This is a genomic window from Pseudomonas sp. HOU2, assembly GCF_040729435.1.
Classification (GTDB): domain Bacteria; phylum Pseudomonadota; class Gammaproteobacteria; order Pseudomonadales; family Pseudomonadaceae; genus Aquipseudomonas.
In genome coordinates, this window is the sequence record NZ_CP160398.1 from 1494741 (window position 1) to 1607818 (window position 113078).

The following is a 113078-nucleotide window of genomic DNA, read 5'->3' on the forward strand; positions in this document are numbered from 1 at the left end:
GCCCGATGGCGGCAAACAGGTGTTGAAAGAAGCGGCGCGGCTGGTGATCCCGAGTGAAGTGATTGACCGCAAGAAAGGCTATTTCCCTGTACCGGGCCTCAAGCATTTGCAGGGCGACACCCTGAGCTGGGTGCGTGAGCTGCTGCTGGATCCGAGTCAGGATCGCGGCCTGTTCAACCCGGCCATGCTCGACAAACTGCTGACTGATCCGCAAGGCCAACTGACGCCATTGCGCGGCTCGAAACTGTGGCAACTGGCGGCCCTGAACCTGTGGCTCAGTGAACAAGGAATCTGATTGATGAAACCTCACGCCACGGCGATCAACCAACGCCTGTTACGCGGTCAGACACCGTCGTATGAACGCTTGCAGGCGCGTCTGGCCGAAGACGGCAGCACACTGGGCGCCGACCCCATTGCCGTGCATTGCGGTTGGGGCCGGTTGCTGATCGGTCACACCTTTCCTGATCCGGCGACCCTGGCGCAGGAACTGCTCAACGAACAGCCCGGCGAACGTGATATCGCTCTGTACGTTGCCGCACCGCAGCAGATTCTCGGTCTGGAACCGACGCAACTGTTTCTCGACCCATCCGACACTCTGCGCCTGTGGTTCAGCGATTACCGCCAGGCGACGCGGGTGTTTCGCGGCTTCCGTATCCGCCGGGCGCAAAGCGAAGCGGACTGGCAGGCGATCAACCTGCTGTACCAGGCACGCGGCATGCTGCCGATCGATGCCACACGACTGACCCCGCATCATCAGGGCGGTCCGGTGTACTGGTTGGCTGAAGATGAAGACAGCGGCGCGGTGATCGGCAGCGTCATGGGCCTCAATCACCAGAAAGCCTTCAACGACCCGGAACACGGCAGCAGCCTGTGGTGCCTGGCAGTTGACCCGCAATGCTCGCGGCCGGGCGTCGGCGAAGTGCTGGTGCGGCATTTGATCGAGCACTTCATGAGTCGCGGCTTGAGCTATCTGGATCTGTCGGTGCTGCATGACAACCGTCAGGCCAAGAACCTCTACGCCAAACTCGGTTTTCGCAACCTCTCGACCTTCGCCATCAAGCGCAAGAACGGCATCAATCAGACGCTGTTCCTCGGGCCCGGGCCGGAAGCCAACTTCAACCCTTACGCGCGGATCATCGTCGAGGAAGCGCATCGGCGCGGCATCGACGTGCAAGTGGATGATGCCGAAGCCGGGCTGTTCACCCTTAGCCATGGCGGGCGTCGGGTACGTTGCCGCGAATCACTGAGCGACCTGACCAGCGCAATCAGCATGAGTCTGTGCCAAGACAAGAGCCTGACCCACAAAGTGTTGAAAGCCGCCGGCCTGAAGCTGCCCTCGCAGCAACTGGCGGGCAATGCCGACGACAATCTGGCGTTTCTCGATGAGCATCAGCGGGTGGTGGTCAAGCCGCTCGACGGTGAACAGGGTCAGGGGGTCGCGGTGGATCTGCAGAGCATCGAAGAGGTGCAGCAGGCCATCGAAGCCGCCAAACATTTTGACAGCCGCGTACTGCTGGAAAGCTTCCACGAAGGTCTCGACCTGCGGATTCTGGTGATCGGTTTTGAAGTGGTGGCGGCAGCCATTCGCCGTCCCGCCGAAGTAGTCGGCGACGGGCACCATTCGATCGGTGCATTGATCGAAGCTCAAAGTCGCCGTCGGCAAGCGGCCACCAGCGGCGAGAGCAAGATCCCGCTGGACCACGAAACCCAGCGCACCTTGCACGCCGCCGGTTATGACTACAGCAGCATTCTGCCGGCCGGCGAGCATCTGTTTGTGCGCCGCACCGCTAACCTGCACACCGGTGGCACGCTGGAAGACGTCACCGCGATTCTGCACCCCACCCTTGTTGATGCAGCAGTGCGCGCGGCGCGGGCGCTGGACATTCCAATGGTTGGCCTCGACCTGATGGTGCCGGCGGCGGATCAGCCGGAGTACGTGTTTATCGAAGCCAACGAACGCGCGGGATTGGCCAATCATGAGCCGCAGCCGACGGCGGAGCGGTTTGTCGATCTGTTGTTTCCGCACAGTCAGCCGGCTGTTTCTTGATCATGTAGAGCCTGAACCGGCCCCATCGCTGGCAAGCCAGCTCCCACAGGTTTACCGGTGTACCCAATCACTGTGGGAGCTGGCTTGCCAGCGATGAGGCCCTGACAGGCAACACAAATTCCCTCATCGAAACCATCGATGCGCCTCAACTCATCAGGAGTTTCCATGACCACACAAATCCCCGAACCAGATCTCAACTACCTGCAGAAAGTCCTGCTGGAAATGCTCGCCATTCCCAGCCCTACCGGGTTCACCGACACCATCGTGCGTTACGTCGCCGAGCGTCTGGAAGAACTTGGCATCCCTTTCGAAATGACCCGGCGCGGCACCATTCGCGCCACGCTCAAGGGCAAGAAAAACAGCCCTGACCGCGCTGTCTCCGCGCACCTGGATACCATCGGCGCCGCCGTGCGTGCAGTGAAAGACAACGGCCGACTGACCCTGGCGCCGGTCGGTTGCTGGTCGAGCCGTTTTGCCGAAGGCAGCCGGGTCAGCCTGTTCACCGACAATGGCGTGATTCGCGGCAGCGTGTTGCCACTGATGGCCTCCGGGCACGCGTTCAACACGGCGGTGGACGAGATGCCGATCAGTTGGGATCACGTCGAACTGCGTCTGGATGCCTACTGCGCAACCAAGGCCGACTGCGACTCGCTGGGCATCAGCGTCGGTGACGTGGTGGCGTTCGACCCGCTGCCGGAATTCACCGAGAGCGGCCACATCAGTGCCCGTCACCTCGATGACAAGGCTGGCGTCGCCGCGCTGCTGGCCTCGCTCAAAGCCATCGTCGACAGCGGTCAGGAGTTGATGATCGACTGTCACCCGCTGTTCACCATCACCGAAGAAACCGGCAGCGGCGCGGCGGCAGCCTTGCCGTGGGATGTCAGCGAATTCGTCGGCATCGACATCGCGCCGGTCGCGCCCGGCCAGCATTCCAGCGAACACGCGGTGAGCGTGGCGATGCAGGATTCCGGTGGCCCTTACGACTATCACCTGTCGCGGCATTTGCTGCGTCTGGCCAGTGAAAACGAACTGCCGGTAAGGCGCGACCTGTTCCGCTATTACTTCAGCGACGCGCACTCGGCGGTGACCGCCGGACATGACATCCGCACGGCGCTGCTGGCCTTCGGCTGTGATGCGACGCATGGTTATGAGCGTACGCACATCGACAGTCTGGCGGCGCTCAGTCGCTTGCTCGGGGCGTATATTCTGAGTCCGCCGGTGTTCGCCAGCGATGCGGCGCCGGCCAATGCTTCGCTGGATCGCTTCAGTCATCAGATCGAGCATGACACGCAGATGGAAAGCGATACCCGGGTGCCGTCGGTGGACAGTCTTGTGGGGCAGCGTTCCGACAGTTGATCCGGGGTTCTGTGGTGGCTGGCCTGGCCCCATCGCTGGCAAGCCAGTTCCCACAGTTTTCGGGGTGGATCACTTGTCTGTGTACACCATCAAACCCTGTGGGAGCTGGCTTGTCAGCGATGAGGCCGATACAGCCCACACAAAACTGGCAGCCAACCACCAATCGCCGTAGCATCCCGCCATTGATATAGCCGAGGTGCCCATGCTGATTCCCTACGACGCTCTTGAAGTCGATACCCTCACCCGCCTGATCGAGGATTTCGTCACCCGCGACGGCACTGACAACGGTGACGACACGCCGCTGGAGACCCGCGTGTTGCGCGTGCGCCAGGCGCTGACCAAAGGTCAGGCACTGATCGTGTTCGATCCGGAAAGCGAGCAATGCCAGTTGATGCTCAAACACGATGTGCCCAAGCATCTGTTCGACTGAAACCTCAGCGAACCTTTTCAGTGATCTGTTTGCGCTGGATCCGCTCGTAGACTTCAGAGCGATGCACATTGACCTTCTGCGGCGCCTCGACACCAAAGCGCACACTGGAACCGTTGACTGACAACACGCGCACGGATATGTCGTCACCGATGGAAATCAACTCGCCCACAACACGGCTGAGTACAAGCATGGAGTTCGTCCTTCAGGGTTAGCCAGCCCTGAAGATGCGCGGTGGGCACGCGCTCTACAATGGGTCGCGCGCAATTCAGTCTTGCCCTACATCCTGAGTCGCTGCGCCCTTCAGACGTTTCCTGCAAATGGCTAAACAGTCTCGCCTCAAGCGGCAGTAAATCGCGGTCCGAACAGGATCACGCTGGCGCCGATCACGCACAGCGCCACGCCGATCCAGTCCGAACCCAGCGGGCGCACCCGCTCGACCACCGCCAGCCAGCCGATCGACGCGACGATGTAGATCCCGCCATACGCGGCATAGGCGCGCCCGGCGTAAGCCGCTTCCACGCGAGTCAGCAACAGGGCGAACAGGGTCAGGCTGAGCAGCGCCGGGATCACCCACAAGGCACTTTTGCCCTGACGCAGCCACATGAAAAAGGCGAAACAGCCGGCGATTTCAAACAGCGCCGCGAGGAAAAACCACAGGTAATTGAGCATTGATGTGTCTCGACAGGGTGACCATTGCGGCCACCCTAACGACGCGACACCCTTCGGGCAAGTTCAGCCGTTGGTTTGTCTGGCCTTGGCGCGCATTTTATCGGCCATGCTGGTCATTTCGTTGTAGATCAGTTGCGGGTTCTTCTGTTTGATCGCCCAGGCCATGCGCCCCTGCTCGTGCGGCAGGATCATGAACTCGCCGGCGGCCACTTGCTGGTAGATATAGTCAGCGATGTCGGCAGCCGTGATCGGCGAACTTTCCAGCAACTTGCCGACCTGGGCTTTCATGGCCGGCGTCGGGCCACGGAACGAGTCGAGCAAGTTGGTCTGGAAGAACGACGGGCAGACCACATGTACGCTGACTTCCTGCTGCGCCAGTTCAATCAGCAAACTTTCCGAAAGCGCCACTACACCGGCCTTGGCCACGTTGTAGTTGCTCATCGCCGGGCCTTGCATCAGTGCAGCCATCGAAGCGATGTTGATGATCTTGCCTTTGCTCTGTTCGAGCAGCGGCAGGAACGCCTTGCAGCCCTTGACCACCCCCATCAGGTTGATCGCGATCTGCCAGTCCCAATCCTCCAGCGACAGTTCGCTGAAGAATCCGCCGGACGCCACACCGGCGTTATTGACGATGACATCAATGCCGCCGAGCTTCACCTCGCAAGCCTGGGCAAACGCGGTGAGCTGGCTGTAATCACGCACATCGCAACGTTGGGTGAAACCGTCACCACCGGCCTCGCGCACCAACTTCAGGGTTTCCTGCAGGCCAGATTCGCTGACGTCGGACAAGGCCAGTTGCCAGCCTTCACGTGCCCAGCGCAGCGCGATTTCGCGACCTAGACCTGAGCCCGCACCGGTGATCATCATGCGATTTTGCATAGCAGACAGCCTTGTTGTTCTGTAGGAGTTGCGCGAAGTGTAGCGAAGGTTGTGCGTGCGCCCACTCTCCATCAAGTTGCTGAATGGAGGATCAAAAGATCGCAGCCTTCGGCAGCTCCTACACCGATTCCTGTAGGAGCTGCCGAAGGCTGCGATCTTTTGATCTTGCGCTTAAAGGAAATAAGCCTGCGGACCAAATACATTAAAAAAACATTGAATTTTCTTTCACGCGCACCGGTCGGAATTGGTAAGCCGTCTGGAATTAGTTAGCCTCCAGTCGCCCTTGAACACCAAGACTTCTCGAATACTTTCAACAAGGAAATCGACATGGGCACAATTCTTATCATTATCCTGATCCTGTTGCTGATCGGTGGTCTGCCGGTCTTCCCGCACTCCAGAAGTTGGGGTTACGGTCCTTCGGGCATTATCGGCGTGGTGTTGGTGGTGCTGTTGGTCTTGCTGTTACTTGGCAGGATATAAAACCCCAAGACAAAAAAAAGAGGCCCTCAGGGGCCTCTTTTTTTATGCAGCGGTTTTATCAGTCCGGCTTGCCGTTGATCACACCGGCGGTGTTGTCCATCAGGCTCTTGGTTGCCGTTTGCAGGAACGCTTCAAGCTTGAGTTTCAGTTCGGCGGTACGCGGTGCGTCCGGAATGATCTCGGCAGAAGGGTTCGCGCCCAGTTGGTACTGGTAGATCTTCGGCGCCATTTCCTTCTCTTTCGGCAGCACCAGGATCTGATCGGCAGTGACGATGGCAGTGGTCTGCTCGCTGCCCGACGGCTTGATCACACCGAAACCGGTATCGCCTTCCGGCAGGTTCAGCAGGTCACGGCCCCAGCACTGGTGACGCACTTCGCCGCCCAGACGACCCATGATGGTCGGCACGATGTCGATCTGCGTACCCACGGTGTGGTCACGGGTACCGAACTTCTCCTGAATGCCCGGGGCGATCATCAGCATCGGCACGTTGAAGCGGCCCAGGTCCATTTCGGTGATCTGGCGCTCGTTGCCGAAACCGTGGTCACCGACGATCACGAACAGGGTTTCCTTGAAGTACGGCTCTTTGCGCGCCTTCTCGAAGAACTGACCCAGTGCCCAGTCGGCGTAACGCATGGCGGTCAGGTGTTCGTTGAGGCTGCCGCGATCAGTCACGCGCTCCACCGGCAATGGTGTCGGCAACGCATACGGCGTGTGGTTGGACAGGGTCTGCAGCAGCGCATAGAACGGCTTGCCGTTTTCCCGCGCCTTCAATTCCACCAGACCACGGTCGAACATGTCCTGGTCGGACACGCCCCAGGTCGGATCGGAGAACACCGGGTTGACGAAGTCGTTACGACCCACGAAGTTGGTCATGCCCTGGTTGCTGAAGAAGCCCGACTGGTTGTCCCAGGCGAAGTCGCCATTGTAGACATACACGTCATCATACTTGCGCGCGCTGAGCAGCTGCGGCAGGCCGGAGAGCTTGTGGCTGCCTTCCGGGGTCTGCATCAGGTATTCGAAACCCGGCAGGTTCGGGAAGCACGCCATGGTCGCAAACATGCCCTGGTGGGTGTGGGTGCCGTTGGAGAAGAAGCGGTCGAACAGCAGGCCTTCCTTCGACAGTTTGTCGAGGTAAGGCGTGATGTTGCCCGGTGCGCCCAGGGCGCCGACCGAGTGACCGGCCATGCTTTCCATCAGGATCACGACCACGTTCTTGATCGGCAGGGTCTTGTCGGCCGGTGGCGTGTAGTCACGACGCACGGCAGCGATGTCGGCATCGACCAGTTTGTCGTCCGGCATCACCAGCATCTCGCGCACCACTTTCTGCGCCTGTTCCTGCGGCAGGGTGGCTTTCCAGATGTTGTTGCGATCCTCGCCCATGCGGTCTTTGGCAGCGGCGATCAGCGACAGCGTGCCGTTGAGGCCGAGCTGGTTGGCGAAGTTCGATTCGGTGGTGTACACGTCACCCCAGCGCAGCGGCGGGCCCTGGCGCAGGGTGCCACGAGCGGCCACGACGCAGATCAGCAGGCAGACCACGAACACCGCCAGGCGGGTGTACCACGGCGCCACCTGACGGGTGCCGACGTTGCCGCCGCTGAACGGGCCACGTGGCCGGGTCGCGCGGTCGGCGCCCTTGAACGCCAGGGTCAGGATCACGGTGCCGATGACCCACGCCAGCAGGTAGCGCACCACCGGGAAACCGTACCAGAGCATGCTCATCACGGTTTTCGGGTCTTCTTTTACGTACTGGAACACCAGGCCATTGAGGCGCTGGTGGAACTCACGGTAGAAGTCCATTTCCATCAGACCGAGGAACAGCGCGATGCTGGACGCCACGGTCAGCCACAGACGGAAGAAGCCCCGCGCAGCCATCGCCCGCGCACTGAACAGTGCCAGCAGCAGCGGAACGCAGACGTAGACCACCAGGCGCAGGTCGAAACGCAGGCCGTTGGCGAAGGCTTCGAGGAAGGTCGAAGCCGGGGTATCGAGGATCATCTCGCGGTTGTAGACCAGCAGCGCGAGGCGCAGCACGGAAAACATCACCATCATGACCAGGGCACACAACAGTGTGTAGGCCAGATGCGATTTGACGGTCGGTTGCAGCAGGCGAGTGGAAGATCGCTGCTGATTCAGGGCGTCCGGGTTTGCCATGTCGTTTTAGGACCCATTGGAAGTTGAAGTTGCAAAATACAGCGGCGCCATGCCCTCTATTGGCCATTCCAGGCCCCGGGGCGTGCGCGGTGCGCAAATGTTGCACGATCAACGGCAGCATTGCCATTGATTACTGCCGCCCTGCCCGACTCTTTCATGCAAGCATTCGGATACGGACAAGCGGGGCTGCGCGGGCGAATTGTCTGGAACACTTTGTGAAAATTTCGTCCAACGCATATCTGGAAACACAATATAACGACAAAACAAAAACGCCCCGAATCGGTCGGGGCGTTTTGCTGTGAGCGCGAAGATTACTTCTCAGCGCGTTCTTTCAGGGCTTTAAGGGTGTTGAAGGGAGCATCGACCACGAACTTGTTGGCAATCATGCTTGGCACGCTGCCGCCTGGTTCAGTGTGCACCTGATAGGTCACTTCAACCTGATCACCTTTGGGCACGAACTTCCAGAAGCCTTTGACCTGAGCGACACGGACAAAGCCTTTCTCTTCGGGAATGTACTTCGGCACGCCTTCGAGGTTGCGGGTCAGGCTGCCATCGGCACCTTCAACGGTGGTGACGTGCAGCACCGAATCGCGTGGGGTGACTGGCCACGGCGTATTGAACTGGGTGTAGGTCCAGCTCTGATCGCCTTCGTGTTTGAGCAGTTTCTGGGTTTTGCACTCGTGAATCCAGGCGCAGGCTCCGGACACGTCTTCCTGCAAGGCACGCAGTTTGGCAACGGTGGTCTTCATCAAGGCAACACCCTGATAGGACTTGTAATCGGAACCCGGCACTTCGGCCAGCGAGACCTTGATCCCGTCCTGCTCCTTGGCGACTTTCCAGTCCTCAGCCTGAGCAACCGAAGTAACCAGCACAGCCGTCAAACCACACAACACAGCGATACGATGCAGCGAACCCATAGTCTTATTCCTTATTGTTGAAGTTCCGTTCGTTTGACACATCACGCCGCCGTCATCTGCTCCCACCAGCCGATCAGTTTGATCGCCTCTTCCGAGCTGCTGCCACAGACTTCGACATCGGCGGCAAATCCTGAACAGACCGCCGGGCGCTCCGGCTGGCCGAAAATGTTGCACAGGTTTTCGACCGACAGCTGCACGCAACGTTCGCCGGCAGGTTTGCCGTCGGGCATGCCCGGAATGGCAGAACTGATGGAAGGGGCAATACAGCAAGCGCCACAGCCTTCACGGCATTTCATGACGAGCAAGTCCTCGCGACGGGCAATGTGTTAAAGAGACACGGACAGAGTAACCGCTAAAACGGTTGTTTCAAATTCCCTGAACCGGGGTTTTTACCGATAACTGAATGTGACTGACCAGTCTCCGACAAAGCGTCTGGTTCGCGGGTCACGGATCGATTGAATTTATTGCTTGAACTCGAAATCCAGCGCAGCGCCTTCGACTTCGCGGCGCTCTTCGTTGCGCAGCTGCAACTGCATTTCGTTGCTGAGCAGGCGGCCGTTGAGCTGGAAACCGCTGTTCTTCTCGCCGAACATCTGCGGCAGGATCGCCTCGTGCTTGGGCAGCGACACGGTGCCGGCGGGTTTGAGTTGCTGAACCATGTCCTTGGGCAGACTCAGATCGAGCTTGGCCGGCGGCAGTTTGGTTTTCACCACCTCACTGGCCGGTTTTGACTTAGAGGCAATCGGGGGCCGCTTCTTCAGCGGAGCAGCTTTCTTCTGCGGGGCTTTTTTATCCTGAGCCTTCTTGTCCGCAACGGCTTTGCTGCTGGCGGTTTTACTCGCCGGAGCTGACGCCGCAGGCTTTTCCTGAACGGCGGCTGCCATGACACCGGGCGCATCGCCCATCGTCAACACACCAAGCAAAATCCAGGCAGCAGGCAAAATCGCTTTCATGAGCCCCACAACACTAACGGCAGAGGGCCATATGCTCGCTTGTTGAGCGTCACAAGACAAGCGTGACGCACCACTCGTTCAGAAACCGCCAGCGGTTTCCTGACACAGTTGGGTCGCCAGCAAACCGAGGGTCATCAGCGCCCTTTCCGCCTCGCGATTCCACGGCGTGCCGCAGTTCAGGCGAATGCAGTGATTGAACTGCTCGGTATTACTGAAGATCAGCCCCGGTGCAATGCTGATGCCCTGCTGCAAGGCGCGCACGTGCAATTCCTGGGTATTGACCCTGCCCGGCAGACTCACCCAGAGGATGAAACCGCCCGTAGGCCGGGTCATTTGCGTGCCTTCGGGGAAGTACTGCTGCACCGCCAGCTGGAACGCACTGAGGTTTTTTCGGTATTCCTGGCGGATGTACCGTAAATGCCGGTCATAACCGCCATTTTCCAGATAAGCGGCAATCGCCATCTGCGTGACACTGCACGCCGAATGCGTGGTGAAAGTCTGCAGACGCTGGATTTCCTGCTGATACTTGCCGGCAATCATCCAGCCGACGCGCACACCCGGCGACAACGTCTTGGAGAAACTCGAGCAGTAGATCACCCGATCCAGTCGATCGTAGGCCTTGAGGGCTTTGGTGCGGCCCTGTTCGAACATCAACTCGCCATAGATGTCGTCTTCGACGATCTGGATATCAAAATCCGAGGCCAGCCGCAGCAGTTGCTTCTGCCGCTCTTCGGGCATGGTGCCGCCCAGTGGATTGCTTAGTCGGGTGGTCAGAACCAACGCTTTGATCGACCATTGGTTGGCCGCCAGTTGCAGGGCTTCGAGGCTCATGCCAGTGGCCGGATCGCTGGGGATCTCGATCACTTTCAAGCCGAGCAGGTCGGCCAGTTGCAGCAAGCCGTAATAGGTTGGCGATTCGGCCGCGATCAGATCACCTGGACGGGTCAGCACCCGCAGCGACATCTGCAGCGCATCGACACAACCGTGGGTGATCACCACTTCTGACGGATCGACCACGACCCCGGCGTCGCGCATGCGGATCGCCACTTGCCGGCGCAGCGGTTCGAACCCGGGGCTGAACATGTAGCTGAATGCCCGAGGACTATGGAAACGAGTGACCTTGGCCAGTTGCTGATGCAATGCGCGCACCGGCAAGTAGTCAACGCTCGGCACTGCCGCGCCCAATGGGAAAACCCCCTCGCGCCGGGATTCGACCAACACTTGCTGAATGATACTGGCGCGGGTGACCAGGCCTGGCCGTTCGACCCGGGCGATGTCCGGCGTCGGCGCCGTTAGTGCCGGGGTCTGGTGTACGTAGTAACCGGACTGCGGCCGCGCACGGATCAGGCCCTGATCTTCGAGATTGGCGTAAGCCTGCAACACCGTTGCATGGCTGACATTGAGCTGCGAACTCATCTTGCGCACCGACGGCACGCGTTCTCCGGGCTGATAGACACCACGCCGGATGTCTTCCGCCAGTTGTTGAGCAATACGTTGGTAGAGCAAGAGGTTGGTCATGACGCAGCACTCGATTTCACGGGCATTTTATTCTTGTGTGAAACAATACCGGAACAGTTTAGAAGTGTACTGGGACAGTTGCCACCATAGTCGACCGTACAGTGCAGTGTCAGCTACAACTGTACGGATTTGCGTGCTATTCGACAGACGTAAAAAAGCCCGGCGCTGCATGACAGGCCGGGCTTTCCAGAGACGCAGCCCTCAGCGGGCGGCGCCGAGCTGGCCTTTTTCGTCGGAGAACACAATTTCCACCCGACGGTTCTGTGCCCGCCCGCGCTCGGAAGCGTTGGCGTCCACTGGGTACTCGTCGCCGTAACCTTCGACCTGAATGCGCTTGTCCTCAATCCCGAGGTCCATCAGCACATCGGCCACCGCTTGCGCGCGATCACGCGACAGCTTGAGGTTTTCCTGTTTGCCGCCGGTGCTGTCGGTGTAGCCCTCGATGCGCACCACGCGTTTCGGGTTGAGCTGCAGGAACTGCACGATCTTCAACACCACGCGATTGGCCGAGTTCTTCAGCTCCGCTTCGCCGGTGTCGAACAGCACGTCGCCCAAGGTCATGACCAGACCGCGATCGGTTTGCGTGGTGGCCAGCGCGACGATTTGTTCTTCGAGCCACTTGCCCTGCTGCTGCACGCTCAGCAGTTTGGACTCGCGCAGGGCCAGCTGCAGTCGCTGGCGCTCCAGCTCCAGCTTCGCCGCGCGCTCTTCGTTGAGCACCAGATTGGTGTGTTCGCGGGCGATTTCGCTGTAACGCTGACTCAGGTAGGCGTAATGCGCGACGTCCCAACCGCTGCCCCAATAGGTCGACAGGCGATCGGCACGGGCCAGCGATTCACCGGCGCGGATCACGTCCTTGGGCGCGATACGCAGCACGTTGGAATCTTCCTTGACCTTCTGGAAGTCGCTGCTGGCCTGTTGCAAGGCGGCTTCGCTGTGTTGACCGGCGCAACCGTAGAGGCTTGCGCAACCGGCCAGAATCAACCCGCCGAGGGCTTTGGACTTGAGGCTCATTGGGCATCTCCCAGTTGCTTGCGCAGACGGATGATGCGGGTGTTGAGCACGTTCAGTTGCTCTTCGCTCTTTTGCGTCAGCACCTTGGCTTCGGCCAGACGTGCATCCAGCTCGGCCTGTTCGGAACGCATGCGCGCGTTCTTGTAAGACTCGTCGGTCATGTTGCCCTTGGCCCGGTTGAACTTGTCTTCGGCCAGTTTCATTTCCGGCATTTCATCGGCGGTCGCACCGACAGCCTTGGCCTGGGTGATGGCCTGCTCGGTCAGGCGCATTTGCTCAATGGGCGCAGGATCGTTGGCGCAGCCGGCCAGGGCCAGAACGGCCATGGCCGCGAAAAGAGGTCGAATACTCACTAAGAATCCCTACTGTTTTGGGGCACTGACAGGTGGCTGCGGCTGTTGCTGCTGAGCCTTCCAGCGCTCGATGTTGCGTTGCAGCGCGGCTTCGGTCAGTCCGGACGCGGGCAATTCTGTCATCTTTTTAGCGAGCTGTCCGCGCAACCACGGATCGTTGCAGGCCGAGTTGTGCGAAACCGCGAGGAACAGACCTGGCCGGTCAATCGGTTGCTCGAAGGCCAGCAGATCATTGGCCATGCCCAATGCCTGCGCGGCGGCCATGCCCGAGTAGCGACCGGCGAGTACATATTCCACTTCACCCAGCAGAAGTTTCTGAAAGGCCTGGGTGATGTTTGCCGTCCGCGTCAGGGTCAGATTCTGCTCGGCGAAAGTGCCGAATGCCTGGGTCATTCGAGACTTTTCCGACATCCCGCCCGTGTGCCCGTGCAGGTCTTTGGCTTCGCTGTAGACCAGCGTCGAGCCTTTGCGCGTCCATACCAGGTAATCGTTTTCCAGCAACGGCGGATAAATGTAGTCGAGGTTTTCCAGTTCATTGAACATCAGCGGTGTGTCGGCCAGCATGTCCATGCGCCCGCTGCGCACTTCATCGAGGGCCTGCGAGCGTTTGCCGGCGTAGAGCAGCTCGACCTTGATCCCCAGATCCTTGGCCACTTGCTGCAACAGGTCGGCACTGGCGCCAATCAACTGCTTGGGATTCTGCGGATCCTGCCACAGGTACGGCGGCGCATCCGGGCTGCCGGTGACGACGAGGCGCTCGCATTTGCCGGCGGCCGCAGCCATGCCCGGCAAGAGGATCAATCCCGATAACAGCCAGCGGCGCAGATCCATGGCAAAACACTCCCACTCAAATTCGAGACAAAAAAAAGCCCGACCACAAGGCCGGGCTCTTTATAAGTGAAGCCGCCGGATTAGACCAGCTTCTCCAGCTCAGGTACCGCTTCGAACAGATCCGCCACCAGACCGTAATCGGCCACCTGGAAGATTGGCGCTTCTTCATCCTTGTTGATCGCGACGATCACTTTGGAGTCTTTCATGCCGGCCAGGTGCTGGATCGCGCCGGAGATACCGACGGCGATGTACAGCTGTGGCGCAACGATCTTGCCGGTCTGACCGACCTGCATGTCGTTCGGGACGAAACCTGCGTCGACCGCGGCGCGCGAAGCACCGACAGCAGCGCCCAGCTTGTCGGCCAGGGCGTACAGGTGTTTGAAGTTGTCACCGTTCTGCATGCCGCGGCCGCCGGAAACGACGATCTTGGCAGCGGTCAGCTCAGGACGATCGGACTTGGCCAGTTCTTCGCTGACGAAGCTGGAAGTGCCGGCGTCGTGCGCAGCAGCAACCGCTTCAACAGCCGCCGAACCACCTTCAGCGGCAACCGGGTCGAAACCGGTGGCGCGCACGGTGATCACTTTGACCGGGGCGGTCGACTGCACGGTAGCGATGGCGTTACCGGCGTAGATCGGGCGCTTGAAGGTGTCGGCGCTTTCTACCGAGATGATCTCGGAGATCTGGTCAACGTTCAGTGCAGCGGCAACGCGCGGCAGGATGTTTTTGCCGTTGGACGTGGCGGCAGCCAGGATGTGGCTGTAGTCCTTGCCCAGCTCTGCAACCAGCGGCGCAACATTTTCCGGCAGCTGATGCGCGTAAGCGGCATTGTCAGCGTTCAGGACTTTGCTCACGCCAGCGATTTTCGCAGCGGCTTCAGCCACGGCGCCAGCGCCCTGGCCTGCAACCAGAACGTGGATGTCGCCGCCGATTTTGGCAGCAGCAGCCACGGTATTCAGTGTGGCCGGGGCCAGCACTTTGTTGTCGTGTTCAGCGATTACCAAGATAGTCATTTTTAGATTACCTTCGCTTCGTTTTTCAGTTTCTCGACCAGTTCAGCCACCGACTTGACCTTGATGCCCGCGCTGCGTGCAGCCGGCGCTTCGACTTTCAGGGTCTTGTTGGTGGAGGCGGTGGAAACGCCCAAAGCGTCCGGAGTCAGCACTTCGAGAGGCTTCTTCTTGGCTTTCATGATGTTTGGCAGGGACGCGTAGCGCGGCTCGTTCAAACGCAGGTCGGTGGTGACGATGGCCGGCAGTTTCAGCGAAACGGTCTGCGCGCCGCCGTCGATTTCGCGGGTCACGGCAACGCTGTCGCCGGACACTTCGACTTTCGAAGCGAATGTGCCCTGACCGTAGCCGCTCAGTGCAGCGAGCATCTGGCCGGTCTGGTTGTTGTCGCTGTCGATGGCCTGTTTGCCCAGGATCACCAGTTGAGGCTGTTCCTTGTCGACCACAGCCTTGAGCAGCTTGGCCACGGCCAGCGAAGTCAGGTCTTCAGCGGATTCGACGAGGATGGCGCGGTCGGCACCCAGAGCCAGTGCGGTACGCAGCTGTTCCTGAGCGGTGGACGGGCCGATGGAGACGACGACGATTTCAGTCGCAACACCTTTCTCTTTCAGGCGTACGGCTTCTTCCACTGCGATTTCGCAGAACGGGTTCATCGACATCTTGACGTTGGCGAGGTCTACGCCGGAATTGTCCGCTTTGACGCGAACCTTGACGTTGTAATCCACAACGCGTTTGACAGCTACAAGAACCTTCATGGATTCCTCGTTACTCTCCGGTGAAAAGAAAGTCGCCTAGGCGAACCTGGCGGATGATGCTCATCGGGCACAAGGGCACCTCTAAAAACGCCGGCTGGGGCCGATGACCGTTCGTCAGTGGTGACCAACGGGTCATTGATTCGCACGGTGTGTAAACTGCGCGCCGGACTTGCGCTGCGCATCACCTTGTACTGCCTGTGCCCTGTCTTTAGAGGTGCTCTTGAAACCGCCAGTCTGCCTACGGCGAGCGCAAAACCGCCCGTATCTTGACCGGAACGCCTATTCCGGTCAATACGGCAAAATGGCCGTTCATAAGCCGTGCTTCTTTGATTTCTCTGGGCTGGAGCCGATTCAAACAAACGTTTGTATTGGACGCTCGGAGTGGTGTAGATATAATGCGCCGCCTAGAGAGAAAGGTGGTTTGCCCATTATTACCCTTGACGTTAACGTAAAGGCAATAACGGATACGACACCGAACCTCCAAATTAGAAAAAAAACTGTTGAGCCTTGAGTAGGAGATAGCCTGTGGAACGCGAATACATGGAATTCGACGTGGTCATCGTCGGTGCCGGCCCCGCTGGCCTGTCCGCCGCCTGCCGTCTGAAGCAGAAGGCCGCCGAAGCCGGTAAGGAAATCAGCGTCTGCGTGGTCGAAAAAGGCTCCGAAGTCGGCGCGCACATCCTTTCCGGTGCCGTGTTCGAACCACGCGCTCTGAATGAACTGTTCCCGGACTGGAAAGAACTCGGCGCCCCGCTGAACACCCCGGTCACCCGCGACGATATTTTCGTGCTGAAAAACGCCGACAGCGCGCAGAAGATTCCTGACTTCTTTGTGCCCAAGACCATGCACAACGAAGGCAACTACATTATTTCCCTGGGCAACCTGTGCCGCTGGCTGGCCCAGCAGGCCGAGAACCTGGGTGTGGAAATCTACCCGGGCTTCGCCGCTCAGGAGGCGCTGATCGACGAAAACGGCATCGTGCGCGGGATCATCACCGGTGACCTGGGCGTCGATCGCGAAGGCAATCCGAAAGAAGGCCTGTACACCCCGGGTATGGAACTGCGTGGCAAGTACACGCTGTTCGCCGAAGGCTGCCGTGGGCACATCGGCAAGCAACTGATCAAGCGCTACAACCTCGACAGCGATGCCGACGCCCAGCACTACGGCATCGGCCTCAAAGAAATCTGGGAAATCGACCCGGCCAAACACCAGCCGGGCCTCGTGGTGCACACCGCCGGCTGGCCGCTGGACATCATGGGCACCGAAAACACCGGCGGCTCGTTCCTCTATCACCTGGAAAACAACCAGGTAGTGGTCGGTCTGATCGTGGACCTGTCCTACAGCAACACTTACCTGTCGCCGTTCGACGAGTTCCAGCGTCTCAAGCATCACCCGGTGCTCAAGCAATACCTGGAAGGCGGCAAACGCGTCAGCTACGGCGCGCGCGCCATCTGCAAGGGCGGCCTGAACTCGCTGCCGAAAATGGTCTTCAAGGGTGGCGCGCTGATCGGTTGCGACCTCGGCACCCTGAACTTCGCCAAGATCAAAGGCAGCCACACCGCGATGAAGTCCGGCATGCTCGCCGCGGAATCGGTGGCCGATGCACTGTTCGCCGAGAAGGATGGCACCGAAGAGCTGACCTCCTACGTCGACGCGTTCAAGAAGAGCTGGCTCTACGACGAACTGTTCGCCAGCCGTAACTTCGGCCCGGCGATCCACAAGTTCGGCGCGATTGTCGGCGGTGGTTTCAACTGGCTGGACCAGAACATCTTCGGCGGCAAACTGCCGTTCACCCTGCACGACACCAAACCGGACTACGCCTGCCTCAAGCTCGCGGCCGACTGCAAGAAGATCGACTATCCGAAGCCGGACGGCAAACTCAGCTTCGACAAACTGAGCTCGGTGTTCATCTCCGGTACCAACCACGAAGAAGAACAGCCTTGCCATCTGAAGCTGACCGACCCGAGCATTCCGCTGAGTCGCAACCTGCCGATGTACGACGAACCGGCGCAGCGCTACTGCCCGGCCGGTGTGTACGAAGTGATCACCAAGGAAGACGGCGAAAAACGCTTCCAGATCAACGCCCAGAACTGCGTGCACTGCAAGACCTGTGACATCAAGGACCCTTCGCAGAACATCACCTGGGTCACGCCGGAAGGCGCTGGCGGCCCGACTTACCCGAACATGTAGGTCGAATCGCTGAACAACGAGGCTCCCGAAATGGGGGCCTTTTTGTTGCCCAAAATTCCTGCATTCCCCTGTAGGAGCTGCGGCACGCTGCGATCTCTTGACGCTGATCTGAAAATCAAAAGATCGCAGCGTGCCGCAGCTCCTACAGGGATCGCGGGTCCAACAGGAACGTTGCCACTGACTCAGGCAACGCGCTCATCACCAGGGCTGCGCTCAAAGTAGCGCTTGTACTCACGACTGAACTGCGACGTACTCTGATACCCCACCCGATGCGCCACCTGCGCCACGCCCAGACCTTCGGCGACCAGCAAGGTCTGCGCCTTGAGCAGGCGCAGGCGCTTCAGATACTGCACCGGCGACAGCAGCGTGCTGCGCTTGAAGTGCTCGTGGAAGGACGACACGCTCATGTTCGCGCAACTAGCCAGAGTCTCGACATTCAGCGGCTCGGTGTAGTGCGCATGCAGATGGCTGATCGACGCTGCGACCCGGGCGAACTGCCCCTGCTGCTCCACCAGCGCGCGCAACACATCGGCCTGCGGCCCGCGCAGCGCGGTGAACAACAATTCACGCACCCGCGCCGGCCCGAGAATCTGCCGCTCCAGCGGATCGTGCAGGCAGCGCAGCAAACGTTCGACACAGCCACGCATGTCATCGTCGAGCACCACCGAGGTCATCGACTCCGGCGTCTGCGCCGGGATATGCCGCCCCGGTGCCAGTCCCATGGCCAGCACCAGTTCGCCGAGCAGCACCCGGTCGATGGCCACCGATACGCCCAGCAACGGCGCGTCCGGCAAGGCAAAGGTTTCGCACTCGAACGGCACCGGCAGCGCCTGAATCAGATAGTGCCCGGCGCCGTACTCCATGGTGCGCGGGCCGAGGAACGCCAGTTTGCTGCCCTGAGCGATGATCATCAGGCTCGGCTCGTAAATGTGCGGGCCACGCGCCACGTCACAACTGGCGCGCAACACCTGCACGCCGGGCAACCCGGTCTGGCTGTAACCATCGCAGAGCGCCAGCGGCTCGATCAGCGAAACCAGCGTGGCATTGGCATCAAGGTGACGGGTCAACTGCATCGGAGGGGTCTTCAAAAAAGTCACGGAAAAAGGCATGCAAGCATCATCGCAGATCCTTTTGCCAATGCGCTTGCCCAGACCCGCATGCCGGAGGATTAGGCATGAGACCCGGAGGAATCGTCATGGCCGCAGCGGCAGACGGCGCCCAGAATGCGCCACCTCACTTGTCACTGCTTCTGCGAGGTTTCTCATGTACACCGCTATCGGTTATGCCGCCCAATCGGCCACCACTCCCCTCGCCCCGATGAAATTCGAACGCCGCAGCCCACGCGCTGACGACGTGGCGATCGAGATCCTGTACTGCGGCGTCTGCCACTCCGACATCCACCAGGCGCGCAACGAATGGGGCATCGCGGTTTATCCGTTGATGCCCGGCCACGAGATCGTCGGTAAAGTCACCGCCGTTGGTGCGAACGTCACCCAACATAAAGTAGGCGATCTGGTCGGCGTTGGCTGCATGGTCGACTCCTGCCGCACCTGCGCCGCCTGCCAGCAGAACCTTGAGCAATACTGCCTCGAAGGCCCGACCATGACCTACGCCACCCCGGACCGGGTCGATGGCAGCAACACCATGGGCGGCTACTCGGACAGCATCGTGGTCAGCGAGCACTTCGTCGTGCGCATCCCGGAAAAGCTGGATCTGGCCAGCGCCGCGCCGATCCTCTGCGCCGGCATCACCACCTACTCGCCGCTCAAGCATTACGGGGTCAAGGCCGGCGACAAGGTCGGGATTCTCGGTATGGGCGGCCTCGGCCACATGGGCATCAAGTTTGCCAAGGCACTGGGCGCGGAAGTCACGCTGTTCACCCGCTCGGCGAGCAAGGCCGAAGAAGGTCGTCGTCAGGGCGCCGATCACGTGATCGTCTCCACCGATGCCGAGCAGATGGCCGCCGCCGCAGGCCAATTCGACTTCCTGCTCGACACCATCCCGGTGCAGCATGATCTCAATCCGTACCTACAAACCCTGCGCTTTGATGGCGTGCACATTCTGGTCGGCCTGATCGAACCGATCGATCCGCCCGTGCACGCCGCCAACCTGGTGCTGGGCCGTCGCGTGCTGGCCGGTTCGTTGATCGGCGGCATTGCCGAAACCCAGGAAGTGCTGGATTTCTGCGCCGAGCACAACATCACCTGCGACATCGAAATGCTCGACATCCGCCAGATCAACGAAGCTTATGCGCGGATGATTGCCGGTGACGTGAAGTATCGCTTCGTGATCGACATGGCGACGCTGAAGCTTTAAACCTTCAGACCGAGTTCTGCCGAGAGCCGGGCTGTGACCCCTTTGATCAGGGGGATCAGCTCGGCCATTTTTTCCAGCGGCATGTACGGCACGGTGCTGGCGATACTGATCGCCGCGACAATGCGCTTGCTCGCATCACGAATCGGCGCCGCCACGCAGCGGATCGACGGTTCGTTGTCTTCCAGATCGAAGGCGTAGCCGCCGGCCACGTACTCGGTCATGCGCTGCTCGAGCTGCTCCCACGATTGCTGCGGATGCTGCGGCCAGAACTGACTTTTCCCACCCGCCGGCAGGCTGATGTCGTACAAGCGCTGCCAATCCTGCGGCGCATCGTCGAGCATCAAGGCCTTGCCGATCCCGGTGCGTGCCAGCGGCATGCGGTGGCCGACCCGCGAGCGCATTTCCGGGCCATTGCGCCCCGGATTCTTCAGCAGGTACAACACCTCGTCGCCCTCACGAATCCCCAGGTGCACGGTGTCGCCGGTCAATGCCGACAACTCATTCAGATAGGGCGCGGCCAGACTCACCAGCGGCAACTCTTCGCGGGCCTGAAACCCCAGCTCGATCAGTTTTGGCCCCAGCAGATAGCCGATTTGCGGCACCACGCGCAGGTAACGTTCGTCCACCAGGCAACTGGCCAGACGATGGGTGGTGCTGCGCGTGGTGCCGATCAGCCGGGCGATCTCTTTCAGATCACGGGCGCCACTGGCCACCGCCTGCACCACACCCAGGCCGCGAAGCAGGGTCTGGGTGCCGGTGGGTGCGGCGTCCTTGGTTTTTTCCGGGGCGTCTTCCTGCATATCCAGCCTTTACCGTTGAGCGAGGGAACGGGCGGCATTATGGTCGCCCGACGCAGACCACTACAACTCGATACGCTCGACCTTGCCTACCAGAAACACGTAGGACAATGCACCGATCAGCGCCAGAACCGCGATGTAGGTGATCGCCGGGGCAAACGAATCGCCACTGGCGAGGAACCCGATGACGATCGGCGTGGCAATCGCCGACAGGTTGCCGATGAAGTTGAACACCCCACCGGTCAAGCCGAGCAAGCGCGCCGGAGCCAGGGTCGAGACCAGCGACCAGGTGATCGAGGCCAGACCGTTGCCGAAAAACGCCAGCGCGAGGAAGGCAATCACCAGCGGTGTCGATTCAACGAAATTGGCACCGATGATCGAGGTGGAAATCAACAGTCCGCCAATGATCGGCAACTTGCGCGCAAAACCCACGCTGCAGCCACGGCGAATCAGCAAGTCGGAAAAGAACCCCGAACACAGCACGCCAATGAACGCGGCCAGAAACGGCAGTGATGCCAGCAGGCCGGACTTGATGAAGTCCATGCCGCGATATTTCACCAGGTAGGTCGGGAACCACGTCAGGAAAAACCACAGCGTCGAGTTCAGGCAGAACTGGCCGAGGTAGATGCCCCACAATTTGCGCTTGCTCAGGACGATGCCGAGGTCGGTCCAGCTGAACGACGCCTTGGCCGTCTGCGCTTGAATATCCACCAGCCCGCCGCCTTCGCGGATCAGGTCGATCTCCGCGTTGTTGGCGCCCTTGAAATCCCGCGGTTCGCGATACACCGCGTACCAGATCGCCGCCCAGACAATCCCCGCCGCACCGGTGGCGACGAACACCATGTGCCAGCCGAACTCATGTTGCAGCCAGGCCAGCACCGGCGTCAGAAACGCCAGGCCGACAAACTGCCCGGAAGTGTAGAAACCAATCGCCGTGGCCCGCTCGCGCTCGGGAAACCAGGTGGTGACCACGCGGCTGTTGATCGGATAGGCCGGTGCTTCCAGCGCGCCGACCGCCATGCGCAGCACGAACAGCGCAATGAAACTTGCGGCAAAGCCGAGCAGCACCGTGGCCAGCGACCACAGCAGCAGCGCGACGCTATAAAGGATGCGCGGCGGCACCCGATCCACCAGCCAGCCGCCGGGGATCTGCATCGCGGCGTAGGTCCAGCCGAACGCCGAGAAAATCAGCCCGACATGCACCGGGTCGATGCCCAGTTCGCTGGTCAGCGCGGGCGCGGCAATCGACAGGTTGCTGCGGTCGAGGTAGTTGATGACCACGGTGATGAACAACAGCACCATGATGAAAAACCGCTTGCGGCTAGGCGTGACTAAAGACGCCTGCCCGGTGAGGGTTTGCGTTGGCATGGGGGGTGCCTCTTCTTATGATTATTTGAGGACAGTCGTAAAACTTGCGCCGAACCCTGTGGGAGCTGGCTTGCCAGCGATAGCGGTGCATCTGTCACATCAATGCCGGATGTGCCGCCGTCATCGCTGGCAAGCCAGCTCCCACAGGGGAATTGTGGGGGGTCAGAAGGCACTCACCACTCGGCAAAACTGCCATCGGCATGGCGCCAGATCGGGTTGCGCCAGCGGTGGCCGACCGCCGCACGTTCGATCACGTATTCCTCGTTGATCTCAATGCCCAACCCCGGCCCATTCGGGATCTTCACGAAACCCTGGTCGTAGTCGAACACCCGCGGATCCTTCACATAGTCGAGCAGATCGTTGCTCTCGTTGTAATGGATACCCAGGCTCTGCTCCTGGATAAACGCGTTGTAACAAGCCGCATCCAGTTGCAGGCACGCCGCCAGCGCAATCGGCCCCAACGGGCAATGCAGTGCCAGCGCCACGTCGTAGGCTTCGGCCATGTTGGCGATCTTGCGAGTTTCAGTGATACCACCAGCGTGGGAGGCATCGGGCTGGATGATGTCGACGTAGCCTTCGCTCAACACCCGCTTGAAATCCCAGCGCGAGAACAGCCGCTCACCGAGGGCAATCGGCGTGCTGGTCAACGGTGCCAGCTCTTTCAGCGCTTCATAGTTTTCGCTGAGCACCGGTTCTTCGATGAACATCAGTTTGTACGGGTCGAGTTCCTTCATCAGCACCTTGGCCATCGGCTTGTGCACCCGGCCATGGAAGTCGACGCCAATGCCGACGTTAGGCCCGACGGCATCGCGCACCGCAGCCACGTTGGCCAGGGCCAGATCGACTTTCTCGAAGGAATCGAGGAATTGCAGCTCTTCGGTGCCGTTCATTTTCACCGCAGTAAAACCCCGGCTCACCGCCTCTTTCGCGGCACGCGCGGTGTCGGCTGGGCGATCGCCACCGATCCACGAATACACGCGGATCTTGTCGCGCACCTGACCACCGAGCAGATCACTGACCGACACACCGAGGGCCTTGCCCTTGATGTCCCACAGCGCCTGATCGATACCGGCCAGCGCACTCATGTGGATCGCGCCACCACGGTAGAAGCCGCCGCGATACAGCACGGTCCAGATGTCCTCGATGTTGCGTGGGTCTTTGCCGATCAGGTAGTCGGACAATTCCTCAACGGCAGCGGCAACAGTGTGGGCGCGGCCTTCGACCACGGGTTCACCCCAACCGGTCACGCCCTCGTCGGTTTCAACCTTTAGGAAGCACCAGCGCGGCGGCACGATGAAGGTGGTGAGTTTGGTGATTTTCATCTGCTTGTCTCTCTTGTTAGATGCAGCGCACGCAGCGCCGGATAAATCTCAGCGAAGGGCCTTCCAGGCAGCGACGTAGGCCTTGGCATTGACGGCGACTTGCTCAACGCTCATGCCCGGTTTGAACAGGCCGGAACCGAGGCCGAAACCTTTCACGCCAGCGTCGATGAACGCTTGCATGTTGTCTGGGGTGATCCCGCCGACCGGCGCCAGCACCGTCCCGGAGGGCAACACCGCGAGCCATGCCTTGACCACCGCCGGGGCCATCTGCTCGGCCGGGAACAGCTTGAGAATGTCCGCGCCCTCCTCCAGCGCCGCGAACGCTTCGGTCGGCGTGGCGACACCCGGCGACAGGTACAACCCCGCCGCTTTCGCCGCACGCAGCACTTTGGCGTCGCTGTGCGGCATGACGATCACCTGGCCGCCGGCGGCTTTCACCAACTCGACCTGCTCCGGGGTCAACACCGTGCCGGCACCGATCAGGCAATCGGCGGGCAAGGTCTGACGCAGGATGCGGATACTTTCGTACGGCGACGGCGAATTGAGCGGTACTTCGATGACGCGAAATCCGGCGGCGTACAGGACTTCTCCGACCGCTGCGGCTTCCTGCGGATGCAGGCCACGCAGGATCGCGATCAGACCATTTTGTGCCAGTGCTTGCTTGAGCATGTCAGGCCTCCAGTCAGGGTTAACGGGATGAGGAATCGAGCAGTCCGGCGGCCAGCGCCAGTTGCCACAGGCCGCGCTCGGTGGCCTGCTCGGCCAGCGCCACCCGGGCGAAACCGCAGGCGTCCAGCGCACGGCTGTAGCGGGCGCAGAGTTGTGCGTTGCCAATGAGGATGATCGAGGGCAGATGCGCACTGTTGCGTCGACGCCGCTGGGCTGCGGCAAGCGCTACCAGCTCATGGCCAATCATCAGGCCGGAGAGGTAATCCGCTTGCGCCGTCGGCGCCAGTTCGCCGGTCAGTCCCAGGGTGCGGGCACTGAATAATGTGGAGAGCACGCCCAGCTCGCCGTCCGCCGACAGTGCCACTTGCACACCACGGTCAAATGCCACGCCGTCGAACGCCACCCCCTGTTGCTGGGTACGCCCGAGAATGCTGTGTTCACTGAGCACGGCGAACACTTCGCCGGTCATGAACGTATCGAAATGGGTGATGCAGCCCTCGAGCACTTCCACCCATTTGGAATGGCTGCCCGGCAGACCGATCAACAGATCGCCGCCAGCATCGACCGGCAGGTTCTGCAGCACGCCAAGGACCTGGGTTTCTTCACCGCGCATCACGTTGGGCAGGCGTGAACGCTGAATCACGCCCGGCACGATGTGCACCCGTGTGCCGCGCAGACTGACCACTGTTTGTAGGGAATTTCCGAGATTGGCGACGTTCGCCGGCGTTTCGCAGTAGGCCGCTTCGCGCCAGCCCTGGGCGCTGCCGACCATGCCGCAGGCGATCACCGGCAGATCCGGCTGCGCATCGAGCCAGTCGCCACAGGCGTCTTCGAAGGCCAGTTCAAAACCATCGGCGCATTCACCACCGTTGATGACTCGCGGCGTCTTCGGTAACTGCATGATCCCGGACGACAGCGCACGCTGCTCCAGCACCACGCCACCGGCCGCGAGTTTGTAAGCACGTAATGAGGTCGTCCCCCAATCGAGCGCGATCAATTGCGCCTGCATCGCTTCACCTGTTTTGTTTTTGGCAGTGAGTGCGAGGGACTATAAACCTGGGCGCAGGAAAATCTCAATATATAAATATCATTCCCATATTATGGGATTTACAAGTGTAACAGCCGTTTCTTCGCCAAATCTCTAAAATGCCGATCCCATTCACGCGACGACCGCTCTCGACAGGTTCAAGGAAGAAAAAATGAAAACCGCTTTAAAGGCGTTACTGCTCTGCAGCGCACTCTGCTTCGCGGCGATCGCCAGCGCCTTGCCCGCTATCAAGGAGGGTGATATCTGGGCTTACAACACCCGGCCGGGTGAAGAAGCCTCGACCTTGACCATCCTCAAAATCGAAAGCTATCCGCACTACGGCACCGTCGTGCATATCCGCGTTGATGGCATTCGGATGACCAACCCGGTCACCGGAGGCGAGATCACCGCAATGCCCCACCTGCCTTTTCAGGCCGAGGCTTTGCAGCGCAGCCTGACTCGGTGCGTGGGAGAAACGGCGCAGATTCCAGATTTCAGCCAGGGCTACACCTACTGGAAAGCGGCCTTCGATGAAGAGAAGGCCGGGGCATTCAAGATTTCCGTGCGAAAGACACTGGATGGGTTGCTGAGCGGCAATTGGGAAATGACTGATGATGAAACAGCCAAAACCACCTCGACGCCCTGAGAATCATCCCTCGGCAAACTCGCGCAACACCTTGCCATCCATGCGATAGCGCACCCACTCTTCCTGCGGCTGCGCGCCGAGGGATTTGTAGAATTCGATGGCCGGGGTGTTCCAGTCCAGCACGCTCCATTCGAAGCGCCCACAGTCGTTGTCGCAGGCGATTTTCGCCAGATGCCGCAGTAGGGTTTTGCCGGCGCCGCCGCCGCGTTGTTCAGGGGTGATGTAGAGGTCTTCGAGGTACAGGCAGTTGCTGCCCAGCCATGTCGAATAGCTGAAGAAGAACACCGCAAAACCGATCGGCACACCGTCACGCAGGCAGATCAAGCCGTGGGCGGTCGCGCCTTCGCTGAACAGGCTGCGCTCGATGTCGGTGACGTTGGCGATCACTTCGTGGCGAGCCTTTTCGAAATCTGCCAGTTCGGTGATAAAGGCGAGGATTTGCGGCGCATCGCTGGGGGTCGCCGGGCGGATTTCGATCGTCATGGACGGGCCTTGTCGGAAATGGAAAGCGCCATACTAAAGCCGTGGGCGGCGCTCGTCACATGCCAAACCTGGTAGAGAACCTTGTGGTGTGGGGATTCATCCCCGATGGGTTGCGCAGCAGCCCTGAAAAACCGGAGTGCATCGCACTCCATTGGGGATAAATCCCCTCACCACAGCAGTATCATGCGCATCAAAATTTGGGTAAGTCTGCAAGGATGTTCATGAACGCCACTGCTTTTGCGCCGCTCACCTCACTCGCCGCCGAGTTGTTGCCCCATGCTCTGGAGCCGTCCGACGACGGCGCCCATGACCTCGCGCATCTGCAACGGGTCTGGCACAACGTGCGGACCTTTCAGGTCGAGGAAGGCGGTGACCTTGAAGTGCTGCTCGCCGCGGTATTGCTGCACGATTGCGTGTCCGTCGAGAAGAACTCGCCCCTGCGCTCGCAGGCTTCGCGCCTCGCCGCAGAGAAAGCTGCCAACGTGCTGGCGGAACTGGATTGGTCCGCCAGCAAAATCGCCGCCGTCACCCACGCTATCGAAGCCCACAGTTTCTCCGCCAACATCACCCCGCTGACCCTCGAAGCAAAAATCGTCCAGGATGCCGACCGTCTCGACTCGCTGGGCATGCTTGGCGTGGCCCGCACCTTTTACGTCGCCGGGCGCATGGGCAGTGCGCTGTACGACCCGCTCGACCCTGAAGCCAGGGAGCGCGACTACAACGACACACGTTTCTGCCTCGACCACTTCCAGACCAAACTGCTGCACCTCGCCGACGGTTTTCAGACCGAAACCGGTCAGCGTCTGGCGCAGATCCGCCATCAGCGCCTGAAGGGTTTCATGGAGCAGTTCAAGGAAGAAATCGGCCTCGACTGATGACCCTGTGTCTCGACCGTTCGTCGTTCATCAGGCACCAATCCAATCCAGGGGCAGACCAACGACAGGTAAGGAATTCAATCACTGGAGAAGCCCTATGATCCCGTCAAGGTTGACTGCCCTCGTCTTCGCCGCCCTGCTGAGTCCTGCGGTTTTCGCCGCGTCTACCACCGCAGCAGGCACCGGTCCTACCGATCCGGTTCCGTCGCCACGCGCTCCCGCCATTAACAGTGCCCCAGGCATGAACACCGATGGCTCCGGGGTCCCGTTGATCAACCAGCCACCTGCCACCGGCACCGATCCCCGTACCCAAGGCAGTGACCCCGGTCGCCAGGGTGGCATGAACACCCCCGACTCCCCCGCCACCCCCGATAACGCCGGCCCCGGCATCGGGTCGAAAACCACCACCGGTGGCTCGGGCTCTGAAGGTGCCGGCCAGTAGTTCGCCGACGCGAGCGTCCTATTCACATCCATGAAGAGGTAACCATGAACGTCGATAAAAACCTGGAAAAAGAAGTCCTCACCCGCCTGCTGCACGCCCATCCGAGTGGGCTTGGCAAAGAGGTGCTGGACAACTATCGCGGTGAGAAAGTGGTGGCCAGCGCCCTCGCCGCCCTGCAGGATCGCGGGCTGATCCACCATGGTCATGTGACCTGCAACGAGGCCGGCGAACACTCGTTGAATCTGCCGATCAAGCTCAGTGCGGCTGGCGTCGAAGCGGCGCGAAAGTTGGATGTCTAGAAGCTGTGGTTGTGTGAACGCATGATCGTGCAGGAGCTGCCGCAGGCTGCGATCTTTTGATTTTCAAGATCAAAGGATCGCAGCCTGCGGCCGCTCCTACACAAGAAACCCATCTACTGATGCAAGGAGAAATCCCATGCCTCGTGGAAGCAAAGATAAATACACCGTCGAACAGAAGCGCAAGGCCGAACACATCGAAGACAGCTACGAGCACAAAGGCCTGTCCAAGGACGAGGCCGAAGCGCGGGCTTGGGCAACGGTGAACAAACAGTCGGGCGGCGGCGAAAAGGCTGGCGGTTCGGGGCGCAGGAAACCGGCGAGTGCCAAATCCGAAGATCGCAAGGAATCATCGCGGCGTGCGGTAGCCAGTCGTGAAGGGCATGCGCGCGACAGCAAGGCATCGCGCGAGACGCAGACCGTGGACAGTCTGAGGAAAGAGGCGCGGGCGAAGAATATCGCCGGGCGCTCTTCGATGCGCAAGGATGAGTTGATTGCGGCGTTGCGCAAGGCCGGTTGATATTTGTTGTGAGGCTGATGGCCTTATCGCTGGCAAGCCAGCTCCCACAGGGATTCCGGGGTACACAAATTTGCGTTTCACCTTGTAAACCTGTGGGAGCTGGCTTGCCAGCGAAAGCGTCAGATCAATCGCCGCAGACTTCGCGGATAAACCCATCCACCTCAGCCGCCCTCGGCGCAGTCGCCGGCCCCCAGCGCGTCACCGCCAAAGCCGCCGCCGCGTTCGCCCGGCGTGCCGCCTCAAGAGCGTTCAAACCCTGCGCCAATCCGGCAACGAACACCCCGGCATGAGCATCACCCGCGCCGTTGCTGTCGACCGCTTTCACGGCAAACCCCGGCACCTGCCGACGCTCGCCAGCCTGCTGGATCCAGCACCCCTGCGGCCCGTCGCGCACCACCATCAGCACGTCTTTCGGTAGATGCTCGGCGAGGCGATCCAGGGCCGCCGCAATGTCCGCAGCCCCGGTAAACCGCAACGCCTCCACGCTGTTGCTGGTCCACACATCGATGCGTGGCAACAGCGCCTGCATCAACGCCGAGTCCGGCGATTCCACCAACGGGCCCGGATCAAACACCACGCTGATCACCTCTGGCAGCGCCAGCGTCCAGTCCAGCAAAGCTTGCGCCTTGCCTGCATGCAGCAGGCTGTAGCCGCTGACGTAGACATAATCGCCCGCCTCGGCGGCCACGCTGTTCAAATCCTCCTCGGTCACTTCGCCTTCAGCGCCGATGTAGGAGATGAAACTGCGCTCGGCCGACGCATCGGTCAGCGCCACGCAAATTCCGGTGTCGCGTTGAGCAGGCGCCTGGATGCCGATATGAATACCTTCAGCGTTCATCGCCTGACGCGCCAGATCACCAAAACGCCCGGTGCCATGACGACCGAGATAGACCACCGGCAAACCGTTGCGCACAGCTGCGGCCATCACGTTGAAGCCGCCACCGGCCTCGAAAGCGGCAGACTGCGCCAGCACATCGCCGCCGATTTTCGGCAGCTGATCCACGGCCATGACCAGGTCGATGATGACCTGGCCGGTGTGCAGCATCTTAGGCATGAGCATTCTCGACTTGCGCGGCGCGGCGATCTTTCGCCCCGCCGAGAACCAGGTAAATGCCACCGGCCACCACGAAGGTCACGATCCAGCCCAGACCGTTGTGGCCCAGCCACGAGTCGGACAGGAAGCCCTTGAACCAGACGTTTTCGGCGGTGGTGCCGATGGTGGTGAAACTGAAGCCGAGCACGATGGCAATCGCCCACGCGCCGAACGCGCGCCACTCGATGCCGCCGCGATACCAGTAGGCGCTGCTCGGGCTGACGTCGAGCAGGTCTTTGGGGCTGTAGTAGTGCCGGTGAATCAGATCGACCACGAAGATCCCGACCCACGCGGTGATCGGCACCGCCAACAGGGAAATGAAGGTGATGAACGGGCCATAGAAGCTGTCGGCGATCAACATGAAATAGATCGAACCGGCGAAGATCGCCACGATATCCACCACCACCGCGTAGACGCGTTTGACCTTGAGGCCGAGGGTCAGCGTGGTCAATCCGGCGGAGTACACCGAGAGGTTGTTCGACAGCAGCAGGCCGCCGAATGCAGTGATCAGGTACGGCACGGCCATCCAAGTCGGCAGCATGTCGCGGATCGCCACAATCGGGTCAGTCGCCGAGGCCAGGTCATTGTTGCCCACCGACAGCAGGCCGCCGAGGGTGATCAGCAGCACCAGTGGAATCCCCGCGCCGAACGCCGCCGAGGCGACCAGCCGCACAGCCTTGACGCTGCGGTGCTGATAGCGCGACATGTCGGCGCCGGCGTTTGCCCAGCCGATGCCAGTGCCGGCAGCCATGGTGCCGATGCCGATGATCATCGCGCTCATCGGCGCCGGCGTGGCGTTGAACACCGCGCTCCAGTCGATGGTCGCGCAAAGGAAGCCGCCGACCAGAATGTTCAACGCACCGAACACGTAGGTCGCCCACTTCTGGATCACCAGCAAGGTCGCATGACCGAGGCCGGAAACCGACAGGGTCAGCAGCACGAAAATCGCGATGAAGATCAGCGTCAGCACCGGCGCACTCTTCGCCTCAACCGGCGAGCCGAACAGGATCGAACACAGCGACAGCAGCACGAACGCGGCGGTGGTGGTGTTGACGGTTTCCCAGCCCAGCCGAGACATCAGCGAGACCAGCGTCGGGCCGATATTGCCGCGTACACCGAAGATCGCTCGCGACAACGTCAGGCTCGGCGCACGGCCACGACGACCGGCAATCGAGATGATCCCGACCACGGCGAACGAACCGGCGGCGCCGACGATGGCAACGATGATCGCCTGCCAGATCGCCAGCCCGCGAAACGCCACCAGCGTGGCGCCCAATGGCAGGCCGAGAATGGAAATGTTGGCGGCGAACCAGACCCAGAACAGTTGCAGCGGATGACCGTTGCACTCGGCTTCCGGCACCGGCTCGATGCCGCGGGTTTCCAGTTGCCCGGCGCTTGGCCCGGCGTTTGATGAACTCATGAACAGTGCTCCTGTTTGCCTTTATTGTGGTTGTGGGCAATGACGCAAAATTTATTGCTCTTGTGGCGAGGGAGCTTGCTCCCGCTCGGCTGCGCAGCAGTCGTAATCCAGACAATGGGGTATGTCTGACACAGGGTGCCGGCAGGGTTTGGGGCCGCTTCGCAGCCCAGCGGGAGCAAGCTCCCTCGCCACAGTTATGTGGTCAACGCAGGCTCAACAGCCCCTGCACCAACGGTTCAAGCTCCAGATGATTGACTGCCTTGACCGTGGCAATCATCGGCGCCGGCCAGCTCTCGAGGCCCAGGCAGGCCCCGAGCATGGCGCCGAGAATCGCCGCGATGGTATCGGTGTCGCCGCCAAGGCTGGCGGCCATGCACAATGCATCGAACGCACTCATCTCGCCGACCGCCACTTGCTGCGCCAGGGCGAACGAGACCACCACCGACTCCTGCGATGCCACCGAAGTGCCGATCACGTCGTACAGCAGATCCGCCAGCAGCGCCTTGTCGCTATCGACGCTAATCGTCCGCGCCCAACTGATGCGCGAAGCGATGCGCCCGCCGGCCACCCAGTGCCCATGTGCCTCGGCCTGTTGCGCAATCTGCTGGCCAAGGTTCAACGCCTCGCCCAGATCCATGCCATTGATCCCGGCCGAAACCACCGCCGCCACCGCCGCCGCGCTGGAAATCCCCAGCGTGGTGTTGTGGGTGACCTGACAGGCCTGCACCACGGCCGCGATGAAACGCTCGGGATCAGCGACGTCTGCGGCGATGCCCACCGGGGTGATGCGCATCGCTGCGCCGTTGGTGGTGCCGTAACGCCCGGCCTCCTCCGGCGAATGCCCGGCGAGGATCATTTCAATGGCGCGTTTGGTCGATGGGCCGAGCAAATCCTGCGAGCCCTTGGCCTGCATCTCGGCTTCCCACTCGATCAGCCGTTGGGCAAGCACTGCCGGCTCGATCCGGCCTTTGCCTTCGACCAGCAGCTCGCCAACCAGAATCGCCTGTTCGGTGTCGTCGGTGATCGAGCCTTTGGGCATGTTGGCGGCGATCGGTTGCAAAGGACCGGCGTCCTGCAGATCGGTGATGTGGCCGAAGCGGGTCTTGATCGTTTCGCGGTTCAGCGATTGCGTCGGCATGCCCAGCGCATCACCGAGGGCCAGGCCATAAAACGCACCGAGGGCACGGTTGAGCGCGGTCATTTCTGTTCTCCAAATTGCAGGTGCAGACGGAAATGCACCGGGTCGAGCAGGCTTTCGACCTGCTCCATGAAACGGTTTTGCCGGTCGTAAGTGGTGCGCAAGGCCTTGAGAAACACAGTGCCTTCTGCGCGACCGAGCAGCTCGGCGTCCACGGCATTCAGCGGTTCGGCGCCGATCCACTGATCGCCGCGCTCGCCGATGTAGCCGTAGGCGGCCAGGGTGATGGTCAGCGAGTTGTCTATAAGACCGACACGCGGCAGGCTTTCCAGGCCTCCGGTGGCCGGCAACAGCGAGCGTTCGAGGGAGACCAGCGTGCCGTCATTGGATCGCCGGCGGCGGTCGAGGGTGATGAACTGGTCGGTGCCGAAACGCGAAAGCAAATCCGGCCGGGTCACCGCTTCCAGACGCAGCACTTCGGTGTTGATCAGCGCTCCGCTGTCGGCCAGCGCTTGCGCCCAGCCGCTGCGCTGGTCGAGCACCACACCGTCGAAGGTGACGATCGAACCGACCCCGCTTTGCGTGGCGATGTAGTTGCGCCGCTTCAGTTCGGCCAGCGCCTCACGCAACGTGCCACGGCTGACGTTGAATTCCTGAGCCAACTGATGCTCGCCGGGCAACAGAAAGCCGTCCTCCATGAGGCCGCTTTCGATGCGCCGGACGAGCTCGTCGACCACCCGTTGTTTCTTGTCAAATCGTACCTGTCTAATCATGTACAAAGTGATACCCGAAACGGGTGAGGGCGGGCAAGGAGTTTTTAGGGGTTCGGACAGAAGGAATGCATCACTGTGGCGAGGGAGCTTGCTCCCGCAGGGCTGCGGAGCGGCCCTAAAACCGGCGACAAGGGTGAGTCTGACACACCGCACTGTCCGGATTTGCGACTGCTGCGCAGCCGAGCGGGAGCAAGCTCCCTCGCCACAAAATTATGCTTCGCCAGTTAGAATCAGCGCTGTTTCAGGCGGTCGATCACGACGGCCAGCAGCAAAATCGAACCGCGAATCACATACTGATAAAACGTATCAATGTTCTTCAGGTTCATCGCATTCTCGATGATCGCCAGGATCAGCACCCCGGCAATCACGTGGCGGATCATGCCGATCCCGCCGCTCAGCGACACGCCGCCGAGCACACACGCCGAGATCACGGTCAGCTCGAAACCCTGGCCGATCATCGGCTGCCCGGAGGTCATGCGCGAAGCGAGAATCACCCCGGCCAGCGCACCGATCACACCGTGCACGGCGAAGATGATGATCTTGGTGCGGTCAACGTTGACCCCGGCGAGCAACGCCGCTTCCTGGTTGCCACCGATGGCCATGGTGTTGCGCCCGTAGGTGGTGTAGTTCAGCAGCCAGCCGAAGAACAGGAAGCAGACGATGGTGATCAGGATCGGCACCGGCACGCCGAACAGCTGGCCGTTGCCGAAGACGAAGAACGATTCCTGCGACACGCCCACCGCTTTGCCGTTGGCAAAAATGTACGCCAGGCCGCGAACGATCTGCATGGTCGCCAGCGTGGTGATCAACGCGTTGACCCGCAACTTGGCGATCACGATGCCGTTGATCAGCCCGACAATCAGACCCATCACCAGCGCCGCACTGACGCCGAGGAACACGCTGTTGGTGTCGCGCATCACCACCGCAGCAACGACCCCCGCGCAGGCGATCACCGAGCCCACCGACAAGTCGAAGTGACCTGACGCCAGGCAATACAGCATGGTGCACGCGGCAATGCCGGTGGTGGAAATCGCCAGACCCAGCCCGCGCATGTTCAGCGGCGAGAGGAAGTTATCGATCAGCAGCGTGCAGGCGACGAAGATACCGATCGCCGCCAGCAGCATGACCCAGTCGTCGAGGAAGCGCCGCAAGTCCAGCGGTTTGCGGGGAGTCGGCAGCGCCTTGTTTTGGATGGTCATCATAGTCACCTCTCAGTTCGCCACGCCGTCAGCGCGATGGCGCGGCAAAGCCAGTTGCAGCAGGTTGGATTCATTGGCCTGGTCGCGGCTGACTTCGCCGCGCAGCGCGCCCTCGCAGAGCACCAGAATGCGGTCGGAAATGCCCATCACCTCCATGAGGTCGCTGGACACCACGATCACCGAAATACCGTCGGCGGCCAGGTTATGGATGATCTGGTAGATCTCGGCCTTGGCGCCGATGTCGATGCCGCGAGTCGGCTCATCGAGCAGCAAGACCTTCATCGGCATCGACAGCCAGCGACCGAGAATCGCCTTCTGTTGATTGCCGCCGGAGAGGAATTTGATCTGCTGCCCGGCGTGCGGGGTTTTGACTTTCAGCGCCTTGATCTGCTTGTCAGCGTTGCCCTTCTCCCACAGCCCGCGCAGCAGGCAGCCGAGGCTGGCATTGGCACTGCGCGCGCTGATGTTGATGTTCTCGGCAACGCTGGCCAGCGGGATGATCCCCTCCTTCTTGCGGTCCTCGGGGCACAGCAGGATCCCGGCGGCAATCGCATCACGCGGTGAGCGCAGCTTCAGTTCATGGCCGCGCAATTCGAGGCGTCCGGCGGTGTTGCGTTCAAGCCCGCTGAGCAAGCGGAACAGCTCGGTGCGCCCGGCCCCGACCAGACCAAACAGGCCGAGAATCTCGCCCTTGTGCGCCTCGAAACTCACCGGCTCACGCAGCCCCGGGCCAAGCAGACCGTCGACCTTCAATGCCACCGCGCCGCGTGGACGGCTGCGGTAATCGTAGATGTCCTGAATGTCGCGGCCGACCATGCAGGTCACCAGTTGATCGTGGGTCAACTGGCTCATGTCATCGAAGGTGCGCACGTAACGGCCGTCCTTGAACACCGTCACCGCATCGCAGATGCGGAACACTTCTTCCATGCGATGCGAGACGTAGAGCACCACTTTGCCCTCATCGCGCAGGCGGCTGATGATCGCCATCAAACGGTCGATTTCGCGCGCCGAGAGGCTGCTGGTCGGCTCATCGAAGGCGATCACATGCGCGCCACGGGACAGCGCCTTGGCGATTTCCACCAATTGCCGCTGACCGAGCGACAGGCGCCCGACCTTGGTCTGCGGATCGATTTCATCGGCCAGGCCCTTGAGGCAGGCCAGGGCATTCTGGCGCAGCAGGCCGCGATTGATCAGGCCGAAACTGGCCGGCAGATGACCGAGAAACAGGTTCTCGGCCACGCTCATTTCCGGCACCAGATGCAGCTCCTGGTGAATCACCGCGACGCCGCTGCCGATGCTGTCGGCGGTCGACTTGAACGCCATGGTCTGCTCGCCGATCTGCAACTCGCCGCTGCTCGGAATGTAGGCGCCACCGAGGATTTTCAGCAGGGTCGATTTGCCGGCGCCGTTCTCGCCCATCAAGGCGTGCACCTGCCCTGGATGGGCGACGAAGCTGATGGCGTCCAGCGCCTTGACCCCGGGGAAGGTCTTGCCGATCCCGTTGAAGCGCAGGCTGCCGCCGGCGCTGCTTGAGTGTGTCTGTACTTGCGCGTGCATCTGAGTCACCTCTTCACACCGATCGAGCAGCCATCAATTCCACAGGCCGATTTTTTCCAGCTCTTGCTTGAAGTTCTCACGGGTGATCAGGGTGACGTCGTCCATCGCTGTGTACTTCGGCGGTTCTTTGCCGGTGGTGACCCACTCGTACATCATCTCGGCAGTCTTGTAGCCTTCGATGTGCGGGCTTGGCAGCATCGAACCGAAGAAACCGCTGTTGGGCTTTTTCAGCTCGCCGATGGCGTCGGTGCCATTGATGCCGATACCGATCACGTTGGCCGCAGCGAACCCGGCGGCTTCGGTGGCGCGCACGCCGCCGAGTACGGTGTTGTCGTTCATGCCGCCGATGATCAGGTTCTTCGCCGCACTGGGCAGCTTGACCAGCGCCGAGTTGGTGGCGTCCATGCTGCCTGGCACGTCGAGGGTTTTCAGTGCGGCGGTCAGGATGTGGTCTTTCGGCAGGCCGGCGTCTTCGAGCGCCTTCATCGAACCGTCGGTGCGCTTCTTGCCGGTGTCGAGCTCGTTGTAGGTGTTGACCACCGCGTAGGTGTCTTTCCAGTCCCAGTTGCGTTTCTTCGCCTCGGCGACCATCGCGTTGCCCTGCTTCTGGCCGACTTCGAACGCGGCCATGCCGAGGTACGGCACGTCCTCCATGAACTTGCCGCTGGCGTCGACGAAACGATCGTCCACGGCAATCACTTTCAGGTCATTGAGTTTGGCTTTGGCCATGATCGCCGGGCCGAGCGAGACGTCCGGCGGGCAGATCACGAAGCCTTTGGCACCGTTGGCGGCGAGGCTGTCGATGGCCGAGAGGGTTTTCTCGCCGTCTGGCACGGCGATCTTGATCAGTTCGAAGCCTTTACCCTTGGCGGCTTTTTCAGCAAAAGCCCACTCGGTCTGGAACCACGGCTCTTCAGCCTGTTTGACCAGGAAACCGATTTTCACGGCATCGGCAGCCAGCAGCGTACTGCTCAGACTGAACGCGGTGACCGCCAGGGCGGCACTGCACAGGGTACGAATCCCGAAACGACGTTTCATAAGCTGACTCCTTGTTATTTTTTTTGAGCAAATTAAACAGTTTGTGGCGAGGGAGCTTGCTCCCGCTGGGCTGCGAAGCGGCCCTGAAACCGGTTACCTCGGTCAATCAAACACACCGCGCAGCCCGAATTTACGACTGCTGCGCAGCCGAGCGGGAGCGAGCTCCCTCGCCACAGGTGTGGTGGCGTGACACGTACTGCTGCAAAGCCTTTTGAAAATAGTCATATCGTATGATGATTAGATTTCACGCGGAGTTCACCGCCTGAAACCCGATCCACTCAGTCGTGGTACATCACCGAGCGACCACCATCGATGGTGATGCACGAGGCGTTGATGAACGGCGCTTCATCGCTGGCCAGAAACACGGCGGTCATCGCCACTTCGAGCGGCTGGCCGATGCGTTTTGGCGGGTGCAGATCGAATGCGCGTTGACGCTCGGCGTGCGGATCGGCAAAGCCGTTCCAGTAATCGACGTTGAGTTGCGTCTCGATGTAGCCCGGGGCGATGGCGTTGACCCGAATGCCCTTCGCCGCGTATTCGATACCCAGCGCCCGGGTCAGCCCAAGCAGGCCGTGCTTGGCCACCGGATACGGGAAGCAGCCGGGAATGATGTGGCTGGAATGGGTCGAGGCGATGTTGATAATGCTGCCGACGCCCTGCTCGATCATCTGCGGCAACACGGCTTTGCAGCCGTACCAGGCGCCGTCCAGATCGATGGCGAAGCAGCGACGCCAGTCTTCTTCGGTCATTTGCAGCGGATCGCGGAACACGTTGACCCCGGCGCAGTTGACCAGCACGTCGATGCGCCCGTGCAGCTCAACCGCCAGTCTGGCCATGGCGTGCAAGTCCTGCTGGCGCGAGACGTCAGCCTTGATCGCCTGCACGTCGTAGCCCTTGTCGCGCCAGTGGGCGGCAACCTTCTCGACTTTCTCTGCCTGAATGTCGCTGATCACCAGTCTGGCCTGCTGCGAGGCGAAGGCGGCAACGATCGCCTCGCCGATGCCTTGAGCGGCACCGGTCAGCAGCACGACTTTGTTTTTCAGACGCTCACCCTTCGGCGGCGCGGGCACCGGCGGCAAGGAAAGAGGTTCAGCCATGGATCAGGACTCCTGTTCGTCAGCACAAAAAAACCGGGCATCTGTCGATGTCCGGTCTGGAAGACTGTGAAAACGAAACAGGCAGGCGCGGCGAGCGACGCCGGACCGTTGCGAGACGCTGACTCCGCTGAGGAGTGCGATAAAGATTCGCTGCATCACTTCACCTGTTTTGTTCTTTTTAAGTGTGAGTGCGTGTTACTGCTGGAGCCGACTATAAACCCGACCGCCAAATAATCTCAATATATAATTTTGCATCCCATATTTTGGGATTTAGCCAGCGAAGCGTGTGCAGAGCTTGCCCGGTACATCGATTCGCATCGACAGGACGGCGCCATCCAGCGGATGGTTGTGCGGACTGTGGGCGCTGGTGATGTACAGGGTTTTCAGGTCTTCGCCGCCGAATACGCAACTGGTCGGGCGGCTGACAGGCAGATCAATTTTGCGCTCGACCTTGCCGTCCGGCGTCAGGCGCAGCAGGCAGCTGCCGTCCCAACGTGCGTTCCACACATAACCCTCAGTGTCGATTGCCGATCCGTCCGGGCCGCCATTCTGGTCAGGGCCATACCAGATCTCGGCGTTATCCAGATTGCCATCGGTGTGAATGAAATAGCGATTGAGCGCCCCGTCGAGGCTGTCGCCGAACAGCAGCCTGGTGCCGTCGTCGCTCCACAACAGCGTGTTGGGAATGCCGAGACCTAGCAGCAATGGCGTAACACGCTGGTCGGGATCAATGCGAAACAAGCCACCGGAACGACGCTCAATCGGCAGGTCTTCGCCGTGGTCGCCGATGTTGTTCTGCATGGTGCCGAGCCACAGCCGACCCTGAGCGTCGCAGCGCGCTTCGTTGGGCCGATTGCCCGGTTGCGGGTCGGCGATGCAGAACAGTGTCAGGCGTGGCTCAAGGCCCGGTGAATCGAGATCCAGACGATAGACGCCGCTGCTCAGGGTCACCAGCGCATCGCCGCTGGCACAGGGGATGAAGGCGGAAACGTGCTCGGGCATCTGCCAGATCTGCACGTTGTTGCCGATCAGCCGCAGCGCCTGCTTGCCGGCGATATCGACCCAGTACAGTGCCTGGGTCGGGGCGTCCCAGAATGGCCCCTCGCCGAGCTTGGCGCGGTGTTGAGTTACGGCGGTCCAGCTCATGGCAACTCCTTGGGTCTTGGTGTTCTAAATGTGGGAGCGAGCTTGCTCGCGAAAGCGGAGTGTCAGTCGAAGGCGGTGTATCTGATTCGCCGCCTTCGCGAGCAAGCTCGCTCCCACAGGGGAATTCAGGCTTTGTCAGCTGGCTTTTTTGTCGGCCATCACCTGCGGGTAAAAGCGTTTGATCGCAAGGTCTGCGTTGTCGATCAAGGTCATGCAGGCCCACACCCCGCGCGCTGAATCACGGGCAGCAATGGCGTCGGCCATGTCCTTGTGGATCGGCAAGGTGCGACGCAGTTCATCGGGGTCCGCGGCGGAGACGTCAAACGACACGGCGAGCAAGGCGCCGAGGGCCGGGACCATTTGCTCGATGAACTGGTTGTGGCTGGCGGCCAGAATGCATTCGTGGAAGGCCTGATCGGCACGGTTGTAATCGATGCCGCTGTCGACCGCCCGCTCCAACGCGTTGTAGGCCAGTTGCACCGCGTGAATCTGCTCCAGACTGGCGCGCTCGCAGGCCCAGCGCACAGCCATCGGTTCGATGGTACGGCGCAGGTCGAGCAGGTCATCAACAAAGTTTTCCGGCAGGCCGTTGCGTGAGAGCCAGCCGACGACTTGCGGATCAAACAGGTTCCAGCGCCGCACCGGCAACACGCGGGTACCGACTTTCGGCCCGACTTCGAGCATGCCTTTGGCAACCAGGGTTTTGATCGCTTCGCGGATCACGGTGCGGCTGACACCTAACTGCTCGCCCAGATCCGCCTCGACCTTGATCGCCTGTCCCGGCTTGACCTGGCCGGCGGCAATCCAGCTGCCCAGCCAATCGACCGTTGATGCATGAAAGCTGCTGGACATGGACACCTCAAAGCGGATCGCGATGGGTGTCCACGCTAATGATCATATGATTAACAGTCAATCGAGATTTCAAGGTGATTCTCAAAACCAATGTGGGAGCGAGCTTGCTCGCGAAAGCGGTGTATCAATCAACCTAAGTATCGACTGACTTACCGTCTTCGCGAGCAGGCTCGCTTGTATGTTTAGACTTGAAGGGGTGGGCGGGACTACAGACTCGATTCTGACTCTGACCAGTACAGACCGTGGGAGACTTCTCGTCCCGCCCCTTCTACCCAAAGCGCCAATAAGGAATTCATCGGTAAACCGACGACAGAGACAAGCCAGCGCAACGGTAGACCCCAACAAGCTCTTAAACCCTAGCTCCGAGGATTCGTCATGACAATCCTTACTTCGCAGACGGTTGTTGGTATCGATATCGCCAAGGCCGAAATCGTTGTCTATCGCGCCGACCTGGAAACCATTGAAGCGGTCAAGAATGATCGTGCCGCCCTCAAACGTTGGCTCAAAACTCTGCCCGCGCAAAGCGCTATCGCTGTCGAAGCCACCAATATCTACCATTTGGAGACTGTTGATCTGGCTCATGCGATGGGACATCAGGTCTATGTGGTGGATGCTTATCGAGTCAGCCACTATCGTCGCGGTGTCGGTCAGCGAGCCAAAAATGATCCCTGCGATGCACGCGTGCTCGCACGCTATCTGACGAATGAACAAAGCAAACTGCGGCTTTGGAACCCGCCTCCTAAAGCCTACACCGTACTGAAAAGCTTGCTGCACAGACGCGCGACGCTGATTCAGAACCATACGGGTCTGATGTTGAGCTGGGCCGATGAACCCTTGCTGAAGAAAGAACGTACGGCTCAGCAAAAGGCATTCGAGCGATCCGACAAGGTCATTCAAAACCTGCTGCGCAAAGTCAGCAAAGAGGCCGGTATTGATGACAATATTGGCCGCTGCAAAGCAATCGAGGGCGTGGGAGAGTTGACTGCGACTGGGTTGGCAACGACCTATATGCGCGGTGACTTTGCCAACAGCGACGCGTTCATCGCGTTTTTGGGTATGGATCTGACGGTGGACGATTCGGGGAAAAAGAACGGCCCGAGGTTCCTGAGCAAAAAAGGAGATCCGGAGATCCGTCGATTAGCCTACAACGCCGCAATGGCGGCGTGTCGCTCAACCAAGTGGAAGCCTTTTTACGAGTCTTACCTGGCCAGAGGCTTCTCGAAAACACAGGCATTGGTAGCTCTTGCTCGCAAGCTCTGCCGAGTGGCATTCACCCTGATGAAGAATCAGGGCGAATACCGATCAGTTTGAGATTCTAGGGTTGCTGAGCAACATAGAATCTCCCACAGTGATTTGTGTTTAAGGCTCGAGGCCGATGCGGAAGAACTCGCCACCGCTCCACACACCGAGCCAGCGCTGCCCGTCGATTTCACGACTGACCGCCAGCTCCACCAGCTGGTAAAACACATTGCGGTGAATCAGCGCTTCGAGGTTGGTACGCACATGCACGTAAGGCGCAGGTTCCTGAGTGGTCGGGTCGATCTCGACGCGGATCGGATGTTCCGGCCCGGCCTCGGCGGTCTCTTCAACGTTGGTGGTGAAACGCAGGACCTGCGCCTCGCCCTCGCCTTCCACTTCCACGGCAATCGCCACGAACGGCGCGTCGTCGACCTTGATCCCGACCTTCTCGACCGGGGTAATCAGGAAATAATCATCGCCGTCGCGGCGGATGATGGTGGAGAACAGCTTGACCATCGGCTTGCGCCCGATAGGCGTGCCCAGGTAATACCAGGTGCCGTCGCGGGCGATGCGCATGTCGATGTCGCCGCAGAAGTCCGGGTTCCACAAGTGCACCGGCGGCAGGCCTTTGGTTTTGGGGATCTGCCCCAACAGGTCATTGGCTTTTTGCGGTCCACTCATGGCGTACTCCTTGGTTTATTGGTCGCCGACCCCCAACAGGCTGCGCGCATATTGCGCCAGCGGCGGGCCGATCAGGTCTTCCGGCTTGTTATCGTGGAACGTCAGTAAACCGCCACGACTCTTGATGCGCGCAGTATCAATCAAATACTGGGTGCTGGTCTCGATCAACATGATCTGAATCACCCCGCCGTCGATGCCCAGGCGATCCACGGCTTCCTGATCGAGCCATTCGTCAGAGTTGCCGATGCGGTCGTCAGCCTTGGCGAAGCGGGTGTACAGCAGGTAGTGCGCGCCGGCATCTCGAGCTTCGCCCATCGCTTGGTCAAGACCTTCCGGGGCACGGGCGCGGCGGACCATCGGGAAGTATTCGACAAAGCCCTTGAACGCTTCTTCAGCCACCACGTTCGGCCGTGGGTAGGAGCCACCCGGCGGTGCGAATGAACCTTGGGCGATGTAGATGAACGAGTCCGGCTGAATGCGGAAATTGTTCACCCGACGGCTGTCGCTGTGATCCAGCAGCCCCGCGTCGCTCATCTGATAGCGAGTGCCTTCGGCCATATCGCTGACAGTCATACAGCCGCCAAGCGCCAAAACGGCCAGCAGCAAAACCAGGCTACGCATCCTCATCCTCCAGAAGCCGGTGACGGAAAACCGGCGAATGGCCGTTGGATGCAGCTTTTGCGCCAGTCCTTGTAACTGCGCAGGTATCCGATTTGAAATAAGGTATTTGTGGCGAGGGAGCTTGCTCCCGCTCGGCGGCGCCGCGCTCGAAAATCCGGGATTTAGAGTAAGCCGGACGAGCTGACATGAATGGATTTCGGGTTGACTGGCAACCCAGCGGGAGCAAACTCCCTCGCCACAAAAGCCAGTTCAGCCGCCGATGATCTTCATGACGGTCGCACCACCGGAGAACGCCACTTCCTGCTTGTCGCCCAGCGCCTTGACCAGCAAACGCTGCAATGCCGGCAATGCCTGATGACGCGGCTTGTCGAGCAGATCACCGACATAGTGGCGGTTGCTCGACGACAGGCAGCCGTGCAGCCATCCCGTCGATGACAGGCGCAGACGCGAACAGGTCCGGCAGAACGGCACGCTTTCGTTGGCGATCACGCCGAAATGGCCTACGCCCGGGATCGCATAGCGCACGGCTGTGGCATCCACCGGCGCATCAGCCTGGGCGTACTCGTAGCGCTCGCCGATCAGGCTCAGCAGTTGCTGCAGACTGACGAACTGTTGCAGAAAGGCATTCGAGTCGGTGGCGAGGTGGCCCATGCGCATCAACTCGATGAAACGCAACTCATAGCCCCGTTCCAGGCAGTAATCGAGCAGCGGCATCACCTGATCCAGGTTCTGCCCGCGCAACGGCACCATGTTGACCTTGATCTTCAGCCCCGCCGCTTTCGCCTGCTCCATGCCATCGAGCACAGTGGCCAGATCGCCGCCACGGGCAATGCTGCGGAACGCGCCGGCATCCAGGGTATCGAGGGATACGTTGATCCGGCGCAGACCGGCGTCCACCAGCAGCGGCAGTTTTTTCGCCAGGAGCTGACCGTTGGTGGTCAGGCTGATGTCTTCCAGGCCCATCTTGCCGACGGCGCTCATGAAAGATTCGAGTTTGGGGCTGACCAGTGGCTCCCCACCGGTGATGCGCAAGCGCTCGATGCCGGCGGCTTCGATCAGATACGCCACGCCGCGCGCCATGGCCTCGGCCGACAGTTCATCCTGCGCAGCCACCAGCCGCTTGCCGTTGGGCACGCAGTAGGTACAGGCATAATTGCAGGCTGAGGTCAGGCTGATGCGCAAATTGCGAAAACGCCTGCCTTGACGGTCAACGATCATGATCACTCCGGCGATAGAATTTCGAGCCGCTAAAACTTGACTCACAAATCAAGTTTTAGCAAGCCCTATGCCTGAGTATATTCCTGCGGTACTGCGTCATGTAGCGAAATCATGGCGCAATAAGGCCGCTGAATGATTCAGCTGCTCGGGGTTTCCGGGTCGCGCTTGCGCTTGTTGCCCATGCGCACGCCAATGTCCATCAGGAACTGGAAGAAACCTTCCTGATCTTCCAGCACATTGCTCCAGAACGGCGAGTGATACAGCGCCACCGCGCCGTGCACCAGCGCCCAGGACGCGCAGTAGTGGAAGTATGGCGGCACGTCTTCGAGCTTGCCTTCGCTGATCCGGCCCTTGATGAGCAAGGTCAGGCGTTCGAAGTTCGAGGCACGGATCTTGTGCAGCTCCTCGACCATTTCCGGCACCTGATTGCCTTTTACCACCTTCTCTTCGAGACGGTCGAACAGGCGATAGCGCTGCGGGTCGCGCATGCGGAATTCGAAGTAGGCACGGGACAGCGCTTCCTTGTCCTTGTCGACATCGGCCGAATGCAGCAGCTCGTTCAAATCACGCTCGTAATCGAGCATCAGGCGCAGATAGATCTCGGCCTTGGATTTGAAATGCTTGTAGATCGTGCCTTTGCCGATACCCACGGCATCAGCAATCATCTCGACGGTGACACTGTCTTCACCTTGTTCGAGGAACAGCTTGAGCGCGGTATCGAGAATTTCTTGCTCGCGGCGACGAAACTCACGGACCTTACGAGGTTCTTTGTGCATAAGAAAAGGTCTGAAGGGTCAAAATTCGAAGCCGCGTATTATGCCTAACTTGCGCAAAAATGCACGGATCATCCGACCATATCTGTGTTTCTTGTTCATTTTGCGAACGCTTGGGGCTCAATGAGAACTCAACTGAAGCGCCCGTATTCCAAATTTGTTTAAAAACCCCGACCGGCTAACTGGACTGAGCGCCAGACTGATCAATACTTGAACTGTCGGCCGGCATCTCCCCCAAGTGCCGCGCCGGTAAAGGTACCAAGGGACCGCGTGCCTTTGTTTTACTCCTAATGGTCTTAACCCGGATTCACCCCCCAGAACCCGGGTTTTTTTTGCCTGCGATTTGGCGTAAATCCCTGTCATTTACGCCCACCGCGCTTGTAGGAGCTGCCGCAGGCTGCGATCTTTTGATTTTGATTCTTTAAAAACAACATCAAAAGATCGCAGCCTTCGGCAGCTCCTACATGGCGGATTTAACACTCGCCAAGGGGAACAGGCGCTTGAAGTTCTCGGTGGTCTGCTCGGCAAACCGCTCGTAGTTTTCCCCACGCAGCATCGCCAGAAACTCCGCGACTTCGCGCACGTACTGCGGCAGGTTCGGCTTGCCGCGATACGGGATCGGCGCCAGATACGGTGAGTCGGTCTCCACCAGCAGGCGATCGGCCGGCACTTTGCTCGCCACGTCGCGCAGAGCGTCGGCGTTGCGGAAGGTGACAATGCCCGACAGGGAAATGTAATAACCCATGTCCAGCGCCGCTTTGGCCATGTCCCAGTCTTCGGTGAAGCAATGCAGCACACCAGCCTGGGGCAACGCCGCTTCTCGCAACAGCTCAAGGGTATCGGCACGGGCGCCACGGGTGTGGATGATCACCGGTTTGCCGGTCTGCTGCGCCGCTTGCAGATGCAGGCGGAAGGATGCCTGCTGCAGCTCGGCGGCTTCCGGTTCGTAGTGGTAATCCAGACCGGTCTCACCGATCGCCACCACTTTCGGGTGATTGAGCTCCTGCAGCAGCCAGTCCAGCGCAGGCGCAGCGCCCGGTTGCACATCCAGCGGATGCACACCGACCGAGCAATCGACGTCGTCATAGCGTTCGGCGAGGGCTTTGACGTCGGCGGCGTTGTCGGCACTCACGCCGATGCACAGAAAGTGCCCTACCCCGCGCTGGCGAGCTGCAACGAGCGCAGCATCCAGCGAGCCGTCATGGGCGGCGAGGTCGAGGCGATCAAGGTGACAATGGGAATCTACGAGCATAAAAGAGACTGCAACTTACATCGTATGAGTGGGACGGTCGGACTTCAGTGCTCCGGCCAGATGGGTTTCGATGCGACTGCGGGCGGTGTTGTCGCCATCGTTGAATTGCACGCCGACGCCAGCTGCACGGTTGCCCTGGGCGCCTTTGGGGGTAATCCAGGCGACCTTGCCGGCCACCGGAATCTTCTCCGCCTCGTCCATCAGGTTCAGCAGCATGAACACCTCGTCGCCCAACTTGTAGCTCTTGTTGGTCGGGATGAACAAGCCACCGTTCTTGATGAACGGCATGTAGGCGGCGTACAGCACCGATTTGTCCTTGATCGTCAGGGACAGGATGCCGTTGCGCGGCCCGGGGCTGATGGCTTCATTCATGTTGACCTCCACTGCTGATGTTCAGAGTCTAGGTACACATTCTTATCTTTGACCAGGCAATCCCGCCCATTGCACCAATAACGCTTCCAGCAGCAGGGCCGGGTTGAGGTTGGCTTTGCTCAGGACTTTCTGCCGCTGGGCGAGAATCCAGTCCTGAATATCGAGGACTTTGCCCTGGGCGCTTTTCTGCGCCAGGTACTGCACGACTTTGCGCATATCGGTCAGACCGAGGCCGTTTTCATCCTGGGTCAGTTGATAACGCAGGATCAGGCTCGACCAGTCGCAGAACCAATCAAACAAACGCAGCATCGGAATGTTTTTCCATTCCTCGGCCAGTTGCGTCGGCGATTGCTGCTGCTTGAGCAGCTTCTTCACCCCTTCGACCACCTGCGCCCGCTGTTCGCGCACGCCCTGGGACTGCAGACTGACCGCCGCCAGTGGCGAACCGGCTGCCAGCGTCAGCAATTCGATGCGTTCGTCTTCGGAACACTCCGGCAGCGCCTGCGCCAGCCATTGCAGGCTCATGGCCTCGCCCGGCAGCGGACATGCCTGCTGCACGCAGCGGCTCTTGATCGTCGGCAGCAAACGGCTCGGCTGGTGACTGACCAGCAACAGCACCGTATCGCCGGAGGGCTCCTCAAGGCTCTTGAGCAAAGCGTTGGCGGCGTTGATGTTCATCGACTCCACCGGCTCGATCAGCACCACCTTGCGCCCGCCCAGTTGCGCGGTCTGCACCACGAAACTGACCAGATCACGGACCTGATCGACCTTGATCGCCTTGTCGGCTTCTTCCGGCTCAAGGATGTAGTTGTCCGGGTGGCTGCCGGCCTTGAGCAGCAGGCAGGATTTGCACTCACCGCACGCCTCCGGCGTCGGACGCTGACACAGCAGGCTGGCCATCAGACGCTCGGCCAGCGCGCGCTTGCCGATCCCGGCCGGGCCGTGCAGCAGGTACGCGTGGGCGTGCTGGCTACGTCCGGCCAGTTGCTGCCAGAGGCTGTCCTGCCATGGATAGGCCTCAGCCACGAATCAGCTCCAGCAAGTTCGGAATCAGAGTATCCAGCGATTGCTGAACCTTGACCAATGGCTGACCGGCATCGATGCGCACATAGCGCGCTGGATCGGCTTCTGCGCGCTGCAGAAACGCATTGCGTACCGCTTCGAAAAACGCCCGGCCTTCCAGCTCAAACCGGTCCAGACGGCCACGGGCACTGGCGCGGGCCAGGCCGATTTCCACCGGCAGATCGAAAATCAGCGTCAGATCCGGACGCAGGTCGCCCTGAACGAACGTCTCCAGCGCGGCAATGCGCTCCAGCGACAAACCGCGACCGCCGCCCTGATAGGCGTAAGTCGAGTCGGTAAAACGATCGCACAATACAACGGCGCCGCGAGCCAGCGCCGGGCGGATCACCTCGGCCAGATGCTGGGCGCGTGCGGCGAACACCAGCAGCAGCTCGGTGTCGGGGTTCATGACTTCATCGGCCGGGGCCAGCAGCACATCGCGGATGCGCTCGGCGAGTGGCGTACCGCCGGGCTCGCGGGTCAGCACCACTTCGACACCTTCGGCGCGCAGGCGCTCGGCGAGGTATTCGCGGTTGGTGCTCTTGCCGGCGCCTTCCGGGCCTTCCAGGGTAATAAACAAGCCAGTCACAGGCAGTCCTTAATCAAAGTCATTGCGCGTTTTGCGGTGCGGTCGCGCCGGGCTCGGCGGCAGGAGCCGGTGTCGGTGCAGGTTCCTGAGCGGGAACCTGTGGCAACGCTTCAGGTGCGGTATCCGGAGAGGCGGCAGGAATCGTGTCCTCCGTCGCCGTGGCCGGAGCGGCCGGCGCATTCGCCGGGGCCGGGCTGGAGCGATAATCGGCGCGGCGCTTGAGCTGGAACTCGCGCACCGCGCTGTTGTGCGCATCCAGGTCATCGGAAAACACATGGCTACCGTCGCCACGAGCAACAAAATACAGACTGTTGCCTTCCACCGGATTCAGCGCGGCATGAATCGCCTCGCGGCCGACCATGGCAATCGGCGTCGGCGGCAATCCGGGAATCACATAGGTGTTGTAGGGTGTCGGCTCCTTGAGATGAGCACGGGTCAACTTGCCGGTGTAGCGATCGCCCAGGCCGTAGATCACGGTCGGGTCGGTTTGCAACTGCATGCCCAGCGCCATGCGGCGCACGAACACGCCGGCAATCTGCCCCCGCTCCTGCGGCACACCGGTTTCCTTTTCCACCAGCGAGGCCATGATCAGCGCCTGATAAGGTTCAGTGTACGGTGCATCGGCCGAGCGGTTCTCCCACTCCTTGGCCAACACTTCATCGAGACGATCATAGGCTTTCTTCAGCAAATCGACGTCGGAGAAACCCCGCACGAAGCGATAAGTGTCCGGGAAGAAGCGCCCCTCGGGGAACAATCCGCGATGACCGATTTTCTCCATCACCTCACTGTCGCTCAAACCCTTGAGGGTCTGCTCGATCTTTTCATCTTTGGCCAGTGCGGCGCGGACCTGGTGAAAATTCCAGCCCTCGACCAGCGTCAGGCTGTACTGCACCACTTCACCACGTTTCCACAAGTCGATCAGACCGTTGACAGTCATGCCCGGCTGCATGCGGTATTCACCACTATGGATCGGCGTGCCGGCCAGGTTGAAGCGCCAGTAGATGCGCAGCCAGAAGGCGTCCTTGATGACTCCATCGGTTTCGAGTTCAAGGAAGGTACGGGTCGGCGTCGAGCCTTTCGGCACATCCAGCAGTTCTTCCTGCGTGATGTTCAGGGGCTGTTCCAGCGCCGAATGAATTTTCCAGGCGCTGGCGCCCATCAGCAGCCCTGCCAGAACCAGTCCGGTTTCCAGCAGCAGCAAGAGTTTACGTCTCACGAATCAGGCATCCAGTAGCGCGCGGGCAATGGTTTGCAGTTTACGGGTGAGCGGGCCAACCGGCCAGCTCAGTGCAGCGTAGGCGCGTACCGGCCAGACGCCATACACGCTGTTGCAGATAAAGACTTCATCAGCCCATTGCAGCTGTTCGAGGCTGATGTCGGTGATTTGGCTGGGGATGGCCAATGATTCGGCCTGAAACAATATTTCAGCACGCATCACACCGGCCACGCCGCAGCGTTTCAGATCCGGGGTGATCAATACGCCGTCGCGCACCACAAACAGGTTGCTGAACACGCCCTCGATGACCCGACCGGCCTGATCGAGCATCAAGCCCTCGGCGTGTTCGCTGTCGTGCCATTCGGCGCGGGCAAGTACTTGCTCCAGACGATTGAGATGCTTGAGCCCGGCCAGCAATGGCTGATTCGACAACCGCGTGACGCAGGGAAACAGACGCACGCCCTGCTCGCCATGCACGGCAGGATAAGCCGCAGGCGGGTTGCCTTGCAGAATGCGCCGGCCCTGCGCCGCAGGATCGGGCGCATAGCCACGCAAGCCATCACCTCGGGTGAGGATCAGCTTGAGCACGCCCTCGCCCATTGCCGCGGCATAAGCCAGCAGCTCGCTGCGAACCAGTTCGATATCGGCCGAGATGGCCAGACGCGAGCAACCTTCGGCCAAACGCGTCAAATGACGCTCCAGCAATACCGGCTGGCCGCCGTGCACGGCAATGGTCTCGAACAGACCATCGCCGTAAGCCAGGCCGCGATCTTTCAGCGACAGAGCGTCAGCCGGTTGACCGTCGACCCAGCTGTCCATCAACCGGCGAACCGGCGGAATGCCAACGTGCCGTTGGTGCCGCCAAACCCGAAGGAGTTGGACAGTACGACGTCGATATCCATGTTGCGCGCAGTGTGCGGCACGAAGTCGAGATCGCAGCCTTCATCCGGCTCGTCGAGGTTGATGGTCGGCGGGGCCACCTGGCTATTGATCGCCAGCACACTGAAGATCGCCTCGACCGCGCCCGCCGCACCCAACAGGTGACCGGTCATCGACTTGGTGGAGCTGACCGCCAGGTTGTAGGCGTGATCACCGAACACGGTCTTGATCGCGTTGGCTTCGGCAAGGTCGCCGGCCGGGGTCGAGGTACCGTGGGCGTTGATGTACTGCACCTGGTCGATATTGATCTTCGCATCGCGCAGGGCATTGGTGATGCAGCGCGCTGCACCAGCACCATCAGCGGGTGGCGACGTCATGTGGAACGCATCGCCACTGGTGCCAAAGCCGATCAGCTCGGCATAGATCGTCGCACCACGGGCCTTGGCGTGCTCAAGTTCTTCGAGTACCAATGCACCGGCACCGTCAGACAACACGAAGCCATCACGGCCCTTGTCCCACGGACGACTGGCACGGGTCGGTTCGTCGTTGCGGGTCGACAGCGCACGGGACGCGCCGAAGCCGCCCATGCCCAGACCGCACGCGGCCATCTCGGCACCGCCGGCGATCATTACGTCGGCCTCGTCGTACATGATGTTGCGCGCGGCCATGCCAATGCAGTGCGTACCGGTGGTACAGGCAGTGGAAATGGCGTAGTTCGGCCCCTGTGCACCCAGATGGATGGAGAGAAAACCGGAAATCATATTGATGATCGAGCCTGGCACGAAGAAAGGCGAAATTCGACGCGGGCCCGTCTCATGCAGGGTACGGCTGGTTTCTTCGATGTTGGTCAGACCGCCGATGCCCGAGCCCATGGCCACGCCAATGCGCTCACGGTTGGCGTCGGTAACTTCCAGACCGGCGTTGCGAACAGCCTGAAAACCCGCGGCCAGACCGTACTGAATGAACAGGTCGAGCTTGCGTGCTTCCTTGACCGACAGGTATTCCTCGACATTGAAGCCCTTTACCGAGCCGCCAAAACGGGTGGAATAGGCAGAAAGGTCGGTGTGTTCGATCAGACCAATGCCACTGCGGCCAGCCAGAATGCCCTGCCAACTGCTCGGCACATCCGTGCCCAGTGGCGACAACATACCCATACCGGTGACTACGACGCGTCTACGCGACACAGCACTCTCCTTTTTCAAATGACGACTTTGCATCAGGCCTAAAGAAAAAACCGCACGCCATGATGGCAGTGCGGTTTTTCCATGACAGCAGACAACGATTACAAACTATTACGCCTGGTGGCTAGTAACGTAGTCGATTGCAGCTTGTACAGTAGTGATCTTCTCAGCTTCTTCGTCAGGGATTTCGGTCTCGAATTCCTCTTCCAGAGCCATCACCAGCTCAACGGTGTCAAGGGAGTCGGCACCCAGGTCTTCAACGAAGGAAGCAGTGTTGACCACTTCTTCTTCTTTAACGCCCAGTTGCTCGGCAACGATTTTCTTGACGCGCTCTTCGATGGTGCTCATACCTTGTTTTCACTCCTAATGGACAAATTCAGGCAGCTGGCCAGTGGGTAAGTGTATAGAAAGGCTTTTCAGCTTTTCAACTGAAAGCTTCACTCCTCAAACCCTGCGGCCCTCTGCCTATAAATAGATTGCAGCTTTATAACGGATTTTAGACAGCTCGTATGACATTTTTTTGAAGCAATCCGTCACATTTTACTTACATGTACATCCCACCGTTCACCGGGATTGTAGCCCCAGTGACGTATGCCGCACCGTCGGATGCAAGAAAAGCGACCACCGAAGCGATCTCTTGAGCTTGTCCCAGACGGCCCAGCGGAATCTGCGTCTGCAAGGCTTCACGCTGTGCTTCCGGCAGTTCGCGGGTCATATCGGTGTCGATGAACCCTGGGGTTACCGAGTTGACCGTAATCGAACGCGAACCGACTTCACGCGCCATTGCACGGCTGAAACCTTCCAGACCGGCCTTGGCGGCTGCATAGTTTACTTGGCCTGCGTTGCCCATGGCACCCACCACCGAGCCAATACTGATAATTCGGCCCCAGCGCGCCTTGGTCATGCCACGCAAAACGCCCTTGGACAGGCGATAAAGACTGTTCAGGTTGGTATCGATCACGTCGTACCATTCATCGTCTTTCATGCGCATCATCAGGTTATCGCGGGTGATGCCGGCATTATTGACCAGAATCGCCGGCGCGCCGAACTGCTCCTGAATGCTTGCGATCACGGCGGCAACGGATTCGTCGCTGGTGACGTTCAGTTCCAGACCGGTACCTTGAATGCCGTGCTCCTTGAGCGTGGCAGCAATCGCCTCGGCACCCTTGGCGGAGGTCGCGGTGCCAACAACGATGGCGCCCTGACGACCCAGTTCCAGTGCGATAGCCTGGCCGATACCGCGGCTTGCACCGGTGACCAGTGCAACTTTACCTTGCAGACTCATGCAAGTTTCTCCTGATTCAGGCCAGCGCTGCACGGGCGGCAGCGAAAGCGTCTGGGGTATTGAGATTGGAAGTCGAAACGCCTTCGGCGCAACGTTTGTTCAGACCGGCCAGCACTTTGCCCGGGCCGCACTCGACCAGATTGGTCGCGCCTTTGGCAGCCAGGGTCTGAACCGATTCAACCCAACGAACGGGCTTGTACAGTTGTTCGAGCAGATCACGCTTGAGGGTGTCCAGATCAGCCGGCACTTGCGCGCTGACGTTCTGTACCACCGGGATCTGCGGCGCCTGCCAGTCGATGGCGGCGATGGATTCGGCAAAGCGCTCGGCAGCCGGACGCATCAGCTCGCAGTGCGACGGCACGCTCACCGGCAACGGCATGGCACGCTTGGCGCCACGGGCCTTGCAGCCTTCGATGGCACGCTCGACCGCAGCCTTGGCACCGGCAATCACTACCTGACCCGGCGAGTTGAAGTTCACCGCACTGACCACTTCGCCTTGCGCCGCTTCAGCGCAGGCTGCCAACACATCAGCGTCTTCCAGACCGAGGATGGCAGCCATGCCGCCCTGCCCGGCCGGAACGGCTTCCTGCATCAGCTGGCCACGGCGCTCAACGAGCTTCACCGCGTCCGCCAGGCTCAGGCTGCCGGCAGCAACCAGCGCGCTGTATTCACCCAGGCTGTGACCGGCAACAAATGCCGGACGCGCGCCGCCTTCAGCCAGCCACAGACGCCACAGGGCGATCGAAGCGGTCAGAATGGCCGGTTGGGTTTTGTCGGTTTGATTGAGCAGCTCTTCCGGGCCCTGCTGGGTCAGTGCCCACAGGTCATAGCCCAGAGCCTCAGAGGCTTCTTTGAATGTTTCGAGGATCAACGGATATTCCGCGCCCAGCTCGGCGAGCATGCCGAGGGACTGCGAACCCTGTCCTGGAAAGACGAATGCGAGGGAAGCAGACATGTAACAAGCCCCTAATGATCTTGTCGTCGAAAATGACGTCCCGCTGGGGGACGCAAGAAACTGACAGTTGGATGGCCCTTTGAACCGGGCGGTCACATTTAAGCATTGTCCGACGAAAACGCCTAAGACAACAGATCCTCCAGACGACCGTGGAGGCGCTCGGGCAAGTTCTCCTGAATCTCGATCAGCGCGCGCTGAATCGCGCTCTGAAAGCCCTGAACCCCGGCCGAACCGTGACTTTTCACCACGATACCCTGCAAGCCGAGGAAGCTTGCGCCGTTATGTCGCGCCGGCGCCAGATCAGCCTGCAGGCGCTTCATCAATGGCAGGGCCAAAGCACCTACCACGCGCGAAGCAAGGTTTTTCCTGAACAAGGCTTCGATGCGCGCGGCGATCATCGTCGCCAGCCCTTCGCTGGACTTGAGCAGGATATTGCCGACAAAACCGTCACAGACCACCACATCCGCCTCGCCGCGATACAGACCATCACCCTCGACAAAGCCGATGTAATTGATGCCACGCGCAGCCTGCAGCAAGGTCGCCGCCAGCTTGACCTGCTGATTGCCCTTGATGTCTTCGGTGCCGATATTCAGCAACGCGACGCGCGGCCGGGCGATGCCCAGCGTCTGCGCCGCCACCGACCCCATCACCGCGAACTGCAACAGATGCTCGGCGCTGCAATCGACGTTGGCGCCCAGGTCGAGCAACTGGCAATAGCCCTTCTGCGTCGGGATCGCCGCGACCATCGCCGGCCGATCAATCCCCGGCAAAGTCTTGAGCACGAAACGCGACAACGCCATCAACGCACCGGTATTGCCGGCACTGACACAGGCCTGAGCCTTGCCGTCACGCACCAGTTCCAGGGCGACACGCATCGACGAGTCCGGCTTGCCACGCAAGGCCTGGGTCGGCTTTTCGTCCATGGTGATGACTTCAGACGCCGGGACAATCGTCAGGCGCGCGCGATCGGCAGCCGATTGGCCGTTGATCAGTTCTTCAAGTAGGGAGGGTTGACCGACGAGGGTCAGGTGCAGCGAGGGCGTAGCAGAAAGGCAAGCAAGGCTGGCCTGAACAATGCTGCGGGGACCGAAGTCCCCGCCCATTGCGTCAATCGCGATGACTTGAGCAGACAAGTGATTACTCGTCAGCGCCCTTGTCGATCACTTTACGGCCACGGTATACGCCTTCTGGCGATACGTGGTGACGCAGGTGAACTTCACCGGTGGTTTTTTCTACAGACAGGGTGCTAGCCTCGAGAGCGTCGTGCGAACGGCGCATGTCACGGGCAGAGCGGGATTTTTTGTTCTGCTGAACAGCCATAATTGATTAACTCCTAAACGTTTGGGTCACGCTTTAACTGCGCCAATACACTGAACGGGTTGGACCGCGTTACCTCGTCCTCGCTCGGTTCGGGTTCATCTGCTCCCGCCGGCTGCTGGCATTCTTCCGGATGATGAGCAGGCACAATGGGCAAGGCGAGCAGAAGCTCCTCCTCGATCAGTGACTGCAGATCCAATGGATCTTCGCCCAGTTCCAGCACGTCATAACCTTTCGGTAACGACTGGGTATTCGCACCCTCCTTCACTACAGCGTAACTGCATTCGCTGTGGATCGGCAGGGTGACCAGCTCAAGACAACGCTGGCAAACCATTTTGACTTCGGTGTCGATAAAGCTGTGGATCACCACAGATTTACGTTCATCTCGTTCAAAAACGAATTTGGCCTGCACCGTACCGACATCGTCGGAAAGCGGGTCGCAGAGTCTCTTCAAATCGGCCAGCAGCAGTTCACCTTGAAGGGTGGTGCCACGGTCAGCCAATTTGCGCGGGTCAACGTGAGGTGGAATCGGGTCATTCAACATAGGCGCAGCATTATAGGGATGCCCCCACCCATGTCAAAGGAAATTGTGCCCTGTCCGTCACTTGCGTGCCTCCGCTAGAATTCGCGCCTGCCTCAGGAGACGCCAATGCTGCCTTTATTACTTGCTTCCAGCTCGACTTATCGCCGGGAATTGCTCGCCCGCTTGCGCCTGCCGTTCGTCTGCAGCTCGCCGGATATCGACGAAAGCCACCAATCTGGCGAATCGGCCATCCAACTGGTCAAGCGCCTCGCCGAACAGAAAGCCCGGGCACTGGCTGCCAGCCACCCCGCTCACCTGATCATCGGCTCGGACCAGGTGGCCGTGCTTGGCGAACGGATCATCGGCAAGCCACACACCTTCGACAAGGCTCGCGAGCAACTGCTTGCCGCCAGCGGCGCCAGCGTGACCTTCCTCACCGGCCTGGCCTTGCTCAACAGCCAGACCGGCCACTGCCAGGTCGACTACGTGCCGTTCACCGTACACATGCGCCAGCTCGACGAAGCGCGTATCGAACGCTACCTGCACCTGGAGGAACCCTACGACTGCGCCGGCAGCTTCAAGGCCGAGGGCTTGGGCGTAAGCCTGTTTCAGTCCACCGAAGGGCCTGACGCCACCAGCCTGATCGGCCTGCCGCTGATTCGCCTGATCGACATGTTGCTGGCCGAGGGCGTGCAAATCCCTTAAAGCAAAAGATCGCAGCCTGCGGCAGCGCCTACAGGTTTCATGTCACCGCAAAAAATGCGATCGGACATGAAACCTGTAGGAGCCGCCGCAGGCTGCGATCTTTTGATCTACCAGCGAATCAGCGCAACGATGGCCCGTGGAACCCCATCCACATCGCCAACTGCTCAGCCACACTGGCACCAAGCTTCTTCGAGAAGCGGTCGAACGGCGATTCCTGCACAGTGAAATCCACCAGCTCTTTCTCGCCGATCACCTCGCGCGCCACCGAACTGGCATTGCCCAGACCATCGATCAAGCCCAACGGCAGCGCCTGCTCGCCAGACCAGACCAGTCCGGAAAACAACTCCGGATGCTCCTTGTCTTTCAGGCGATCGCCACGACCCTGCTTGACGCTGTTGATGAACTGCTTGTGCGTTGTATCCAGCACGGTCTGCCAGAACGCAGTCTCGTCAGGCTTCTGCGGCTGGAACGGATCCAGAAACGACTTGTGCTCACCCGAGGTGTAAGTACGACGCTCGACGCCCAGCTTGTCCATGGTGCCGACAAAACCGTAACCCGCCGCCGTCACACCGATGGAGCCGACCAGACTGGCCTTGTCGGCATAGATCTGATCCGCCGCACTGGCGATATAATAGGCACCAGATGCGCCAAGATCGGAAATCACCGCGTACACCTTGGTATCCGGGTGCAGGGCGCGCAAACGCTTGATCTCGTCGTACACGTAACCCGACTGCACCGGACTGCCGCCAGGGCTGTTGATCCGCAGGATCACACCTTTGACTTTCTTGTCCTCAAAGGCTGCGCGCAGGCTGCCGACGATGTTGTCGGCACTGGCCGGCTCCTTGTCGGCAATCATGCCGGTGACGTCGATCAGCGCGGTGTAGTTCGGGCCACGAGTTGCGCTTTTTTCCATATCCATCAACGGCGTGAACAGGATCAGCGCAACAAACAGATAAACAAACGTCAGCAGCTTGAAGAAAATCCCCCAACGCCGTGAGCGACGCTGCTCCTGCACGCTGGCCAGCAGGGTTTTCTCCAACAGCTTCCAGCTCTTTGCGTCACCGTCGTCGGCACTTGCCTTGGCCGGTGCTTTCCATTCGTCGGTCATCCAGTCCACCCCAGAAAAAACTTATTTGGCCTGCTGCCCCAGCCAGGCATGCAACTCACTAAAATGGTCGATCGACAGGCACGGCTCAAACTGCTGCAGCGATTCAATCGACTGCGCACCGTAACTGACCGCCACCGAAGCCATGCCCGCATTGCGCGCCATCAGCAGATCGAAGGACGAATCCCCGACCATCAGCGCCTGCTCAGGACGTACGCCGCAATGCGCGAGAATCTGCTCGAGCATCAACGGGTGCGGCTTGCTTGCGGTTTCGTCCGCAGCGCGGGTGATATCGAAATAATCTTCCCAGCCATTGGCCTTGAGCACCCGATCCAGTCCGCGACGATTCTTCCCGGTCGCCACCGCCAGGTGATAACCCTGCTCGCGAAACGACGCCATCGACTCGACTACGCCGTCGAACAGCGGCGAAGGCACGGCTTCTGCCGCAATGTAGTGATCAGCGTAGTACTCGCGAAACAAAGTCAGCTCGGCATCGCTGATGTCCGGGTACAAGGTGCGAATGGCCTCGGGCAAGCCCAGACCGATGATGCCCTTGACAGCAAAGTCATCGCGCAACTCGAAACCCGAGCGCCCGGATGCCGAGTGCATTGCCTCGACAATCCGATGAATGGAATCGGCCAGCGTGCCGTCCCAATCGAAAATCAGCAGCTTGTAATCAGATGGGCGCACTCAATCGCTCCACGGTCTTGGCCCACATTTCATCGACCGGCGCCTGCAACTTGAGTTCACCGCCATCGGGCAGCGGCACGGTCAGCATGTAGGCGTGGAGAAACAGGCGCTTGCCACCCAGATCACGGATTTCCTTGCTGAAACCGTCATCGCCGTACTTGGTGTCGCCGGCAATGCAGTGCCCGGCGTGCAACGTGTGGACGCGGATCTGGTGAGTGCGGCCGGTGATCGGCTTGGCTTCGATCAGGGTGGCAAAGTCGCCGAAGCGACGCAGGACCTTGAACACGGTCACCGACTCCTTGCCCTCCTCCTCGTCAACCTCGACCATGCGCTCGCCGGAGCGCAGGTTGCTCTTGCCGAGCGCCGCACGGACTTGCTTGATCGAAGTCGCCCAGTTGCCGCGAACCAGCGCCATATAGCGCTTGTCGACACCGTCACCGCGCAAAGCGGCGTGCAAGTGCCGCAACATGCTGCGCTTCTTGGCGATCATCAGCAGACCGGAGGTGTCACGGTCGAGACGGTGAACCAGCTCCAGCTCCTTGGCATCGGGGCGCAACTGACGAAAGGCTTCGATCACGCCGTAATTCAAGCCGCTGCCGCCGTGAACCGCAATGCCGGCGGGCTTGTTGATCACGATCAAGGCTTTGTCTTCGTAGACAATCGAGGCTTCCAGACGCTGCAACAGGCCTTGAGCCAGTGGCACCGGTTCGTCGCGCTCAGGCACACGAACCGGCGGCACGCGCACGATATCGCCGGCCTGCAGCTTGTATTCGGGCTTGATCCGCCCCTTGTTCACGCGCACTTCGCCTTTACGCAAAATGCGGTAAATCAAGGTCTTGGGCACGCCTTTGAGCCGGGCAAGGAGGAAATTGTCGATTCGTTGGCCGGCATACTCCGGCGAGACTTCAAGCAGTTGAACGCCTGGAGTCGAAGGGGCAGTAGTTGTCATGCCGCGGATGATAACAATTTTTATGGAATTGAAGCACTTAATCATTGCTGCTATAGTCGCGAACGCCGCCAAAAGCGGCCTGGACAGCGGAACCACGGTCAAAAACCGGCCCTGACCAACGCAATTCACCAGGACGCGAGGCCGTCCTACGGGGCTTTCGCTACGTAACGGTGGAGTTTGCAGTTGTAACAAGCGCAGGTGACATGAGGCCTGAATTACACCGTCGAGCAGAGTTTTCACTCGCCTGACAGGCACATATTCGAGGCCAGTTCACAAAGTGCAGTCAGCTGCAGATGACCCCGAGCGAAGGCTTCGGAAACATCGCCTGAATTAGCCATGATGCGTGACCTCCCCTTTCGGAGCTCACGGTAAATGCCAACCCGCTGCGGATTCTGCGCGCGGCAGCACCCGAATTATCAGGGATACGTGTAGGGTGGAGATGCACAACCGCCGGACTGTGTAGCAATAGGCTTTATCAAGACGCTTCATCTCGTCCACAGCCGCTGGTTGATTCCTCCTCCTGACTGAGTGCTTAAGTAGCCACAGCAAGCAGGACGCGTACGTCGCGATATCGGCCCAATTGGCCTGACATCGCTGGACACGGGAATGGCCAACCACTCCCGACGCACCTGACACCGACCGTGAGAAGTCGTGTGTGCCGAACGCCGTTTCCGGCAGCCCGGAAACCGACGGTACTACATGAAAAGAATGCTGATTAACGCAACTCAACCCGAAGAGTTGCGTGTTGCACTGGTAGATGGCCAACGCCTCTACGACCTGGACATCGAATCCGGTGCACGCGAGCAGAAGAAGGCCAACATCTACAAAGGCCGTATCACTCGCATCGAACCAAGCCTTGAGGCTGCCTTTGTCGATTTCGGCTCCGAGCGCCACGGCTTCCTGCCCCTCAAAGAAATCTCCCGCGAATACTTCAAGAAAGCCCCTGAAGGCCGCGTCAACATCAAGGACGTCCTGAGCGAAGGCCAGGAAGTCATCGTTCAGGTCGAAAAAGAAGAACGTGGCAACAAGGGCGCTGCCCTGACCACCTTCATCAGCCTGGCCGGTCGTTACCTCGTGCTGATGCCGAACAACCCGCGTGCCGGCGGTATCTCCCGTCGCATCGAAGGCGAAGAGCGCAACGAACTGCGTGAAGCGCTGAACGGCCTGGTTGCACCCGCCGACATGGGTCTGATCGTGCGTACTGCCGGCCTGGGCCGCAGCAGCGAAGAAATGCAGTGGGACCTCGACTACCTGCTGCAACTGTGGACCGCCATCAAAGAAGCCTCGCTGGATCGCTCCGCGCCATTCCTGATCTACCAGGAAAGCAACGTGATCATCCGCGCCATCCGCGATTACCTGCGCCAGGACATCGGCGAAGTGCTGATCGACAGCGTTGAAGCCCAGGACGAAGCCCTGACTTTCATCCGCCAGGTGATGCCGCAGTACGCCAGCAAGATCAAGCTGTACGAAGACAGCGTGCCGCTGTTCAACCGTTTCCAGATCGAAAGCCAGATCGAGACCGCTTTCCAGCGCGTCGTCGAACTGCCTTCCGGTGGTTCCATCGTCATCGATCCGACCGAAGCCCTGGTGTCCATCGACATCAACTCGGCGCGCGCCACCAAAGGCAGCGACATCGAAGAAACCGCCCTGCAGACCAACCTTGAAGCCGCCGAAGAAATCGCCCGTCAGTTGCGCCTGCGCGACATCGGCGGCCTGATCGTCATCGACTTCATCGACATGACCCCAGCCAAGAACCAGCGCGCCGTGGAAGAGAAAGTCCGCGAATGCCTGGAAGCCGACCGCGCTCGCGTGCAGATCGGCCGCATCTCGCGCTTCGGCCTGCTGGAAATGTCCCGTCAGCGCCTGCGTCCATCGCTGGGTGAAAGCAGCGGCATCGTCTGCCCACGCTGCAACGGCACCGGCATCATCCGTGACGTCGAATCGCTGTCGCTGGCAATCCTGCGCCTGATCGAAGAAGAAGCCCTGAAAGACCGCACTGCCGAAGTGCGCGCTCAGGTGCCGATCCCGGTCGCCGCGTTCCTGCTCAACGAAAAACGCAACTCGATCACCAAGATCGAACTGCGCACCCGTGCCCGTATCGTCATTCTGCCGAACGATCACCTCGAAACCCCGCACTTCGAAGTTCAGCGTCTGCGTGACGACAGCCCGGAAGCCGCGACCAACCAGTCCAGCTACGAAATCGCTGCGGCCGCTGCCGAAGTCGAAGAAGTCCAGCCAGCCGCTGCCACCCGCACCCTGGTTCGCCAGGAAGCCGCGGTCAAGACTGCTCCGGCCCGCGCCAACGCTCCGGTGCCAACCGAAGTCGTCGCGCCTGCCGCTGCTGCACCGGCTCCGGTTGCCGCGCCAGAGCCAAGCCTGTTCAAGGGTCTGGTGAAGTCGCTGGTCAGCCTGTTCGCGACCAAAGAAGAGCCAGCCGCTCCGGTCGTGGTTGAAAAACCGGCCACCGAGCGTCCGGCCCGCAACGAAGAGCGTCGCAACGGTCGTCAGCAGAGCCGCAACCGTAACGGTCGCCGCGATGAAGAGCGCAAGCCGCGCGAAGAACGTGCACCGCGTGAAGAACGCGCGCCACGCGAGCCGCGTGAAGAGCGTCAGCCACGTGAAGCCCGTGAAGTTCGCGAGCCGCGTGAGGCGCGCACCGAGGCGCCAGCCGCCCGCGAAGAACGTGCTCCACGTGCTCCGCGTGAAGAACGTGCACCACGTGCGCCACGTGAAGACCGCAAGCCACGTGGCGAGCGTGAAGAGCGCGTGCGTGAACTGCGCGAACCACTGGACGCCGCTCCGGCTGCACCAGTAGCCGCTGCCGCTGCCGCTGTGGTCGCAGAAGAGCGTCCGGCCCGTCAGCCTCGCGAAGAGCGCGCTCCACGCCCACCGCGTGAAGAGCGTCAACCGCGTGCCGAGCAGGCTGCTGCTGCCGTTGCTGAAGAAGAAGTGAACAGCAACGAAGAGCAACTGCCGGAAGACGGTCAGGACAACGCCGAAGGCGATCGTCCACGTCGTCGCTCCCGTGGTCAGCGTCGTCGCAGCAACCGTCGCGAGCGTCAGCGTGATGCCAACGGCAACGTGATCGAAGGTTCGGAAGAGTCCGAGTCCGGCGAACACGCTGAAACAGCACCAAGCGCTGCCGATCTGGCTGCCGGCCTGGCCGTCACTGCCGCTGTTGCCAGCAGCGTGATCAGCGCTCCGGCCGAAGCACAGGCTCACGAGCAAGCCGAACGCGCCACCGCCGCTGTTCAGGAAACCGCTCCGGTGGAAGCGCCGGTCGTTGAGGCCACCACCTCAGTGGAAGTGGTTGCTGCTCCGGAAGTCGAAGTGGCACCGGTTCAAGAAACTCTGCCTCAGGTTGAAGCCGCTGCAGAACCTGCCGTTGAGGCGCCCGTTGTGGCCGCAGAGCCGGTGGCTGAAACCGTCGCTGAAACCGTGACCGAAACCGTGCGTGAAGTTCGCGAAGAACAGACCGCGTTCAACTGGGTTGCCGAGCCTGCTGTCACCGAAACGCCAGCGCCGGTTGTTGAAGCTCCAGTGGTTGAAGAAGCCAAGGCTGCCGAGCCAGTGGTTGAAGCCGCTGCACCTGCTCCAGCGCCCGTTGTAGAAGCGCCGGCCGTCGAGGCGCCAGTGGTTACCGAAGAGCCTGCTCCAGTGGTTGAAGCCACTCCGGTCAGCGCCCTGACGCCAAATGGCCGTGCACCGAACGATCCACGTGAAGTGCGTCGCCGCAAGCGTGAAGCCGAGCGCCTGCAGAAGGAAGCCGAACTGGCTGCCGCCGCTGCTCCGGCTGCTGAAGTGGTCGAGGTTGCTGCTTCCGTGACTGAAGAAGCGGTGGTTGAGTCGGTCATCGCCGAAGCTCCACGTTCCGTTCAGGACGCGGTCGAGCATCACCAAGCGGCCGAGGAAAAAGAACACGAGCCTAAACCGCTCGTCTGATTCCGAAAGCCAATAAAAAGCCCCGCCCGGTGAAAACCTGGCGGGGCTTTTTATGCCGTTCAAAAGATCAAAAGATCGCAGTCCCTGTAGGAGCTGCCGAAGGCTGCGATCTTTTGATCTGGCTTTTATTTAAACACCAACGCCTCAGGCACATCGATATCCCACAACACCCCAGGATCATCCACTACCACTTCAACCACCCGTCCCTGCTTGAACAACGGTCTGGCCCCGCGATCGCCACTCAACGCCTGCAACCCCGACCCGTACGAACGCCCGAACCCCACCGGATGCCCAAACTCGCCCTCCTGCACCGGCACACTCACCGCATCCTCGGAAATCGCCGCCGCCACCCGCTCAATACTCGACGGCAGGATAAAAGGCATATCGCCCAGCACAATCAACCAGCCGTCTGCATCCGGACAAGCCGCAACACCCGCCGCAATGCTGTCACCCATCCCGGTCGATTCAATCGAGACCACATCGCAGCCATAAGCCTGCGCCATGCGCATGGCCTGCGGTCGCGCTTCTGTGGTCACCAGCACCCGTTTGTCGAGACCGGCCGGCAGATTCAGCAACACCTGCTCGATCACCGAACGCACCGCACCGTCGCGTCCGGTGCAATCGGCCAGCAGCTTGTCCTTGTCGGCACCGGCAACTTCACGAAAACGACTGCCCTCGCCCGCCGCCAGCACAATCACTGCGATGGATCGACTCATGTGCCCTCCACAATTTTCTTCTGTTTCAACTCGACGCCGTTTTTGATCGCCACAATCTCCGCCAACAACGACAGGGCAATCTCCGCCGGTGAATGGCTGCCGATGTGCAGACCGATCGGCCCGTGCAATCGCGCAATGGCTGATTCTGACAAGCCTAGCTGAGCCAGATTGTCCCGGCGCTTCTGGCTGTTGACCCGCGAACCCAGTGCGCCGACATAGAACGCCGGCGAATCGAGCGCGGTGAGCAACGCCATATCATCCAGACGGGGATCGTGGGTCAGCGCGACGATGGCCGTGCGTTCGTCCGTCTGAATGCTCAGCACCGCATCGTCCGGCATGCCGGAAACGAAACGCCCATGGTGTTCCTCCCAGCCGTAGGCGAACTCGGTGCGCGGATCGCAGATCAGCACTTCGAAATCCAGCAGCCGGGCCATATCAGCCACATACCGTGACAGCTGTCCGGCGCCGATCAACAGCAGACGCCAGCGCGGGCCATAAATGGCGCGCAGGATCTTGCCATCGAATGCCAGCGCATCGGACTTGCTCGCCGCCGACAACACCACCTCACCGGTTTCGATGTTCAGCTCGCGAGCGACAATCTCATGGGCTTCACAGCGGGCGAGCAATTCGGCGACCCACGCCGGATCAGCGACCCGCTCTTCGGTCAGGCGCAGCGTGCCGCCACAGGGCAAGCCGAACCGCGCCGCCTCCTCGCGGGTGACGCCATAGGTAATCAGCTGCACCGGCGGGCCGTCGCTGGTGATGCGCCCGTCGTGCAGGCGGGCGATCAAGTCATCCTCGACACAACCGCCCGACACCGAGCCGATCACCACGCCATCCTCGCGCAACGCGAGCATCGCTCCCGGCGCCCGGGGCGCGGTGCCCCAGGTCTGCACCACACTGAACAGCACCACCCGCTGCCCGGCGCGGCGCCATTCGAGCACGCTGCGCAGGACGTTGAGATCGGCGCTGTCCATCAGGCGGATATCCGCTGTTGAGAGTGCCAGACCTGAAATTTCAGGGTAATCATGGGTTCATCCGCAGAGGGTTTCGGCTATGGCCGGCAGTTTACGTCAACCCTGCGACCAACAAAAAAGCCCTGCACTTTCCATTCGTGCAGGGCTCTGGGTGCTGCTTGAAAGCGTAGCCTCAATAGCGGTTGGGCTCCATTTCCAGTTCGACATTGAAACGTTCGGCAATGTCTTTCTGGATGCGTTGCGCCAGATCCAGCAATTGCAGGCCGGTGGCCGCGCCGTAGTTGACCAGCACCAGCGCCTGCAACTTGTGCACGCCGGCATCGGCCTCGCGAAAACCTTTCCAGCCAGCGCGCTCGATCAGCCAGCCGGCAGCCAGTTTCATCTGCCCGTCCGGCTGCGCATAGGCCACCAGTTCCGGGTGCTGCGCCTTGATCTGCTCGACCAGCGCCGCTGATACCAGAGGATTCTTGAAGAAACTGCCGGCATTGCCGAGCACCGCCGGGTCCGGCAGTTTTTCGCTGCGGATGCTGCAGATCGCACGGCTGACGTCGGTGGGCGTCGGTTGCTCGATGCCCTGCTCGGTCAGGCGTTGACGCACCGGGCCGTACTCCAGATGCAGGTGCGCGACACGATCGAGCTTGAAGCGCACCCGCAGGATCAGCCAACGCCCCGGCTGCTGCTTGAACAGGCTGTCGCGGTAGGCGAACTTGCATTCTTCCAGGCTGAAGTCGCGCAGTTCGCCGGTCTCGCGATCCAGTGCGGTGAGGCCGGCAAACACATCCTTGATCTCGACGCCGTAGGCGCCGATGTTCTGCATCGGCGCCGCGCCAACAGTACCGGGGATCAGGCTGAGGTTTTCCAGACCGGAAAAACCCTGCGCCAGCGTGTGCTGCACGAACGGGTGCCATGGCTCACCGGCTTCAGCCTCGATCACCACGCGGTTGCCGTCGTCGCTGATCAGCCGAATGCCACGGCTGGCCATACGCAGCACCAGCGCGGGGATATCAGCAGTCAGCAGCAGGTTGCTGCCGCCGCCGATCACCAGCAATGGCACGTCATGGGCAGCCGCATAGGCCAAGGCTTCGCGCACGTCGGCGTCGCTGTGGGCCTCGGCGAACAACTGCGCGCGCACATCCACGCCAAAACTGTTGAACGGTTTCAGCGAAACCTGTGATTGAAGCTGCAAACTCATAACCGGCCCTTCACTTCGATCAACAGTTGGTCACACGCTGCCTCGATCAGGTCCAGTACCTGCTCGAAACCCTGATCGCCGTCGTAGTACGGATCCGGCACTTCATCGACCACACCGGCATAACGGCGCAGGAACAGGTCCAGCTCGGCCTTGCCAGTGGACGGCTGCAGAGCCTTGAGGTTACGCAGGTTGCTGTTGTCCATGGCCAGAATCAGGTCGTAACTGGCGAAATCGGCACGGCTGACCTGCTGCGCGCGTTGCGCCGACAGGTCATAACCACGCAGTTTGGCTGCGGCCTGGCTGCGCTTGTCCGGCGGGTTGCCGACGTGCCAGTCACCGGTGCCGGCGGAGGCCACATCGACCTGATCCGCCAGCCCGGCTGCACGCAGTTTGTGACGCAACACGCCTTCAGCGGTGGGCGAACGGCAGATGTTGCCCAGGCACACGAACAGAACGCGCATCAGGCCTCCAGCAGGCGACGAACGCGCTCGAGGTCTTCAACGGTGTCGACGCCGGTTGGCGGCGCGATCAACGCATCGGCGACATGAATCCGCACGCCGTGCCACAGGGCACGCAGTTGTTCGAGGGATTCCGTGTTTTCCAGCCAGCACGGGCCCCAGCTCACGAAGTCCTGAAGGAACCCGGCACGGTAGGCATAAATGCCGATGTGGCGACGATACGGCACGCCTTCCGGTAACTGCTCGCGGCTCTTGGCGAAGGCATCGCGGGCCCACGGCAAGGCCGCGCGGCTGAAGGTCAGCGCCAGACCATTGAGATCGCTGACGACCTTGACCACGTTCGGGTTGAACAGGGTTTCGACGTCTTCGATCGGCTCGGCCAGGGTGGCCATGCGCGCTTCGGTGTGGGCCGCAAGATTGGCCGCGACCTGATCGATCACACTTGGCGGGATCAGCGGCTCATCACCCTGTACGTTGACCACGATCGCGTCCGGTGCTAGGCCCAGTTTGGCGGCGACTTCCGCCAGACGATCGGTGCCGGAATTGTGGTCTTCACGGGTCAGCACCACTTCCGCGCCGAACGCCTTGCAGGCCTCGACGATGCGCGCATCGTCGGTCGCGACCACCACACGGCTGGCGCTGCTTTTGCTCGCCTGTTCCCAGACATGCTGAATCATCGGCTTGCCGGCGATGTCCAGCAGCGGTTTGCCCGGCAGGCGCGTCGAGGCGTAACGCGACGGGATGACAACGGTGAAAGCAGTGGTCATTTATCCAGACGCTCGTCAGTGGTCAGGGTGCGCGCTTCGCTTTCGAGCATCACCGGGATGCCGTCGCGGATCGGATAGGCCAGGCCGGCGCCCTTGCTGATCAGTTCGGTCTTGTCGGCGCTGAGCTTGAGCGGGCCTTTGCAGATCGGGCACGCGAGGATGTCGAGCAATTTGGTGTCCATGAACATTCCCTGGATAAAGAGTTAAGGCAAAAGACGATCGGGCAACAGGCGCATCAACTGGGTGTCGAACCAGGCCACGAAGGCCGGTGACGGCACGGCATCGACCGCCAGGTACCACCAGTCGTCTGCTGCGAAGGCACGGCACTTCACCGCGTCCTTTTCGGTCATCACCAACGGCAATGACGGTGTGAAATTCAAGGCCTGCACGCTGTATTCGGCGTGGTCGGCAAACGCATGGGGGACTGCGCGCCAGTCTAGCGCTTCGAGGGTATTGAAGAAACGTTGCGGATTGCCGATCCCGGCCACCGCGTGCACCGATTGACCGGCAGGAAAATGCCCGAGCGGCTGGCGCTCGCCGCTGCGCAGATTGACCAGTGCGGTCGGCTGCAGGTGAAAGGCGAAGCCGTCTTCACGATCTGCAGTGGCACCGTTGAACAGCACGCCATCGACGCTTTGCAGGCGCTCGATCGGCTCGCGCAACGGACCGGCCGGCAGGCAGCGCTTGTTGCCCAAACCACGGGCGGCGTCGATCAGCACCAGCTCCAGATCCCGGGCCAGACGGTAATGCTGCATGCCATCATCGGAGAGGATCAGATCCAGTGGTTCACTGGCGAGCAAGGCTTTGACCGCCGCGCTGCGATCAGGGTCGATCATCAACGGTACGCCGGTGCGCTGCACGATCAGCAGCGGTTCATCGCCGGCGATGTCGGCGCTCTGCTCGGCGGTGACCCGCCAAGGCAGTTGCGGTGGTTTGGCGCCGTAACCGCGACTGACCACGCCAACCCGCAGACCGGCGCGTCGGCAATGCTCGATCAGCCACAAAATCATAGGTGTCTTGCCAGTGCCACCCACCGTGATGTTGCCGACCACGATCAACGGCACCGGTGGCTGGTAGATCTGGCCTTCGCCGTCGAGAAAGCGCTGACGCTTGTTGACCACCACGCGGCGATAGAGCATTTCCAGCGGCCGCAGCAGCGTCAGGGCCGGATGCCCCTGATACCACGCGGCGAGCAAACGATCGGACAGGCTCATCAGGATTTGGGCGCCGCCTCGACCGTGGTCATGCGCAGATGGCTGAAACCGAGCTTGCCGGCCGCGTCCATGGCGGTGATCACTGATTGGTGCTGGGTCTTGCCATCGGCGCTGATCGACAACGGCATGTTGGTGTCACCGTTGGCTTCTTTCTGCATGGCTTCCATCAATGTTGCCAGGTCGTTTTTCGGCAGAATCCTGTTGTTCACCGAGAACACGCCTTCGGCGCTGATCGCGACGTCCAGCTGCTTGAGCTGCTGGTCTTCAGCGGGCGAACCGCTGACCGATTCCGGCAGATCGACGCGCAACTGGGTCTCGCGGGTGAAGGTGGTGGTCACGACGAAAAACAGCAACAGGATGAACACCACGTCGATCAGCGACGCGAGGTTGATGTCGATCGTTTCCCGGGGCTTGCGACGGAATTTCACGCTTTGTCCCCGGCCAGATCGACGTCACGGTCGCCTTGCACCACTTCGACCAGTTTGATCGCTTCCTGCTCCATGCCCACCACCAGCTCATCGATGCGGCGTTGCAGGAAACGGTGGAAGAACACCGACGGAATACCGACCATCAGGCCTGCCGCCGTGGTGATCAGTGCCTTGGAAATACCGCCGGCCAGTACCGAGGCGTTGGTGGTCATGCCGGAACCGGTGAAGGCGCTGAAAATGTCGATCATGCCCAGTACCGTGCCCAACAGGCCCAGCAACGGCGACATGGCGGCAATCGTGCCCAGCGCGTTGACGTAGCGTTCGAGCTCGTGAATCACCCGCGCGGCGGCTTCTTCGATGCATTCCTTCATGATCTCGCGACCATGCTTGGAGTTGGCCAGGCCCGCAGCGAGGATTTCACCCAGCGGCGAGTTGGCGCGCAATTCCTTGAGCTTTTCTTTATTGAGCTGCTTGTCCTTGATCCAGACCCAGACCTGACCCAGCAGATGCTCGGGGGTGACGCGGCTGGCGCGCAGGGTCCACAGGCGCTCGGCGACAATCGCCATCGCCGCGATGGAACTCAGAATGATCGGCAACATCATCCAGCCGCCGGATTTGACCAATTCCCACACAGTGACAGTCCCCTCGAAAAAGTGCGCCACTTTACCATACCGGTTGGCGATTAAGACCCGCTGCCCCGACGACCTGATGCCGCATTCGGCGATCCTGCGATCAATGGTGTTTCAGCGCCAGAAACGCCGTTGTTGACGCATCAGCCACGGCGCCTGGAAGCTGCCCAGACGCAGATGGATGGCGCCGTGCTGCGCGCTGTCATAGATGCGCAACCCTTGCTGGCGGTAACGCGCGAGCACCAGCGGGTGTGGATGACCGAACGAATTGCCCTGCCCCCGGGAGATCAGCACCGAATGCGGGCGTAATGCCCGCAGCAAAGCCATCGAAGAAGAACTACGACTGCCATGATGCGGCGCTTGCAGCCAGTGCGTCGGCAGCGCCAACGGACTCTCCAGCAGAACCCGTTCGGCAGCCGTGTCGATATCACCGGTCAGCAGCAGGCGCTCGCCATTGGCCTCGATCTGCAACACGCAGGAGCGCTGATTGCTGTCATGGGCCGCCGACCATTGCCACAGCTGAAAACTGACGCCGTCCCACTGCCATTGGCGCCCGGTTTCACAGGCTTCGGCCCGCAGGATGGCGGGCAGCCCCGGCGGATCGCCGCTGATCACCCGCGTCACTTTCAGGCCCCGCGATACCGCCAGCGCACCACCGGCATGGTCGGCGTCGGCATGACTGAGCAGCATCAAATCAATGCGCTCGACCCCCAGTTTGTGCAGCGCCGGCAGCACCACCCGCTCCCCCAGATCGAAATCGCCAAAGCGTGGACCGGCGTCGTAGAGCAAGGTGTGATGACGCGTGCGGATCAGGATCGCCAAACCCTGACCGACATCGAGCTGCCAGATGTCGGCCAGGCCCTCGGCCACCCGCTCGCGCGGCGGCGCCAGCAGAATCAACAGCAACGGCCAGCCCAACGGTCGCAATGGCACGCCGCGCGGCAACAGCAACAACAAGGCACCGAGACTGCCAAGCAGCAAAACCCACCACGGCAGCGACGGCGAGATCCACGCCGGCCAGGCCCCGGCGATCAGCGACAAGCCGCGAAACAGCCAGTCGATCAAACCACCGGCCAGCCACAACAAGCCTGCACCGACGTAAGGCACCGGCAACAACAGCGTGCCGAGCAGCGCCGGTGGCAGCACCAGCAGACTGACCCACGGCACCGCCAGCAGATTCGCCAATGGCCCGCTGAGGCTGATCGGCAGGTTCAGTGTCAACAACACCGGGCACAGACCCAGCGCAATCAGCCATTGCGCGCGGGTCCAGGTCTGCCACCATTTCCACGCGCCGAGCCGCCCGCCGAAGGTGAAAATCAAAATCCCCACCGCGGCGAACGACAACCACAAACCGGGGCGCAGACTGGCTAACGGGTCGAGCAACAGCAACGCATCGAATGCCAACAACAGCGGCCACCACGCGCCGAGATGGCGAAAGCGCAGGCGCCACAACAACACCAGCCCGACCATCACGCAGGCCCGTTGCACCGGCACATCAAACCCGGCGAGCAAGCCGTAACCAAGCGCGGCGGCAAACGCCAGCCCACAGGCCCAAGGCAGCCAGGGCCAACGCAGCGGCCACAGTCCTAAACGCGCCAGCCCGGCGACAAGCAGATATATCACCGCCGCCAACATCCCGATGTGTTGGCCGGAAATCACCAGCAGATGCACGGTGCCGGTGTCCTGCAGGATCTGCCAGTCCTCGCGACTGAGCCCGGAGCCGTCACCGAGCACCAGCGCCGCCAATGCACCGCCCCGGCCCTGCCCGTCCACTTCAAGCAAGCGCTGCCGAATGCTGTCGCGCCATGCCCAACTGGCCTCGGCCAGGCGCTGACCGTCCTTGATCGTGCCCGTTGCGCCGATGCGTTGCGCCAACAGCCAGGCTTCGTAATCGAAGGCGTCGGGATTGAGCAAACCACCGGGGCGCCTGAGCTTCACCGCCAGGCGCCAGCGCTCGCCGCTGTTGAGCGGCGGCCCGCCGTACCACGCCAGACGCAGCAACGACGGCAGCTTCTCGTGACGCGAGCGGGCATCGGCCAGCTCGAAACGCACCACGCCCTCGCTGGTTTGCGGCAAGCCGATCACCCGCCCTTCGACCCAACGGGTTTCGCCGTCGAGCGCTGCGGGCAGGCGATCATTCAGCGCCCATTGCGCACTGACGCACGCCCAGGTGAAACCGAACAGCAGAAACGCCAGGGGATAGCTGCGAAACGGCAGCAACATCAGTCCCACCAACGGCAACAACATCATCAACCCGACCGGCGGTAAAACCGGCAAAAAAACCGGAACCAGCAGACCGACTGCCAGCGCCATCATCCCTGTGCGCATAAGCCCGTCCTTGAGAGTTCCTGCATTAGGCTTAGCGGGTACGTAGCTGGGTCGTCGTCAACAATTGTCACAAAGTCTGAATGGGCGCTTCGTAGAATCCAGACATACTTGCCGCCTTAACCGACCGAGAAGCCTTATGCCCCGGCGCTTATTCAAACGTTACATGCCCGATCCGACGAGCATCAGGGAACACAAATCCTTACGCTTTCTCGGCAAGTTGCTGCATGACCCGAACCTCTGGCACCTCAATCGTCACTCGGTGGCCCGGGCGATGGCCGTCGGCCTGTTCGCCGCGTTCCTGCCGATTCCGGCGCAGATGCTGGTGGCGGCGGCACTGGCGATCACCGTGCGCGGCAACATGCCGATTGCCGTCAGCCTGGTCTGGCTGACCAACCCGATCACCATGCCGGCGGTGTTTTTCTGCACTTACCAGACCGGGGCCTGGTTGATGAATGTGCCCGCCCGCACCCTGCCCGATTCGTTGACCTGGGAATGGATCAGTGGAGAGTTGTCGACCATGTGGCAGCCGTTTTTGCTCGGGTCGGTGGTATGCGGGCTGCTACTCGGCATCCTCGCCTACTTCACGGTCATGCTGTACTGGCGTTGGTGGGTGGCGCGGCAATGGGCGCGGCGCAAGAAAAGCCGCAAATCTTGAATGCAAAACGGCCTCCGCAGTGGGAGGCCGTTTTTTTTGTAGCGTCTGAATAGGCCCCATCGCGAGCAGGCTCACTCCTACATAGGAACACGCCCTTCTGTAGGAGTGAGCCTGCTCGCGATGGCAGCGACGCGGTTTCGGATCAGGTCCGCATCCCGCGCCCACTCACCAGCAACCGCGCACAACCGAGGTACAGCACCACGGTCGCCACCAGCATGAAGGTGATCGCGATGCCGATGCGGATATCCGACACCCCGAGAATGCCGTAACGGAAGGCATTGACCATATGCAGCACCGGGTTGGCCAGCGACACGGTCTGCCAGAACGGCGGCAGCAAGGTGATCGAGTAAAACACGCCACCGAGGTAAGTCAGCGGCGTCAGCACAAACGTCGGGATGATCGAGATGTCATCGAAGTTGCGCGCAAACACCGCGTTGATGAAGCCCAGCAGTGAGAAGATGGTCGCGGTCAGGATCACCACCAGCAAGGTCACGCCGAGGTGATGCACCTGCAGATGGGTGAAGAACAACGACAGAATGGTCACGATGACCCCGACCATCAAACCGCGCAGCACGCCGCCAATGGTGAAGCCGATCAGGATGGTGTGCGGCGACACCGGCGAGACCATCAGCTCCTCAATGGAACGCTGAAACTTGCTGCCAAAGAAACTCGAGACCACGTTACCGTAGGAGTTGGTGATCACCGACATCATGATCAGCCCCGGCACGATGTACTCCATGTAACTGAAGCCACCCATGCCGCCAATCTGCTTGCCGATCAGGTTACCGAAAATCACGAAGTACAGAACCATGGTGATCGCCGGCGGCAGCAGGGTCTGCGGCCAGATCCGCGTGAAGCGTTTGACCTCGCGATAAACGATGGTCTGGAGAGCGACGAGGTTGGGGCGGAACTCGGAACTCATACCGCCACCTTCGACAGATTTTTCTCCACCAGGGACACGAACAGCTCCTCGAGGCGATTGGTTTTGTTACGCAGGCTCAGCACTTCGATGTTCTGCTGCGCCAATTGAGTGAACAGCGCGGTGATGCCCATGGATTTGTCGACCTGGACTTCCAGGGTATGGCCGTCGAGCAACCGGGCGGGATAGCCGAGCAATTGCGGCGCGGCGTGCAAGTCGTTTTTCAGGTCGAGCAGGAAGGTTTCGACGTGCAACTGGCCCAGCAGCTGTTTCATGCTGGTGTTCTCGACGATGGTGCCGTGGTCGATGATGCCGATGTTGCGGCACAACTGCTCGGCCTCTTCCAGGTAGTGCGTGGTGAGAATGATGGTGATGCCTTTCTGGTTCAGCTCGGTGAGGAACGTCCACATCGAGCGACGCAGTTCGATGTCGACGCCAGCGGTCGGCTCATCGAGGATCAGCAGCCGCGGTTCATGCACCAGGGCGCGGGCAATCATCAGACGCCGTTTCATGCCGCCGGACAGCGAACGCGACGGCACATCGCGCTTGTCCCACAGGCCGAGCTGGGTCAGGTACTGCTCGGCGCGTTCCTTGGCGATCTTCGCCGGGATGCCGTAGTAACCGGCCTGGGTCACGACGATGTCGAAAGTTTTTTCGAACTGGTTGAAGTTGAATTCCTGGGGCACCACGCCGATCGAGCGCTTGAGCGCGGCAGGGTTCTTGTCCAGGTCATGACCGAAGATATTCACCGTGCCGCTGGTCTTGTTGACCAGGGTCGAGAGAATGCCGATGGTCGTGGATTTGCCGGCGCCGTTGGGGCCGAGCAAGGCGAAAAAGTCACCTTCGGCGACGTCCAGATCGATACCACTCAAGGCCTGGAACCCGTTGCCGTAGGTTTTGGTTAGCTGCCGGATGGACAGAGCGGAACTCATATCGGATTTACGCACCAAGAAGGGAAGAAAAGGAAAGATTGGGCCGGGCGGCGAACAAAACAACCACGGCGCATGAGCGCAATGGTGCTTGCCGCCGCCACACAAGTACAGTCAAGAGTGTCGATAGTTATTATCAAGTCAACGCGGTCATGACTGCTTTCTGATAGGCCGGACGCTGCTTCAGCCGTGCGTACCAAGCCTGCAGATGCGGCTGCGCGGCGCGTTCGATCGGCATCTCGAACCAGGCATAAATGAAACTGCCCAGCGGAATATCGCCCATGCCGATTTCGCTGCCGGACAGGTATGGCTGGCTGGCAAGGGCCTGATCGGCCATGGCCAGCAGCGCCGTGCACTCCTTGATCGCGGCGTTGATTGCCGGCCAGTCCTGCTGATCCGCTGGCGTGCGCAGTACTCCCCAGAACACGGTGCGAAATGGTCCGGCAAAACTCGAGGTGGTCCAGTCCATCCACTTGTCCGCGATGGCCCGGGCTTGCAGGTCTGCCGGATACCAGGCGCTGTTCGGTGCATGCCTGGCCAGCAGGTATCGCACGATGGCATTCGATTCCCACAGCACGAAGCCGTCATCTTCGATGACCGGCACCCGGCCGTTCGGGTTCATCGCCCGGTATTCAGGCGTGTCGACCACACCGAAGGCGCCACCGGCGTCAATCGCCTCGTAGCCCAGGCCCAGTTCCTCGGCGGCCCACAGTGGCTTCCTGACATTCGATGAGTTTTTCCGTCCCCAGATCTTCAGCATGACCGCCTCTTTTCAAGTGAGTGGGCAGGCAGCATACGCCGGATCAGACCCGACTCAAATCACTCTGCATATCACCCAGCACCTTCGCCTGATGCTCGCCGAACAGATGCGGGTAGCACTTTTCCAGGTGTTCGAAGAAGAACTGTTCCGGCACATCGGCGAACTGGCCGTGATCGACCAGATACTCCATCAACAGCGCGCCGTCACGGTTGTACGGATGGAAAACGCTGTCATTGATCCCGTCAAAGTCCAATGGTGCGACGTTGAACAGCTCGCAGAGTTTCTGATTGAAGGCCGGCGTGGCTTTGACCCAGCGCTCGTTGAGGAACAGTTCGGTGTAACCGTGCATGGCGAACACATCGCTGCGCAACAACTCCAGCAAACGCGGGGTCGACAGGTGATTCTTGACGTCGGCCAGACCGATGCGTGCGGGAATGCCGCAATGCCGTGCGCACCCGGCCAGCAATGTGGCCTTGGGCACGCAATAACTTTCCCCGGCCGCCAGCGCATGACTGCCGCACAGGGTCCGCGGGTCGAGGCTGAAGGTATACGGGTTGTAGCGCACCGCTTCGCGCACGGCGTAATAGAGACTGATCGCCTGCGCGAGCGGGTCGCGGCTGGCACCGCGGTGTTGTTCGGCGAACTCCACCACCGCCGGGTGGTCACTATCGATGAAGCGGCCGGGGCTCAGATACTCGCGCATGACGATGTTCTCCTGGGTGAGCCCCGAGTCTAGCGACAGCTCAAGCACAGAGATAACGACGTTTCGGCCAAACATGCACGCGAAGACGCGGGAACGGCGAACGATTTCCCACGGGTGTTGCCCACCGAACCTACGAAAACCATCCGGGGTTTCCCACGAGTTCAATCACCAGGTTCTGACCACCCGGTTTTACAGATGCCGTCTAAGCTCTGGAGGGTCGATTTGCCTTGGTTCACGGAGGATTACATATGCTGTTGTTGTGGATACTGGTTCTGATCGTCGGTGTGGCGTACCTCGCCCACCGCCGCATCGCCCCCCTGCCCGCGTTGGGTATCGTCGCCATTTTCCTGCTGGCGATGGGTATTTTCAGCCATGCCCCGGGCTGGTTGCTGCTGGTGTTGTGGGTGGTGCTTGCGGCGGTTGCCGCGCCGTTGCTGCTGCCTGACCTGCGCCGCAAACACTTCACCGCGCCGCTGTTCAACTGGTTCCAGAAAACCCTGCCGCCGATGTCGCAGACCGAACGCGACGCGATCGATGCCGGCACCGTGTGGTGGGACGGCGAGCTGTTCAGCGGCCGCCCCGACTGGGACAAACTGCTGTCCTATCCCAAGGCGCAACTGAGCGAAGAGGAACAGGCGTTCATCGACGGCCCGACCGAAGAGCTCTGCGCGATGGTCACTGACTGGCAGATCGGCCAGTCGATGGACCTGCCGCCCGAAGCCTGGAGCCACATCAAGGAACACGGCTTCTTCGCCCTGATCATTCCCAAGGAATTCGGCGGCAAGGGCTTTTCCGCCTACGCCCACTCGCAAGTGGCGATGAAACTCGCGACCCGCAGTGGCGACCTTGCTTCCACGGTGATGGTGCCCAACTCCCTCGGCCCGGCCGAACTGCTGCTGCATTACGGCACCGACGAGCAACGCAATCACTACCTGCCGCGACTGGCCCGTGGTGATGACATTCCGTGTTTCGCCCTCACCGGCCCGCTGGCCGGCTCCGATGCCGGCGCCATGCCGGACACCGGGATCATCTGCAAAGGTGAATGGGAAGGCGAGGAAGTCATCGGTCTGCGCCTGAACTGGGAAAAACGCTACATCACCCTCGGCCCGGTCGCGACCCTGCTCGGTCTGGCCTTCAAGGCCTACGATCCGGAACATCTGCTGGGCGACAAGGAAGATCTCGGCATCAGCCTGGCACTGATCCCCACCGATACACCGGGCGTGGAAATCGGTCGTCGTCACCTGCCACTGGGTGCCGCGTTCATGAACGGCCCGAACTCCGGCAAAGACGTGTTCATCCCGCTGGACTACCTCATCGGCGGCCAGGACATGCTCGGCAAGGGCTGGATGATGCTGATGAACTGCCTGTCGGTCGGGCGTTCGATTTCGCTGCCGGCAGTCGGCACTGGCGCGGCCAAATTCACCAGTCTCGTGACCGGTCAGTACGCGCAGATTCGTGAGCAGTTCAACGTCCCGCTGTCGGCCTTCGAAGGCATTCAGGAAGCCATGGCACGCATCGGCGGCAACGCCTGGATGATGGACGCCGCGCGCATGCTCACCGCCAACGCGGTGGATCTGGGCGAGAAACCGTCGGTGCTGTCGGCGATCCTCAAGTATCACCTGACCGAACGCGGCCGCGAGTGCATCACCCACGCCATGGATGTACACGGCGGCAAGGCGATCATCATGGGGCCGAACAATTACCTCGGGCGCAGCTGGAATGGCGCGCCGATCTTCATCACCGTGGAAGGCGCGAACATCCTCTCGCGCAACCTGATGATCTTCGGTCAGGGCGCCATTCGCTGCCATCCGTTCGTCCTCAAGGAAATGGCCCTCGCCGGCCGTGAAGACAAGGAACAGGCACTGAAAGAATTCGATGGCCTGCTGCTCAAACACATCGGTTTTGCCGTCAGCAATGCCGCCAGCACCCTGGTGCTGAACCTGGGCCTGGGCCACTTCGAACATGCGCCCGGAGACAGGATCAGTCAGGGCTACTTCCGCGCACTCAATCGGCAGGCAGCGGCATTTGCCATGCTCGCCGACTTCAGCATGATGTTGCTGGGTGGCGAACTGAAGCGCCGCGAACGCCTCTCGGCCCGCCTCGGTGATGTGCTGAGCAACCTGTATCTGGCCTCCGCTGCGCTCAAGCGTTATCACGACCTGGATTCGCCGGCGCATATGGAGCCGCTGTTCTGCTGGGCCATGGAAGAAAGCCTCGGCCAGTCGGAACGGGCACTGGATGAACTGCTGAGCAACTTCCCGAACAAAGTGTTTGGCTGCCTGCTGCGGGTGATCGTGTTCCCGTTCGGCCGTCGCCACAAAGGCCCATCGGACAAGCTCGGTGCCGAAGTCGCCGCAGTGATCGGCCGGGCCAAAGGCGATCCGACCCTCGAAGAACTGCTCGCCGGCTGCTATCGCCCGCAGTCCGCCGACGATGCCGTTGGTGCCCTGCAACACGCCAGCGATCTGCTGAATGCCGCACAACCGCTGCACAAGAAACTGCACACGGCGCTGAAAAGCGGTCAGGTCAAACCGGTCGCCGGCGAACACGCCATCGACGCCGCACTGGAGGCCGGGGTGTTGCAAGCGGCGGAAGCGCAGACCCTGCGCGACGCCGAAGCGGCACGCCGCAAGGTGATCGACGTCGATGATTTCGACAAGGAAGAACTGAAGCAGGCTGAGGGCAAAGTCCGCTGATGCTGACGACCGTGTAGCTGTTTATTTGTGAAAAACGGGCGCGACAGCTTTATACTCCCGCGCCCGTTTTGCTCTTGAGGACTTATCTCGTGTCCAACGTCGTTGCCGATCATCTGGTTTTGCTCGACCACCTGCGCAGTATCCTGGTCGCCGTAGGTGAGGCCGAACAGGTTCCCGAAGAAAGCCATGCCTTGTTCCTGGAGCGCTTTGACGAACTGCTGGCGTCCCTGCCGATCGATCCGATCGAAAGCCAGTACCTGGGCCAGGACATCCTGACCCAAGTAATTACCCGTTATCCGCAAATTGCCCACCTGATTCCGCGGGATCTGCTGTGGTTCTTCGCTGGCGACTGCCTGCATTACCTGTCCGATGAAGAAATCGACCTGTATCAGGCACTGGAAGAACGTCGCTACGAAGCCGAACAGAACGATGAACCGTTCGACTGGAATCAGGAAAAACAGCTGCTGGCGATGTCTGCCCAGGACAGCAAGCACTGATTTAATGGTTTGAAGATCAAAAGATCGCAGCCTGCGACAGCTCCTACAGGGAATCCACCTAATCCCTGTAGGAGCTGCCGAAGGCTCGGGCCGCGTTCGGACGATCTTTTGCTTTTAAAGTAGCCCCTCGCTCTCCGGCAATTCATACGCCAGCGCCAGATTGTTCGGCGCCCCCGCCTTCCCCGGCTTGCTCAACGTCGGCTCCTTCTCCAGACACTCCACCAGATAATCGATGAATACCCGCAGCTTTGGCGGCAGGTAGCGCGTGGGCGAATGCAGTAACCACAGACCACCGTGGTAGGAAGCGAGGAACGTCCACTCCGGCAACACCTGCACAATCAACTTCTGCTCCAGCGCATAGCGCGCGGTGAAATACGGCAGGCTGCCAATACCAATGTGCTGCAACACTGCCCCGAGCCGCACGCCGGTATGGTTGGCGGCATAGCGGCCACGTACGCCGACGGTCACCGCTTTACTGCCCTTCTTGAATTTCCAGCGTGCATCGCTCGGGGTTTCCCCCAGATAGATGCAGCTGTGATCGAGCAGGTCATGCGGATGCGTCGGCGTGCCGTGTTCGGCCAGGTATTGCGGGGTGGCGCAGAGCAAATGGTCGATGGTCAGCAACTGCCGTCCAACCAGCCCGGCCGGCGGACGGTCAGTAATACGAATCGCCAGGTCGACATGATCATCGATCAGATCAACCTGGCGGTCTTCCAGCAGCAACTCGACATCGACTTTCGGATAACGCCGCAGAAACTCAGGCATGTGCGGATGAATCACGAAACGCCCGACCGCTTTCGGCACACTGACCCGCACCCGCCCTTCCGCTTCGTGGGTGAACTGCCCGCTGATCTCCATCACCGATTTGGCGGCGCTGACCATCTCCTGACAGCGCTTGAACACTTCCTCGCCCCCGTCACTCAGGCGCAGTTTGCGCGTAGTGCGCTGCAGCAAACGCGTGGCCAAGGCCTTTTCCAGGCGGGAAATGCTGCGACTGATCGCCGACGGCGACGAGCCCAGTTGGCGGGCCGCCTCGGAAAAACTGCCGGTCTCCACGACCTTGACGAAGATCGCCATTTCACCAAGCAGTGGCAGCGGAAGATTGATGCTCACAGCGCACAAGTCCTTTGATGTTTGAACGGATTATCACGTTATTGCACGATTCATATAATAAAAACAGACACTTTAATAAGGGCATGGAATATGACGCTTCGCCTCTTTTTCCATAGTGATGACCTCAAGGCTAATGTGGAAGTCCTCGACTGCACGCCCCACGAGAACGAATTTGCCGTGGTGCTGCGCGCCACGCTGTTTCATCCGCAAGGCGGTGGTCAGCCTTGTGACACCGGCATGATTGGCGAAAGCCAGGTGCTGCGCGTGGTGCAGGAACCTGACCGGATCGTGCATTACGTCGATCGCCCGGTAAAACCCGGCATGACCTGTATTCACGTGGATGAACAACGTCGCCGCTACAACACCCGCATGCATTCGGCCGGGCACCTGATCGGGCATTTCCTGCAGGCCATGGGCTGGACGCCGATCAAGGCGCACCACTGGCCGGACGAGGGCCGGGTGCAATTCAAGCCGGGCGATGCCGCTCAGGAAGTCGACGCGCCAACCGTTCAACACGGTATCAGTCAGTGGATCGAACACGATCTGCCGCGCCTGACCTCGCTGCGCGAAGGCGCGCGGGAAATCGGCTTCGGCGAGCTGCCGGCCTATGGCTGCGGTGGCACCCATGTACGCAGCCTGAAGGATTTGGGCACAGTCACGATCGCCTCGCTTTCGCAGAAGAAAGGCATGTTATCCGTCCACTACAGCGTGGATTAAGCATCTCGGATGCTGCTCCGCGCAGCGTTCGACGCCGGGGAACCGCACTCGCCGGTTCCGTTGACTATCGATAGATGGACCTAAAAACAATGATGCTAGACGTCGAGCGTCTCGATGAGACGTGCATAAAAAAACTGGCCAACGAAGAAGTCCTCGCCATCCGCGTCAAAGGCTTCTTGCCCGAGCCGCTGGCGATCGAGATTGGCGACAAGATTCTTGCTCCGGGCTTCGAGGGCTACATCAATGCGCCGAGCATCGGCCGCATCGGCATGGCGTTTTACGAGGCGGAAAACCAGCCGTTGCTGATCGAGGACTACTTCGAACGCGCCACCCGCAACATCGCCGAATTGCGCGAGCGCTGTGCGCCCTACTCCTCGCCGGTCGACACTCTGCGCTGCATGCTCGACGAATCATGGCCGGCCGGCGCACATCTGGAAAACCTCTATGGGCGCAAGATGTATGTCGGCCTGTCGCGGGTGGTCAAACCCGGCGTGTGCTTCCTCGCCCACCACGACATTTTCGCCAAGGACGCCCCGGACAGCTTTCAGGCCCGCAGCCTGGAAGCGCAATTCGCCTGCAACGTGTACCTGAACATGCCGACCGAGGGCGGCGCACTGCAGATGTGGGACGACGACATCACCCCGGATCAGTTCGACCAGATGCGTGGCGACAGTTACGGCATCGACCCGGCGCTGCTCGGCCCACCGACCCTGGAAGTGCGGCCGCAGCCGGGAGATTTCATCATGTTCAATTCGCGCTGCATGCACTCGGTGACCCCGGGCGTAACGGATCCGCGACTGAGCCTTTCGTTCTTTGTCGGCTATCGCGGCAATGCTTCACCCCTGACCTTCTGGAGCTGAGATGTTATCGAACTACCTGGGCGAGTTTCTGGCGCTGGCCACCATTCACTTTCTGGCCGTGGTCGCTCCCGGCCCGGACTTCGCCGTGACCATTCGCCAGAGCGTGCGCTTCGGCCGACTGGTAGGCATCTGCACCGCACTGGGCATCGGCGCCGGCATTTCCGTGCACGTTCTCTACACTTTGCTCGGGGTTGGCGCCCTGATGCACACCACGCCGTGGTTGCTGACGGTGGCCAAGGTGATCGGTGGCGCATACATCTTTTACCTCGGCATCAGCCTGATCCGCAGTAAACCGAAGACCACGCTCGAGGGCGAAAAAAGCGCTGACGAACCGCTGGTCGAGCAGTCGCTGTTCAAGGCGTTCAGCACCGGTTTTCTGACCAATGCCACCAACCCCAAAGCCACGCTGTTCTTCCTGGCGATCTTCACCACGATCATCAGCGCCAGCACCCCGCTGAATATCCAGGCGCTGTACGGTGTCTGGATGTGCTTCGTCAATGCGCTGTGGTTCGTGATCGTCGCGCTGTTTTTTTCCAGCAGCCGGGTGCGGACCCTGTTCATGCGCATGGGCCATTGGTTCGAGCGCAGCATGGGTGTGATCCTGATTCTGTTCGCCGGCAGGCTGGTGTTGTCGATGTAAAAACCGCGTTCAAAGCAAAGGCCCGATCGGTTGAACGCCGATCGGGCCTTTTTCGTTTGTGCGCCGCTTTTGCATTTCTGTGCGACGGATCCCACTTCAGGGACTCCCCTTCAACACCTTCGTGGTGTTAGTTTGGAAAAGATTTGTTTCAACTTTCAAACACTTCCCTCTCAACTGCCTGCAAAGGAATGCCCACCGCAATGAATTTTTCTCTCAAGCGCCTGGCCGCTGCCAGCCTGGCTCTGGCTAGTCTTTCGTCGTTCACCCTGCCTGCCCAGGCCAACATCACCCCTGAGCAAAGTGCTGCGATCCTCAAGACCTTCAGCGATACGACGGTCAGCGATTTTCGTCAGTTTCTTGGTGCTGTAGCGAAAAGCGATCTGAGCAAGACCGACAACCTCGCCCCGGCGATCAATGGTTTTCTCGACAACAAGACCCTGACCGCCGAGCAGCAGAACGAGATCAATCGCCTGCTGGGCATCTACACCCGCGCCAAGTACGGCAAAGCCGCGCTCGAAACCCTGCGCGAACTGGTGGAAATCCCGACCTTCCAGAAAGAAGGTGTGGCCCAGCACGACAATCCGGAATTCATCAAGATCGCCGAAAAGATCAAGAATCTGGCCGAATCGTTCAACCTGAAGTTCCGCAACGTCGACAACCGCGTCTATGAAATCTCCCTCGACGGCAGCGGCGAAGAAGTCGTGGGCATTCACGCGCATGCCGACGTAGTGCCGGTTACCCCGGAAAACTGGGTGCTGAAAGACGGCACCAAACTCGACCCGTTCAAAGTCACGCTGATCGGCGACCGCATGTACGGTCGCGGCACCGAAGACGACAAGAATGGCATCGTCGTCGCCCTGTACGCGATGAAAGTGATCAAGGAAGAAAAGCTGCCATTGGCACGCAATTTCAAACTGCTGGTGGACACCACCGAAGAAACCACCGGCGACGCGATCCCGTATTACTTCGAACACAATCCGACGCCGAACTACAACATGGCGCTGGACGGTGGCTACCCGGTGGTCATCGCCGAGAAAGGCTACGGCACGGTCATGGCCAGTTTCCCGCTGCGCAAGGCTGAAGGCAGCGGCGCAGAAATCATCTCGATGACCGGCGGCCTGGCAACCAACCAGATTCCATCGGTTTCGGTCGCGACCCTCGTCAGCGACCAGCCCGAGCAACTGGCGGCGAGCCTGCAAAAGGCCGGCAACGAATACGCGAAAAAACACGGTGGTGACTTCGAAGTCGCGGCCAAGGTTGATGGCAAAGACGTCAAGCTGAGCGTCACCGGAGTGTCCGCGCACTCCTCCGAGCCCGAGTCCGGCGTCAACCCGGTCGCACGGATGCTCGACTTCATCAACAGCCTCGACGGCAAGGTGGCGCTCAAGCACAACCAGATCACCGACGCTGCACGCTATGCGTCCAACAACTGGGGCCTGGATTACCTCGGGAAAAAACTCGGCGTGGGCTTCTCCGATTCGTTCATGGGTCCGCTGACCACCTCGCTGACCTACGTTGGCGTGGACGACAAAGCCTTCAAACTGGCAGTCAACCTGCGCGTGCCGAAGGGCAAATCGCCAGAAGTGCTGAAGAAGGAAATCGCTGACAAGCTGGCGGCCTGGAGCAAGAAAACCCACGTTGCCGTGGACTTCACCTACTCGATCGCCGAACCGATGTACCGCAATCCGGAAGGCGAATGGGTCAAAGCCCTGCTGGCAGTGTCCACCGAAAATCTGGGCATGAAGCACGAGTTCGGCACGTCTGCCGGCGCAACCTCGGTACATGAACTGCCGAATGGCGTGCAATTCGGCCTGGCGCGACCTGAGGTGAAATACACCGGGCATACCGATGGCGAGTTCAAGACGGTTGACCAGTTCCTGCTCGACCTGCAGATCGTCACTGAAATGATGGGCCGTGTCGGCCAGCTACCGAAGCTCTGATAGCGCCCAGGCCCGTGATTCAGCGGGCCTGACGTGAAAACAAAAAAGGACCCGAAGGTCCTTTTTTGTTGCGCGACAAATGCTGCACAAACAAAAACGCCGATCATCACTGATCGGCGTTTTTGTGAAATTGGAGCGGGAAACGAGACTCGAACTCGCGACCCCGACCTTGGCAAGGTCGTGCTCTACCAACTGAGCTATTCCCGCAATGGCGTCCCCTAGGGGACTCGAACCCCTGTTACCGCCGTGAAAGGGCGGTGTCCTAGGCCACTAGACGAAGGGGACAGGCTACAACTTTCACTAATAAAAACGCCGCTCACTGAGCGGCGCTTTTAGAATTTGGAGCGGGAAACGAGACTCGAACTCGCGACCCCGACCTTGGCAAGGTCGTGCTCTACCAACTGAGCTATTCCCGCAAATGGCGTCCCCTAGGGGACTCGAACCCCTGTTACCGCCGTGAAAGGGCGGTGTCCTAGGCCACTAGACGAAGGGGACACGCTACCCGGAACACATGGTGTGTGTTTCGGTGTCCAGATCCGCATCCGAAGACTTGGTTCTGGTTTCACTCAGCCCCGCCCGAAAGCAGTGCTGTTTAAAATTGGAGCGGGAAACGAGACTCGAACTCGCGACCCCGACCTTGGCAAGGTCGTGCTCTACCAACTGAGCTATTCCCGCATTGGCGTCCCCTAGGGGACTCGAACCCCTGTTACCGCCGTGAAAGGGCGGTGTCCTAGGCCACTAGACGAAGGGGACACGCTACAACATTCACTCCCTGCTGCGTTTCGCTGTGTGCTTTACGCTGCAAGTGGCGCGCATTCTATGGATGGTTTGAGAGGTCGTCAACCCCCGAATATAAATTTATTTAAATCAATGACTTCGACCTGCTTTACGGGAGCATTCGGAGTTTTCCATCGCCCGACGATTGACGCCTATATTCCGCCACTCGCCAAGGCGTTATAGTCCGCAACACAATGATGGCAATCTGCGCACCTCGCGCCAGCATTCATATAAGCAGTGTGCAGCCGATATAGACAGAAGCTGCTGAATCAACTCGTCGAGCGGCGCTGGGCGCCTGAATGTCCAGCCACTACACTCGCATGCGAACCCTATAAAGAGGTCTTACCGGTGACACCACTCATGATCACCCTGCTAGTCATAGCCGGGATCGCAATTCTGATCGCCATTGGCTACATGAACCATGTGGTGGAAAACAACAAACTGGAGAAGGCCCGCACCAAAGTCGAACTCAACGACCGCCTGCGCCGCTGCGGCGAACTGACCGAAACCTTCCCCGGCCAGTTCATGACCCCGGCACTCAAGCTGCTGCTAACCCGACTGGAGCTGAACGTCTGCCAACGTCTGCTGAACCTGGAAAAAACCAGCGCTACCCTGAAAGCGCGGATCACCGAACTCAGCGCACTGGTTGCCCAAGGCGAATCGATCCCGGTCAACAACCCGCCGGCACCGATCCTGACCGAGGCCAAAGCCAAAGACGTCCGCTTCCTGCTCGAAGCCCTGCACGGCCAGATCACCCGCGCCGCCCACGACGGCTTCCTGCCACCAAACGAAGCCAAACACTGGATCAAGGAAGTCCGCCACATCCTGGTCCTGCTGCACATCGAATTCTTCAACAACCTCGGCCAACAATCCCTGCAACAAAACCAACCGGGCCAGGCCCGCCTCGCCTTCGAACGCGGCGTGCAATACCTGCGCAAACAGCAAGACCCGCAGATGTACGCGGAACAACTGCAATACCTGGAAAAACTCCTGGCCCGCGCCAATGCCCAGGTCATGGACAAGATTGCTCCGGTTGAGGGCGAAGTGAACCAGTTGACCGAAGGCCTCAAAGAAGTCGAAGCCGATGCGGACTGGAAGAAGAAAGTGATCTACGACTGATGATCGAGAGTTGAGAGAAGCCACCGAGAGGTGGCTTTTTTGTGGGTGGTGGCTGGCTGCCATTGAAAATATTCAGTTAGAGAATGGTCGGCTGTCAGGGCGCCATCGCGAGCAGGCTCACTCCTACAGTTGGAATGGGTGTGGTCATTTGGAGACTGGTCGGCTGTCAGGCCGCCATCGCTGGCAAGCCAGCTCCCACAAGATCAAGATCAAGATCAAGATCAAAAGATCGTCCGAACGCGGCCCGAGCCTTCGGCAGCTCCTACACAGGATGAGCGTTAGCTCGACTGCAGCTCTTGATCTTGCCGTGCCGGCCCCTTCGGCAGGCTGAGTGAAGGGGTTTATCCGGGGGTGGGAGCGCAGCGACCGTTTGGCGAAGCCAAACACATCGAGAGGAGGTGCAGCGAAGCAAACCGGAGGCGATGCGCCCGGATGAATCCCGCAACGAAGGAACCCGAGCCTAGGCGAGGGCCGAACGCCGGGGCCCAGACCTTTGCTTCCTTTGGGGCGTTTGCCAAAGGGAGTCGCCGTAAGGGCGAAACCGCCAGCCGCAATACCCGAAGCAACGGATATACACCCAAAACCCCAAGAACCTGGTCGGCCCAGAGGCCGCCAAGTCAAAAGCGTCAAAGCCGAAAATGCCCAACCATCCCCTTGAGCTCCCCCCCAACCGCGCCAGCTCAACACTCGAAACCGCATTCCCCCGCATCGCCATCGAAGACTGATCCGCACTCGCACGAATACTCGTCACACTGCGATTGATCTCCTCGGCCACCGAACTCTGCTCCTCGGCCGCCGCCGCAATCTGCTGATTCATCTGTTGAATCAACGAAACCGCCGCCGCAATACTGCCCAGCGCACTCTCGGTCTGCAGCGCATCACTGACCGCCAGCTTCACCAATTCACCACTGCTCTGAATCTGCTGCACCGACGAATGCGCCGCCGAACGCAACGCACTGACCAGCCGCTCGATCTCCTCGGTCGATTGCTGCGTACGCCGCGCCAACGCGCGAACCTCATCGGCCACCACCGCAAAGCCCCTGCCCTGCTCCCCGGCCCGCGCCGCCTCGATCGCGGCGTTGAGCGCCAGCAGATTGGTCTGCTCGGCAACGCTCTTGATCACATCCAGCACCGTTCCGATGTTCTGGATCTGCGCACTGAGACTTTCGATGCTCGAACTGGCCGACGTCGCCGAGTCCGCCAGTTGCTCGATCCGCGCCATGCTCTGGCGCACCACCTGCTGACCGCTTTCGACCTTGCCATCCGCCGTTTGCGCAGCCAGTGCCGCCTCCTCGGCATTGCGCGCCACGTCATGCACGGTGGCGGTCATCTGGTTCATGGCCGTGGCCACCTGCTCGGTCTCTTCCTTCTGACTATTGACCTCGAGGTTGGTCTGCTCGGTGACCGCCGACAGCGACTGCGCGGAACTGGCCAACTGCTCGATCCCCGCCTGCAAACCGCTGACGATCGTGCTCAGCCCAGTGCCCATCTGCTGCATCGCCAGCATCAGTTGACCGATTTCATCACGCCGGGTGACCTCTACCCTCGCACTCAAATCCCCGGCCGCAATCTGCTGTGCCACCCGCATCACGCTGCGCAACGGCGCGACAATCAAGCGGGTGATGACCCACGCGGCAATCAGCCCGACCAGCAATGCCAGCGCCGAAGAACCGATGATCAACGCGGAGTTCTTCTTCAATTCCGCCTGCATCGCGCCGTCCTCGGCGCCATAGGCCTGATCCACGCGCTCCATCACCTGCGACGCACGCTGGTGCAACTGTTCGTAGACGGTTTTTTCCTGGGCCAGCAGGCCGGTGTACTCGGCGAGTTTGTCGTTGAAACCGGCGATGTGCCCGGACACTTCATTGAGGACCGTCAGGTAGCCCTCATCCTTGACCGTGGTCTTCAACTGCTCGGCCTGAGCCTGGGCCTGGGCGGCCTGCTCGATGTTGCCCTTGCCGGCACTCTCGGCATCACCCTTGCGGCTCTGGTCCAGACGAATCCGCGCCTCGTTCATCGCCTGCAACATCAGCCGCGACACTTGGCTGACCTGGCTGGCCTGTTCGATAAACTGTGCGCCGTCCTTGCCTTCAGTATCCTTCAAGGTATACGCGCCGTCATCGGCCAGCCCGGCTTGCAGCACATCCAGGTTGTTGGCCACGCTGGACACCGACCAACTGGCCATTTCCAGTGCCAGATCCTTGGCCTGGGTCAGCGAGACAAACTCATCGAAAGCCTTGCGATAAGCGCCCAATGCCTGCTCGACATCGCCCATCACCGCCACGTTGGCCGGTGACTGCGCCTTGAGCTGCGCCGCCTGAGCCAGCAAAGCGTCTACGCCTTCGTGCAAGGCATCGACGGTTTTCGGGTTGCTGTGCAGCGCATAATCCTGCTCCAGCAGCCGCACCTTGAGCAGTGCACTGTTGAGCGCCGACATCTGCTTCAGCCCATCGAATCGTTGACTGATGGTCTGCAGGGACCAGACCCCCATGGCGGCCACCAGCGCGGTCAACAGCAGCACCAGCACGAACCCGATACCCAGTTTCTTCGCCATACCGAGGTTGGCAAAACGTCCTTGCACGGCGGAAATCATTGCGCGTAGTCCCCTGCCAAAGTCTGTTGCCAAAGATTCGCAACGGCCATGGAGCAGCACAAGTCTCTGGCGTCGGAATAATGGCAAAAAGCTACGCACGCGTCGTTTTCAGAACGCTTGAGGTCGATTCACGCGAGTGCTGCGAAAAAACTGCCGGGCCCGTGGATCACAGGCATAGGCGACATTGATCCGCTGCCACTCACCGACTTCGCCACTGGGGCTGAAAGCCCCCGGAGCACACAGGCGCACGCCACTGCATTGCGCCTGCCCATGCAAACGGGCGGGATCGCTCAGCGGTGCCCGGGCCCAGATGAACAGGCCGCCACACGGCTTGCCGAAAACCTCCCATTCGGCATCTTCCAACGCCTGCAACGCGGCAATCCGATCAGTGTTCAGGCGCTGACGCTGACGCTGGACCATTTTGCGATACGCACCATTGGCCAGAAGACTGGCCAGCACTGCCTCATTGAAACTCGAGGTGCCCATGCTGCTGATCATCTTGACCCGCGCCAGACGCGCTATCAGCGGCGGCTCGGCATACACGAACCCGACACGTAGCGAGCTGCTCAGGGTCTTGGAAAAACTGCCGATGTAGATCACTCGCTCATCGAGTGCCGCCAGGCGTGTGCCATTACCATTGTGCAGGTCAGCGTAGACATCATCTTCGATAACGCGCACATCGTGGGCGTTGCACAATTGCAGGATCTGTTGTGCAACGCCCAGGGTCAGGCAGGAGCCGGTGGGATTGTGGTGGTGGCTGTTGATGAACATCGCCACCGGCCGGAACTGTCGCAACAGCGCTTCGAGGCCCTGGGGGTCCGGCCCGCTCGGGGTGCGACGCACTTCCAGCATCTGCACCCCGTGCAGGCGCAACAAATCAAACAGTTGCGCGTACCCGGGGGTTTCGACCACCACGCAATCCCCGGACTTGAACAGCGTGCGCACGAGCAGATCAAGCGCGTGGCTGGCACCGGAGGTCGTCAGCACCTGCTCATTTCGGGACTGGACGCCGATCAGCCTCAAGCGTTTGACGATCTGTTCGCGCAGGGCCGGCAGACCCAGCGGGCTGCTGTAATTGAACAGACTGGCCATGTCGGTACGGGCCACCTGACGGATCGCGTAACTCAAGTCATCGGACTCCCGCCAGCTTTGCGGCAAGCCACCCTCGCCGAGTTTCAAGCCGTCCTCCACTTGCTCGCAGTCAATCCCGACCAACCCGCCGCCGTGGGCGGCCACCATGAACCCGGCGCCCTGACGGGGAGCCAGAATGCCTTGCGCCACCAACCGCTCGCAGGCCTCGGCCACACACGACTGACTGAGCAGATTGGCGCGCGCAATCTGCCTGACGGAGGGCAGCCGCGTGCTCGGCGCCACACCACTTCGGGAGATCCACTCGGTCATGCCATCAACAATCTGCTGTACGACCGGCACCATTGCCAGTCGGTCAATTCTCAATTCCATGAGCACGCAAACTCCTGTCCGTTTTGCTGGCGGCAGTAAATCACAGCCACGGCCTGCAGGCTGTGCGACAAAGCCGTCAAAAGCGACAGTTCTAACTATTTGATACACATTGTTTAACGGATTCGCGGAATTGACGGGCAACAACAAAAAAACCCGCAGCAAGGCGGGTTTTCTCAAGTCTTGCGGCAACCCATCAGAAGGCGGTGACGCCACCATCCACCGCCAGAGAATGGCCAGTGGTAAACGCCGCGCCATCGCTGCACAGATACAGCACGGCGCTGGCGATTTCCTCGACCTTGCCTATGCGCCCCACCGGGTGCATCGCGTTGGCGAATTCGCCTTTCTTCGGATCGGCCTCGTAGGCGCGGCGGAACATGTCGGTGTCGATCACCGCCGGGCACACGGCGTTGACGCGGATTTTCTTCTTCGCATATTCGATCGCCGCCGATTTGGTCAGGCCGATCACCGCGTGTTTCGACGCCGCATAAATGCTCATCTTCGGCGCCGCGCCGAGCCCCGCCACCGACGCGGTGTTGACGATCGCCCCGCCGCCCTGAGCGAGCAACAACGGCAACTGATACTTCATGCACAACCACACGCCTTTGACGTTGACGCCCATGATCGCGTCGAACTCGTCCATCGAGCCGTCGGCCAGCTTGCCTTGCTCGATTTCGATCCCGGCATTGTTGAAGGCGTAGTCGAGGCGCCCGTAAGTATTGATCACCTCGTCCATCAGATTCTTCACTTCGTTTTCGACAGTAACGTTGCAGCGCACGAAGGTCGCTTCGCCACCGGCTGTACGAATCAGCGCCACCGTGCCTTCGCCCCCTGCCGCGTCCAGATCGGCCACCACCACTTTCAAACCTTCGGCAGCGAATGCCTGGGCGGTCGCCCGGCCAATACCGTTGGCCGCTCCAGTGACTACGACCACCTGGCCGGAAAACGTCATGCTCATTGTTATGTCCTCGAAGGGAGAGATGCAGGAGGGATTTGCAGACTCGCAGCATAGCCACCGGGGCGCGCCCCACGTCAGCACTATCAGAAGGCTGTTTATGCCTTCATCCGTCGCAGTGATAAAAGCTGCCGGGGAACTATCACTGCACTGGATCATTGCGCATTCGCCGCATCAGCCGACCTTGCGGCATTGGCCTCGAGGGTCTATCAACAAGGCTTCATTCAGTTCGAGTGCCTGCCATGACCAGCCAGACCAATCGCCAGTTCCTCCTCGCCAAACGCCCGGTGGGGGCTGCGACCCGTGAGACCTTCACTTATCAGGAAGTCCCGGTCGGCGAACCGGGCGCCGGCCAGATCCTGGTGAAAAACCAATACCTGTCCCTCGACCCGGCCATGCGCGGCTGGATGAACGAGGGCAAGTCCTACATCCCGCCGGTAGAAATCGGTGAAGTCATGCGCGCCCTGGGCGTGGGTCAGGTCATTGCCTCGAACAACCCGGGCTTTGCCGTCGGCGACTACGTCAACGGCGCCCTCGGCGTGCAGGATTATTTCCTTGGCGAGCCCAGAGGTTTCTACAAGGTCGATCCGAAACTGGCGCCGCTGCCGGTGTATCTGTCCGCGCTGGGTATGACCGGCATGACCGCTTACTTCGCCCTGCTCGACGTCGGCGCACCGAAAGCCGGTGACACCGTTGTGCTGTCCGGGGCCGCTGGCGCGGTGGGCAGCATTGCCGGGCAGATCGCCAAGATCAAAGGCTGCCGGGTCGTCGGCATCGCCGGTGGTGCCGACAAATGCAAATACCTGATCGATGAACTGGGCTTTGACGGTGCCATCGACTACAAGCACGAAGATGTACTGGCCGGGCTCAAGCGTGAGTGCCCGAAAGGCGTCGACGTCTATTTCGATAACGTCGGCGGCGAGATCCTCGACGCCGTGCTCAGCCGCCTGGCGCCGAAAGCCCGGGTGGTGATCTGCGGCGCCATCAGCCAGTACAACAACAAGGAAGCGGTCAAAGGCCCGGCCAACTACCTGTCATTGCTGGTAAACCGTGCGCGCATGGAAGGCTTTGTGGTGATGGACTACGCCGCGCAGTACGCCAGTGCCGCGCAGGAAATGGCCGGCTGGATGGCCAAGGGGCAGCTCAAGAGCAAGGAGGACATCGTCGAAGGTCTGCAGACCTTTCCGGAGACGCTGATGAAATTGTTCAGCGGGGAGAATTTCGGCAAGTTGGTGCTGAAGGTCTGAAGCAAGATCAAAAGATCGCAGGCTGCGCCAGCTCCTACAGGTGTTCACATAACCCCTGTAGGAGCTGCCGAAGGCTGCGATCTTTTTAGGTCAGTTCGGCCACGACCGACGCCAGTGCCTTGGCCGGATCCGCCGCCTGGCTGATCGGGCGGCCGATCACCAGGTAATCGGAACCGGCATCCAGCGCCTGACGCGGCGTCAGGATACGGCGCTGGTCATCTTGCGCACTGCCCGCCGGGCGAATCCCCGGGGTCACCAGTTGCAGCGACGGGTGCGCCGACTTCAGTGCAGTGGCTTCCAGTGCCGAGCACACCAGACCGTCCATCCCGGCCTTCTCGGCCAGCGCAGCCAGACGCAGCACCTGCTCCTGTGGCTCGATGTCCAGACCGATACCGGCCAGATCCTCGCGCTCCATGCTGGTCAGCACGGTCACACCGATCAGCAACGGCTGCGGGCCGCTGCGCTTGGAAAGCTCTTCACGGCAAGCGGCCATCATGCGCAGACCACCGGAGCAATGCACGTTGACCATCCACACGCCCATCTCGGCGGCGGCTTTCACCGCCATCGCGGTGGTGTTGGGAATGTCATGGAATTTCAGGTCGAGGAACACCTCGAAGCCCCTGTCACGCAGGGTGCCGACGATTTCCGCGGCGCAACTGGTGAACAGTTCCTTGCCCACTTTGACCCGGCACAGTTTCGGATCCAACTGGTCGGCCAGCTTCAGTGCGGCGTCACGGGTGGGGAAATCCAGGGCGACGATGATAGGAGTCTGGCAGGCGGACATGGATGGGCTCTCAGGCAAGTCGAAATCGGCGCGCATTGTAGCGGAAGCGGCGCCAGCGCGGCACCCGATGATCGGTAAATCGTCGCCGCAAACGTGATCAGCATAGCGCTCGTTGCTATTGTGTCGAAGCCGATACACAACCGACACGCCGCCAACAAGCGCCCGCGCTAGCCTCGCCAGCCGCAACACGTCCTTACATCAGCACTTCCCGCCTCACGGCAGGACGCCTATGCTGAAACCACCACCTCGCAGCCCATCTTTGTGGTTGGCGGCCTACTGGCAGATGAACAGCCCCATGCACAACACCCAGACCACCGTGACTGATGAGCAGAAAGACGACAAGCGCTGGAGCATCCGTGCGCTGATCGTCGATGACGATGTGCCGATTCGCGAGCTGATGATCGACTACCTCGCGCGCTTCAACATCCACGCCAGCGGCGTCACCGACGGCGCAGCCATGCGTCAGGCGATGCAAGCCGAGCATTTCGACGTGGTGGTGCTCGACCTGATGCTGCCCGGCGAAGACGGCCTGTCGCTGTGCCGCTGGCTGCGCGCCGAATCGGACATCCCGATTCTGATGCTCACCGCCCGCTGCGAACCCACCGACCGTATTATCGGTCTTGAGCTGGGCGCCGATGACTACATGGCCAAACCGTTCGAACCCCGGGAGCTGGTGGCGCGGATCCAGACCATCCTGCGCCGGGTGCGCGATGACCGCACCGAACAGCGCGCCAACATCCGCTTCGACAACTGGCGCCTGAACAGTGTGCTGCGCCAATTGATTGCCGACGATGGCCTGGTAGTGCCGCTGTCCAACGCCGAATTCCGCCTGCTCTGGGTCTTCATCGAACGCCCGCGCCGCGTACTCAGCCGCGAACAACTGCTGGATGCCGCCCGTGGCCGTTCGATCGAGGCGTTCGACCGCAGCATCGATTTGCTGGTGTCGCGCCTGCGGCAAAAACTCGGCGACGACCCGAAAGCCCCGCAGTTGATCAAAACCGTGCGCGGTGAAGGTTACCTGTTCGACGCGCGAGACATCGGCTGATGCGAGGGCGCTTCGACACGCTGTTCGGCCGCCTGTTTGGCATGCTGTTCGTGGCGATCGTCCTGGCGCACCTGCTGGCCTTTGCCTGGTTTCACCACTACGGCCCGCCCCCACCGCCACCCCCGCCGGAGTTTACCGAGGGCGTCGACGGCCAGCGGCCGCCGCCGGACCCACGTTTCGCCCATCGCCCGCCGCGTCCGTGGTTCGGCGGGCCGTTGGTACCGCTGACCTTCCAGTTCATCTCGCTGATGATCGCTGCGTGGTACGGCGCCAAACTGCTCAGCCGGCCGATCCAGCGCCTGAGCGACGCCGCCGAACGCCTCAGCGAAAACCTCGACAGCCCGCCGCTGGACGAGTCCGGCCCGCGTGAGGCGCGGCAAGCGGCGCACACCTTCAACCTGATGCAACAACGCATTCGCGAACAGGTGCAGCAACGGGCACGCATGCTCGGCGCCGTCTCCCACGACCTGCGCACCCCACTGTCGCGGTTGAAGCTGCGCCTGGAACAGATCGCCGACGAAAAACTGCAAGGCCAGATGCGCCAGGACCTCAACGACATGATCGGCATGCTCGACGCCACCCTCACCTACTTGCACGAACAACGCACCAGCGAAGCCCTGCAGTTGATGGATGTGCAGGCGCTGGTCGAATCGTTGTGCGAGAACGCTCAGGATCAAGGCGCGGACGTTGAAGTCAGCGGCCATTGCGCACCGCTGCAGGTGCAGCCGATGGCGCTGCGCTCGTGCATCAACAACCTGATGGACAACGCCCTGCGCTACGCCGGACAGGCGCGCATCGAACTGCAGGATCAACGCGAGCAACTGCTGATCCGCGTGATCGACCACGGCCCGGGCATCGCCGAAGACAAACGCGAAGCGGTGTTCGAACCGTTCTTTCGCCTGGAAGGCTCACGCAACCGCAACTCCGGCGGCGTCGGCCTGGGCATGACCATCGCCCGCGAAGCCGCGCAGCGTCTGGGCGGGCAATTGAACCTGGAAGAAACCCCCGGTGGCGGCCTGACCGCCATCATCCGCCTGCCGCGCACCTGAGAAACATCAAAGCCATTTGCAGGAGCTGTCGAGTGCAACGAGGCTGCGATCATTTGATTCTGCTGGGTGATGGATAGGGCAACGGCAAAAGATCGTAGCCTTCGGCAGCTCCTACAGGGGATCGGGGCATCTGTGTACCACCCGGTACAAAGCCAAAATACCCAGGACAACTTGCCCCTTGAGTCTGCACAAGCCGGTACGCCTACCGGTTTTACAGTCCAAGGAGTGAGCCCATGATCGGTAGCGTCAGCAACTACACGAGCTATACCAGCACCAACAGCACCACCCAGAACGCCCGCAGCCAACAACTGCAAAAGCAACTGTTCGCCAAACTCGACAGCAACGGCGACGGCGCGGTGGACCAGGACGAACTGAACAGTGCGCTGTCGCAGAAGTCCGACGACGGCCTGCTGGTCAACCTGAGCAAACAATTTGGCGATCTGGACAGCGACGCCAGCGGCAGCCTCAGCGCCGAAGAAATAAGCGCCATGGCGCCCCCGCCGCCACCGCAGGATCAAGCGCCCAACACCGACCTCGCCGACGCCCTGATCAGCGCCCTCGACACCGATGGCGACGGCGTCATCAGCAGCGAAGAACTGAGCAACGGCCTGACCAGCGCCGGCAGCAGCGCCGACAGCAACCAGATCTTCTCGGCCTTGGACAAGAACAAGGACGGCACCGTCAGCCAGGACGAACTCACCGCCAGCCTGACCCCACCACCGCCTCCACCGCCACAACACGCCTCCAGCGACGAACTGTTCAGCCAACTGGACGCTGATGGCGATGGCAGCATCAGCGCCTCCGAACTGAGCAGCGCGCTGCAAAGCAGCGACAGCACTTCGACGAGTAACACTGATACCAGCGCCGCATTGCTCAAAGTCCTCGACAGTGACAGCAGTGGCGACGTGAGCAGCGACGAACTGAAAGCGGCGCTACAAGCAGGTCGGGAACGCCCGCACGCACAACAGGACGCCAGCACCCAGACCACCAGCGAAGCGCTGAACCGGATGATTGCCAACTTGAGCAAGCAGTATTCGCTGGACAATGCTGCGCCGGTGGGCAAGTACCTGAATGTGGCGACTTGAGTTGATGTCGTGACGAGTGATCGTTTCCATGCAGTGGTGTGGGAACGGTCATCTGGGTGTGACCGTGAGAGGCTGGTTGCCTGATAGGCCTCTTCGCGAGCAGGCTCACTCCTACAATTGGATCGAGTACAGGCAGTTAGAGATTGGTTGGTTGTAAGACCGCCATCGCTGGCAAGCCAGCTCCCACAGGGATTGAAGGCGTTCAGTTGGAAATTGGTCGGCTGTAAGACCGCCATCGCCAGCAGGCTGGCTCCCACAATTTTGAACTGTATGCACCGTACGCGGCGAAGCCGCCCCACTCAATGGCCGAGTGTCAGCTCGCCGAAAGCTCTTGATCTTGCCGTGCCGGCCCCTTCGGCAGGCTGAGTGGAGGGGTTCATCCGGGGGTGGGAGCGCAGCGACCGTTTGGCGCAGCCAAACACATCGAGAGGAGGTGCAGCGAAGCAAACCGTAGGCGATGCCCCCGGATGAATCCCGGAGCGAAGGAACCCGAGCCTAAGCGAGGGCCGTACGCCGGGGCCCAGCGTTTTGGTTACTTTTGGCTGGGCCGGCATTCCGGCGTCTGCAAAAGTGACTCGCCGTAAGGGCGAAACCGCCAGCCGCAACACCCAAAAAAACGGATATTCACCCAAACCCCCAGGAACCTGGTCGGCCCAAAGGCCGCCAAGCCAAACCTAAACCCGAGCCTGACTCTTACTCCAATCCGTCAACAAACTATAAGCCACCGCCAACAACGTAGGCCCGATAAACAACCCGATAAACCCAAACGCAATCAACCCGCCAAACACCCCAAGCAACACAATCACCAACGGCAGATTCCCCCCGCGGCTGATCAGATAAGGCTTCAACACGTTATCCACGCCGCTGATGATGAACGTCCCCCAGATCCCGAGAAACACCGCCATCCCGTACTCGCCCTTCCACGCCAGCCAGGCCGTGGCCGGAATCCACACCAACGGTGGTCCCATCGGAATCAGGCTCAACAGAAAGGTCACGATCCCCAGCACCAACGCCCCCGGGACCCCGGCAATCAGGAAGCCGATCAACGCCAGAACCGCCTGCGCCGCCGCCGTACCGATCACCCCGTTGACCACTCGCTGCACGGTGCCGGCCACCAGCTCGATGTAATACCCGGCCCGCTCACCGATCAGCCGCTCCAGCAGACTGTGTACAAACGCCGCCAGCCGCGGCCCGTCGCGATAGAAAAAGAACACGAAGACAATACTCAGGGTCAGCTCGAGAATCCCGCCGCCAATCTGCGCACTGCGCGCCAGCAGCCAGTTCCCGACCTGCCCCAGATACGGCTTGATCGACACCATCAGCGCTGCGCCCTGCTGATCGATGCTGTTCCAGACCCCGACCAGCCGCTCGCCCACCAATGGCACGCTGCCGAGCCAGACCGGCGCCTCCGGCAGACCATCGACCTGCACATCCTTGATGAACGCCGTGGCATCGCGCACGTGATCGGCCAGGTTGAACCCGAGCCACACCAGCGGCGCCGCCACCAGCAACATCCAGCCCAGGGTCAAAATAGCTGCGGCGAGTGATTCGCGGCCATTGAGCCAGCGGGTCAGCAGACGCATCAGCGGCCAACTGGCGAACGCCAGCACCGCGCCCCAGAACAGCGCCGACCAGAACGGCGCCATCACCCACAGGCTGGCACCGAACAGCACCAGCAGGAGGATTTGCACCAACAGCCGATCGTTATTGAGCATGTAAAATCTCGAAGAAGTCAGTCGGTCAAAGAGTAGGCGAACACGCCACGCGTGCACGCCCGGTGCAGCTTATCGCAACAGATCGATGCGCAGGCCAGAGCCGTCGACGCTCCCCGCCTCCATCCGCGCCGCCCGCACCCCCTGATCGATCAGAGCCTGCCGCCAGGCCTCGGCCTTGGGTCCGGCAATCGTCACGCGCTGGGTGGTGTCGAGGTTCAAGCCACGGGAAATCAGCCGCAGCCAGGTGTCATCCGGATCCCCGGTCAGCTTGGGAAAGTCCAGTTCACCGGTGCTTTTGAGCTGTCGCAACAGCGTGGCCGAGGTCGGCAACAACTCGCCCAGCGGCGCGCCCGCTTCGAACTGTTCGACATGCAGGTAGGCTTTGCGATTGCCGCGGGTGATGCTGTAGAGCGCCACCAGGGTATTGTCCTTCGGTGCGGCCAGACGCAACAGCAGATAGGCCTGTTGCTCATCGGCACCGTACAGCTTCGAGTTGCCGAACACTTCATTGGCCCACAGGCTGCTTTCGCCACAATCACGGGCCTGACACCAGAACAGCAACTCGGCGTCCTGCTTTTGCAGGGCTTCGCGGGCGGCGGTGAAGGCTTCGGTGGCGGAATGCTCAGGCGGCAACTCGTAGGTGACCGAAGTGGTCTGGCCGCGCGCCGTGACTTGGCCGTCAAAGCGCAACTGGCCGCTGATCTTGCGGATCGAGCCCAGCGGATAGATCCGCTCAAGCTCCACAGGAGGGCGATAGTCGACGATCTGTGCATCGGCCAGACGCGGCACGATCTGCAGATCCTGGCTGCCGGGCACGTCGGCGGCGAACGAAACGGAACTGAAACAGCACAGCGCCAACAGACTGAGTGACCGCATAGTCAGGCTCATCGGATCGGCATGGCTTGGCGGGTCGGGGGCGCAGCGGTATAGAAATCCATCGTGTTTGTCTCCCATTTCAACCCGCCCAGCCTCGACAGTTGCCCGGTGCAAGTCAAGGAATGGCGAAGAAGCGATTGAAACAGTCTGCGACAAGGTCGGCACCGGACTCCTCGTTCAGGTGCAAATGATGCCCGCCCGCCAGCTGTTCCTGGCTAAAGGGTAGACGCTCCAGCAACTCCGGATGTTTGGCCAGCATGCCGTCGACGGCCACTACCAATTGCGCCGGGCAGGTGACACGCTGAACGAAGGCCATCGCCTGCTCCTGGGTCAGGCGCAACGGCGACGGCAGGGTCAGGCGATTGTCGGTGCGCCAGGTATATCCACCGGGCACCGGCATCAAACCGCGTTGCGCCAGCAGTTCCGCGGCTTCGCGACTGACCGCCACCAGCCCCTTCATCCGCGCTTCGATGGCACGATCAAGGGTGTTGTAGACCGGCTTGCGCTTCTCGCGCAAATCCAGCTGCGCTTGCAGGGCCATGCCCATACGCTCGGCGGCATTTTCGCCTTTGTCTGTAAGAGGAATCACCCCGTCGATCAACGCCAGGTGGCTGATGCGCTCCGGCAACGACCCGGCCAGCACCAGCGAGACGATCGCGCCCATCGAATGCCCGAGCAGGCCGAAGCGCTTCCAGCCCAATTGCTCGGCGACCTGCAACACGTCGTGCGCGTAGTCCCACAGCGCATAACCGGCGCCGTTGGGCCGATGCCCGGAATGCCCATGCCCGGCCATGTCCAGCGCGATAATGCGCAAGCCTTTGAGCTTGGGCGCCAGGCGCGCAAAGCTGTTGGCGTTGTCGAGCCAGCCATGCAGGGCGATCACCGGCAGACCATCCTCGGGCCCGAACAAATGCGCGGCCAGTTCGATATGCGGCAGGCTCAGGCGCACTTCTTCGAAGGTCGGGCTCATGCGCAGTCCTTCTGCTGGCGGCGCTCCCAGCGAGTAAACAGCTCTTTGAGCAGGCGCGCCGTGTCTTGCGGACGTTCCAGCGGAAACATGTGCCCGCCGGGCATGCTCAGCGCTTCACCCTGCGGCAGGCGCCCGACGAATCGGCTGTGATGACGCATGACCACCCGGCTCTTGTGGCCACGCACCACGGCCAGCGGCACCTGCAATTGGCGTGTGCGGCCCGGACTGGTGTGTGGCACGCCGCGGTAGATACTGATTTCGGTGGCCGGGTCGAAGCGCAGACGCAACTTGCCGCCGACCGTATGCAATCCGTGTTGCAGATAGGCATCGAAGCATTCCGGATCGAAACCGCGGAACAGGGTCTTGCCGGCAAAATAGCTGCGCGCCGTGTCGAGATCGGCGAACTCTTCGCGCCGCCCCAACGTACGTCCGGCCGGGGTCAGTCTGTCGATGAACCCGAAGCGTTTGGCCGCGCGGATCACCCACTGGTCAGTGCGAGTCAGCACCGGCGAATCGAGCATCACCACGCCGCGATACAGCTCAGGGCAACGCAACGCCGCGTGCAGGTGCAACACGCCACCAAACGAATGGCCGACGCCCCACACCGGTTGATCCTGCTGCTGCAGATGGTGGATCAGTTCGTCGACCAGGTTGTACCAGTTGTCGTCCGCCGGGAAACGCGGGTCATGGGCATGCTGATCCAGATGCGCAACCCGGTACTCGGGCGCCAGCGCCGCGAACAACTTGCCATAGGTGCCCGAGGGAAAGCCGTTGGCGTGGGCGAAAAAGATCGGTTGCGACATGCAGGCTTATCCATGAACGGGAAACGTGATGTTGATTGTCCGTAAGACCAGGAGCCGCAGCAATGACCATAACTGCCAGAAAGGGTGGTGGAGATGTCGCGAAAAGCAAAAGATCGCCGCCTGCGCCAGCTCCTGCATTGAAATACGATTCCATGTAGGAGCTGGCGCAGCCTGCGATCTTTTGCTCTTATGGATCATCACCGCGCCGGTGGCTGCTCGCCCAATGGCACCACCGCCATGGTCAAACGCGACACACAACTGGCCTTGCCTTCATCGCTGGTCAGGCGGATGTCCCAGACATGCGTGGTGCGGCCGATGTGAATCGGTTTGGCCACCGCGCTCACCCGCCCGCTGCGCAAGCCGCGCAAATGGTTGGCGTTGATCTCTAGCCCCACGCAATAGAACTTGCTGGCATCGATGCACAGATAACTGGCCATCGAGCCGACGGTTTCCGCCAGCACCACCGAGGCACCGCCGTGCAGCAGACCGTAGGGTTGGTGGGTGCGGTGGTCGATGACCATGCTCGCCGTCAGCGACTCGTCGTCAAAAGACTCGAAACGGATATCCAGCACTTCGCCGATGGTGTTTTTCTGGATTGCGTTCAACTGCTCGATGTTCGGAGTGGTGCGCCACAAGGTCATCGCAGGCTTCCTTTGTTGTTTTGATCGTCAGTCAATCCTGCCACAGCACCGCCTCGCTGCGCGCGCTCCATTCTTCAAACCGCGCGCCGTAGGTGTCTTCGATGACATTGCGTTTGATCTTCAAGGTCGGGGTGAGAAAACCGTTTTCCACCGCCCAGCTGTCCTTGACCACCACCAGCCGCCGCAGGCGCTCGTGCTTGTCGAGCACGGCGTTGACCTCTTCCAGCAGTTTTTCCAGGCTCGAATGCAGACTGGCCCGCCCCTCGTCCTGATTGACGGTGGAGAGCACGCACAAGCCCAGCGGCGCACTCAAACCATCGCCGACCACACAGACCTGCTCGATCCGCGAATGCACTGCAAGACGGTTTTCAATCGGCGCGGGCGCCACGTATTTGCCTTTGCTGGTCTTGAAGATTTCCTTGAGTCGCCCGGTCAGGCGCAAGCGCCCCTCGGCATCCTGTTCGCCCTTGTCGCCGGTACGCAGAAAACCGTCCTCGGTGAGGGTTTCGGCGGTTTTCTGCGGTTCCTTGAAATAGCCGAGCATGTTCGCCTGACTGCGCACCAGCACCTCGCCGGACTCATCGATGCGCACCTCGACCTCCGGGCACGGCCTGCCGATCCAGCCCTGTTTGTACTGCCCCGGCAGACAAATGTGCGAGTAGCCGCAACTCTCGGTCATGCCATACACCTCCAGCACATCGAGGCCAAGCTTCTGATACCAGTCGAGCAAGGTCTGCGGCACCGGCGCCGCGCCGGACAGGGCCACGCGCAAGGCATCAAGGCCCAGTCCGGCCAGCACCTTGTGCCCGACCCGTTTGCCAATGAATGGCAGGCCGAGCAGGAAATCCAGGCGCTTGGCGGGGATCTTGCCGTACACGCCCATCTGGAATTTGGTCCAGATCCGCGGCACGCCGAACATCGCGGTGGGTCGTGCGCGTTGCAGGTCGGTGATGAAGGTGTCGAGGCTTTCGGCAAAGAACACCGTTTGCCCGGTGTAGATCGAGGCCAGCTCAACGAACATGCGTTCGGCGACGTGGCACAGCGGCAGGTACGACAGCAGCCGGTCTTGCTCGTTAAGCCCGAACAGTTGCGTGCCGCGAGTCGTGGCGAACCCCAGATTGGCGAAGCTGTGCATTACACCCTTGGGCAACCCGGTGGTGCCGGAGGTATAGATGATGGTTGCCAGTTGCTCGGCCGCAGGACGCGGATCGTCCTGGATTGGCGAGCTTTTCTGCAGGTCGTCCCAGCTGAAATCGAACTCACCGGGCGGATGCAGCGGCAGGCTGATGGTGGGCAAGCCCGCCGGTATCCCGGCAGACATGCCCGGCCAGTCATCGAGCTTGCCGATGAACGCCAGCACACTTTCCGAATGCGTCAGGACCTGATTGACCGAGTCTGCCGTCAGGTTGGGATACAGCGGCACCGAGACGTGCCCGGCCATCCAGATCGCCAGATCGGCAATGATCCAGTGCGCGCAGTTTTTCGAGATCAGCGCGATGTGGCTGCCTTGCGGCAATTCCCGGGCGCGCAGCCAATGCGCGGCGCAACGGGCCTGATGACCGACATCGGCCCAGGTCAGGGTCTCGACCTGTCCGCCACCAATGGGTTGCACCAGAAAGCGTTGGCGCGGGTGCCGGGCCTCACGTTCGTAGAACACGTCCAGCGGCAAACGGAATGCGGCAGACATGCGACTCGCTCCTGTTTTTTTGGTCTGGAGCAAGCGTAGTCAACCAAGCAAGTGCTTGGTTGGATTTTTTACCAAAAGAAACAAGATCAAAAGATCGCAGCCTGCGGCAGCTCCTACACGGAACAATGTAGGAGCTGCCGCAGGCTGCGATCTTTTGCTTTTAAGGGTGCTTGAGGCTGTTAAGGGTCATCGAGCCGATCAGCAGCTCAGGGCTTTCCAGCTCGGCCAGCCCCGCCGTACTGACCTTCTCCGGCGGATACCCGGCACCATGCTGCAGATAACTCAACAGATTGCCCACCAACGGGTTATGGCTGACCAGCAGCACATTGCTCACCGACACCAGTTGATCGGTGACCTTGTCCGGATCAGTCTCCGGCGTCAGCCATTCGACCGTGCGAATCTCCGGCTCGAAACCCAGCGCCTCGCGGACAATCTGCGCGGTCTGTTGGGCGCGCAGATAAGGACTGGCGTAGATCGCCGTCAGTGGCTGGCCGATCAACCGGGCCGCACTCTTCAAGGCTTCTTGACGACCGTGCTCGGTCAACGCCCGCTCGGAATCGGGGCACGAGCCGTAAGGCACGGCCTCACCGTGGCGCAATACCCAGAGTTTCATAGCTTGGGCTCCTCATCGCGGGCCGGATGCGGGGCTGGCGGCACGGCGTGCGGCGCTTCGCCTTCCGGGGTACGCGGGGTTGGCCAGTCGGCGAACGGCCAGGGTTTCTGGTCGCTGTGAAAGCTGCCGAAGCGGCCGATCTGCGCGAGGAACTGGCTCAGACTGTCGCCGAAGTTCATCAGGCTGGCGCTCGGCGCGCCGTAAATCAAACGATAGATCAGTTGCACCAGCACCACCGCACCGAGGATGAACTGCGCCACTTGCCAGACCAGCACGTAGACGATCATCCACAGCACCCGCAGGAGGACGGATTCGTACTTGGCTTCGGTTTTCGGATCGTTCATGGCTCGCTTCCTGTTGAATCAGTTGAAACCGCTGGTGGAAATAAAGTCGACGTCGGTTTTCGGCTCGGCCCGCATCAGTAGACCGATCACCTGCTCCAGCGTGCGCCCTTCAAACAGGATCGCATGCAACCCGGCGACCAGCGGCATGTACACGCCAACCTCCTGGGACTTGGCCTTGAGCACCTTCAGGGTGTTCACGCCCTCGGCGACTTCGCCCAGGCGCGACACCGCTTCATCGAGGCTCAAGCCCTGACCCAGGGCAAAGCCGACCTGATAGTTGCGGCTCTTCGGCGACGAACACGTCACGATCAAATCGCCGACCCCGGCCAGCCCCAGGAACGTCATCGGGTTGGCACCCTGATTCACCGCGAACCGGGTCATTTCGGCCAGGGCGCGCGTGATCAGCATGCTCTTGGTGTTCTCGCCCATCTCCAGCGCCACCGCCATGCCGGCGATGATCGCGTAGACGTTTTTCAACGCGCCGCCCAGCTCGACACCGAAGCGGTCGGCACTGGCGTAAACGCGGAAGGTGCGACCATGCAGCGCAGCCTGCACTTGTTTGCACAACTCTTCGTCTTCGCTGGCGACCACGGTGGCGGTCAGCGCGTGCTCGGCGATCTCCCGCGCCAGGTTCGGCCCGGACAGCACGCCAATGCGCGCTTGCGGAGCGATCTCTTCGAGGATCTGGCTCATCAGTTTGAAGGTGTGGGCTTCGATGCCCTTGGTCAGGCTGACCAGCATCTTGCCGCTCAGGCGCTCGGCGTGGGCAGCCAGCACCGTGCGCAACGCGCTCGACGGCAGCGCGACGAAGCACAGCTCGCAGGCATCGAGGGTGGCCTGCAGGTCAGTGACCGCAGTCACTCCCGGCAGAATCTTGATGCCTTTGAGGTAACGCGGGTTCTCGCGGTTGACCCGGATGGCCTCGGCCTGCTCGGGGTCACGCATCCACTGCCGGACTTGATGGCCGTTCTCGGCCAATAGATTGGCCACGGCGGTACCAAAACTTCCGCCTCCCAGGACCGCAATCGGGCGCTGTTCAGTCATATGCAATCCGTTAATCCATACCAGTGGCGATGCCGGCATTATACGGGGCGACCGGAGCGCGGCCAGCCCCCGCGTCAATTACCGACACTTGTAGGAAGAAGACCAATAAAGCCGAGGAAAATGCCAGCATCGTGACTGGAAAAGTCACTGTCCTCGGTTAACATGCGCGCCAATTCTCTGTGATCAAGGCTGTGTCGTGTCTCTTGGCTCTCCCCCTTCGCGTTCGTCGTTGCTGCTGGCGCTGTTGTTCAGCCCGGTGTTGCAGGCGGACGACCTGTTCGTCGACAGCGAAGCACTGCCGCAGGTGCTGACGGCCACGCGCCTGAAGCAGACGCCGGCGGAAGTGCCGGGGAGCATGACCGTACTCGACAGCGAATTGATCAACGCCAGCGGCGCCCGCGATATCAGCGAACTGCTGCGCCTGGTGCCGGGGATGATGGTCGGCAACATCAGCGGCAATCAGGCGGCGGTCAATTACCACGGGACCAATGCCAGCGAAGCGCGGCGCATGCAGGTGCTGATCGATGGCCGTTCGGTGTACCGCGCAGGCCTCGCCACGGTGGACTGGAGCGATATTCCGGTGGCCATGGAAGACATCGAGCGGATCGAGGTTTTCCGTGGGCCGAACACCGTCAGCTACGGCGCCAACGCACTGATGGCGGTGGTCAACATCATCACCCGCAACCCGGCGGACAGCCATGGCACGCGCTTGAAGTACACCCGTGGCCAGCGCGGCATCAACGACTTCTATGCCAGCCAGGGCACGGGGTGGAATGGCGGCGACCTGCGCCTGTCGCTGTCCGGCCAGGAGGACGACGGCTTCGACAGCGACCGCACCGGCGCCGATTATCGCGACAGCCGTCGCTTGAACCGCTTCAGTCTCGCCGTCAGCCAGACCCTGAGCGACAACCAGAGCCTCGACTGGCAGGTCAACGCCAAGGACGGCAGCAACCAGCGGCCCTACACCTACCGTCCGGTGTTCTCGGGGATTACCGCTGCCGGGAACAATTCCGACGTGGTCGCCAAGGATTACGCCGGCTCGGTGCGCTGGAATCTCGACATCAACCCCGAACACAGCCTTTATATACAAGGCTCGGCCCAGCATTGGGATCGCCAGCAGGTGTGGCGCGCCTGCGATGCCGAAGTGTCGTTCAGCCCGCAACTGACCCAGCTGTGGCAACTCAACCCGAACTACACCGAACGCCTGGCGCGCAACATCAACCGCTTCACCGGCCCCGGTCCGGAAGCCGGAACGCCGCAGGAAATGGCCCTGGCCAATCAGGTGCTGGATCAATGGCGCAACGGTGCCAGCCAGACCTTGTGCGGAGACATCGATCAAAGCGCCCGCGAGTCGCGCTACGATCTGGAATTGCAGGACACCCTCAGCCTGTCCGACAGCCTGCGGCTGGTCAGCGGCATGAACTATCGTTATGACCGGGCCGATTCCGAAACCTACTTCAACGGCACGCTGGACGACACCACCTGGCGCGCGTTCGGCCAACTGGAGTGGCGCGCCAGTGAACATTGGCTGTTGCAGGGCGGCGCGATGTTCGAAAACACTCAACTGATCGGCAGCTCGCTGACGCCAAGATTCGCCGTCAACTATCTGATCAACCCGCGCCATGGCCTGCGCGCCGTGTACTCGGAGGCGATCCGTTCGCCGGACATGTTCGAGAACAACGTCAACTGGAGCTATCAGGTGAGCAACCTGCGCCCCTCGGCCTACGGTCAGTCTTCGGCGCGCTACTTCGTCAAGACCCGTGGCCCGGGTGATCTCGATCAGGAACACATGCGCTCGCGCGAACTGGGCTACAACGGCTATTTCGCCGAGCTGGGGCTGGCTGTGGACGTGAAGCTGTTCTACGACGAAATCACCGGGATGATCAGCGAGCCGCTGCGCAACAACCAGTACATCGCCAGCAACGCCAACAGCTCGCGTTTTCGCGGCACAGAAACCCAGCTCGACTGGCGCCTGAGCATGATCGATCGCTTGCGCCTGACCTATGCCTACGTCGATGCCGAGGCGAGCAATCCGCTGGATCAGCAATTCACCTCGCGCAACAGCGGTTCTGCCGGCTGGCTGCGCGATTGGGGCCACGGCTGGAACAGCGCCCTGTTCTATTACGGCGACAACGCGCTCAACGGCTACCGCTTCGAACGGGTCGACACGCGCATCGCCAAACGCATCCCGCTGGGCAAGGCGCAACTGCAATTGGCCGGCGTGCTGCAACAGCGGCTCGACAACCAGCCGACCACTTTCGTCGACAACAATTACGACGAACGCCGGGTGCTGTACTTCAGCGCCGAGCTGGAGTTCTAGGGTGCGCTACGGCACGCTGAACAAGACGCCAACCCTTGGCCACTGGCTGGCCGGTGTCTGTCTGTTTTTGACCGCGTGGCTGCACGGCGTGGCGGTGCAAGCGGCCGATATTCTATTGACCGGTGCCGAAGAAAGCCCCGGGGTGCAAGCCTTCGTCCAGGCCCTGAGCGAGCTGCGTCCCACTGACAACGTGCGGTTCCAGCCACTGACCAGCCTGCCGGCGCCGGGCAAGTTGCCGGCCAATCTGCGGATGATTCTGCTCGACCTGCCCAGCCTCGACTGGCGTCTGCAGGAGCCCCAGGGCCCGGCGACGCTGGTGTTGCGCATCAGCCGATTGCAAGCGCGGCAACGCCTGGGTGGCGCACAACCGCCGCACTTGAGTCTGCTGTGGAGCGACCCGCCGTTGGGGCGGCAACTGCAACTGATTCGGCGGATTCTGCCGCAGGTGCGGCGGGTCGGCGTGCTGTTCGATCAGCACAGCGAATTTCTGCTCAAGGAGCTGCACCACGCCGCAGAACCGCTGAATCTGCAAATCGTCAGCCAGCGTTGGGACAACACCCAGGACAGTCGCCCGTTGCAAAGCGTGCTGAGAAACAGTGATGTGTTGCTGGGCCTCGACGATCCCGATCTGTACAACCCGAAAACCGCAAAAAACCTGCTGCTGAGCAGTTACTCCCGGCAGGTGGCGCTGGTCGGGCCGAACGCGGCGTTCGTGCGCGCAGGGAGCCTCGCCAGCACTTACAGCGATCAGCCTGACTGGCTGGCGATCCTCGACCAATTGCTGGATCGCCCGCCGGCAACGTGGCCGCGCACGCTCTACCCCGATCGTTTCAAAGTTTCAAGTAATGCGCAGGTCGCTCGTTCACTGGGTATCGAGCCAATCGATGAAGTGTCTGTTGCCCGCCAGTTGGCTGAAGGAGAAAGCCACCCATGAATCTGCGTCGCCGCTGGGACATCAACACCCGCACGCAATTGATCAGCCTCGGCCCGGCCTTGCTGCTCACGCTGCTGCTGATCAGTTTCTTTACCTTCGTACGAATTCAGGATTTACGGCAGGAGCTCAATCACACCGGGCAACTGATCGCCAACCAACTGGCGCCCGCCACCGAATACGGAGTGATTTCCGGCAACAACGAAGTGCTGGAAAGCCTGCTCAAAGCGACCCTGGCCACACCGAACGTGCGCTTTCTGGAAGTGCAGGACAGCGCCAACCGGATTCTCGCCTACGTTGAGCAAGCCGCCGACGCGCACAACCGCCCGCATCAGGTCGAGGTGTTCCAGGCCCCGGTGCGCCTGCAACGGATCGCCCTCAACAGCGATTTTTTCCACGACGCCAAAGCCAGCAACAACGTGACCAGCGAGGACTATCTGGGCCGGGTGATCGTCGGTCTGTCCAACGATGCCTTCAGTCAGCGCCAACAGGAAATTCTGCTCAAGGCCGGGATCCTGGCGTTGTTCGCCCTGCTCTTCACGTTTGTTCTGGCGCGGCGCCTGGCCGGCAGCCTGTCGGCGCCGATCCGCGATATCGGCAACGCGGTCAAGGCGATTCAGCAAGGCGACTACAAGACCCCGCTGCCGATCGTCGATGACACCGAACTGGGCGCGCTGTCGCAACACATCAACAACCTCGCCCAGGCACTGGAGCAGGCCAGCCGCGAACAGCACCAGGCGATGGCGCAACTGATCCAGACCCGCGAGGAAGCGGAAAAGGCCAACAACGCCAAATCCGATTTTCTGGCGATGATGAGCCACGAACTGCGCACCCCCATGAACGGTGTGCTGGGCATGTTGCAGTTGCTCGAAACCACGGACATGACCGAGGAGCAGATCGAGTACGCGGCGCTCGCTTCCGAGTCCACCGAACACCTGCTGAAAGTCATCAATGACATTCTCGATTTCTCTCGGATCGAACGCTCGGAGCTGGAGCTTGAGCACATTCCATTCAACCTCGCCGACCTGATCGGCGCGTGTGCCCAGTCGTTCCAGCACAGTGCGGTGCAGCGTGGCCTGGACCTGAACCTGCGGATCCCCGAGGACATGCGCGACTTGCAGGTGCAGGGCGATCCGACGCGGATCCGGCAGATTCTGGTCAATCTGGTGGGCAATGCCTTGAAGTTCACCGAGCGTGGCCGGGTCAGCATCGAGGCGCAGTGGCAGTCGCTGGACCACGAGTTGCTGTGGTTCACCTGCTCGGTGCGCGACAGCGGCATCGGCATCTCCCCGGAAAGTCTGGAGTTGATGTTCAATGCGTTCCAGCAGGCCGACAGTTCGATTTCCCGACGCTATGGCGGCACCGGTCTCGGTTTACCGATCGCTCGCACCCTGGCCGAACGCATGGGCGGGACGTTGCGCGCGCAAAGCGAAGAAGGCCTGGGGTCGGTGTTCACCCTGGAAATCCCGCTGGCCTTATATAAACAGACGCTGCCGCAGCTGGCACCACCGCGCGCGGGCAACGGCAATGGGCATGGCGAAGGACGCAATGTGTTGCTGGTGGAGGACAACCCGGTCAACCAGAGGGTCATCGAAGCGATGCTGCGCAGCCTTGGGTTTACCGTCAGCGTCGCCACCGATGGCGCGCAAGCGGTGCGCAGTGCTGAAGGCAATGCTTTCGAAGTGATTCTGATGGACTGCCGGCTGCCGATCATCGACGGTTACGAGGCGACCCGGCAGATCCGCCAACTGCCCGGACGCGGCGAGGTGCCGATCATCGCGCTGACCGCCAATGCTTTGCAGGGCGACCGTGAAACCTGTCTTGCGGCGGGCATGAACGATTACCTGGCGAAGCCGTTCAAACGCAATGACCTACAACAGATTCTGCAGCGCTGGGTCCAGTAGTGACGGTTTTTCGACCATCTGCGACTGGCGTGAAAAGCGAAAGTGCGGCAGTCTTAGGCACCCGAACAAGCCTCAAAAGAGGCTTGAATAAAAATTTCAGTGCACAAGTGTACATTCATGTCCTTGGTGCTGTGACTTTCACCACAACGCAATAGTCTATGAGTAGGCTGCCGGTACGAGGCATGAACGCGTCGATCGGCCGGGAAGTTTTGCCCCACCTGCCGCATGGGATTATTGAGGAGCTCGCATGACCAAACAAAACGCCTTTACTCGGGAAGACCTGCTGCGCTGCAGTCGCGGTGAGCTGTTCGGCCCAGGTAACGCGCAACTGCCCGCCCCGAACATGCTGATGGTGGATCGCATCACCCTGATCAGCGAAGAAGGCGGCAAGTACGGCAAAGGTGAATTGGTCGCCGAGCTGGATATCAACCCTGACCTGTGGTTCTTCGCGTGCCACTTCGAAGGCGATCCGGTAATGCCGGGCTGCCTGGGTCTGGACGCCATGTGGCAACTGGTCGGCTTCTTCCTGGGCTGGCAAGGTCTGCCGGGCCGTGGCCGTGCGCTGGGTTCGGGCGAAGTGAAATTCTTCGGCCAGGTCCTGCCGACCGCCAAGAAAGTCACCTACAACATTCATATCAAACGCGTCCTCAAGGGCAAGCTGAACCTGGCCATCGCCGACGGTTCGGTGACTGTCGACGGTCGCGAAATCTACACCGCCGAAGGCCTTCGCGTCGGCGTGTTCACCTCCACTGACAACTTCTAAGGGTTATTCGCATGCGCCGCGTCGTTATCACTGGTCTGGGCATTGTTTCGTGCCTGGGCAATGACAAAGAGACCGTCTCCGCTAACCTGCGTGCAAGCCGCCCTGGCATCCGGTTCAACCCGGAATATGCTGAAATGGGTCTGCGTAGCCAGGTTTCCGGCTCCATCGACCTCAACCTTGAAGAACTGATCGATCGCAAGATCTATCGTTTCGTCGGCCACGCAGCGGCTTACGCCTACCTGGCCATGAAAGACGCGATCACTGACTCCGGCCTGACCGAAGAGCAAGTGTCCAACCCGCGTACCGGCCTGATCGCCGGCTCCGGCGGCGCGTCGACCCTGAACCAGATGGAAGCGCTGGACATCCTGCGCGAAAAAGGCGTGAAACGCGTTGGCCCATACCGTGTAACGCGGACCATGAGCAGCACCGTTTCCGCGTGCCTGGCCACGCCGTTCAAGATCAAGGGCCTGAACTACTCCATCGCTTCTGCCTGCGCCACCAGTGCTCACTGCATCGGTACCGCCATGGAACAGATCCAGATGGGCAAGCAGGACATCGTCTTCGCCGGTGGCGGTGAAGAAGAGCACTGGAGCCAGTCGTTCCTGTTCGACGCGATGGGCGCCCTGTCCAGCAAGCGTAACGACACCCCGGAACAAGCTTCCCGCGCCTACGACGCCGACCGTGACGGTTTCGTCATTGCCGGTGGTGGCGGCATGGTCGTGGTTGAAGAGCTGGAACACGCGCTGGCCCGTGGCGCCAAGATCTACGCCGAAATCGTTGGCTATGGCGCAACGTCCGACGGCTACGACATGGTTGCCCCAAGTGGCGAAGGCGCGATCCGCTGCATGCAGATGGCAATGTCCACCGTCGACACCCCGATCGACTACCTGAACACCCACGGCACCTCGACTCCGGTCGGCGACGTCGCGGAAATGAAAGGTGTGCGTGAAGTGTTCGGCGACAAGGCTCCAGCAATCAGCTCGACCAAGAGCCTGTCCGGTCACTCCCTGGGCGCCGCCGGCGTTCACGAAGCGATCTACTGCATGCTGATGATGGAAGGCAACTTCATCGCCGGTTCCGCCAACATCGACGAACTGGACCCTGAAGTGGCCGATCTGCCGGTGCTGACCAAGACCCGCGAGAACGCCACCATCAACACCGTGATGAGCAACAGCTTCGGCTTCGGCGGCACCAACGCCACGCTGGTGCTGAAGCGCTGGGAAGGCAAGTAATTCCCCCCGCTTGAGCCACACACGAAAACGCCCCGACTGGTTCGGGGCGTTTTTTTTGGCCTGCACGAAACTCATGGCCGACACAAATCCCCCATGTAGGAGCTGCCGCAGGCTGCGATCTTTTGATCTTGTCTTTTAAAAATGAAAGTCAAAAGATCGCAGCCTTCGGCAGCTCCTACATAGGGTTGCGTCGGGTTGAAAATGAAACTTCTGTCATGAAACTTTGCCCCCTGCGACCGAATGTCGCGGATTCAGCGGCCTGCAGCACTGTTGCAAAAACCGCAACAACACCTTGCGCAAACCAAGCGTTTACTTAGCAAGCTAACAAATCATATAAAAGAGTCCTGCACACGCCTTGCTGCAGATAACTTGAGATTTGGAGCTAGCAGATGACTGTAAAAGTAACTGAACGCGACGATTCACACATGTCCCATGAAGGCGTAGCCGCCGGTGTACGGATCTGGGATGTGCATCAACAAGACTTGCTGGTCGGCATGTTCCACAACGAGATCGACGCCCACAACTACAAGGCCGAACTGGAACTGCAGGAACAGCAACGGGATCTGAAATCCGCTTAGGCGAATATTGAACCTGTGGCGAGGGAGCTTGCTCCCGCTGGACTGCGCAGGAGGCCCTGTTTCAAAAACAAGGGCCGCTTCGCGCCCCAAGCGGGAGCAAGCTCCCTCGCCACAGTTTGGGTTGTTACAGCTTTATCGGTTTACCACATCAGATCATCAGGAATCTGGTAGGCCGCGTACGGATCGTCCTCGGCATTGACCTCTTCGGTCTGTACGTTGAGCTGGACGATGCGCTGCGGGTCGCGCTCCTGGATCTTCAGGGCCGCTTCACGGGGGATCACTTCGTAGCCGCCGGCATGGTGCACGATCGCCAGTGAACCGCTGCTGAGCTTGTTGCGCATCAGCGTGTTGACCGAGATGCGCTTGACCTTCTTGTCGTCGACGAAGTTGTAATAGTCCTCGGTGGTCAGCTTCGGCAGACGCGAGACTTCGATCAACTGCTTGACCTGCGCGGCACGGGCCTTGGCCTCGGCTTTCTCTTGCTGCTGACGGTTCAGCTCCTGGTCGCGCTTGACCTTCTCGGCCATGGCCTCCTGAGCGGCGCGCTGCTGCGAATCATCCAGCTCGGCCTGCCCCTTGTGGGCCAGACGCTGTTGCTTCTGCTTGTCTTTGCTGACCTGCTTGGCCTGCTTTTGGTTGACCAGGCCTGCTTTGAGCAACTGGTCGCGAAGGGAAAGGCTCATTAATGCTTACTCACTTGGGCAACGGCTCAGCCGCAGCTGGGCAAATTCTTTTCCTGACGTTTGGCTTCACCCCACAGGGCGTCCAACTCTTCGAGGGTGCAATCTTCCATGGGACGACGGGTGTCGCGCAATGCCTGTTCGATAAAACGGAAACGTCTTTCAAACTTGGCGTTGGCGCCACGTAGCGCGGTTTCCGGATCGACCTTCAGGTGCCGGGCCAGATTGACCACGGAAAACAGCAGGTCGCCGATCTCGTCAGCCACCGCCTCTGCATCGTTTTCGGACATGGCTTCGAGCACTTCATCGAGCTCTTCACGCACCTTGTCCAACACCGGCAACGCATCCGGCCAGTCGAACCCGACCTGCCCAGCACGCTTTTGCAACTTCGCCGAACGCGACAGTGCCGGCAACGCGGCCGGTACGTCATCGAGCAGTGACAGCTGCTCGGGCGCGGCGGATTTCTCGGCGCGTTCTTCGGCCTTGATCTCTTCCCAGCGCTGCTTGACCTGCTCTTCGCTCAGGCGCGGCACATCCAGCGGCGCATA

At 60.8% G+C, this 113078-nt stretch carries 112 protein-coding genes, 6 tRNA genes and 1 pseudogene (2 of these 119 cut by a window edge); 33 read left to right on the forward strand and 86 right to left on the reverse strand.

Going from position 1 to position 113078, the window contains the following annotated elements; genetic code table 11:
* From ABV589_RS06605 to ABV589_RS06620, 4 genes are all read left to right on the forward strand, one after another.
* Positions 1-295, forward strand: the end of a protein-coding gene (locus ABV589_RS06605; RefSeq protein ID WP_367085332.1) for an N-acetylglutaminylglutamine amidotransferase. The gene continues 1478 nt to the left of window position 1, outside the view; the window shows 295 of its 1773 coding nt (coding positions 1479-1773); its start codon lies off the left edge, out of view; it ends in the stop codon at positions 293-295.
* Between the two features lie 3 nt (positions 296-298).
* A complete protein-coding gene (ngg, locus tag ABV589_RS06610; protein ID WP_367085333.1) occupies positions 299-2047 on the forward strand; it encodes an N-acetylglutaminylglutamine synthetase in 1749 nt (582 codons plus the stop codon).
* A gap of 165 nt (positions 2048-2212) precedes the next feature.
* Positions 2213-3403 (forward strand): osmoprotectant NAGGN system M42 family peptidase, encoded by a 1191-nt coding sequence (locus ABV589_RS06615; RefSeq protein WP_105705262.1) that lies wholly within the window; start codon positions 2213-2215, stop codon positions 3401-3403.
* A 202-nt stretch (positions 3404-3605) separates the two neighbouring features.
* A complete protein-coding gene (locus ABV589_RS06620) occupies positions 3606-3833 on the forward strand; it encodes a YheU family protein (RefSeq protein ID WP_003192759.1) in 228 nt (75 codons plus the stop codon).
* 4 nt (positions 3834-3837) lie between these two features.
* Here the strand turns inward: ABV589_RS06620 and csrA are convergent, their stop codons facing one another.
* From csrA to ABV589_RS06635, 3 genes are all read right to left on the reverse strand, one after another.
* Positions 3838-4023: a carbon storage regulator CsrA gene (gene csrA, locus ABV589_RS06625; RefSeq protein WP_223007747.1), complete on the reverse strand. Its 186-nt coding sequence runs from the start codon at positions 4021-4023 to the stop codon at positions 3838-3840.
* Between the two features lie 146 nt (positions 4024-4169).
* Positions 4170-4502, reverse strand: coding sequence for a YnfA family protein (locus ABV589_RS06630; RefSeq protein WP_007965651.1), 333 nt, complete (start codon positions 4500-4502; stop codon positions 4170-4172).
* Between the two features lie 63 nt (positions 4503-4565).
* On the reverse strand, positions 4566-5381 hold the full coding sequence (locus ABV589_RS06635) for an SDR family oxidoreductase (RefSeq protein ID WP_367085334.1): 816 nt from the start codon (positions 5379-5381) through the stop codon (positions 4566-4568).
* A 321-nt stretch (positions 5382-5702) separates the two neighbouring features.
* Between ABV589_RS06635 and ABV589_RS06640 the strand changes: the two genes are divergently transcribed.
* Positions 5703-5861, forward strand: coding sequence for a DUF3309 family protein (locus tag ABV589_RS06640; RefSeq protein ID WP_169432680.1), 159 nt, complete (start codon positions 5703-5705; stop codon positions 5859-5861).
* Between the two features lie 58 nt (positions 5862-5919).
* On the opposite strand, the gene ABV589_RS06645 is transcribed toward ABV589_RS06640, so the two are convergent.
* The 10 genes from ABV589_RS06645 to ABV589_RS06690 form a co-directional block, all read right to left on the reverse strand.
* Positions 5920-8013: an LTA synthase family protein gene (locus ABV589_RS06645; RefSeq protein WP_367085335.1), complete on the reverse strand. Its 2094-nt coding sequence runs from the start codon at positions 8011-8013 to the stop codon at positions 5920-5922.
* A gap of 311 nt (positions 8014-8324) precedes the next feature.
* Entirely contained in the window at positions 8325-8930 is a 606-nt protein-coding gene (locus ABV589_RS06650) for an START domain-containing protein (RefSeq protein ID WP_367085336.1), read from the reverse strand.
* A gap of 41 nt (positions 8931-8971) precedes the next feature.
* Entirely contained in the window at positions 8972-9226 is a 255-nt protein-coding gene (locus ABV589_RS06655; RefSeq protein ID WP_007965643.1) for a YkgJ family cysteine cluster protein, read from the reverse strand.
* A 165-nt stretch (positions 9227-9391) separates the two neighbouring features.
* A complete protein-coding gene (locus tag ABV589_RS06660; RefSeq protein WP_367085337.1) occupies positions 9392-9883 on the reverse strand; it encodes a translation initiation factor 2 in 492 nt (163 codons plus the stop codon).
* Between the two features lie 78 nt (positions 9884-9961).
* On the reverse strand, positions 9962-11401 hold the full coding sequence (locus ABV589_RS06665) for a PLP-dependent aminotransferase family protein (protein WP_003226969.1): 1440 nt from the start codon (positions 11399-11401) through the stop codon (positions 9962-9964).
* A gap of 201 nt (positions 11402-11602) precedes the next feature.
* The gene (locus ABV589_RS06670; protein WP_127648898.1) at positions 11603-12415 is read right to left on the reverse strand and encodes an OmpA family protein; all 813 of its coding nucleotides are present in this window, start codon (positions 12413-12415) and stop codon (positions 11603-11605) included.
* The gene (locus ABV589_RS06675; RefSeq protein ID WP_177325746.1) at positions 12412-12768 is read right to left on the reverse strand and encodes a DUF4398 domain-containing protein; all 357 of its coding nucleotides are present in this window, start codon (positions 12766-12768) and stop codon (positions 12412-12414) included. The genes ABV589_RS06670 and ABV589_RS06675 overlap by 4 nt, the downstream gene beginning before the upstream one ends.
* A 9-nt stretch (positions 12769-12777) precedes the next feature.
* The gene (locus ABV589_RS06680; protein WP_367085338.1) at positions 12778-13599 is read right to left on the reverse strand and encodes a transporter substrate-binding domain-containing protein; all 822 of its coding nucleotides are present in this window, start codon (positions 13597-13599) and stop codon (positions 12778-12780) included.
* Positions 13600-13679: 80 nt separating this feature from the next.
* Positions 13680-14609, reverse strand: coding sequence for an FAD-binding protein (locus tag ABV589_RS06685; RefSeq protein WP_367085339.1), 930 nt, complete (start codon positions 14607-14609; stop codon positions 13680-13682).
* A gap of 2 nt (positions 14610-14611) precedes the next feature.
* Positions 14612-15361: an electron transfer flavoprotein subunit beta/FixA family protein gene (locus ABV589_RS06690; RefSeq protein WP_003226982.1), complete on the reverse strand. Its 750-nt coding sequence runs from the start codon at positions 15359-15361 to the stop codon at positions 14612-14614.
* Positions 15362-15886: 525 nt separating this feature from the next.
* Here ABV589_RS06690 and ABV589_RS06695 point away from each other — a divergent pair.
* Positions 15887-17551 carry an electron transfer flavoprotein-ubiquinone oxidoreductase gene (locus ABV589_RS06695; RefSeq protein ID WP_367085340.1) on the forward strand — a complete coding sequence of 555 codons (1665 nt, stop codon included), beginning with the start codon at positions 15887-15889 and terminating at the stop codon, positions 17549-17551.
* A gap of 182 nt (positions 17552-17733) precedes the next feature.
* Here ABV589_RS06695 and ABV589_RS06700 read toward each other — a convergent pair whose 3' ends face one another.
* Positions 17734-18624, reverse strand: a complete 891-nt coding sequence (locus ABV589_RS06700) for an AraC family transcriptional regulator (RefSeq protein ID WP_007961974.1) — start codon at positions 18622-18624, stop codon at positions 17734-17736.
* Between the two features lie 190 nt (positions 18625-18814).
* Between ABV589_RS06700 and ABV589_RS06705 the strand changes: the two genes are divergently transcribed.
* A complete protein-coding gene (locus ABV589_RS06705; protein WP_367085341.1) occupies positions 18815-19867 on the forward strand; it encodes an NAD(P)-dependent alcohol dehydrogenase in 1053 nt (350 codons plus the stop codon).
* Here the strand turns inward: ABV589_RS06705 and ABV589_RS06710 are convergent.
* From ABV589_RS06710 to ABV589_RS06730, 5 genes are all read right to left on the reverse strand, one after another.
* Positions 19864-20667 (reverse strand): IclR family transcriptional regulator, encoded by an 804-nt coding sequence (locus ABV589_RS06710; protein ID WP_367085342.1) that lies wholly within the window; start codon positions 20665-20667, stop codon positions 19864-19866. The two genes, ABV589_RS06705 and ABV589_RS06710, sit on opposite strands and share 4 nt — an antisense overlap.
* A 60-nt stretch (positions 20668-20727) precedes the next feature.
* Positions 20728-22032, reverse strand: a complete 1305-nt coding sequence (locus tag ABV589_RS06715) for an MFS transporter (protein WP_367085343.1) — start codon at positions 22030-22032, stop codon at positions 20728-20730.
* A 173-nt stretch (positions 22033-22205) separates the two neighbouring features.
* Positions 22206-23354 (reverse strand): galactonate dehydratase, encoded by a 1149-nt coding sequence (gene dgoD, locus ABV589_RS06720; protein ID WP_007961968.1) that lies wholly within the window; start codon positions 23352-23354, stop codon positions 22206-22208.
* A 48-nt stretch (positions 23355-23402) separates the two neighbouring features.
* Positions 23403-24023 carry a 2-dehydro-3-deoxy-6-phosphogalactonate aldolase gene (locus ABV589_RS06725; protein ID WP_367085344.1) on the reverse strand — a complete coding sequence of 207 codons (621 nt, stop codon included), beginning with the start codon at positions 24021-24023 and terminating at the stop codon, positions 23403-23405.
* Positions 24024-24042: 19 nt separating this feature from the next.
* Positions 24043-25032: a 2-dehydro-3-deoxygalactonokinase gene (locus tag ABV589_RS06730; protein ID WP_367085345.1), complete on the reverse strand. Its 990-nt coding sequence runs from the start codon at positions 25030-25032 to the stop codon at positions 24043-24045.
* Positions 25033-25222: 190 nt separating this feature from the next.
* On the opposite strand from ABV589_RS06730, the gene ABV589_RS06735 reads away from it, so the two are divergent.
* On the forward strand, positions 25223-25696 hold the full coding sequence (locus ABV589_RS06735; protein WP_367085346.1) for a hypothetical protein: 474 nt from the start codon (positions 25223-25225) through the stop codon (positions 25694-25696).
* Positions 25697-25699: 3 nt separating this feature from the next.
* Here ABV589_RS06735 and ABV589_RS06740 read toward each other — a convergent pair whose 3' ends face one another.
* Positions 25700-26179 carry a GNAT family N-acetyltransferase gene (locus ABV589_RS06740; protein ID WP_367085347.1) on the reverse strand — a complete coding sequence of 160 codons (480 nt, stop codon included), beginning with the start codon at positions 26177-26179 and terminating at the stop codon, positions 25700-25702.
* Positions 26180-26400: 221 nt separating this feature from the next.
* Here ABV589_RS06740 and ABV589_RS06745 point away from each other — a divergent pair, with 221 nt between their 5' ends.
* The 4 genes from ABV589_RS06745 to ABV589_RS06760 all read left to right on the forward strand — a co-directional run bounded on the left by ABV589_RS06745 (position 26401) and on the right by ABV589_RS06760 (position 28312).
* Positions 26401-27054 (forward strand): HD domain-containing protein, encoded by a 654-nt coding sequence (locus ABV589_RS06745; protein WP_367085348.1) that lies wholly within the window; start codon positions 26401-26403, stop codon positions 27052-27054.
* Positions 27055-27151: 97 nt separating this feature from the next.
* Positions 27152-27496, forward strand: coding sequence for a hypothetical protein (locus ABV589_RS06750; RefSeq protein WP_367085349.1), 345 nt, complete (start codon positions 27152-27154; stop codon positions 27494-27496).
* Positions 27497-27540: 44 nt separating this feature from the next.
* Positions 27541-27795: a hypothetical protein gene (locus ABV589_RS06755; protein ID WP_007961959.1), complete on the forward strand. Its 255-nt coding sequence runs from the start codon at positions 27541-27543 to the stop codon at positions 27793-27795.
* 136 nt (positions 27796-27931) lie between these two features.
* On the forward strand, positions 27932-28312 hold the full coding sequence (locus tag ABV589_RS06760) for a Rho termination factor N-terminal domain-containing protein (RefSeq protein WP_367085350.1): 381 nt from the start codon (positions 27932-27934) through the stop codon (positions 28310-28312).
* A 124-nt stretch (positions 28313-28436) separates the two neighbouring features.
* On the opposite strand, the gene ABV589_RS06765 is transcribed toward ABV589_RS06760, so the two are convergent.
* From ABV589_RS06765 to ABV589_RS06810, 10 genes are all read right to left on the reverse strand, one after another.
* On the reverse strand, positions 28437-29366 hold the full coding sequence (locus tag ABV589_RS06765) for a PfkB family carbohydrate kinase (RefSeq protein ID WP_367085351.1): 930 nt from the start codon (positions 29364-29366) through the stop codon (positions 28437-28439).
* The gene (locus tag ABV589_RS06770; protein ID WP_367085352.1) at positions 29359-30825 is read right to left on the reverse strand and encodes a cytosine permease; all 1467 of its coding nucleotides are present in this window, start codon (positions 30823-30825) and stop codon (positions 29359-29361) included. Before ABV589_RS06770 ends, ABV589_RS06765 begins: the two co-directional genes overlap by 8 nt.
* 202 nt (positions 30826-31027) lie before the next feature.
* On the reverse strand, positions 31028-32026 hold the full coding sequence (locus ABV589_RS06775; protein WP_367085353.1) for an ADP-ribosylglycohydrolase family protein: 999 nt from the start codon (positions 32024-32026) through the stop codon (positions 31028-31030).
* Positions 32023-32736, reverse strand: a complete 714-nt coding sequence (locus tag ABV589_RS06780; protein WP_007967625.1) for a GntR family transcriptional regulator — start codon at positions 32734-32736, stop codon at positions 32023-32025. The genes ABV589_RS06775 and ABV589_RS06780 overlap by 4 nt, the downstream gene beginning before the upstream one ends.
* A gap of 230 nt (positions 32737-32966) precedes the next feature.
* Complete coding sequence (gene araH / locus ABV589_RS06785; RefSeq protein ID WP_027612371.1) at positions 32967-33935, reverse strand: L-arabinose ABC transporter permease AraH; 969 nt, start codon at positions 33933-33935, stop codon at positions 32967-32969.
* Positions 33936-33947: 12 nt separating this feature from the next.
* Positions 33948-35492 (reverse strand): L-arabinose ABC transporter ATP-binding protein AraG, encoded by a 1545-nt coding sequence (gene araG, locus ABV589_RS06790; protein WP_367085354.1) that lies wholly within the window; start codon positions 35490-35492, stop codon positions 33948-33950.
* A gap of 33 nt (positions 35493-35525) precedes the next feature.
* A complete protein-coding gene (locus ABV589_RS06795; protein ID WP_367085355.1) occupies positions 35526-36530 on the reverse strand; it encodes a substrate-binding domain-containing protein in 1005 nt (334 codons plus the stop codon).
* Positions 36531-36808: 278 nt separating this feature from the next.
* Positions 36809-37627: an SDR family oxidoreductase gene (locus ABV589_RS06800; protein WP_367085356.1), complete on the reverse strand. Its 819-nt coding sequence runs from the start codon at positions 37625-37627 to the stop codon at positions 36809-36811.
* 270 nt (positions 37628-37897) lie between these two features.
* A complete protein-coding gene (locus ABV589_RS06805) occupies positions 37898-38773 on the reverse strand; it encodes an SMP-30/gluconolactonase/LRE family protein (protein ID WP_367085357.1) in 876 nt (291 codons plus the stop codon).
* A 135-nt stretch (positions 38774-38908) separates the two neighbouring features.
* Positions 38909-39625 (reverse strand): FadR/GntR family transcriptional regulator, encoded by a 717-nt coding sequence (locus ABV589_RS06810; RefSeq protein ID WP_367085358.1) that lies wholly within the window; start codon positions 39623-39625, stop codon positions 38909-38911.
* A gap of 375 nt (positions 39626-40000) precedes the next feature.
* Here ABV589_RS06810 and ABV589_RS06815 point away from each other — a divergent pair, with 375 nt between their 5' ends.
* Complete coding sequence (locus ABV589_RS06815; protein WP_135295914.1) at positions 40001-40936, forward strand: transposase; 936 nt, start codon at positions 40001-40003, stop codon at positions 40934-40936.
* 48 nt (positions 40937-40984) lie between these two features.
* On the opposite strand, the gene ABV589_RS06820 is transcribed toward ABV589_RS06815, so the two are convergent.
* The 17 genes from ABV589_RS06820 to ABV589_RS06900 form a co-directional block, all read right to left on the reverse strand.
* Positions 40985-41545, reverse strand: coding sequence for a DUF1285 domain-containing protein (locus ABV589_RS06820; protein WP_007967615.1), 561 nt, complete (start codon positions 41543-41545; stop codon positions 40985-40987).
* Between the two features lie 15 nt (positions 41546-41560).
* Positions 41561-42166, reverse strand: coding sequence for a DUF4823 domain-containing protein (locus ABV589_RS06825; RefSeq protein WP_007950810.1), 606 nt, complete (start codon positions 42164-42166; stop codon positions 41561-41563).
* Between the two features lie 249 nt (positions 42167-42415).
* Positions 42416-43384, reverse strand: coding sequence for a radical SAM protein (locus tag ABV589_RS06830; RefSeq protein WP_367085359.1), 969 nt, complete (start codon positions 43382-43384; stop codon positions 42416-42418).
* 137 nt (positions 43385-43521) lie between these two features.
* Positions 43522-44160, reverse strand: a complete 639-nt coding sequence (locus tag ABV589_RS06835) for a TetR/AcrR family transcriptional regulator (protein ID WP_007950805.1) — start codon at positions 44158-44160, stop codon at positions 43522-43524.
* A 457-nt stretch (positions 44161-44617) separates the two neighbouring features.
* The gene (locus ABV589_RS06840; RefSeq protein ID WP_367085360.1) at positions 44618-45409 is read right to left on the reverse strand and encodes a TatD family hydrolase; all 792 of its coding nucleotides are present in this window, start codon (positions 45407-45409) and stop codon (positions 44618-44620) included.
* 15 nt (positions 45410-45424) lie between these two features.
* On the reverse strand, positions 45425-45781 hold the full coding sequence (locus ABV589_RS06845; protein WP_007967607.1) for a PilZ domain-containing protein: 357 nt from the start codon (positions 45779-45781) through the stop codon (positions 45425-45427).
* A gap of 42 nt (positions 45782-45823) precedes the next feature.
* Positions 45824-46807 (reverse strand): DNA polymerase III subunit delta', encoded by a 984-nt coding sequence (locus ABV589_RS06850; RefSeq protein WP_367085361.1) that lies wholly within the window; start codon positions 46805-46807, stop codon positions 45824-45826.
* A complete protein-coding gene (gene tmk, locus ABV589_RS06855; protein WP_007967603.1) occupies positions 46800-47432 on the reverse strand; it encodes a dTMP kinase in 633 nt (210 codons plus the stop codon). Before tmk ends, ABV589_RS06850 begins: the two co-directional genes overlap by 8 nt.
* A 19-nt stretch (positions 47433-47451) precedes the next feature.
* Complete coding sequence (gene mltG, locus ABV589_RS06860) at positions 47452-48648, reverse strand: endolytic transglycosylase MltG (protein WP_367085362.1); 1197 nt, start codon at positions 48646-48648, stop codon at positions 47452-47454.
* A gap of 3 nt (positions 48649-48651) precedes the next feature.
* Positions 48652-49467 (reverse strand): aminodeoxychorismate lyase, encoded by an 816-nt coding sequence (gene pabC / locus ABV589_RS06865; RefSeq protein ID WP_367085363.1) that lies wholly within the window; start codon positions 49465-49467, stop codon positions 48652-48654.
* Positions 49467-50711: a beta-ketoacyl-ACP synthase II gene (gene fabF, locus ABV589_RS06870; RefSeq protein WP_003227039.1), complete on the reverse strand. Its 1245-nt coding sequence runs from the start codon at positions 50709-50711 to the stop codon at positions 49467-49469. The genes pabC and fabF overlap by 1 nt, the downstream gene beginning before the upstream one ends.
* Before the next feature lie 108 nt (positions 50712-50819).
* Positions 50820-51056 (reverse strand): acyl carrier protein, encoded by a 237-nt coding sequence (gene acpP / locus ABV589_RS06875; RefSeq protein ID WP_003175607.1) that lies wholly within the window; start codon positions 51054-51056, stop codon positions 50820-50822.
* A gap of 196 nt (positions 51057-51252) precedes the next feature.
* Positions 51253-51993 (reverse strand): 3-oxoacyl-ACP reductase FabG, encoded by a 741-nt coding sequence (gene fabG, locus ABV589_RS06880; RefSeq protein WP_027612356.1) that lies wholly within the window; start codon positions 51991-51993, stop codon positions 51253-51255.
* A gap of 16 nt (positions 51994-52009) precedes the next feature.
* A complete protein-coding gene (gene fabD / locus ABV589_RS06885) occupies positions 52010-52948 on the reverse strand; it encodes an ACP S-malonyltransferase (protein WP_367085364.1) in 939 nt (312 codons plus the stop codon).
* Positions 52949-53070: 122 nt separating this feature from the next.
* Positions 53071-54081 carry a phosphate acyltransferase PlsX gene (gene plsX, locus ABV589_RS06890; protein ID WP_367085365.1) on the reverse strand — a complete coding sequence of 337 codons (1011 nt, stop codon included), beginning with the start codon at positions 54079-54081 and terminating at the stop codon, positions 53071-53073.
* Between the two features lie 4 nt (positions 54082-54085).
* A complete protein-coding gene (gene rpmF / locus ABV589_RS06895) occupies positions 54086-54268 on the reverse strand; it encodes a 50S ribosomal protein L32 (RefSeq protein ID WP_003179396.1) in 183 nt (60 codons plus the stop codon).
* 13 nt (positions 54269-54281) lie between these two features.
* Entirely contained in the window at positions 54282-54809 is a 528-nt protein-coding gene (locus tag ABV589_RS06900) for a YceD family protein (RefSeq protein ID WP_003204262.1), read from the reverse strand.
* A gap of 105 nt (positions 54810-54914) precedes the next feature.
* On the opposite strand from ABV589_RS06900, the gene ABV589_RS06905 reads away from it, so the two are divergent.
* A complete protein-coding gene (locus tag ABV589_RS06905) occupies positions 54915-55493 on the forward strand; it encodes a nucleoside triphosphate pyrophosphatase (protein ID WP_367085366.1) in 579 nt (192 codons plus the stop codon).
* 118 nt (positions 55494-55611) lie between these two features.
* On the opposite strand, the gene sppA is transcribed toward ABV589_RS06905, so the two are convergent.
* The 3 genes from sppA to rluC are packed head-to-tail and all read right to left on the reverse strand — an operon-like array spanning position 55612 to position 58237.
* Positions 55612-56601, reverse strand: coding sequence for a signal peptide peptidase SppA (gene sppA, locus ABV589_RS06910; RefSeq protein WP_367085367.1), 990 nt, complete (start codon positions 56599-56601; stop codon positions 55612-55614).
* A gap of 21 nt (positions 56602-56622) precedes the next feature.
* Positions 56623-57288, reverse strand: a complete 666-nt coding sequence (locus tag ABV589_RS06915) for an HAD-IA family hydrolase (protein ID WP_367085368.1) — start codon at positions 57286-57288, stop codon at positions 56623-56625.
* Entirely contained in the window at positions 57275-58237 is a 963-nt protein-coding gene (gene rluC, locus ABV589_RS06920; RefSeq protein WP_007950779.1) for a 23S rRNA pseudouridine(955/2504/2580) synthase RluC, read from the reverse strand. The genes ABV589_RS06915 and rluC overlap by 14 nt, the downstream gene beginning before the upstream one ends.
* A 699-nt stretch (positions 58238-58936) precedes the next feature.
* Between rluC and rne the strand changes: the two genes are divergently transcribed.
* On the forward strand, positions 58937-62179 hold the full coding sequence (gene rne, locus ABV589_RS06925) for a ribonuclease E (protein ID WP_367085369.1): 3243 nt from the start codon (positions 58937-58939) through the stop codon (positions 62177-62179).
* Between the two features lie 125 nt (positions 62180-62304).
* Here the strand turns inward: rne and ABV589_RS06930 are convergent, their stop codons facing one another.
* The 10 genes from ABV589_RS06930 to ABV589_RS06975 form a co-directional block, all read right to left on the reverse strand.
* Positions 62305-62895, reverse strand: coding sequence for a nucleotidyltransferase family protein (locus ABV589_RS06930; protein ID WP_367085370.1), 591 nt, complete (start codon positions 62893-62895; stop codon positions 62305-62307).
* On the reverse strand, positions 62892-63872 hold the full coding sequence (locus ABV589_RS06935) for an XdhC family protein (protein ID WP_367085371.1): 981 nt from the start codon (positions 63870-63872) through the stop codon (positions 62892-62894). Before ABV589_RS06935 ends, ABV589_RS06930 begins: the two co-directional genes overlap by 4 nt.
* A gap of 172 nt (positions 63873-64044) precedes the next feature.
* Positions 64045-65064 (reverse strand): UDP-N-acetylmuramate dehydrogenase, encoded by a 1020-nt coding sequence (gene murB, locus ABV589_RS06940; protein ID WP_367085372.1) that lies wholly within the window; start codon positions 65062-65064, stop codon positions 64045-64047.
* Complete coding sequence (locus tag ABV589_RS06945) at positions 65061-65525, reverse strand: low molecular weight protein-tyrosine-phosphatase (RefSeq protein WP_367085373.1); 465 nt, start codon at positions 65523-65525, stop codon at positions 65061-65063. Before ABV589_RS06945 ends, murB begins: the two co-directional genes overlap by 4 nt.
* Positions 65525-66289: a 3-deoxy-manno-octulosonate cytidylyltransferase gene (kdsB, locus tag ABV589_RS06950; protein WP_367085374.1), complete on the reverse strand. Its 765-nt coding sequence runs from the start codon at positions 66287-66289 to the stop codon at positions 65525-65527. The genes ABV589_RS06945 and kdsB overlap by 1 nt, the downstream gene beginning before the upstream one ends.
* Entirely contained in the window at positions 66286-66471 is a 186-nt protein-coding gene (locus ABV589_RS06955) for a Trm112 family protein (protein WP_003174668.1), read from the reverse strand. The genes kdsB and ABV589_RS06955 overlap by 4 nt, the downstream gene beginning before the upstream one ends.
* 21 nt (positions 66472-66492) lie before the next feature.
* On the reverse strand, positions 66493-67503 hold the full coding sequence (lpxK, locus tag ABV589_RS06960; RefSeq protein ID WP_367085375.1) for a tetraacyldisaccharide 4'-kinase: 1011 nt from the start codon (positions 67501-67503) through the stop codon (positions 66493-66495).
* A complete protein-coding gene (locus ABV589_RS06965) occupies positions 67503-67931 on the reverse strand; it encodes a biopolymer transporter ExbD (RefSeq protein WP_025112998.1) in 429 nt (142 codons plus the stop codon). Before ABV589_RS06965 ends, lpxK begins: the two co-directional genes overlap by 1 nt.
* The gene (locus ABV589_RS06970; protein ID WP_003227083.1) at positions 67928-68563 is read right to left on the reverse strand and encodes a MotA/TolQ/ExbB proton channel family protein; all 636 of its coding nucleotides are present in this window, start codon (positions 68561-68563) and stop codon (positions 67928-67930) included. Before ABV589_RS06970 ends, ABV589_RS06965 begins: the two co-directional genes overlap by 4 nt.
* Before the next feature lie 111 nt (positions 68564-68674).
* Positions 68675-70888 carry a DNA internalization-related competence protein ComEC/Rec2 gene (locus ABV589_RS06975; RefSeq protein WP_367085376.1) on the reverse strand — a complete coding sequence of 738 codons (2214 nt, stop codon included), beginning with the start codon at positions 70886-70888 and terminating at the stop codon, positions 68675-68677.
* 136 nt (positions 70889-71024) lie between these two features.
* Here ABV589_RS06975 and ABV589_RS06980 point away from each other — a divergent pair, with 136 nt between their 5' ends.
* On the forward strand, positions 71025-71543 hold the full coding sequence (locus ABV589_RS06980) for a DUF2062 domain-containing protein (protein WP_258675646.1): 519 nt from the start codon (positions 71025-71027) through the stop codon (positions 71541-71543).
* Between the two features lie 142 nt (positions 71544-71685).
* On the opposite strand, the gene ABV589_RS06985 is transcribed toward ABV589_RS06980, so the two are convergent.
* The 4 genes from ABV589_RS06985 to ABV589_RS07000 form a co-directional block, all read right to left on the reverse strand.
* Entirely contained in the window at positions 71686-72465 is a 780-nt protein-coding gene (locus ABV589_RS06985) for an ABC transporter permease (protein ID WP_098965044.1), read from the reverse strand.
* A complete protein-coding gene (locus ABV589_RS06990; protein ID WP_007967569.1) occupies positions 72462-73394 on the reverse strand; it encodes an ABC transporter ATP-binding protein in 933 nt (310 codons plus the stop codon). The genes ABV589_RS06985 and ABV589_RS06990 overlap by 4 nt, the downstream gene beginning before the upstream one ends.
* A 133-nt stretch (positions 73395-73527) precedes the next feature.
* Entirely contained in the window at positions 73528-74151 is a 624-nt protein-coding gene (locus ABV589_RS06995; protein ID WP_367085377.1) for a glutathione S-transferase, read from the reverse strand.
* A 43-nt stretch (positions 74152-74194) separates the two neighbouring features.
* Positions 74195-74854, reverse strand: coding sequence for a transglutaminase family protein (locus ABV589_RS07000; RefSeq protein WP_367085378.1), 660 nt, complete (start codon positions 74852-74854; stop codon positions 74195-74197).
* Between the two features lie 248 nt (positions 74855-75102).
* Here ABV589_RS07000 and ABV589_RS07005 point away from each other — a divergent pair, with 248 nt between their 5' ends.
* Complete coding sequence (locus ABV589_RS07005; RefSeq protein WP_367085379.1) at positions 75103-77550, forward strand: acyl-CoA dehydrogenase; 2448 nt, start codon at positions 75103-75105, stop codon at positions 77548-77550.
* 89 nt (positions 77551-77639) lie between these two features.
* Positions 77640-78047: a PA2817 family protein gene (locus tag ABV589_RS07010; RefSeq protein ID WP_007967565.1), complete on the forward strand. Its 408-nt coding sequence runs from the start codon at positions 77640-77642 to the stop codon at positions 78045-78047.
* Between the two features lie 114 nt (positions 78048-78161).
* On the opposite strand, the gene ABV589_RS07015 is transcribed toward ABV589_RS07010, so the two are convergent.
* Positions 78162-79160: a LysR family transcriptional regulator gene (locus tag ABV589_RS07015; RefSeq protein WP_367085380.1), complete on the reverse strand. Its 999-nt coding sequence runs from the start codon at positions 79158-79160 to the stop codon at positions 78162-78164.
* Positions 79161-79250: 90 nt separating this feature from the next.
* Here ABV589_RS07015 and ABV589_RS07020 point away from each other — a divergent pair, with 90 nt between their 5' ends.
* The 4 genes from ABV589_RS07020 to ABV589_RS07035 all read left to right on the forward strand — a co-directional run bounded on the left by ABV589_RS07020 (position 79251) and on the right by ABV589_RS07035 (position 83317).
* The gene (locus ABV589_RS07020; protein WP_367085381.1) at positions 79251-79877 is read left to right on the forward strand and encodes an alanyl-tRNA editing protein; all 627 of its coding nucleotides are present in this window, start codon (positions 79251-79253) and stop codon (positions 79875-79877) included.
* 89 nt (positions 79878-79966) lie between these two features.
* Positions 79967-80737: a 2OG-Fe(II) oxygenase gene (locus ABV589_RS07025; RefSeq protein WP_007967561.1), complete on the forward strand. Its 771-nt coding sequence runs from the start codon at positions 79967-79969 to the stop codon at positions 80735-80737.
* Position 80738: 1 nt separating this feature from the next.
* Positions 80739-81377: a LysE family translocator gene (locus tag ABV589_RS07030; RefSeq protein WP_096797798.1), complete on the forward strand. Its 639-nt coding sequence runs from the start codon at positions 80739-80741 to the stop codon at positions 81375-81377.
* A gap of 200 nt (positions 81378-81577) precedes the next feature.
* Entirely contained in the window at positions 81578-83317 is a 1740-nt protein-coding gene (locus tag ABV589_RS07035) for a dipeptidase (RefSeq protein WP_367085382.1), read from the forward strand.
* Positions 83318-83448: 131 nt separating this feature from the next.
* On the opposite strand, the gene ABV589_RS07040 is transcribed toward ABV589_RS07035, so the two are convergent.
* From ABV589_RS07040 to ABV589_RS07065, 6 genes are all read right to left on the reverse strand, one after another.
* Positions 83449-83524 (reverse strand) — tRNA-Gly (locus ABV589_RS07040).
* A 2-nt stretch (positions 83525-83526) separates the two neighbouring features.
* A tRNA-Glu gene (locus tag ABV589_RS07045) sits at positions 83527-83602 on the reverse strand.
* Between the two features lie 55 nt (positions 83603-83657).
* Positions 83658-83733, reverse strand: a tRNA-Gly gene (locus ABV589_RS07050).
* A gap of 3 nt (positions 83734-83736) precedes the next feature.
* A tRNA-Glu gene (locus ABV589_RS07055) sits at positions 83737-83812 on the reverse strand.
* A gap of 104 nt (positions 83813-83916) precedes the next feature.
* Positions 83917-83992, reverse strand: a tRNA-Gly gene (locus ABV589_RS07060).
* Between the two features lie 2 nt (positions 83993-83994).
* Positions 83995-84070 (reverse strand) — tRNA-Glu (locus ABV589_RS07065).
* Positions 84071-84454: 384 nt separating this feature from the next.
* Between ABV589_RS07065 and ABV589_RS07070 the strand changes: the two genes are divergently transcribed.
* Positions 84455-85213, forward strand: a complete 759-nt coding sequence (locus ABV589_RS07070; RefSeq protein ID WP_045122196.1) for a hypothetical protein — start codon at positions 84455-84457, stop codon at positions 85211-85213.
* A 626-nt stretch (positions 85214-85839) separates the two neighbouring features.
* Here the strand turns inward: ABV589_RS07070 and ABV589_RS07075 are convergent.
* The 3 genes and pseudogenes from ABV589_RS07075 to ABV589_RS07085 all read right to left on the reverse strand — a co-directional run bounded on the left by ABV589_RS07075 (position 85840) and on the right by ABV589_RS07085 (position 90222).
* Positions 85840-87806: pseudogene (locus tag ABV589_RS07075) on the reverse strand (methyl-accepting chemotaxis protein).
* Positions 87807-87914: 108 nt separating this feature from the next.
* Positions 87915-89267, reverse strand: coding sequence for a PLP-dependent aminotransferase family protein (locus ABV589_RS07080; RefSeq protein ID WP_367085383.1), 1353 nt, complete (start codon positions 89265-89267; stop codon positions 87915-87917).
* Positions 89268-89460: 193 nt separating this feature from the next.
* Positions 89461-90222 (reverse strand): SDR family oxidoreductase, encoded by a 762-nt coding sequence (locus tag ABV589_RS07085; RefSeq protein WP_367085384.1) that lies wholly within the window; start codon positions 90220-90222, stop codon positions 89461-89463.
* 239 nt (positions 90223-90461) lie between these two features.
* Between ABV589_RS07085 and ABV589_RS07090 the strand changes: the two genes are divergently transcribed.
* Positions 90462-91466: an NADP-dependent oxidoreductase gene (locus ABV589_RS07090; RefSeq protein WP_007968915.1), complete on the forward strand. Its 1005-nt coding sequence runs from the start codon at positions 90462-90464 to the stop codon at positions 91464-91466.
* Between the two features lie 85 nt (positions 91467-91551).
* Here the strand turns inward: ABV589_RS07090 and pyrF are convergent, their stop codons facing one another.
* The gene (gene pyrF / locus ABV589_RS07095) at positions 91552-92250 is read right to left on the reverse strand and encodes an orotidine-5'-phosphate decarboxylase (RefSeq protein ID WP_367085385.1); all 699 of its coding nucleotides are present in this window, start codon (positions 92248-92250) and stop codon (positions 91552-91554) included.
* Positions 92251-92545: 295 nt separating this feature from the next.
* On the opposite strand from pyrF, the gene ABV589_RS07100 reads away from it, so the two are divergent.
* The 3 genes from ABV589_RS07100 to xopAW all read left to right on the forward strand — a co-directional run bounded on the left by ABV589_RS07100 (position 92546) and on the right by xopAW (position 95429).
* Positions 92546-93295, forward strand: coding sequence for a response regulator (locus tag ABV589_RS07100; protein ID WP_041073744.1), 750 nt, complete (start codon positions 92546-92548; stop codon positions 93293-93295).
* Positions 93295-94344 (forward strand): ATP-binding protein, encoded by a 1050-nt coding sequence (locus ABV589_RS07105; protein ID WP_367085386.1) that lies wholly within the window; start codon positions 93295-93297, stop codon positions 94342-94344. The genes ABV589_RS07100 and ABV589_RS07105 overlap by 1 nt, the downstream gene beginning before the upstream one ends.
* A gap of 233 nt (positions 94345-94577) precedes the next feature.
* Positions 94578-95429 carry a XopAW family type III secretion system calcium-binding effector gene (gene xopAW / locus ABV589_RS07110; RefSeq protein ID WP_367085387.1) on the forward strand — a complete coding sequence of 284 codons (852 nt, stop codon included), beginning with the start codon at positions 94578-94580 and terminating at the stop codon, positions 95427-95429.
* A gap of 674 nt (positions 95430-96103) precedes the next feature.
* On the opposite strand, the gene ABV589_RS07115 is transcribed toward xopAW, so the two are convergent.
* The 9 genes from ABV589_RS07115 to ABV589_RS07155 form a co-directional block, all read right to left on the reverse strand.
* The gene (locus ABV589_RS07115; protein WP_367085388.1) at positions 96104-97144 is read right to left on the reverse strand and encodes an AI-2E family transporter; all 1041 of its coding nucleotides are present in this window, start codon (positions 97142-97144) and stop codon (positions 96104-96106) included.
* Positions 97145-97213: 69 nt separating this feature from the next.
* Entirely contained in the window at positions 97214-98020 is an 807-nt protein-coding gene (locus tag ABV589_RS07120; protein WP_367085389.1) for a DUF4892 domain-containing protein, read from the reverse strand.
* Between the two features lie 115 nt (positions 98021-98135).
* On the reverse strand, positions 98136-98990 hold the full coding sequence (locus tag ABV589_RS07125) for an alpha/beta hydrolase (protein ID WP_367085390.1): 855 nt from the start codon (positions 98988-98990) through the stop codon (positions 98136-98138).
* The gene (locus ABV589_RS07130; protein WP_367085391.1) at positions 98987-99793 is read right to left on the reverse strand and encodes an alpha/beta hydrolase; all 807 of its coding nucleotides are present in this window, start codon (positions 99791-99793) and stop codon (positions 98987-98989) included. The genes ABV589_RS07125 and ABV589_RS07130 overlap by 4 nt, the downstream gene beginning before the upstream one ends.
* 197 nt (positions 99794-99990) lie before the next feature.
* On the reverse strand, positions 99991-100434 hold the full coding sequence (locus ABV589_RS07135) for a hotdog fold thioesterase (RefSeq protein ID WP_367085392.1): 444 nt from the start codon (positions 100432-100434) through the stop codon (positions 99991-99993).
* A gap of 31 nt (positions 100435-100465) precedes the next feature.
* A complete protein-coding gene (locus tag ABV589_RS07140) occupies positions 100466-102121 on the reverse strand; it encodes an AMP-binding protein (RefSeq protein WP_367085393.1) in 1656 nt (551 codons plus the stop codon).
* 160 nt (positions 102122-102281) lie between these two features.
* Entirely contained in the window at positions 102282-102734 is a 453-nt protein-coding gene (sixA, locus tag ABV589_RS07145; protein ID WP_367085394.1) for a phosphohistidine phosphatase SixA, read from the reverse strand.
* Positions 102731-103078, reverse strand: a complete 348-nt coding sequence (locus ABV589_RS07150) for a DUF4389 domain-containing protein (RefSeq protein ID WP_367085395.1) — start codon at positions 103076-103078, stop codon at positions 102731-102733. The genes sixA and ABV589_RS07150 overlap by 4 nt, the downstream gene beginning before the upstream one ends.
* 18 nt (positions 103079-103096) lie before the next feature.
* On the reverse strand, positions 103097-104122 hold the full coding sequence (locus ABV589_RS07155) for an NAD(P)H-dependent glycerol-3-phosphate dehydrogenase (protein ID WP_007968955.1): 1026 nt from the start codon (positions 104120-104122) through the stop codon (positions 103097-103099).
* Between the two features lie 196 nt (positions 104123-104318).
* Between ABV589_RS07155 and ABV589_RS07160 the strand changes: the two genes are divergently transcribed.
* From ABV589_RS07160 to ABV589_RS07185, 6 genes are all read left to right on the forward strand, one after another.
* Positions 104319-106442 carry a TonB-dependent receptor gene (locus ABV589_RS07160; RefSeq protein WP_367085396.1) on the forward strand — a complete coding sequence of 708 codons (2124 nt, stop codon included), beginning with the start codon at positions 104319-104321 and terminating at the stop codon, positions 106440-106442.
* Position 106443: 1 nt separating this feature from the next.
* Positions 106444-107376 carry an ABC transporter substrate-binding protein gene (locus ABV589_RS07165; RefSeq protein ID WP_367085397.1) on the forward strand — a complete coding sequence of 311 codons (933 nt, stop codon included), beginning with the start codon at positions 106444-106446 and terminating at the stop codon, positions 107374-107376.
* Positions 107373-109277, forward strand: a complete 1905-nt coding sequence (locus ABV589_RS07170; protein WP_367085398.1) for an ATP-binding protein — start codon at positions 107373-107375, stop codon at positions 109275-109277. Before ABV589_RS07165 ends, ABV589_RS07170 begins: the two co-directional genes overlap by 4 nt.
* 247 nt (positions 109278-109524) lie before the next feature.
* Positions 109525-110040 carry a 3-hydroxyacyl-[acyl-carrier-protein] dehydratase FabA gene (fabA, locus tag ABV589_RS07175; protein ID WP_003227150.1) on the forward strand — a complete coding sequence of 172 codons (516 nt, stop codon included), beginning with the start codon at positions 109525-109527 and terminating at the stop codon, positions 110038-110040.
* Positions 110041-110051: 11 nt separating this feature from the next.
* The gene (fabB, locus tag ABV589_RS07180) at positions 110052-111272 is read left to right on the forward strand and encodes a beta-ketoacyl-ACP synthase I (protein WP_007968959.1); all 1221 of its coding nucleotides are present in this window, start codon (positions 110052-110054) and stop codon (positions 111270-111272) included.
* A 389-nt stretch (positions 111273-111661) separates the two neighbouring features.
* The gene (locus tag ABV589_RS07185) at positions 111662-111850 is read left to right on the forward strand and encodes a hypothetical protein (protein WP_003227153.1); all 189 of its coding nucleotides are present in this window, start codon (positions 111662-111664) and stop codon (positions 111848-111850) included.
* Between the two features lie 140 nt (positions 111851-111990).
* Here the strand turns inward: ABV589_RS07185 and ABV589_RS07190 are convergent, their stop codons facing one another.
* The gene (locus tag ABV589_RS07190; RefSeq protein ID WP_007968960.1) at positions 111991-112533 is read right to left on the reverse strand and encodes a DUF2058 domain-containing protein; all 543 of its coding nucleotides are present in this window, start codon (positions 112531-112533) and stop codon (positions 111991-111993) included.
* Positions 112534-112559: 26 nt separating this feature from the next.
* Positions 112560-113078: the 3' portion of a nucleoside triphosphate pyrophosphohydrolase gene (mazG, locus tag ABV589_RS07195; RefSeq protein WP_367085399.1), read on the reverse strand. 315 nt of this gene lie beyond the right edge of the window; the window shows 519 of its 834 coding nt (coding positions 316-834); its start codon lies off the right edge, out of view; its stop codon occupies positions 112560-112562.

What these genes read in the sequence shown, in the direction of transcription:
- murB (WP_367085372.1), bottom strand. Translation starts at nt 65,064, where the DNA reads ATGAGTTTGCAGCTTCAATCACAGGTTTCGCTGAAACCGTTCAACAGT.
- ngg (WP_367085333.1), top strand. Translation starts at nt 299, where the DNA reads ATGAAACCTCACGCCACGGCGATCAACCAACGCCTGTTACGCGGTCAG.
- araG (WP_367085354.1), bottom strand. Translation starts at nt 35,492, where the DNA reads ATGCACGCGCAAGTACAGACACACTCAAGCAGCGCCGGCGGCAGCCTG.
- csrA (WP_223007747.1), bottom strand. Translation starts at nt 4,023, where the DNA reads ATGCTTGTACTCAGCCGTGTTGTGGGCGAGTTGATTTCCATCGGTGAC.
- rluC (WP_007950779.1), bottom strand. Translation starts at nt 58,237, where the DNA reads ATGACAACTACTGCCCCTTCGACTCCAGGCGTTCAACTGCTTGAAGTC.
- ABV589_RS07025 (WP_007967561.1), top strand. Translation starts at nt 79,967, where the DNA reads ATGATGCTAGACGTCGAGCGTCTCGATGAGACGTGCATAAAAAAACTG.
- ABV589_RS06975 (WP_367085376.1), bottom strand. Translation starts at nt 70,888, where the DNA reads ATGCGCACAGGGATGATGGCGCTGGCAGTCGGTCTGCTGGTTCCGGTT.
- acpP (WP_003175607.1), bottom strand. Translation starts at nt 51,056, where the DNA reads ATGAGCACCATCGAAGAGCGCGTCAAGAAAATCGTTGCCGAGCAACTG.
- ABV589_RS06620 (WP_003192759.1), top strand. Translation starts at nt 3,606, where the DNA reads ATGCTGATTCCCTACGACGCTCTTGAAGTCGATACCCTCACCCGCCTG.
- ABV589_RS06840 (WP_367085360.1), bottom strand. Translation starts at nt 45,409, where the DNA reads ATGCTCGTAGATTCCCATTGTCACCTTGATCGCCTCGACCTCGCCGCC.
- ABV589_RS06725 (WP_367085344.1), bottom strand. Translation starts at nt 24,023, where the DNA reads ATGCTCAAGCAAGCACTGGCACAAAATGGTCTGATCGCGATCCTGCGT.
- ABV589_RS06820 (WP_007967615.1), bottom strand. Translation starts at nt 41,545, where the DNA reads ATGAGTGGACCGCAAAAAGCCAATGACCTGTTGGGGCAGATCCCCAAA.
- ABV589_RS06900 (WP_003204262.1), bottom strand. Translation starts at nt 54,809, where the DNA reads ATGTTGAATGACCCGATTCCACCTCACGTTGACCCGCGCAAATTGGCT.
- fabG (WP_027612356.1), bottom strand. Translation starts at nt 51,993, where the DNA reads ATGAGTCTGCAAGGTAAAGTTGCACTGGTCACCGGTGCAAGCCGCGGT.
- ABV589_RS06930 (WP_367085370.1), bottom strand. Translation starts at nt 62,895, where the DNA reads ATGAGTCGATCCATCGCAGTGATTGTGCTGGCGGCGGGCGAGGGCAGT.
- ABV589_RS06735 (WP_367085346.1), top strand. Translation starts at nt 25,223, where the DNA reads ATGAAAACCGCTTTAAAGGCGTTACTGCTCTGCAGCGCACTCTGCTTC.
- ABV589_RS07005 (WP_367085379.1), top strand. Translation starts at nt 75,103, where the DNA reads ATGCTGTTGTTGTGGATACTGGTTCTGATCGTCGGTGTGGCGTACCTC.
- rne (WP_367085369.1), top strand. Translation starts at nt 58,937, where the DNA reads ATGAAAAGAATGCTGATTAACGCAACTCAACCCGAAGAGTTGCGTGTT.
- ABV589_RS07020 (WP_367085381.1), top strand. Translation starts at nt 79,251, where the DNA reads ATGACGCTTCGCCTCTTTTTCCATAGTGATGACCTCAAGGCTAATGTG.
- ABV589_RS06945 (WP_367085373.1), bottom strand. Translation starts at nt 65,525, where the DNA reads ATGCGCGTTCTGTTCGTGTGCCTGGGCAACATCTGCCGTTCGCCCACC.
- ABV589_RS07140 (WP_367085393.1), bottom strand. Translation starts at nt 102,121, where the DNA reads ATGTCTGCCGCATTCCGTTTGCCGCTGGACGTGTTCTACGAACGTGAG.
- sppA (WP_367085367.1), bottom strand. Translation starts at nt 56,601, where the DNA reads ATGACCGACGAATGGAAAGCACCGGCCAAGGCAAGTGCCGACGACGGT.
- ABV589_RS07100 (WP_041073744.1), top strand. Translation starts at nt 92,546, where the DNA reads ATGCACAACACCCAGACCACCGTGACTGATGAGCAGAAAGACGACAAG.
- ABV589_RS06995 (WP_367085377.1), bottom strand. Translation starts at nt 74,151, where the DNA reads ATGCTGAAGATCTGGGGACGGAAAAACTCATCGAATGTCAGGAAGCCA.
- ABV589_RS06980 (WP_258675646.1), top strand. Translation starts at nt 71,025, where the DNA reads ATGCCCCGGCGCTTATTCAAACGTTACATGCCCGATCCGACGAGCATC.
- ABV589_RS07135 (WP_367085392.1), bottom strand. Translation starts at nt 100,434, where the DNA reads ATGACCTTGTGGCGCACCACTCCGAACATCGAGCAGTTGAACGCAATC.
- ABV589_RS06780 (WP_007967625.1), bottom strand. Translation starts at nt 32,736, where the DNA reads ATGATTAGACAGGTACGATTTGACAAGAAACAACGGGTGGTCGACGAG.
- ABV589_RS06985 (WP_098965044.1), bottom strand. Translation starts at nt 72,465, where the DNA reads ATGAGTTCCGAGTTCCGCCCCAACCTCGTCGCTCTCCAGACCATCGTT.
- ABV589_RS07090 (WP_007968915.1), top strand. Translation starts at nt 90,462, where the DNA reads ATGACCAGCCAGACCAATCGCCAGTTCCTCCTCGCCAAACGCCCGGTG.
- ABV589_RS06765 (WP_367085351.1), bottom strand. Translation starts at nt 29,366, where the DNA reads ATGCCTAAGATGCTGCACACCGGCCAGGTCATCATCGACCTGGTCATG.
- fabA (WP_003227150.1), top strand. Translation starts at nt 109,525, where the DNA reads ATGACCAAACAAAACGCCTTTACTCGGGAAGACCTGCTGCGCTGCAGT.
- ABV589_RS07150 (WP_367085395.1), bottom strand. Translation starts at nt 103,078, where the DNA reads ATGAACGATCCGAAAACCGAAGCCAAGTACGAATCCGTCCTCCTGCGG.
- pyrF (WP_367085385.1), bottom strand. Translation starts at nt 92,250, where the DNA reads ATGTCCGCCTGCCAGACTCCTATCATCGTCGCCCTGGATTTCCCCACC.
- ABV589_RS06800 (WP_367085356.1), bottom strand. Translation starts at nt 37,627, where the DNA reads ATGGCTGAACCTCTTTCCTTGCCGCCGGTGCCCGCGCCGCCGAAGGGT.
- ABV589_RS06710 (WP_367085342.1), bottom strand. Translation starts at nt 20,667, where the DNA reads ATGCAGGAAGACGCCCCGGAAAAAACCAAGGACGCCGCACCCACCGGC.
- ABV589_RS06670 (WP_127648898.1), bottom strand. Translation starts at nt 12,415, where the DNA reads ATGAGCCTCAAGTCCAAAGCCCTCGGCGGGTTGATTCTGGCCGGTTGC.
- ABV589_RS07080 (WP_367085383.1), bottom strand. Translation starts at nt 89,267, where the DNA reads ATGGAATTGAGAATTGACCGACTGGCAATGGTGCCGGTCGTACAGCAG.
- ABV589_RS06665 (WP_003226969.1), bottom strand. Translation starts at nt 11,401, where the DNA reads ATGACCAACCTCTTGCTCTACCAACGTATTGCTCAACAACTGGCGGAA.
- ABV589_RS06630 (WP_007965651.1), bottom strand. Translation starts at nt 4,502, where the DNA reads ATGCTCAATTACCTGTGGTTTTTCCTCGCGGCGCTGTTTGAAATCGCC.
- ABV589_RS07070 (WP_045122196.1), top strand. Translation starts at nt 84,455, where the DNA reads ATGATCACCCTGCTAGTCATAGCCGGGATCGCAATTCTGATCGCCATT.
- ABV589_RS06770 (WP_367085352.1), bottom strand. Translation starts at nt 30,825, where the DNA reads ATGAGTTCATCAAACGCCGGGCCAAGCGCCGGGCAACTGGAAACCCGC.
- ABV589_RS07115 (WP_367085388.1), bottom strand. Translation starts at nt 97,144, where the DNA reads ATGCTCAATAACGATCGGCTGTTGGTGCAAATCCTCCTGCTGGTGCTG.
- ABV589_RS06760 (WP_367085350.1), top strand. Translation starts at nt 27,932, where the DNA reads ATGCCTCGTGGAAGCAAAGATAAATACACCGTCGAACAGAAGCGCAAG.
- ABV589_RS06955 (WP_003174668.1), bottom strand. Translation starts at nt 66,471, where the DNA reads ATGGACACCAAATTGCTCGACATCCTCGCGTGCCCGATCTGCAAAGGC.
- ABV589_RS07190 (WP_007968960.1), bottom strand. Translation starts at nt 112,533, where the DNA reads ATGAGCCTTTCCCTTCGCGACCAGTTGCTCAAAGCAGGCCTGGTCAAC.
- dgoD (WP_007961968.1), bottom strand. Translation starts at nt 23,354, where the DNA reads ATGAAAATCACCAAACTCACCACCTTCATCGTGCCGCCGCGCTGGTGC.
- ABV589_RS07120 (WP_367085389.1), bottom strand. Translation starts at nt 98,020, where the DNA reads ATGCGGTCACTCAGTCTGTTGGCGCTGTGCTGTTTCAGTTCCGTTTCG.
- fabD (WP_367085364.1), bottom strand. Translation starts at nt 52,948, where the DNA reads ATGTCTGCTTCCCTCGCATTCGTCTTTCCAGGACAGGGTTCGCAGTCC.
- ABV589_RS06645 (WP_367085335.1), bottom strand. Translation starts at nt 8,013, where the DNA reads ATGGCAAACCCGGACGCCCTGAATCAGCAGCGATCTTCCACTCGCCTG.
- ABV589_RS07030 (WP_096797798.1), top strand. Translation starts at nt 80,739, where the DNA reads ATGTTATCGAACTACCTGGGCGAGTTTCTGGCGCTGGCCACCATTCAC.
- ABV589_RS06730 (WP_367085345.1), bottom strand. Translation starts at nt 25,032, where the DNA reads ATGCAGGCGCAATTGATCGCGCTCGATTGGGGGACGACCTCATTACGT.
- ABV589_RS07155 (WP_007968955.1), bottom strand. Translation starts at nt 104,122, where the DNA reads ATGACTGAACAGCGCCCGATTGCGGTCCTGGGAGGCGGAAGTTTTGGT.
- ABV589_RS06795 (WP_367085355.1), bottom strand. Translation starts at nt 36,530, where the DNA reads ATGAAACGTCGTTTCGGGATTCGTACCCTGTGCAGTGCCGCCCTGGCG.
- sixA (WP_367085394.1), bottom strand. Translation starts at nt 102,734, where the DNA reads ATGAAACTCTGGGTATTGCGCCACGGTGAGGCCGTGCCTTACGGCTCG.
- ABV589_RS06775 (WP_367085353.1), bottom strand. Translation starts at nt 32,026, where the DNA reads ATGACCGCGCTCAACCGTGCCCTCGGTGCGTTTTATGGCCTGGCCCTC.
- ABV589_RS06660 (WP_367085337.1), bottom strand. Translation starts at nt 9,883, where the DNA reads ATGAAAGCGATTTTGCCTGCTGCCTGGATTTTGCTTGGTGTGTTGACG.
- ABV589_RS06740 (WP_367085347.1), bottom strand. Translation starts at nt 26,179, where the DNA reads ATGACGATCGAAATCCGCCCGGCGACCCCCAGCGATGCGCCGCAAATC.
- kdsB (WP_367085374.1), bottom strand. Translation starts at nt 66,289, where the DNA reads ATGACCACTGCTTTCACCGTTGTCATCCCGTCGCGTTACGCCTCGACG.
- ABV589_RS07130 (WP_367085391.1), bottom strand. Translation starts at nt 99,793, where the DNA reads ATGTCGCAACCGATCTTTTTCGCCCACGCCAACGGCTTTCCCTCGGGC.
- ABV589_RS06805 (WP_367085357.1), bottom strand. Translation starts at nt 38,773, where the DNA reads ATGAGCTGGACCGCCGTAACTCAACACCGCGCCAAGCTCGGCGAGGGG.
- ABV589_RS06835 (WP_007950805.1), bottom strand. Translation starts at nt 44,160, where the DNA reads ATGCACAAAGAACCTCGTAAGGTCCGTGAGTTTCGTCGCCGCGAGCAA.
- ABV589_RS06830 (WP_367085359.1), bottom strand. Translation starts at nt 43,384, where the DNA reads ATGATCGTTGACCGTCAAGGCAGGCGTTTTCGCAATTTGCGCATCAGC.
- ABV589_RS06655 (WP_007965643.1), bottom strand. Translation starts at nt 9,226, where the DNA reads ATGAAATGCCGTGAAGGCTGTGGCGCTTGCTGTATTGCCCCTTCCATC.
- ABV589_RS06825 (WP_007950810.1), bottom strand. Translation starts at nt 42,166, where the DNA reads ATGCGTAGCCTGGTTTTGCTGCTGGCCGTTTTGGCGCTTGGCGGCTGT.
- ABV589_RS07170 (WP_367085398.1), top strand. Translation starts at nt 107,373, where the DNA reads ATGAATCTGCGTCGCCGCTGGGACATCAACACCCGCACGCAATTGATC.
- ABV589_RS06685 (WP_367085339.1), bottom strand. Translation starts at nt 14,609, where the DNA reads ATGACTATCTTGGTAATCGCTGAACACGACAACAAAGTGCTGGCCCCG.
- fabB (WP_007968959.1), top strand. Translation starts at nt 110,052, where the DNA reads ATGCGCCGCGTCGTTATCACTGGTCTGGGCATTGTTTCGTGCCTGGGC.
- ABV589_RS06810 (WP_367085358.1), bottom strand. Translation starts at nt 39,625, where the DNA reads ATGTCCAGCAGCTTTCATGCATCAACGGTCGATTGGCTGGGCAGCTGG.
- ABV589_RS07185 (WP_003227153.1), top strand. Translation starts at nt 111,662, where the DNA reads ATGACTGTAAAAGTAACTGAACGCGACGATTCACACATGTCCCATGAA.
- ABV589_RS06815 (WP_135295914.1), top strand. Translation starts at nt 40,001, where the DNA reads ATGACAATCCTTACTTCGCAGACGGTTGTTGGTATCGATATCGCCAAG.
- ABV589_RS06615 (WP_105705262.1), top strand. Translation starts at nt 2,213, where the DNA reads ATGACCACACAAATCCCCGAACCAGATCTCAACTACCTGCAGAAAGTC.
- ABV589_RS07085 (WP_367085384.1), bottom strand. Translation starts at nt 90,222, where the DNA reads ATGAGCATGACGTTTTCCGGCCAGGTGGTCGTAGTCACTGGAGCGGCC.
- ABV589_RS06700 (WP_007961974.1), bottom strand. Translation starts at nt 18,624, where the DNA reads ATGCAGTTGACCCGTCACCTTGATGCCAATGCCACGCTGGTTTCGCTG.
- araH (WP_027612371.1), bottom strand. Translation starts at nt 33,935, where the DNA reads ATGACCATCCAAAACAAGGCGCTGCCGACTCCCCGCAAACCGCTGGAC.
- ABV589_RS06635 (WP_367085334.1), bottom strand. Translation starts at nt 5,381, where the DNA reads ATGCAAAATCGCATGATGATCACCGGTGCGGGCTCAGGTCTAGGTCGC.
- ABV589_RS06755 (WP_007961959.1), top strand. Translation starts at nt 27,541, where the DNA reads ATGAACGTCGATAAAAACCTGGAAAAAGAAGTCCTCACCCGCCTGCTG.
- ABV589_RS06750 (WP_367085349.1), top strand. Translation starts at nt 27,152, where the DNA reads ATGATCCCGTCAAGGTTGACTGCCCTCGTCTTCGCCGCCCTGCTGAGT.
- ABV589_RS06845 (WP_007967607.1), bottom strand. Translation starts at nt 45,781, where the DNA reads ATGAATGAAGCCATCAGCCCCGGGCCGCGCAACGGCATCCTGTCCCTG.
- lpxK (WP_367085375.1), bottom strand. Translation starts at nt 67,503, where the DNA reads ATGAGCCTGTCCGATCGTTTGCTCGCCGCGTGGTATCAGGGGCATCCG.
- ABV589_RS07125 (WP_367085390.1), bottom strand. Translation starts at nt 98,990, where the DNA reads ATGAGCCCGACCTTCGAAGAAGTGCGCCTGAGCCTGCCGCATATCGAA.
- ABV589_RS06935 (WP_367085371.1), bottom strand. Translation starts at nt 63,872, where the DNA reads ATGGACAGCGCCGATCTCAACGTCCTGCGCAGCGTGCTCGAATGGCGC.
- pabC (WP_367085363.1), bottom strand. Translation starts at nt 49,467, where the DNA reads ATGGACAGCTGGGTCGACGGTCAACCGGCTGACGCTCTGTCGCTGAAA.
- ABV589_RS06705 (WP_367085341.1), top strand. Translation starts at nt 18,815, where the DNA reads ATGTACACCGCTATCGGTTATGCCGCCCAATCGGCCACCACTCCCCTC.
- rpmF (WP_003179396.1), bottom strand. Translation starts at nt 54,268, where the DNA reads ATGGCTGTTCAGCAGAACAAAAAATCCCGCTCTGCCCGTGACATGCGC.
- ABV589_RS06715 (WP_367085343.1), bottom strand. Translation starts at nt 22,032, where the DNA reads ATGCCAACGCAAACCCTCACCGGGCAGGCGTCTTTAGTCACGCCTAGC.
- ABV589_RS07000 (WP_367085378.1), bottom strand. Translation starts at nt 74,854, where the DNA reads ATGCGCGAGTATCTGAGCCCCGGCCGCTTCATCGATAGTGACCACCCG.
- ABV589_RS06650 (WP_367085336.1), bottom strand. Translation starts at nt 8,930, where the DNA reads ATGGGTTCGCTGCATCGTATCGCTGTGTTGTGTGGTTTGACGGCTGTG.
- ABV589_RS06745 (WP_367085348.1), top strand. Translation starts at nt 26,401, where the DNA reads ATGAACGCCACTGCTTTTGCGCCGCTCACCTCACTCGCCGCCGAGTTG.
- ABV589_RS06990 (WP_007967569.1), bottom strand. Translation starts at nt 73,394, where the DNA reads ATGAGTTCCGCTCTGTCCATCCGGCAGCTAACCAAAACCTACGGCAAC.
- ABV589_RS06690 (WP_003226982.1), bottom strand. Translation starts at nt 15,361, where the DNA reads ATGAAGGTTCTTGTAGCTGTCAAACGCGTTGTGGATTACAACGTCAAG.
- ABV589_RS07105 (WP_367085386.1), top strand. Translation starts at nt 93,295, where the DNA reads ATGCGAGGGCGCTTCGACACGCTGTTCGGCCGCCTGTTTGGCATGCTG.
- xopAW (WP_367085387.1), top strand. Translation starts at nt 94,578, where the DNA reads ATGATCGGTAGCGTCAGCAACTACACGAGCTATACCAGCACCAACAGC.
- ABV589_RS06680 (WP_367085338.1), bottom strand. Translation starts at nt 13,599, where the DNA reads ATGGATCTGCGCCGCTGGCTGTTATCGGGATTGATCCTCTTGCCGGGC.
- ABV589_RS06905 (WP_367085366.1), top strand. Translation starts at nt 54,915, where the DNA reads ATGCTGCCTTTATTACTTGCTTCCAGCTCGACTTATCGCCGGGAATTG.
- ABV589_RS07035 (WP_367085382.1), top strand. Translation starts at nt 81,578, where the DNA reads ATGAATTTTTCTCTCAAGCGCCTGGCCGCTGCCAGCCTGGCTCTGGCT.